The following is a 115,343-nucleotide window of genomic DNA, read 5'->3' as shown; positions in this document are numbered from 1 at the left end:
CGATGAAATGCGGATCGACCGTAATTCCACTGCGGCGCAATGCCTGAACGTAACCTTGCAGACGGTAATGGCACAGCGGCATATCCTCTGGTCCGGCGATACAGCCAATGCGTTTATGCCCCAGTTCCAGCAGATAGTTCATCGCGTTGAAGGCGGCGGTGAGATTATCAATGTGCACGGTGGGGAGTTCCAGCTCTGGCGCGAACTCGTTGGACATGACCATCGGCGGCAAGTTGCGCTGCTCTTCCACGCTGGCATCAAACGGCAGTCGCGAACTGAGCAGCACCATGCCATCGATCTGTTTGGTGATAATGAGATTGAGGAAGGTCTTTTCCTGCTGATTCTGGTGGGCGCAGTCGCCGATAAGCACCAGATATCCCTGCTCAGCGGCGGTCACTTCTATGCCGCGAATCACTTCGCTAAAAAACGGATCGCAGATATCCGGGACAATCACCAGAATGGTACGTGATTCATTACGCTTAACGTTGCGTCCCATTGATTGGGGTAAATATCCCACTTCCAGCGCTGCCTGTTCAACCTTGTTACGGGTTGACTGCGAGACTTTGTCCGGGTTCATTAATGCGCGGGATACGGTTGCCGTTGAGACTTTCGCCTTCAGAGCAACATCTTTCATCGTAGCGGCGGCAACCTGCTTATTCGGTTTCACTCTTTCTCCTCGCCAGAGAGCTGCTGGCACAGACTCGTCCTTGAATAGCCTTCATCTGAAACATTTTTATCAGATAGTTAATGGAAGCGGTTACAGAATTTTCATAAAAAGTGTGATGGATCTTTAATTTTACGATCCGCCTCGCATCGTGAAGGATTATCCCTCGATGGGATCGACATCCAGCACCCATTTTACTTTACGTGCATCGGGTAGCGTATTGATCAGCGCCAGCGTACCGCTGACGATATGCTGCAGGCGAATTCGCGACGGATGTTGCAACAAAATTTGCCAGCGATAGCGACCGCCGCGCTTGGGGGCCAGGGCGGGAACCGGGCCGAGCACCCACAGTTTGTCATCGGCAAGCGGACTGGCCTGGATCAGATTTCGCAACTGTTGTAAGAACATAGGCGCATGCTGGTTGTTATGATCTTCTGCCCGCACAATCACATGGCTGGTCCACGGTGGAAGCTGGAGCGTTTGTCGCTCGGCCAGCGCCTGCTCGGCAAACGCGTCATAACCTTTGTACAGCAAAGTTTGCAGCAGCGGATGTTCAGGATGGTGCGTTTGTAGCACCACTTCGCCCTGTTTCCCGGCGCGTCCTGCTCGCCCGGAGACCTGCGTGTAAAGCTGGGCGAAGCGTTCTGCCGACCGGAAATCTGCAGAGAACAGCGCGCCGTCAACGTCCAGAAGCGCCACCAGGGTGACGTCCGGGAAGTGGTGGCCTTTGGCCAGCATTTGCGTGCCGATCAGAATTCGTGCGCCGCCGCGATGTACTTCCGCCAGATGCTGCTCCAGCGACCCTTTACGGCTGGTGGTGTCGCGATCGATGCGTGAGATTGGCACACCGGGGAAAAAAGGGGCCAGAGCCTGCTCAAGCTGTTCGGTGCCGAGTCCAACCGGAACCATATGCGTTGAGCCGCAGGAAGGGCACTGACGTGGTATTGGGCGCTGGCTGTCGCAGTGGTGGCAGCGTAAATGGTGCTGTGCCTGATGCAGCGTGTAGTAGTGATCGCAGCGCGGACATTCGGCAATCCAGCCGCAGTCATGGCACAGCAGCGCAGGAGCAAAGCCCCGGCGGTTCAAAAACAGAATCACCTGGTTATCCGCCTGCAGGTGCTGACGCATACGGGTGATAAGCGCAGGGGCAAGTCCGGCCTGCACCTGCTGACCTTTGAGATCCAGCACGTGCTGAGTGGCGGGGCGCGCATTTCCGGCACGGCGCGTCAGGCGCAGCATGCGATATTTTTTCTGTCGCACGTTGCACAGCGTTTCCAGAGCCGGAGTGGCTGAGCCGAGAATAATCGGGATCTGCTCGCTGTGGGCGCGATAAACCGCGAGATCGCGTGCATGATAGCGCCAGCCTTCCTGCTGTTTATAAGAGCTGTCGTGCTCTTCGTCGATGACAATCACGCCGAGATTTTTAAATGGTGTAAACAGCGACGAGCGCGTGCCGATAACAATCGCCGCTTCGCCATTTTTTGCTTTCAACCAGGCCGAAAGACGTTCGCTGTCGTTCAAACCGGAGTGCAGGACTTCGACCGGCGCATTGAAGCGTTCGCGAAAACGGGCAATAGTTTGCGGCGTCAGGCCAATCTCCGGCACCATCACCAGCGCCTGTTTGCCCTGGGCCAGGACATTTTCCAGTACGCTTAGATAGACCTCTGTTTTGCCTGAGCCCGTCACGCCCGCTAATAGCCAGGCGCTAAAACTGTCCGCGGCGCTGTGAATTGCTCCGACGGCGGTGGCTTGCTCGGTGTTCAGTCGAAGACGCTCACCTGAAACCGCGTAGTGGGTACGCCAGTCGCTAAAGCCTGGTGTTTCGCTCGCCAGATCGCACAGCCCTTTTTTCCGCAGCGCCTGTAATGCGGCGTCATTAAATTCGAGCTCAGCCACCTGGTCGCGCCAGATTTTTCCCTGGCGTAGCGCAGCCAGCGCCTGCTGTTGCTTGGGAGAGCGCTTGAGGCTGTTGAGATCAATAACCTGACCTTCTTCAGTGGCAAACCAGTACCATATGGGCGCGTTTGTCGCCGGGCGTCCCTGGCGCAGCAGAATCGGCAGGGCATGAAACAGTACGTCGCCGATAGGATGGTGATAATAGTCAGCCGCCCACAGCAGCAGACGCCAGACGGAGGTCGAATAAACCGGCTCGCTGTCCAGCACTTCGAGAACGGCTTTCAATTCGCTCAGCGGCAGTTCGCTGTGCTCGCTGACGGATAGAACGATGCCCACGCGCTCCTGTTGCTTGCCAAAGGGCACGCGTACACGACACCCGGCTTTGGCGCTCATGCCTTCCGGCAGCAGGTAGTCAAAGGTGCGAGGTAGCGGAACGGGTAAGGCAACGTGCGCAACGGGCATTGAATCATCCTGACTTGAAATCTGGCGGGTTAGTATACACATTAGTGAAGGGTAGAATGCGGATCAGTTTGCATGAGCAGGTTAATTTCTGTATGATTCGCCGCCTTTGATGCAAATTGATTGCGTCAAACAATGACCATTACCCGAGAGTTTCAGGCTGTTGATGCAGCGTGAAAGGTGACGGGGAATAATTAACATCGCGTGGTGTCTGGCGTTAGGGCTGGAAGAGCGACGCGGCCTTAAACCGAGGTTTTCCCATGAAAAAAGATATTCACCCGAAATACGAAGAAATTACTGCAAACTGCTCTTGCGGTAACGTCATGAAAATCCGCTCTACCGTCGGTCACGATCTGAACCTGGACGTGTGCGGTCAGTGCCACCCGTTCTATACTGGCAAGCAGCGTGATGTTGCTACCGGTGGCCGTGTTGATCGCTTCAACAAGCGTTTCAGCATCCCAGGCAGCAAGTAAGTTTCAGCTGTCAGAAAAAAGCGCCTTATGGCGCTTTTTTTGTATCTGCGCCTGCAGACTGAAATTCGTATTGATGTATTGAATGATGTCTTTTATTTAATAAATAAAACAGTGTTTTTATTTTTACGATAAAATGTTTCAACTGGTGATCTGCGTCCTTTTTATCTTCTTGTTTTTGCCACTTATGCCAATCTTTGGCAAAATACCAAAGGTTTCTTCCTTCTTTCTAAAATACACTTTCGTGGAAATATAAAATTATTCTTATTCCTTCATCGTTTCTTCATTTATGGACGGAGCGAGATGGGCAATTTCCTAGATTTAGTGTGAAGAGGGATGGTCATGAAATTTAAATCCGCGTTATTACTGATTTCATTATTCTCTGCGGCCGCGCAAGCGGGTTATGTTGATTATCGACATGAATATTATGATGATGGTCGTAATTACGACCGTGTTTATATGTCGCATCGTTTTGCTACGGGTTTTGGTGTGGCAGTCGAGGCCATTTCACGTTCCGAAAATACGCAATCTAATGATGCGTGGAATAATATGGAAAGTAATGGCAACGAGTATACGGCAAGCTACCAGTTCACCTGGAATGACCTTGTCTGGCAGACGGGTATTGCGCTCGAAACGGGCGATAACATCGCGATTTATAAGCCTTATATTCGCGTGCAGTATAACATCAATGACCATTGGTGGACCGCGTTCCGCTATCGTCAGGAGTACATGCGCAGAAACACTGACGGCAAGGATGACCGCATGGTCTATCGTCCGGAAGCATGGCTCGGTTATAACATCAATGACTGGATGTTTGAGCTGAACGGTATTTATAAAATTGCCGATAGCGAAGATTTATATAACAACCGAAAAGACGATTACGAATATAACTTCCGTGTGGCGTATAAAATAGGCTCATGGGTTCCATTTGTTGAGGTGGGTAACGTTTCCTCGGGGTATAACACCACAACCACAGACGATCGTCAGACCCGCTATCGCGTTGGTCTCGGTTATAACTTCTGACCGTTAATACACTTCGTATCGATTTATTACGCTGAGCATCGGTATACGCATAGTTTGCGTGAATAATGTGTCTAAGGAGTTAACATCATGTCTAATGATGGAACAATGATTGGAAGCAATCAAAATATTGCCGTCAGGCCTTTCGGATTAAGAGATAAATTCGGTTATTTATGTGGTGACCTCGGAACCTGTTTTATTCTTGGGCTGGTAAATAGTTTTTTAATGATTTATTACACCAACGTACTCGGTATTTCCGGTGTTATTGTTGGTTCACTCTATTTTGTGACCAAACTCTTTGATGCGTTTGTCGACGTTGGCGTAGGGCGCTTATGTGATACCTCTAAACTGACGGCTCATGGGCGATTTAACCCCTGGGTGCGCCGCATGAAGTACCCGTTTTGCATCATTGCGGTCGTTCTGTTCCTGCCGTTTGTGCATGATTTTTCTTATACGGCGAAAATTATCTACATCTGCTGTTCCTATTTTATTTACGGTTCGCTGTTATCGACAGTGAGTATTCCGTATGGCGCCATGTCTGCGGCGATTAGCTCGTATCCGGAAGATCGCGTATCGCTGTCAACCTGGCGCAGCGTTGGGTCCGCCATCGGTGGCGGGACAACCGGCTTTTTTATTCCGATCCTGATGTACACCACTCTGGTGGACGGAAGCCAGGTGATCTCTGGGCAGCATTTCTTCTGGATTGCCATTGGTTGTTCTGTGCTGGGGTTTATCTTTTTAACGTTGACCTGTCAGTTAACGACAGAACGTGTGCGGGTGGAAAGAAAAGAGAGCATGCCGGTTTCTGTGCTGCTGAAGGGGTTGATACGCAATAAAGCGCTGATTGTTTTAGTGGTTGTGGATCTGCTGATTGTGATTAATCAGGGGTTGTCTGGTACCAACATGACTTACCTGTTTAATGACTATTTCCATAACAAAGAGGCCATGTCCGTTGCATTGCTCTTCACCTTTGGCTCTCTGGTTTTGCTGGCACCCTCGGCATCCTGGCTCACGAAGCGCTTTGGTAAGAAAGAAGCCAGCGTAGGCGCGCTGCTCTTTGCGGTAGCCATGTATGTGATTATGTACTTCACCCACATTACCGACGCGAAGGTTTATTTGGTTTTCCTGTTCCTGGCGACGCTGGGGGCCGGGTTATTCAACCTGATGATTTGGGCGTTTATGACCGATGTGTGTGATTATCACCAGTATGTCACCGGCGATCGTGAGGATGGGACCGTCTATGGCGTGAACTTCTTCGCCCGCAAGGTTGGCCAGGCGTGCGCAGGGGCTATTGGCGGCTTTATGCTGGCCATCATTGGTTATCAATCTTCGTCAACGGGTGGCGCTGTGCAAACCAGCATTGTGCAGGAAAACATCTATACGATGGCGAATCTGTTACCGGCTTTATGCCTTTTTTTGGCAGCGGTCATTCTGATTTATTTCTATCCATTGAACCGTAAAGAGACGCTCAAAATGGAAGAAACATTGAATAAGATTAATGGTATCAGTAAGTAACGTAGTGAGAAGCGGCGGGAGTAATCCCGCCTTTTCTCATCTGTCTTGAAAAATCAGTATTCCCACGTTTCCGGGTTGATACCCAGTTCACGCATGATTACCTTTGCTTCTTCCGGGATTTCATCGCTGCGCTCTTTACGCAGGTCGTCATCGTTGGGTAATGGTTGCCCGGTAAAAGCATGCAGAAACGCTTCACACAGCAGTTCGCTGTTGGTGGCGTGACGCAGGTTGTTAACCTGACGACGCGTGCGTTCATCGGTAAGGATTTTTAACACCTTCAGAGGAATGGAAACCGTAATTTTTTTGACTTGCTCACTCTTCTTACCGTGCTCAGCGTATGGGCTGATATATTCGCCGCTCCATTCAGCCATGAGATACCTAATCCTCTTTGTCATTAATATTGAGGCCAGAACCTGAGCCCGGACCATAATTGCGCGTAGTTTATCGTAGTGGCGTGGCCCTGACACGAAGTAAGCCGACGCAGATGTACGCTAATGCATATAATTTTAACGGCTATTTCCGGTTTGCTCAATCTATACGCAAAGAAGTTTAGATGTCCAGATGTATTGACGGCTATCGTAACTATGATTACTCTGGTGTCTGACTTTTCACCGACTCAGCCAGGATCTCCTCAATATGACGCGTAAACAGGCCACCATCGCAGTGCGTAGCGGGTTAAATGACGACGAACAGTACGGTTGCGTTGTCCCGCCGATCCACCTCTCCAGCACCTATAACTTTACCGGTTTTAATGAGCCTCGCGCCCATGACTATTCGCGCCGCGGTAACCCAACGCGTGATGTCGTTCAGCGTGCGCTGGCGGAACTGGAAGGTGGGGCGGGGGCAGTACTGACCAATACCGGCATGTCGGCGATTCATCTGGTGACCACGGTATTCCTCAAGCCTGGCGATCTGCTGGTCGCACCGCACGACTGCTACGGCGGGAGTTATCGTCTGTTTGACAGCCTGGCAAAGCGTGGCTGTTATCGCGTACTGTTTGTCGATCAAGGAGATGAGCAGGCGTTGCAGGCGGCACTGGCGGAAAAACCGAAGCTGGTGCTGGTAGAAAGCCCAAGCAACCCGCTGTTGCGCGTGGTGGATATCGCGAAAATCTGCCAACTGGCGCGCGAGGCTGGTGCGGTCAGCGTGGTGGACAACACTTTTTTAAGCCCGGCACTGCAAAATCCACTGGCATTAGGCGCCGATCTGGTGTTGCATTCATGCACGAAATATTTAAACGGTCACTCCGACGTAGTGGCTGGTGTGGTGATAGCAAAAGATCCGGAAACGGTCACTGAACTGGCATGGTGGGCGAATAATATTGGTGTGACCGGCGGCGCGTTTGATAGTTATCTGCTGTTGCGCGGCCTGCGTACTCTGTCACCTCGTATGGAGGTGGCGCAACGTAATGCTCAGGCGATTGTGGATTATCTGCAAACTCAGCCGCTGGTGAAAAAATTGTATCACCCGTCATTGCCGGATAATCAGGGCCATGAGATTGCCGCGCGTCAGCAAAAAGGGTTTGGCGCGATGTTGAGTTTTGAGCTGGATGGCGATGAGCAAACGCTGCGTCGCTTCCTCGGCGGGTTGTCATTGTTTACGCTGGCGGAATCGTTAGGGGGCGTTGAAAGTCTGATCTCCCATGCCGCAACCATGACACACGCGGGAATGGCGCCAGAAGCGCGTGCTGCTGCCGGAATTTCGGAAACGCTGTTGCGTATCTCCACCGGTATTGAAGATGGCGAAGATTTAATTGCCGACCTGGAAAATGGCTTCCGGGCTGCAAACAAGGGGTAAACATGAATGTGATTGCGCAGGCAGGGACGAAGGGTCGTCAACTGCACAAATTTGGTGGTAGTAGTCTGGCTGATGTGAAATGTTATCTGCGTGTCGCAGGCATTATGGCGGAGTACTCGCAGCCTGATGACATGATGGTTGTTTCAGCCGCAGGCAGTACCACTAACCAGTTGATTAGCTGGCTAAAATTAAGCCAGACCGATCGTCTGTCTGCGCATCAGGTTCAACAGGCGTTACGTCGCTATCAGAGTGAGCTTATCAGCGGTTTGTTACCTCCTGAGGTGGCGGATGGGCTGATCGGCGCGTTTATTCACGATCTGGAGCGCCTGGCCGGATTACTCGACAGCGGCGTGAATGATGCCGTCTATGCTGAAGTCGTCGGGCATGGCGAGGTGTGGTCGGCGCGTTTGATGTCTGCCGTCCTTAACCAACAGGGGCTGGAGTCAGCCTGGCTGGATGCGCGCGATTTTTTACGTGCCGAGCGCGGCGCTCAGCCGCAGGTGGATGAAGGTCTTTCTTACCCATTGCTGCAGCAACTGCTGGCGCAGCATCCGGGCAAACGCCTGGTCGTTACCGGTTTCATTAGCCGTAGCAACGCCGGTGAGACGGTACTGCTGGGGCGTAACGGCTCCGACTACTCGGCGACGCAGGTTGGCGCGTTGGCGGGGGTTTCCCGCGTAACCATCTGGAGCGATGTCGCCGGTGTTTACAGCGCGGATCCGCGTAAAGTAAAAGATGCCTGTCTGCTGCCGCTGCTGCGTCTGGATGAAGCCAGCGAGCTGGCGCGTCTGGCGGCTCCGGTTCTCCATGCCCGCACCCTTCAGCCGGTTTCCGGCAGCGATATCGATCTCCAGTTGCGTTGTAGCTATACGCCGGAGCAGGGATCGACGCGTATTGAACGCGTGCTGGCTTCCGGTACCGGGGCACGTATTGTGACCAGCCATGACGACGTTTGTCTGATTGAGTTTCAGGTTCCCACTGGCCAGGACTTTAAACTGGCCTATAAAGAGATTGATCAGATTTTAAAACGCACCCAGGTGCGTCCGCTGGCAGTGGGTGTGCATCCTGACCGCCAGTTGCTGCAATTTTGCTATACCTCCGAAGTCGCTGATGGCGCACTGAAAATTCTGGATGAAGCTGGCCTGCCGGGCGAGCTGCGTCTGCGCCAGGGGCTGGCGCTGGTGGCGATGGTTGGGGCGGGCGTCACCCGTAACCCGCTGCACTGCCATCGCTTTTGGCAACAGTTGAAAGGTCAGCCGGTCGAATTCACCTGGCAGTCGGAAGAGGGCATTAGCCTGGTCGCCGTATTGCGTACCGGGCCAACGGAGAGCCTAATTCAGGGTCTGCACCAGTCAATCTTCCGCGCGGAAAAACGCATTGGTCTGGTGCTGTTCGGTAAAGGCAACATTGGGTCGCGTTGGCTGGAGCTGTTTGCCCGCGAACAGAGCACGCTCTCGGCGCGTACCGGATTAGAGTTCGTGCTGGCAGGAGTGGTTGATAGCCGCCGTAGCCTGCTGAATTACGAAGGGCTGGATGCCAGCCGCGCGTTGGCCTTCTTCGATGACGAGGCGGTAGAACAGGATGAAGAGTCATTGTTCCTGTGGATGCGCGCCCACCCGTATGATGATTTAGTGGTGCTGGACGTCACTGCCAGCGAGCAGTTGGCGGAGCAGTATCTGGATTTCGCCAGTCATGGCTTCCACGTTATCAGCGCCAACAAGCTGGCGGGGGCGAGTAGCAGTAATAATTACCGCCAGATTCATGACGCCTTTGAAAAAACCGGTCGCCACTGGCTGTATAACGCCACCGTAGGCGCAGGCTTGCCGATCAACCATACCGTGCGCGATCTGATTGATAGCGGAGATACTATTCTGTCGATCAGCGGGATCTTCTCCGGCACGTTGTCGTGGTTGTTCCTGCAATTTGATGGCACGGTCCCGTTCACCGATCTGGTGGATCAGGCGTGGCAGCAGGGTCTGACTGAACCTGATCCGCGCGTGGATCTTTCCGGCAAAGATGTGATGCGCAAGCTGGTGATTCTGGCGCGTGAAGCGGGTTACGACATCGAACCGGACCAGGTACGCGTAGAATCGCTGGTGCCTGCGCACTGTGAAGCAGGTTCTATTGACCATTTCTTTGAAAATGGCGATGAGCTGAACGAGCAGATGGTGCAACGCCTGGAAGCGGCACGTGAAATGGGACTGGTGCTACGCTATGTGGCGCGTTTTGACGCTAACGGTAAGGCACGCGTTGGCGTTGAAGCGGTACGCCCTGAGCACCCGCTGGCGGCACTACTGCCGTGCGATAACGTCTTCGCCATTGAAAGCCGTTGGTATCGTGATAACCCGCTGGTCATTCGCGGACCGGGGGCGGGCCGCGATGTGACCGCCGGGGCGATTCAGTCAGACATCAACCGTTTGGCGCAACTGCTGTAGTTTTTGTTGCCGGATAACATGTGTAAACATCGCCCTCAATGAGGGCGTTGTATTTATCTGCCAGCGACCTTATCGCCTGAAACACCGAATGGGCAGAGTAACGGATACTTTGCTCAAATTCCGTCTGTTGCCGCAACCAGGCGAGAAAACGATGGCTTGCCGCCAGGGTTATTGACGCGCTTTCTTCAACCCGCCCCTGCGTTAACAAACACACCATTTTACGCATATCGCCTCGTTGCCAGATTTGCCACTGATTTCGCCACCATCCCTGATACGTTTTACCCAGCAATTGCCAGGGCAGCGTGCGCTTATCGCTATTCATTTCTTCATCAATAAACCACAGCGAGGCGCGATGATGGCGAAACTGTTCCGCCCATGCGGTAATCGCTGCGCCGCGCAGGAAGCATTCGTGGGCAATAATATGGGTTTTTACCTCTGGCCATAGATGGCTCAGCAGGCGGAAATGCCCATGGGCAGTAATGACCGGGCGTAAAATCGCGCCGCTGGCGTTCCGTTTAAGTATGGCGCTGCCGTACTGGATTTCATCAAACTGGCTGCGGCGTAAAAACTGGGTTTCCCGCTGACTCACTCGCTCAATGATATCGTCGTGAATGACTGTTGGCTCAGCACTGCCACGCCAGCGGTAAAGCAATGATATGCCGGCAGTGTGCGGCGTAAAGTTGCTGGAAATATGCAGAACATTGCCGCGAATAGCGTCAAAAGAGAGTAATACATAGAGTTGCTGGCCTGCACTAACGCCCTGAAAAGGGACGAGCAAGGGAATCGTCGCTATTTGTTCTGGCAAAACGATGCTGGTGGGAGGCGCCTGCTTTGGTGTCCACACTTTTTTGCAGTTTCGGCACTGGACGCGCTGGCTACCCTGGGGATTATGCCCATAGCGAATGATTTCTCGCTGGTAGCAACATGGGCAAAACTGACCACGATTAGCGGCAAAATCCGCTAAATAAGCCGACAACCAGCAACGGAACTGTTCCTCATCAAACAGCGGTGGAAGGCTGCCGCATGCCCGACAATGCAGTGCGGCATAACCCAGCCGATATTCTGGCCAGCTGTAATCAGCTGAACTCGCCAGCCCCAGATTTTTGCAGCCAAAGGATTTGCAGCAATTGATAGTGAACAGTGACGTCATCCTGTTACCAACGATTTTTAATGGTCGTTGATTTTGGCCTGCAACTATCACCGATGGATGTGAGTTTTCTCACATAAAAAAACCTTTCAGAACGTAACGTAGCGAATCTTTATATGACTGAAAGGGATTGGTTATGAAGCTAAAAATGCTTGCTGTCGGTGTTCTGGTATCTTTACCGCTCTGGGCGAGTGCCAAAGATGTCACGATTATTTATACCAACGATCTCCATGCCCATGTCGAACCTTATAAAGTGCCATGGATTGCCAATGGCACACGAGATATTGGCGGTTGGGCCAATATCTCGGCGATGGTGAAGCAGGAGAAAGCGAAAAATAGCGCCACCTGGTTTTTGGATGCTGGCGACTATTTCACCGGGCCATATATCAGCAGCCTGACCAAGGGGAAGGCGATTATCGATATCATGAACACCATGAATTTTGACGCTGTCACCATGGGTAATCATGAATTCGATCACGGTTGGGACAATACGCTGCTGCAACTGAGCCAGGCAAAGTTTCCGATCGTGCAGGGCAACATCTTTTACCAAAACAGCAGCAAAATGTTCTGGGATAAGCCTTACACCATTATTGAAAAAGATGGCGTAAAGATAGGCGTGATTGGCCTGCACGGCGTGTTTGCTTTTGATGATACGGTTTCCGCTGCGACACGTGTCGGGATCGAGGCGCGGGATGAAGTGAAGTGGTTGCAACGCTATATCGATGAGCTGAAAGGCAAAGTCGATCTCACCGTGGCGCTGATCCATGAAGGCACGCCAGCGCGTCAGTCCAGTCTGGGGGGCACCGATGTACGCCGTGCGCTGGATAAAGACATCCAGACTGCAGGCCAGGTGCAGGGGTTGGACATCCTGATCACCGGTCATGCGCATGTGGGCACGCCGGAGCCGATTAAAGTAGGTAACACCCTGATTCTGTCTACCGACAGCGGCGGCATTGATGTGGGTAAACTGGTGCTGGATTACCAGCAAAAACCGCATCAATTTACCGTGAAGAACTTCGAGCTGAAAACCATTTTTGCTGATGAGTGGCAGCCAGACCCGCAGACGAAACAGGTCATTGATGGCTGGAATAAAAAGCTCGATAAAGTGGTGCAGCAGACGGTTGCCAACGCGCCGGTTGAGCTGACGCGTGCTTACGGTGAATCTTCTTCGCTGGGAAATCTGGCGGCAGATGCGTTGCTGGTTGCGGCGGGTAAAGATACCCAGTTAGCGCTCACTAACTCGGGCGGCATCCGGAATGAAATCCCTGCTGGAGTCATCACCATGGGCGCAGTCATTAGCACCTTCCCGTTCCCGAATGAGCTGGCAACCATGGATCTCACCGGGAAGCAGTTACGTAGCCTGATGGAGCACGGCGCGGGTTTAAGCAACGGTGTATTGCAGGTGTCCAAAGGACTGGAGATGAAGTATGACAGCAGTAAACCGGTTGGTCTGCGGGTTAGCGTATTGACGTTAAACGGCAAACCCATTGAGGATGCCACGGTTTATCACATTGCCACCAATAGCTTCCTGGCTGACGGCGGTGATGGTTTCACGACATTTACTGAAGGTAAAGCGCGTAACACATCCGGCGGTTACTATGTCTCTAATGCGGTCGTGGATTATTTCAAAGCGGGAAATACGCTGACGGATGAGCAACTCAAAGGCATGCGTGTGGAAGATGTGAAACCGTAGTGAGGTCAGGCCAGCAGATATTCCGCTGGCCTTTGTTTTAACCTCTGGGGGAGGCAAACACCTCTTTTGCAGCGAACAGGCCGTTGAGTGCTGCCGGGAATCCCGCATAAACAGCCATCTGCATCATCACTTCAATAATCTCTTCCTGCGTTAAGCCAACGTGCAGCGCGGCGGCGATGTGTACCTTAAGCTGCGGTGCGGCGTTACCCATGGCGGTGAGCGCGGCGACGGTGGCAATTTCTCTACTGCGTAAATCCAGCCCCGGCCTTGAATAGATGTCGCCAAAAGGAAATTCAATCAGGTATTGGGCGAAGTCTGGCGCAATATCCTGCAGACTTTCGACTACCGCATCTCCGCCTTTTCCATCAACCTGTTGCAGCATTCTCTGACCGGTTAAATAGCGTTCTGAATCGATGATAATCACCTCGTGAGTTCGTGTACGGCATGAGGATAGAGCGCGCAGAATGATTGGGGTAATACCGTTTCCGTGATACCTTTTCGGTATGACAACATCGCCTTTGCACTCTCTGGATATCCGCCTCCTACGCTATTTTTCCGTGGTGGCGGAAGAGAACAACATGAGTCGAGCGGCGCTGCGTTTATTTATGTCGCAGCCGCCGCTGAGTCGCCACATTCGCCAGCTTGAAGAGCGCCTGGGGGTGACGCTTTTTGTCCGTCATACCCGTGGACTTACGCTGACGGAGGACGGCCAGCGCGTACTTGAAATCGTGCGCCCGCTATTGGCGCTACAGGATAAAACCTGGGCGGCGTTGAGTCAGATAGCGAAAACGGGAGAGCAATCTCTGCGCTTAGGGCTAAGTACAGCGTTTGAGCAGGGTGTTTTTGCGGCGCTTGAGTCGCAGCTTGCTACGCGTGTACAGAAGCTACATATTGTCCGTCATGGTTCGCCTGAACTGGCGCGTCAGGTGCGTCGGGGAAAACTGGATGCAGCGCTGGTGGCGCTACCGCTTGAGAATTCGGGTCTTAGCGTCACGCCGCTCGGCTGGCAAGAATCGATGATCGCCGCCTTACCCGCGCTCTGGCCAGAGGCGGCTCTGCCTTCGCTCTCGTTAACGTCGCTGAACCACCGACCGCTGTTCTGGTTCAAACGTGAACGTAACCCTGCTTTTTTTGATTACACTCGACACATTTTTCGTCGTGCTGGTTACTCTCCTGCACTTATTGAGGAGCCAATGGAACATGACGTGCTGCTGGCACGGATCGCGCAGGGTGACGGTCTGAGCCTGGTTCCGGCCTCCTTTTCCGCTATCCAGCGTCAGGGTGTGATCTTCCTTCCGCTTACTGATACAGAATTGCGGCTTAGCATGGGGTTAGCGACGCTGCCTGAGAACGTAATAAAAGTAGAGTGGCTACAGACGGTCGTGACGCAATCCCTCACCATTTCAAGCTGATGTGAATTTTTTTCACGTTGGCTGAGTATTCCTCACCTTTAACGATGATTTTTGTGTTGACGCCAGCATGCTTTTCCGTCATTTTTACATCTAGACGTCTAAACGTATAGCAGTTCACAACACAACATATAACGACAAAAGATTGATGAGGTAAGGTATGAGCTTTTTTCACGCCAACCAGCGGGAAGCCCTGAATCAGAGCCTGGCAGAAGTGCAGGGTCAGATTAACGTTTCGTTTGAGTTTTTCCCGCCGCGCACCAGTGAAATGGAGCAAACCCTGTGGAACTCCATCGATCGCCTGAGCAGCCTGAAGCCGAAGTTTGTTTCAGTTACTTACGGTGCAAACTCTGGTGAGCGCGACCGTACGCACAGCATTATTAAAGGCATTAAGGATCGCACAGGTCTTGAAGCGGTCCCGCACCTGACATGCATTGATGCGACCCGCGATGAGCTGCGTACCATTGCTCGGGACTACTGGCAAAACGGTATTCGTCATATTGTTGCCCTGCGCGGCGATCTGCCGCCGGGAAGCGGTAAACCGGATATGTATGCTTCCGACCTGGTGACTCTGCTGAAAGACGTTGCAGACTTCGATATCTCCGTTGCGGCTTACCCGGAAGTGCACCCGGAAGCCAAAAGCGCTCAGGCCGATTTGCTGAACCTGAAGCGTAAGGTTGATGCCGGTGCAAACCGCGCGATCACCCAGTTTTTCTTCGATGTAGAAAGCTATCTGCGCTTTCGCGATCGCTGTGTGTCTGCGGGAATCGATGTGGAAATTATTCCGGGCATCCTGCCGGTATCTAACTTTAAGCAGGCGAAAAAATTTGCTGACATGACCAACGTCCGCATTCCTGCGTGGATGTCGACCATGTTTGATGGTCTTGATGATGACGCGGAAACCCGCAAGCTGGTGGGCGCGAATATCGCCATGGATATGGTGAAAATTCTCAGTCGCGAAGGGGTGAAGGATTTTCACTTCTATACCCTCAACCGTGCCGAGATGAGCTACGCTATTTGTCACACACTGGGTGTAAGACCTAACTAAACAGATGCCCCAGCCCTCTACGGAGGGCTTTTTGTTGATCATTTTGATCTACATCTCTGTAACTTAAAATATAAAAGGAATTAGCTATCGAATCTGTGGGTTATTTCGACTATATCTTATCTCTGGTGGTGTATATCGTAGTCAGAACACTGTAAAGGGAGCATATAGATGAGCATGTCCGACGATAGCCAAAACGCATCAACTGCCGGTAAGTGTCCTTTTCATCAAGGCGGTCACGATCAGAGCGCGGGAGCAGGAACGAATAACCGCGACTGGTGGCCAAATCAACTCCGCGTTGATCTTTTAAACCAACATTCCAACCGTTCGAACCCGCTGGGTGAGGACTTCGACTACCGCAAAGAGTTTAGTAAACTCGACTATTCTGCCCTGAAAGGGGATCTCAGAGCCCTTCTGTCCGAATCTCAACCGTGGTGGCCCGCTGACTGGGGAACCTATGCCGGATTGTTTATCCGCATGGCATGGCACGGCGCGGGAACCTATCGCTCTATCGATGGACGCGGTGGAGCGGGTCGCGGACAGCAGCGTTTTGCACCACTGAACTCCTGGCCGGACAACGTCAGCCTTGATAAAGCACGTCGTCTGCTGTGGCCAATCAAGCAGAAATATGGTCAGAAAATTTCCTGGGCCGACCTGTTTATCCTCGCGGGTAACGTGGCGCTGGAAAACTCAGGTTTCCGTACCTTTGGCTTTGGTGCCGGTCGTGAAGATGTCTGGGAACCGGATCTCGACGTAAACTGGGGTGATGAAAAAGCCTGGCTGACTCACCGTCACCCGGAAGAGCTGGCAAAAGCGCCGCTGGGCGCCACCGAAATGGGCCTTATTTATGTGAACCCGGAAGGGCCAGACCATAGCGGCGAACCGCTTTCTGCGGCAGCGGCTATTCGCGCGACCTTCGGTAACATGGGGATGAACGACGAAGAAACCGTGGCGCTGATTGGCGGCGGTCATACGTTGGGCAAAACCCACGGCGCAGCAGCGGCATCGCACGTTGGCGCCGATCCAGAATCCGCACCGATTGAAGCGCAGGGCCTGGGCTGGGCCAGCAGCTACGGTAGTGGCGCGGGCGCGGATGCAATTACTTCCGGTCTGGAAGTGGTGTGGACGCAGACGCCTACCCAATGGAGCAATTATTTCTTCGAGAACCTGTTCAAATATGAGTGGGTGCAGACTCGCAGTCCGGCAGGCGCGATTCAGTTTGAAGCGGTTGACGCGCCAGAAATTATTCCCGATCCGTTTGATCCGTCGAAAAAACGCAAGCCGACGATGCTGGTTACCGACCTGACGCTGCGTTTCGATCCTGAGTTCGAAAAGATCTCTCGCCGTTTCCTGAACGATCCGCAAGCGTTCAACGAAGCGTTTGCCCGTGCGTGGTTTAAACTGACGCACCGCGATATGGGGCCAAAATCGCGTTACATTGGCCCGGAAGTGCCAAAAGAAGATCTGATTTGGCAAGACCCGCTGCCGCATGCGTTCTTCAACCCAAGCGAAGAAGATATCCTGAAGCTGAAGGCGACCATCGCTGCTTCCGGACTGTCCGTGGGCGAACTGGTATCGGTAGCGTGGGCTTCGGCATCGACTTTCCGTGGCGGGGATAAACGTGGCGGCGCTAACGGTGCGCGTCTGGCGCTGGACCCACAACGCGGCTGGGATGTGAATGCCACTGCGGCACGCGTTCTGCCTGTGCTGGAAGGTATTTATAAGTCTGCCCATACTGCCTCGTTGGCCGATATTATCGTGCTGGCCGGTGTTGTCGGTATCGAGCAGGCGGCTAGCGCTGCGGGTGTCAGCATCAAGGTACCTTTTGCGCCGGGTCGTGTGGATGCGCGTCAGGATCAAACGGATATTGAGATGTTTGAACTGCTTGAGCCGATTGCCGATGGTTTCCGTAACTACCGCGCTCGTCCTGACGTGTCGACCACCGAGTCGCTGCTGATCGACAAAGCGCAGCAGTTGACGCTAACCGCACCGGAAATGACCGTGCTGGTGGGCGGTATGCGCGTACTGGGCACCAACTTTGATGGTAGCCAGCACGGCGTCTTTACCGATCGCCCTGGCGTACTCAGCACTGACTTCTTCGTCAATCTGCTGGATATGCGTCATGAGTGGAAGGCGGTTGATGAGTCACAAGAGCTGTTTGAAGGTCGTGACCGTTCGAGCGGCGAAGTAAAATACACCGCAACTCGCGCCGATCTGGTGTTTGGTTCTAACTCTGTACTGCGCGCAGTGGCTGAAGTTTATGCCTGCAGCGATGCTCACGAGAAGTTCGTGAGAGATTTCGTTGCCGCATGGGTGAAAGTGATGAACCTGGATCGTTTCGATCTGCTGTAACAGACCATGCCGGATGCCGCTTGCGCGGTTCCGGCATAGTATGAACAAAAAAATCCCCGCAATTGCGGGGATTTTTATTGGTCGGTTATTCCCACTCTTGCAGGTAACGTTGACCGTACTGGTCAGCCACCAGCAGGGCAGCATACACCTGGTCCGGCGTTGCGCCGCCAGGCATGTTGTGGATGGTTTCGCCTTCGGCACAGGCAGCTTCAGCCACAATGCGCATTTTCGCCGGAATATCCTGTTTGATGTCCAGTTGCGCCAGGGTAATCGGCAGGCCAACGGAATGACACAGCGCCGCAACGGTTTCAATTTCATCGACCGGCGCGTTTTCCAGTACCAGTTGCGTCAGCGTGCCGAAAGCCACTTTCTCGCCGTGGTAATAGTGATGCGCATCCGGGATTGCCGTCAGACCGTTATGGATGGCGTGCGCCGCCGCCAGACCGCCGCTTTCAAAACCGACGCCGCTCAGATAGGTGTTGGCTTCAATAACGCGCTCCAGCGCAGGCGTTACCACGTGCTGCTCGGCAGCCAGCATCGCTTTTTCACCTTCTTCTATCAGCGTATTAAAGCACAGCTCAGCCAGCGCCAGCGCCGCCTGAGTGCACTGACCGCCCGCCATGGTGGTTGCGCCGCTGCGTGAACAGGCGCGCGCTTCGAACCAGGTCGCCAACGCATCGCCGATGCCCGCGGCTAACAGACGCGCCGGTGCGCCCGCGACAATTTTGGTATCAACAATGACCCTGTCCGGGTTATTGGGCAGCAGCAAATAGCGATCGAATTCACCGGCATCGGTGTAAATAACGGACAGCGCGCTGCACGGTGCATCGGTAGAGGCGATGGTTGGCGCAATGGCGACAGGCACGCCCATAAAGTGCGCCAGCGCTTTGGCAGTATCCAGCGTTTTACCGCCGCCAATACCAAGTACTGCGCCACATTGCGCTTTTTCTGCCACGCCACGCAGACGGTCGATTTCGTTTTGTGAACACTCGCCGCCAAACGGTGCAATCTCCAGCGCCAGTCCGGCATCCTGGAAGCTTTTTTCCAGTGCGCCCTGGGCAAAGCCTAAGACAAACTTGTCCCCAACGACCAGCCAGCGCTCTGCCAGTGGTTTGAGGTAGTTGCCAAGACGGGTAATAACATCGGCACCCTGGATGTACTTACCAGGTGATTGAATAATGCGATCCATACTTTATTTCCCTCACAGGTTGATGTGACCAAATGTATTGTTCCAGTCATGTTCAAACTTCTCTATTGCTGACTCTACCGCAGGGGTATTGAGCATTTGTTGCGCTACGTCTAATGGCAGGGTGATTGCTTCGCATCCAGCCAGTAAGCAATCCAGCGCCTGACGAGGGGTTTTAAAGCTGGCTGCCAGTACCATGCTGTTTGGCGCATGCAGTTCCAGTAACGTTTGCAGTTCTTGTACCGTGCGAATTCCGTCGCCGCCCTGCGCGTCAATACGGTTAACGTAAGGTGCGATATATTTCGCCCCCGCCAGCGCTGCCAGCAGCCCCTGAGAGGCACTGTACACGGCGGTTCCCAGCGTGGTGATACCCTCTTTTTTCAGCATCTTGATCGCGGCCAGACCTTCGGATGTCACCGGGATTTTTACCACCAGACCGGGGACCGCGTTGCTCAGACGTTTGGCTTCCTCCACCATGCCTTGTGCGTCGCGGCTCATGGTTTGGGCAAACAGAATGCCCTCTTCGCCAATGGCGTTTTGCAGGCGCGGCAGCACATCCCAGATGGATTCTTTGTTTGCTGCCACAATGCTTGGGTTGGTGGTGACACCCGCGATTGGGAAGATGCGTGCCAGACGTTCGACTTCCGCGACGTTGGCGGTATCAAGGTAAAGTTCCATACAAAAACACCCTCTTTAAAGTTCAAGTTCATGTTGCAGCAGGCTGGCGATAGCGTCGGCAGAGACGGCGTTAACCAGCGCGTTACGGAATTCTTCATGCATAATGCGCCGTGCCAGACGCGAGAAAATACGCATATGCTGGTCGCCCGCGGCGTGTTTGTTGAGCGTCAGCATAATAATGAATTGCGCATCATCATCATCCCAACGTACCGGCGCTTGCAGGCGCGCTACGCTGATAGTGGACTGCTCAATATGTTCTGATTTGCTGTGCGGAATCGCGAAGCTAAAACCTAATCCGGTAGAGAAGACCGCTTCGCGCGCCCACAGATCGGCTTCCAGTTTACGCGGATAGCGGCAACGACCTGCCAGCAGGAGGTTGTCGGTCATCCCTTTGATGACCTCCTCTTTACTACGCCAGTCGCTATCCAGCGTGATGCACTCGGCGGTAACCAGAGGGGTATCCTGTTGGGTCATGCGGAACTGGGCCAGCAGATGTTCGACCTCCAGCGACGTTCGACACGCCATTGCTTGATTCAGCAACTGACGGCAGGCGCGGCTGTCAAGTTGCGCCATCCGCGCTTTGGCGGCGGGAATGGAGGGAGCGCTCATGCTGATCTCGTCCAGACCCAGTCCCACAAGCAGCGGTAGCACTGAACCTTTAGCGCCAAGTTCGCCGCACAGGCCAATCCATTTCCCCTGCCGATGTACCGCCTGTACGGCGTAATCCAGTGCGCGCAAGAAGGCTGGATTCAGGCTGTTGTAATGGCGGGTAACTTTGGCGTTGTCGCGGTCGACCGCCAGCAGGTATTGCGTCAGGTCATTACTGCCAATACTAAAGAAATCAATTTCTTCGCAGCATTGATCGATGATGAACATCACCGACGGAACCTCCAGCATGATACCGAGCGGGATCTTCTCATCAAACGGGATGTGTTCAGTACGCAGTTGCTGTTTAGCTTCGGCCAGCTTCTCTTTGACCCACAGGATCTCTTCCATAGAGGAGATCATTGGGATCATGATTTTCAGGCTACCGTGCGCTGATGCGCGCAGGATCGATCGCAGTTGTGTGGTAAACAAAGCGGCGTATTCTTCATAGATACGCACCGCGCGATAACCGAGGAACGGGTTGGCTTCGGCAGGAATATTCAGGTAATCAACGGGTTTATCACCGCCGATATCCATGGTGCGCACAATGATGCTGCGTCCCTGCGCGGGCTCCAGCGCCTGGCAGAAAATGTTGTATAGCTCGTTCTCATCCGGGGCGCAGGTACGGTCCATATACAGCATTTCCGTGCGGAACAGGCCAACCGCTTCCGCACCGTTGCCAAAGGCTGCTTGCGCTTCCACGGAATGGGCGATGTTGGCGGCGACTTCCATGCGGATGCCATCACCCGTGCGCGCCTCCTGGGTCAGCCAGATACGTTGTTGTTCTCGAATGGCATCCTGGATACGGGCTTCCTGCTGGTAGTAACGTACGACGGATTCATCAGGGGCAACAATGACCGCTCCTGCGTTACCATCGATATAAACCGTTTGCTGCAGCCATGGCATTAAGGATTCAATATCCACGCCAACCAGCGTAGGAATGTTGAATGACCGGGCGAGAATCACCGTGTGTGAAGTGGTACCGCCGCTTTTTAACAGCAAGCCTTTCAGCAATGTTTTGTCCAGTTCGAGGAACTGGCTCGGTGTGAGCTCGTCCGCCATACAGACCGTAGGCTGGGTTAGTTTTCCCGGCGCAGGGAAACGCTGCTCTCCATAAATTTGCTGCAGAAGCTGGAAGCAGACATCGCGCACATCCAGCGCACGTTCCTGTAAATAACTGCTGCTGGAGCGGGCGAATTCATCACAAAAATGTCCGGCACTTTCGACAATCGCCTGGGCGCAGCTTAACCCGCGAGATACTCCAGCGAGCAGGTGCTGACGCAGTGAGAGGTCGCTTGCCAGCGAGCGGTGTGCTTCCAGAATCGCACTGGTTGCGCCGTCGCTGTCGAGTAACCGAAACGCAATATTCTTCATCAGCAGCGTTAAGCCGTTATCCAGCGCCACCTGCTCGGTTTCAATATCTTTAGCGGATGGGAGATTGTTAAGGGCGTTGAGATCCAGCGAAGAGAGCAGACTCAGAATGCCTCCCGCACTGCCGCTGCAGACGGTGCGAGCGCGAAAAAACTGTGGGTTTAGATTAGTGAGGGATGCAGGAAGTGGCTCCAGCTCGTTGCTTTTGGCTTCCGCTAGCGGTGCATCGCAGTGTGGAAATTCATTACGTAACCATTGGGTTAAATGCTGGTGGGCTGCCTGTTCATCAGCACCGGAAATCAGCAACTGGCAGCTATCACCTGCCAGAGTATCGGTGCCAATCAGCGCCAATGCGCTCTTGGCGTTACCCCTACGTTCGGTACGCAGGTTGTGCCACTCAATGTGCGAAGTAAAGGTGTTGCACTGCGTTTCTATGTGACTTGCCGGGCGCGCATGTACGCCATTGGGCAGCTCACAGGTAAATTCCACAATCAGGGCCATAGCCTCATCTCCCATAACGATTTCTCGCTACAGGATAAAAGGGCAACGCCTGAGCCTGCCATCTGACAAATCTGCCAAAAACTGGATAAATGTAATGTAACCATCAAAGTGAGATATCCCTCACAAGTCAGTTTGTCCTCTATAAATTCCGAGAAACTACAAGTTATGAGGCGGATCGCATTTTTGCGCTGACATTACAAAAGTCCAGCAAATGGCCTTTTTATCCACTGTTTGCGCCGCGTCGGATTGCCTATTGTTTTCCGCAACAAGTTTATGGATATGGGCTTTAGGCAGCCTGGGAGCGACTTATGAAAGAGTTGGTACAAATCCTGAAAAACACCCGTCAGCACCTGATGACGGGTGTTTCGCATATGATCCCCTTCGTAGTCGCGGGTGGAATTTTGCTGGCGGTCTCCGTCATGTTGTATGGCAAGGGCGCGGTACCGGATGCAGCGACCGATCCTAATCTCAAGAAACTGTTTGATATTGGCGTCGCAGGGCTGACGTTGATGGTGCCATTCCTTGCCGCTTACATTGGTTATTCCATTGCTGAACGTTCTGCTCTCGCCCCTTGTGCGATTGGCGCATGGGTGGGAAACAGCTTCGGCGCAGGTTTTTTCGGCGCGCTAATTGCCGGGATTATTGGCGGTATCGTCGTCCATTATCTGAAGAAGATCCCCGTACATAAGGTATTGCGATCGGTAATGCCTATCTTCGTTATTCCTATTGTCGGCACCTTTATCACCGCAGGCATCATGATGTGGGGCCTGGGAGAACCCGTTGGCGCGTTAACCACTAGCCTGACCGAGTGGCTGCAGGGTATGCAGCAGGGCAGCATCGTGCTGCTGGCGGTAATTATGGGACTGATGTTGGCCTTCGATATGGGTGGGCCGATTAACAAAGTTGCCTACGCCTTCATGCTGATTTGCGTGGCTCAGGGTGTTTATACCGTGGTGGCAATCGCCGCGGTAGGGATCTGCGTGCCGCCGCTGGGCTTAGGTTTGGCGACGCTGATTGGTCGTAAGAATTTCTCTTCTGAAGAACGTGAAGCCGGTAAAGCCGCGCTGGTGATGGGCTGCGTTGGCGTAACGGAAGGCGCAATTCCTTTTGCTGCCGCCGATCCGCTGCGCGTTATCCCATCCATTATGGTGGGTTCGGCCTGCGGTACGGTAACCGCCGCGCTGTTTGGTGCGCAGTGTTATGCCGGCTGGGGCGGGCTGATTGTTCTGCCGGTCGTGGAAGGAAAATTGGGTTATATCGCGGCGGTTGCCGTGGGGGCTGTAGTGACCGCAGTGTGCGTTAATGTACTGAAAAGTCTGGCGCGGAAAAAAGTGTCTCAGGTCGACCAGAAAGAAGACGACCTGGATTTAGATTTTGAAATGAATTAAGCGAGGAATGAGTCATGACCAAGATTATCGCAGTAACTGCATGTCCTTCTGGCGTTGCCCACACCTATATGGCCGCCGAAGCGCTGGAAAGCGCCGCTAAAGCCAAGGGGTGGGAAGTAAAGGTTGAGACTCAGGGGTCGATCGGTCTGGAAAACGAACTGACCGCGGCGGATGTGGCAGAAGCCGACATGGTGATTCTGACCAAAGACATTGGTATTAAGTTTGAAGAGCGTTTTGCGGGCAAAACTATCGTTCGTGTCAACATCAGCGATGCAGTGAAACGTGCCGACGCCATCATGAACAAGATTGGCGCACACCTTGCGCAAACCGCATAACGGTTTGTTTGCCGGAGGGTGGTTTCGACTTATCCGGCCTACTGATACGTAGGCCAGATAAGCACAGCGCCATCTGGCATCAGTTTTTCTACAGGAGTTCCTCATGACTAACCGTATCCAACGTTTAAAAAACGCTCTGTTTCAGAATAACCGCGAAATTTCGCTTGAGCGTGCGCTGCTATATACCGCCAGCCACCAGCAGACGGAGGGAGAGCCGGTTATTCTGCGGCGGGCGAAAGCCACCGCATATATTCTTGAGCACGTTGAAATATCGATTCGTGATGAGGAACTGATAGCCGGGAACCGTACCGTTAAACCGCGGGCGGGCATAATGTCGCCGGAAATGGATCCTTACTGGCTGCTCAACGAGCTGGAGCAGTTTCCAACCCGTCCGCAGGACCGTTTTGACATCAGCGAAGAGGATAAACATCTCTATCGCGATGTGCTGTATCCGTACTGGGAAAAGCGGTCGATGAAAGATTTCATCAACGGTCAGATGACCGATGAGGTAAAAGCCGCTGTCCGTACGCAGATTTTTAGCGTTAACCAGACGGATAAAGGTCAGGGGCATATCATTATTGATTATCCGCGCCTGTTGAATCTCGGGCTTGGCGAACTGGTAGCGCAGATGCGGGCGCATTGTCTGCAGCTGCCGGATAACCACTTTTATCAGGCTGCTCTGTTGCTGCTTGAGGCTTCGCAAAGCCACATTCTGCGTTACGCCCTGCTGGCAGAACAAATGGCGGAAAACTGCCCGGATGCGCAGCGACGTCAGGAATTGCTGACGATTGCGGAAAACTCCCGGCATAACGCCCAGCATAAGCCGCAAACCTTCTGGCAAGCATGTCAGCTGTTCTGGTACATGAACATTATTTTGCAATATGAGTCCAACGCCAGTTCGCTCTCACTCGGACGCTTCGACCAGTATATGCTGCCGTTTTATCAAACCTCGCTGACGCAGGGGGAAGATCCTGCACTCTTAAAAGAAATCCTCGAATCGCTATGGGTGAAATGCAATGACATTGTACTGCTGCGATCCACCAGCAGCGCGCGCTATTTCGCTGGCTTCCCAACGGGTTACACCGCACTGCTTGGGGGATTGACGGAGAATGGTCGTAGTGCGGTAAATGTACTGTCGTTTCTCTGCCTTGATGCTTATCAGAGCGTACAACTGCCGCAACCAAATCTCGGTGTGCGCACGAACGCGTTGATCGATACGCCGTTCCTGATGAAAACGGCACAGACCATTCGCCTCGGGACCGGCATCCCGCAAATCTTTAATGATGAAGTGGTGGTGCCCGCATTTCTTAACCGTGGCGTCTCGCTGGAAGATGCGCGAGATTACGCGGTAGTCGGCTGTGTCGAGCTGTCTATTCCAGGCAGAACATACGGTTTGCACGACATCGCCATGTTTAATCTGCTGAAAGTAATGGAAATCTGCCTGCATGAGAACGAAGGCAATCGCGCGCTGACGTACGAAGACCTGTTGAAGCATATTCGTGCCAAAATCAGCCACTACATTACGTTGATGGTCGAAGGCAGTAATATCTGCGATATCGGTCATCGCGACTGGGCGCCGGTGCCGCTGCTCTCCTCGTTTATTAGCGATTGTCTGGATAAAGGGTGTGATATTACCGACGGCGGCGCGCGTTATAACTTCTCCGGCGTACAGGGAATCGGCATTGCGAACCTGAGCGATTCGCTGCATGCGCTCAATGGACTGGTATTTGAACAACAGCGCTTAACTTTTGACGAACTTTTGTCGGTGCTAAAAGACAACTTTGCTACCCCGGAAGGCGAGAAAATTCGCGCCAGGCTGATTAACCGCTTCGAAAAATACGGCAACGATATTGATGATGTAGATAACATCAGCGCCGAACTGCTGCGTCATTACTGCAAAGAGGTAGAGAAATACCAGAATCCACGCGGCGGGCAATTTACACCGGGTTCATATACTGTCTCTGCGCACGTGCCGCTGGGTTCGGTCGTCGGAGCGACACCAGATGGTCGCTTCGCCGGGGAACAGTTGGCGGACGGAGGGCTGTCGCCGATGCTGGGGCAGGATATGCAAGGGCCGACGGCGGTATTGAAATCGGTCAGCAAGCTGGATAACACATTGCTTTCCAATGGGACTTTGCTGAACGTGAAGTTTACGCCAGCCACACTGGAAGGTGAGGCTGGTTTACGCAAGCTGGCGGATTTTCTGCGGGCATTTACCCAGCTCAAGCTCCAGCACATCCAGTTTAACGTGGTGAATGCCGACACATTGCGAGAAGCGCAGCAGCGCCCACAAGATTTCGCCGGGCTGGTGGTGCGCGTGGCGGGTTACAGCGCCTTCTTTGTCGAGCTGTCGAAGGAGATCCAGGATGACATCATTCGCCGCACCGCGCATCAGCTGTGAGGTTATTGACCCACGTGGCGAGGACGTCGCGCGTATATTTAATATTCAGCGTTACTCACTGAATGATGGACAAGGTATTCGTACGGTAGTCTTTTTTAAAGGTTGTCCGCATACTTGCCCGTGGTGCGCCAACCCTGAATCTCTCTCCCCACGTATTGAAACAGTACGGCGGGAGAGTAAATGCCTGCACTGTACACCCTGTCTACGTGATGCTGATGAGTGTCCCTCCGGTGCGTTTGAACGTATTGGTCGTGATATCTCACTGGATGAGCTGGAACGTGAAGTGATGAAAGATGATATTTTCTTTCGCACCTCTGGCGGGGGAGTGACGCTTTCGGGTGGTGAAGTGCTGATGCAAGCGCCCTTTGCCGTACGATTCCTGCAACGTCTGCGGCGCTGGGATGTTCGCTGCGCGATTGAAACGGCTGGCGATGCGCCAGCCAGTCGTTTGTTATCGCTGGCAAGAGAGTGCGATGAGGTGCTGTTTGACCTCAAAATTATGGATGTCCATTTGGCGCGTGAGACCATTAATATGAACCTGCCGCGCGTGCTGGCGAATTTACGACTAATGGTCGCTGAAGGAATTAATGTCATACCTCGCCTGCCGCTGATTCCGGGCTTTACGATGAATGTAGAGAACACGCAGCAGGCGTTGACGCTGTTGTCATCATTGGGCATAAAGCAGGTGCACCTGCTACCGTTTCATCAATATGGCGAACCGAAATACAACCTGCTCGGATTACCCTGGTCGATGAAAGAAGTGCCCGTCCCGTCGGCGCAAGAGATAGGTTTTATACGTAAGATGGCAGAATGCGCCGGATTTCAGGTAACAGTAGGAGGATAGTATGGCCATCGCACCTGTACGATATCTGGTTGCTGTCACCGCGTGCGTAAGCGGCGTGGCCCATACTTATATGGCCGCTGAACGGCTGGAGAAACTCTGCCAGCAGGAGAAATGGAGCATCAAGATTGAAACTCAGGGCGCGTTGGGTACCGAAAATCGCCTGACGGAAGAGGATATTAACCGTGCTGATGCGGTGTTGCTCATTACCGATATTGAACTGGCAGGAGCAGAGCGATTTACGCAGAGCCGATACGTCCAGTCGGGCATTAGCGCATTTCTGCGTGAGCCGCAGCGGGTGATGAGCGCCGTGCGAAAGCTGCTTTCTGCACCACAGCACACACATCTTACTTTGGATTAGCTTTTATCTCCGTCAGTTGGCTGTGGTATTGCCGACGATATTCTGACGGCGAACGTTCGGTATTTTTGCGAAACAGGCGGCAGAAATAGTTGCTGTCAACAAACCCACAGGTGTGCGCCACTTCTTTGATCTTCAGCTCATAACCCTTCAGTAGCGTTTTCGCGTGTTCCAGTCGCGTGTGATTCAGGTATTCGTTAAACCCGATAGCGCCCGTTTTTTGAAACAGGTGGGAGAGGTAATTGGGTGAGATGTAAAACGCTTGCGCGACGGATTCTCGGGTGAGCGGCGAAGCGTAGCGTTCATCAATATAGTCGCGAATGGCTTCGAAAAGCGCCTGACTGCGTGATGCGGTCTGGATCTGGCTGCCCAGCAGATCGCGGCAGTGGCTCAGTAAGCTCGCAACGATTAGCCTTGCGGTTTGTTGCTCCTGCGGTTGCATCTGCATTTCATTGAGCGTTTGCAGCAGGAAAGAGCCAATTCGTGGCCCACGCCGCGCGACGTGCTGGCGGGTAAGATTTTGATACTGCTTGCCGTCCCACTGGACGATGCTGAAACCCAGTTGCTGTTTGCCGAACAGAATGCTGAGCGTGGTGACCGGTGTGAGCCACTGCGGAAAGTTCCAGCTGCCAGCCGGAACGAATAGCACATCGTAAGGCAGTAACGTCGCGGATGCGCCAGTAACTCCGTTATCGGTGAACTCACCTTCCAGCACAATTTCCAACCGGGGAAAATCGACCTGATACGCCAGCTCCGGCGTTGAGCTACTGGTGCTGGCAAAATAAACCTGTCGCAGCGGCGTGGGGCCGTTAATCAGGCGGGAGAGAAGATGGCTGACGTCGTGATACATGTTAATCCCTTGCAGGCAGCAGACAGGGGAAACAGTAACCGCCATCATAAAAAAAGGCCACTCTTTAAGAGTGGCCGATACGAGTATTACTGATTACCGATTTGATCGCCGTACGGCAGGCTATCGTAATCAATCAGGGCATTCTTTTTGTACGGATTGCCAATCCAGCGGGTCGTCTCTTTGAACTGCGGGCTGGTAATGGATCGGGTCGGATCGAAACCGTCGTAGGTGAATCCCGCTAAATCAGACCAGGTGTGGATAAGCTCTGAACTGCTGTATTTACGATTCACATCCTGTGAGAAGTCACGCGGGTGTGCAGCCTGCCATTTTTCAGAGGTCCACAGCAGGAACGGTACCGTATACATATGGCGCGTCGGGTTGTCTTCATTACGACCCTGGGTTTTATGCGGTGGCGTATCGTATACCTCCTCCCCGTGATCGGAGAAGTAGAGCAGGAAGCCGTTCGGATCTGTCGCTTTATAGTCTTTGATCAGACTGGCAATGATATGGTCATTGTAGACATTCGCGCTGTCGTAATCGTTGTATGCTTCCAGCTCATCATCATCCAGGCCGGGGGGAACGTTGTCGACATTGTTATCGAATTTACCCTGACCATCCGGATAGCGGAATTTGTACTTAATATGCGTACCCAGCAGGTGCACGATGATGAACTTTTTCGGTGCCGGGTCGGCCAATACTTCTTTAAATGGCGCCAGCACGTTGCTGTCATATTCGCGCGCACTTTGCGTACGCTGCTGATTCATATAGAACTGCTTATCCGTCTGCTTAGAGAACACGGTCAGCATGGTGTTGCGAGCCGTCATCGTCTGCTGATTGGTGATCCAGAAGGTTTTATAACCTGCCTGTTTCATCATATTCATCAGAGACGGTTGAGTCAGGTACAGGTCCGGATTCTTCTCGTTGGCGAAGGTCAGCGCCTGTTGCAGGATTTCAATGGTGTACGGACGTGAGGTCACGACATTATTGAATACGGTGAAGTTAGGATCGGATTTATGCAATGCATCCAGTTCTGGCGTCGTTTCGCGCGGGTAACCATACAGGCTCATGCGACCACGCTGCGTTGACTCGCCAATGACCAGCACCAGCGTACGTGGAGCATCGCCGGAGTTATCTTTGAAGTTAGCCAGTGGCGGCAGGGCATTGTTCTCATTCAGCAGGCTATTGAGTGAGGTCAACTGCTGACGGTACTGATAATACCCGGAGATGAATTGCCACGGTGCGGCGGGCTCCATACGTGAGGCGAGACCATTTACCGTTTTTTCAAACGGCTTGTGTTTGATGAAAGTGTTAACGGCTATCGGATGCAGAATCAAACCGTATAACAATGCAAACGACACCAGATAGCGCCAGGGCGATGGAATATGAACAGGGCGCAGACGCGTCCACAGCAGAATAGCGATAGCCGTATAGGCCAGGGCGATAAGAACAATTTTTAGGCTGAAATACTGGCTGAGATATTCGCTGGCTTCGTTCGCATTGGTTTCAAACATCACGTACAGAACGCTTTGCGAGAACTCTTGTCCGTAGATGACGTAATAGCTCAGAGCAGCCAGCGAGGCCGCCCATAGCACCATGCCAATGACGGCAGCAATAATACGGATACGGTTTGGAAATAAAAATACCGGGATTAACCACAGCGAACTGAATAGCAAGGAGTCGCGTAATCCATTAGTTCCGCTATATCCGGTTAAACAAATAACGACCTGGAGTAAAGTGGAAAAAAACCAAAAATAGAGGAGCGCCCAACCCAGGGCTTTCCAGCTAAATTTAGGTTTAGACTGGAGTTGTAAGGATTGCATAATGTGAGCCTGTCTTTAATCGTAGCGCCAAGAGTAGCGACTTAATATTAAGAGGAACTTAAGCATCACGATCTTAGGATCGTGTTTTGCTGTTGATATATTCACAGTGTGAATATATTCAGGCGGGAATATATTGAAAAAGAAGCGGTTATGACAGCAGTTTTTGTTGTCGCCTTCGTACAATAGCACGAAGGCGACGAGGGGGGACGTTAGCCTGTATTACGCATGCCGGCTGCGACACCAGCGATTGTCACCATCAGCGCTTGTTCAACGCGCGGATCCGGTGCATTGCCTTGCTCTTCCGCCAGGCGTGAGCGGTGTAACAGCTCAGCCTGTAAGACATTCAGCGGGTCAGTATAAATATTTCTTAACTGAATGGACTCGGCAATCCACGGCAGGTCGGCCATCAAATGTGAGTCGTTGGCAATCGCCAGCACGACATCGATATCGGCTTCCAGGCGCTGACGCAGCTCTTCACCCAGCGGCCACAGCTCTTTTTTGACCAGGCGCTGATCGTAGTATTCTGCCAGCCACAGATCTGCTTTGGCGAAAACCATTTCCAGCATGCCAAGACGTGTGGAGAAGAATGGCCAGTCGCGGCACATTGCTTCGAGTTCGCTTTGCTTACCGTCTTCAACCACTTTTTGCAGTGCGGTGCCTGCACCCAGCCACGCCGGGAGCATCAGGCGGTTCTGCGTCCAGGCAAAAATCCACGGAATTGCGCGCAGAGACTCTACCCCGCCGGTTGGGCGACGTTTTGCCGGACGTGAGCCGAGCGGTAATTTACCCAGTTCCTGCTCTGGCGTTGCGGAGCGGAAGTAGGGGACGAAGTCTTTGTTTTCACGTACATATCCACGATAGAGCTCACAGGAAATATCGGAAAGCTCATCCATAATGTGACGCCAGTTATCTTCCGGCTCTGGCGGCGGTAACAGGTTGGCTTCCAGAATTGCTGCGGTATACAGCGACAGGCTGCTGATGGTCACTTCCGGCAGGCCGTACTTAAAGCGGATCATCTCCCCTTGTTCTGTCACGCGCAGACCGCCTTTCAGGCTGCCGGGTGGTTGAGAGAGCAGCGCCGCATGCGCAGGCGCGCCACCGCGACCAATGGAGCCACCGCGACCGTGGAACAGCGTCAGTTCGATACCGGCTTTTTCGCAGGTTTTGATCAACGCGTCCTGCGCCTGATATTGCGCCCAGGAGGCCGCCATCACGCCTGCATCTTTTGCGGAGTCAGAGTAGCCAATCATGACCATCTGTTTGCCCTGAATAAAGCCACGGTACCAGTCAATGTTCAGGAGCTGAGACATGACGTCATCGGCGTTGTTGAGGTCGTCCAGCGTTTCAAACAGCGGGGCAACCGGCATAGCAAAACCGATACCGGCTTCTTTCAGTAGCAGATGTACGGCCAGTACATCCGATGGTGTTTTGGCCATTGAGATAACATAGGCGGCAATGGAGCCATACGGGGCTTCGGCAATGACCCGGCAGGTGTCGAGCACTTCGCGGGTGTCGTTGCTCGGCTCCCAGTTACGTGGGAGCAGCGGACGCTTGGAGTTCAGCTCGCGGATCAGGAAAGCCTGTTTATCCGCTTCCGACCAGTTTTCGTAGTCGCCAATGCCCAGATAACGGGTCAGTTCGCCAAGGGCTTCAGTGTGACGGGTGCTTTCCTGACGAATATCAATACGTACCAGCGGTACGCCGAAACATTTCACGCGGCGTAGGGTGTCGAGCAATTCGCCATTGGCGATAATGCCCATGCCACAGGCCTGCAGAGACTGATAGCACGCATATAGCGGGTCCCAGAGCTGTTCATTTTGGGTGAGAAGTCCCGCAGGTTTCGGCAATTTCTCGCCTTTCAGACGGGCTTCCAGCCAGGCCTGGGTTGCCATCAGACGTGAACGCAGGGTTTTCATCAGATAACGGTAAGGTTCTGCTGCGCCTTCTTCGCCCACCAGTGCCAACAGTTCCGGTGTGGCATCCACCATCGACAGCTCAGAAATCAGAAACTGAATGTCTTTCAGGAACAGATCGGTCGCTTTCCAGCGGCTGAGTAGCAGCACGTGACGGGTGATATTCGCCGTTACGTTCGGGTTGCCATCGCGGTCGCCGCCCATCCAGGAGGTAAAGCGAACCGGGACAAAATCAACGGGCAGCTTATAGCCCAGATGCTCTTCCAGTTGTTCGTTCAGCTCGCGCAGATAATTTGGTACGCCTTCCCACAGGCTATTTTCAACCACCGCGAAGCCCCATTTGGCTTCATCAACCGGGCTTGGGCGCAGCTTGCGGATTTCATCCGTATGCCAGGACTGGGCAATCAACTGGCGCAGACGGCGCATCAGCTGATGGCGCTCGTAATCGACGAGGTCTTTGTTATCAAGTTGCTTGAGACAGGCGTTCACTTCACCCATTTTATGGATCAGCGTACGGCGGGTGATCTCGGTCGGGTGGGCGGTGAGAACCAGCTCCAGGGAGAGAGATTCGACGGCTTTTTTGATGGTGGCTTCATCGAGGTTGGGCTGCTCTTTCAGTTTACGCAGAGTGCGAGCAATCACTTCCGGGTTGCTGGCTGCTTCGCCTTTTGGCGAAATGCTGTGGTACTGCTCGGCGGTGTTGGCCAGGTTCAGAAACTGGCTAAACGCGCGGGCAACCGGCAGCAGCTCGTCGTTAGACAGGTTTTGCAGCGTAGTGAGCAGCTCCTGGCGATTGACTTCATTGCCGGCGCGGGATGATTTGGACAACTTACGGATTGTTTCTACGCGGTCAAGAATGTTCTCTCCCAGCGCATCCTTGATGGTCTCCCCCAGCACTTTGCCGAGCATACTGACATTACTACGCAACGCGGAATATTGTTCGTTCATATTAACCCAGACACCCCATCTTTAATTTATGCGTCCTGTATCTTTCGCACGACATCGGCGTTGGCTGCGCTTGCCCATCTGGTCACTTACTTATGTAAGCTCCTTGTATGAGCTCGCTTGCCGCCTTGCTGTGACACGAAATCTCTCGGACTTTGTATGTTAGCCGTCTTTTATAAAGCCACGTAAAAGTCGTGACGTCAATTGCTGCGAAATCGGTTCAGCAAACGAAAAATGACGGGAATTTACGTTATTTAATTCACATCGAATCAAATAAGCTTTGCTTATGGAAATGTTAATAAATTACCTCGCTTACCACTAAAGGGTTAGCGAGGCAATAAGCGGTTAATGCCAGCAGAAATGATGCACAACCTGGGTGATCAATTCGCGGGTTGGCTTAATAAAACGAGTTTCCAGATACTCATCCGGCTGATGCGCCTGATTAATGGAGCCAGGCCCCAACACCAGCGTCGGGCAAAGCGTCTGGATAAACGGCGCTTCGGTGCAGTAATTCACCACTTCTGTCTGTGCGCCCAGCAGTTTCTCAACCACTTGTACCAGTTGATGATCCGGTGGGCACTCATAGCCTGGAATTGGCGGATGCAGCTCCGACACCGTCAGGCGACCCGGCCAGCGCTCGCTGACCGGGGCCAGCGCATCGTTAAGTAAGCCATTGAGATCGTTAAGCGTCATGCCGGGCAGTGGGCGAATATCCATATGCAGCTCGCAGCAGGCGCAGATTCGGTTAGCAGCGTCGCCGCCGTGGATGTGACCCAAATTTAACGTCGGATACGGGACGGTAAAAGCATCATGGTGATAGCGCTCTTTCAGGTCATCGCGCAGATTCATGATATGACCGATGGCATCATGCATCAGTTCAATGGCATTCACGCCACGAGCCGGATCGCTCGAGTGACCCGATTGTCCCAAAATGCGAATCGCATTAGAGATATGACCTTTGTGCGCGCGGACAGGTTGCAAAGAAGTGGGTTCGCCAATGATCGCGCAGTCCGGGCGTAAAGCGGTGGTTTCAGAGAAATAACGCGCTCCCGCCATGCTGGTCTCTTCATCGGCAGTGGCCAGAATGTACAGGGGCTTTTTCAGTTGCGTGACGTCGACGTCACGCAGCGCGTCGAGGATAAAGGCGAAGAAGCCTTTCATATCTGCCGTACCCAAACCGTAGAGCTTATTGTCATGCTCGGTCAGGGTGAACGGATCGCGCGTCCAGCGTCCGTCGTCAAAGGGGACGGTATCGGTATGGCCCGCCAACAACAAACCACCGGCTCCCTGTCCAATGCTTGCCAGCATATTGAATTTATTGCGCGTGTCGGGAACCGGCTGGACCTCCACATTAAAGCCCAAATCTTTGAACCAGCCCGCCAGCAGAGTGATTAAACCTGCATTACTTTGGTCGAGCGCTTCTTCGGTGGCGCTAATCGACGGCATGGCAATCAGAGCGCGGTATATCTCGATAAATGGCGGTAAATTGTTTTTCATTGTTGACACACCTCGGGTCATGATAGTATCAATATTCATGCAGTATTTGTGAATAAAAATACATTAACGTTGAGCGTAATAAAACCCACCAAGTGTAAGGTGAGGTGATAAAGGCTTATATCTGGCAACAGAATCTAAGAAGGTGAGCAGCCCCGATGTTGAATACGCTGATTGTGGGCGCCAGTGGCTATGCCGGCGCAGAGCTTGTGACCTATGTAAATCGCCATCCTGATATGACCATAACCGCTTTGACCGTCTCAGCGCAAAGCAATGATGCAGGAAAATTAATCTCCGATTTGCATCCGCAGTTGAAAGGCATTGTCGATTTACCGTTACAGCCAATGTCAGATATCAGCGAGTTTAGCGCAGGGGTGGACGTTGTGTTCCTCGCAACGGCACATGAGGTGAGCCATGACCTGGCCCCGCAGTTTTTGCAGGCCGGATGCGTGGTGTTTGACCTCTCGGGCGCGTTTCGCGTAAACGACGGCGCGTTCTATGAAAAATATTACGGCTTTACCCATCAGCATCCCGACCTGCTGGAGCAGGCGGTTTATGGACTGGCGGAGTGGAGCGCAGACCAACTGAAAGACGCGAATCTGATTGCCGTGCCGGGTTGCTACCCGACTGCGGCGCAGCTGTCGCTGAAACCACTGATTGATGCCGGGCTGCTGGATCTCAGCCAGTGGCCGGTAATTAACGCCACCAGCGGCGTGAGCGGCGCGGGACGTAAGGCGGCTATTTCCAACAGCTTTTGTGAGGTGAGCCTGCAGCCGTATGGCGTGTTTACCCATCGCCATCAGCCGGAAATCGCTACTCACCTCGGTGCGGAGGTGATCTTCACCCCGCATCTGGGCAACTTCCCGCGCGGAATTCTGGAAACCATCACCTGCCGTTTGCAAGCGGGCGTAACCCATGCGCAGGTGGCTCAAACGTTGCAACAGGCGTATGGCGATAAGCCACTGGTGCGTCTGTATGACAAAGGCGTTCCGGCGCTGAAGAACGTGGTTGGCTTACCGTTCTGTGATATCGGGTTTGCCGTACAGGGTGAGCACCTGATCGTGGTGGCAACTGAAGACAACTTATTGAAAGGCGCGGCGGCACAGGCGATGCAGTGCGCAAATATTCGTTTTGGCTTTGCTGAAACGCAGTCTCTTATTTAAGGGTGCAACGATGAATCCATTAATTATCAAGCTGGGCGGCGTTTTACTGGATAGCGAAGAGGCGCTGGAGCGTCTGTTTACCGCACTGGTGAATTATCGTGAGTCACATCAGCGACCGCTGGTCATTGTGCACGGTGGTGGCTGCGTGGTTGACGATCTGATGAAGCAGCTGAACCTGCCGGTGAAAAAGAAAAATGGTCTGCGCGTCACGCCAGCCGATCAAATTGACATTATTACCGGCGCCCTGGCGGGAACAGCGAATAAAACCTTACTGGCCTGGGCGAAAAAGCATCACATCGCATCCGTGGGTCTGTATCTTGGTGATGGCGATAGCGTAAAAGTGACGCCGCTCGATAAAGCGCTGGGTCATGTTGGACTGGCGCAGCCGGGTTCGCCTAAGCTGATTAACACACTGCTGGAAGGCGGTTTTCTGCCGGTAGTTAGCTCCATTGGCGTTACTGAAGACGGACTGCTGATGAACGTTAATGCCGATCAGGCGGCAACGGCGCTGGCGGCAACGCTGGGTGCGGATCTGATCCTGCTCTCTGACGTAAGCGGTATTCTGGATGGTAAAGGCCAGCGTATTGCCGAAATGACCGCCGCGAAAGCGGAACAACTGATTGAACAAGGTATTATTACTGACGGCATGATCGTGAAGGTCAATGCGGCGCTGGATGCCGCGCGCACGCTGGGCCGTCCTGTGGATATTGCCTCCTGGCGTCATGCCGAGCAACTGCCGGCGCTGTTTAACGGCATGCCAATTGGCACGCGGATTTTAGCGTAAACTATTTTGTACCCGATGGCGGTTACGCCTTATCGGGCCTACGTGAACCGAACCTGTACGCCGGATAAGCTAAGCGCCATCCGGCGTTGAAATTCAAGATATTAAGGAAGCAAGTTATGGCACTTTGGGGTGGGCGTTTTACACAGGCAGCAGATCAGCGGTTCAAACAGTTCAACGACTCGTTGCGTTTTGACTACCGCCTGGCAGAACAGGATATTGTCGGCTCTGTGGCCTGGTCTAAAGCGCTGGTAACGGTCGGCGTACTGACTGTCGATGAACAGCTGCAATTGGAAGAGGCGCTGAACACTCTGTTGGAAGAGGTTCGCGTTAATCCGCAGCAGATCCTGCAAAGCGATGCCGAAGATATTCATAGCTGGGTGGAAGGTAAGCTGATTGATAAAGTCGGCCAGCTTGGTAAAAAACTGCATACCGGACGTAGCCGTAATGACCAGGTCGCGACCGATCTTAAACTGTGGTGTAAAGACACGGTTATTGAATTACTGTCGGCCAACCGTCAGCTGCAAAGTGCGCTGGTGGTGACGGCAGAGAATAACCAGGACGCCGTTATGCCGGGTTACACCCACCTGCAACGTGCGCAGCCGGTGACGTTTGCTCATTGGTGTCTGGCCTATGTCGAAATGTTGGCGCGTGACGAGAGCCGTCTGCAGGATTCGCTCAAGCGCCTGGACGTCAGTCCACTGGGCTGCGGCGCGCTGGCGGGTACGGCATATGAAATCGATCGCGAGCAGCTGGCCGGTTGGCTGGGCTTTGCCTCGGCGACGCGTAACAGTCTGGACAGTGTTTCTGACCGTGACCACGTGTTGGAGTTACTCTCCAACGCTTCTATCGGCATGGTGCACCTGTCGCGTTTTGCTGAAGACCTGATTTTCTTTAATACCGGCGAAGCGGGCTTTGTCGAGCTGTCCGATCGTGTAACTTCGGGTTCATCTCTGATGCCGCAGAAGAAAAACCCGGATGCGCTGGAGCTGATCCGTGGCAAATGCGGTCGCGTGCAGGGTGCGCTGACCGGCATGATGATGACCTTAAAAGGTCTCCCGTTGGCGTACAACAAAGATATGCAGGAAGACAAAGAAGGGCTGTTCGATGCGCTCGACACCTGGCTGGACTGTCTGCATATGGCTGCGCTGGTACTGGATGGCATTCAGGTGAAACGTCCGCGTTGTCAGGAAGCGGCGCAGCAGGGTTATGCTAACGCCACCGAGTTGGCGGATTATCTGGTAGCAAAAGGCGTCCCGTTCCGCGAAGCACACCATATTGTGGGTGAGACGGTGGTCGAGGCGATTCGTCAGGGCAAACCGCTGGAAGCGCTGTCGCTTGCCGACTTACAAAAGTTCAGTCAGGTGATTGGCGATGACGTTTATCCGATCCTCTCGTTGCAATCGTGCCTGGATAAACGTGCGGCGAAAGGCGGCGTGTCGCCACAGCAGGTGGCGCAGGCGATCGACTACGCGAAGGCGCGGCTGGTGTAAAAAAAAGAACCCCGTCGCTGTGAGCTGACGGGGTTCTGACTTTATGCGAAAAGGATTATTTCAGCATATCTTTCGTAACAACCAGTTTGGCGACGGTTGCCGGATTCGGTGTAACACGTTCAACGACAATGGTTTCACCTTCGGAGATGTCTCTTTCATCAGACGTTACCGTGGTGATATCTCCTGCTGCTTTGACAGAGCTGTAATAGCATTTACCGTTGTCACAACTGAAGATGTAGTTACCGTTTTTCGCGTCGCCCATCACTTTCACGACCCACGCAGAACCGTTCGCTGCTTTCCAGCCCAGCGCTTTGGCGTCAAAATCAACAACCACATTCGGTACGCCGTTGATTTTTTTAACCGTCAACGATTTCACTTCACCGGCATCCTTGACCGGATTGTTACCTTCCTGCATATCCCTCGTCACAGTGAGCTGTGCCAGGATTTCAGGATTCGGATTGGTACGTTTAACGGTGATCACTTTTCCTGGCGCTAACATGTAGGACATGCCACCGGTCCGTACCGTGCTTTGCGTGCCGTAGTTAGAACGGTAGCTGTAGTAGACACTGTTGCCGGAGGTAGAGAAGGCATATTTACCATCCACATCTACCGAGTAACTGTTACTGCCGCTCAGCTTGCTGGTATCGAAATTTACATTGATGCGCTGCTGCCCATCAAAAACATCGACATAAACCGCTTTCACATCACCGGCAAGATCGGTAGACGCTTCATCTGCGGAATTATCATGAGTAAACGGCGCAAATACCTGGCTGTATGCGTACATCGGTGCCTGCTGTGCGGTCATGCCGCTGTGCTCCGGGCTGACCTGCTTCGCCACGCCCGGCTGATCGCGCGTCATCGACCACGCGCCAATCATGCCGAGGTTGCGTTTTTTCGCGTCGTCCATCACCAGTTTCGCATCGGACAGATAGAACACTTCGCCCTGTACATCGTTGTAACCGATCATCGGGGTGGTGCCCATCATGGCGTTGATCTCTTTGTCAGATTTCTCTGGCCAGATTTTCTTCAACTGGGTGAACATGTTGTCGATAGCGGATGTGGCGCATTTACCGTGGATGTTCTGCCCTTCGGTACCGTCTGACTGACAGACGGCATTACCGTAGTCCATGGTCATTACGTTAATACCAGCCAGCTCAACGCCGACATGGCGCGCATTTTCCAGCACATACAGACCTTCAGCCGTCAGACCGGTCGGCAGAATTGGCAGGGTGTACCAGATACCGACTTTGCGACCTTCCTCTTTCCACTGAGCCTGAACCTCTTTTACTGCCTGGTTGCGGCGATCGATGGAATCCTGATCGGCCACCCATGTGCCTTCGATGTCAAAATCCAGCACGTTCAGGTTCAGGTTATCAACAATGTCGTAGTAGAGTTTTTGCAGATCTTTCACATTCTTACAGGCAGCCGCCAGCGGGGAGTTATTCGCTCCGCCAATGGAAACCATCACATCGCCACCGGCTTCACGCAGCGCTTTTATTTTACTGTACTGTGAGTAATCCTGCAGATTATAGGCCGTACCCCAGGTTGGGATGCACTGCTCGCCACTTTTCGCGACGACAAACGCCATGGTGAAGTGGGTAATGTTTTGCTCTTTCGCCAGTTTCGCCAGATCCGGAATGCTGTTCAGGCTAAAGTCAACGTATGGTGCATAAACGTGGGCAGGCCACGGATTCTTCGGCGTCCCTACGCGCTCTTTGGTGCCAGTCCAGTTGGTATAAATTGCCCATGGGTTTTTATCATACGGCATAACGCCTTTGACTTTCGTCTGAGCGACAAAAGGCATTCCCTTGTAGTACACCAGTTTGCCGGGTTCGTAAAGCGCAATGGAGTTGAGCTGAGGGGCATTCCTAAATTGTTCCTGGGTGAATTCGACCGTTGGGCCTAACGGTTTCCACGGGCGGCCATTGGTGCCGGTCGGGTTCTGGTTACCTGCAATGGAAGGATTTTCGCCAACGGTATAGTACAGTGCTTCATAAGACTGGCCGTCAACTTTGACCTCATCCCCTTTGTTGTAAACCTGGCTGGAACGCCAGTCGGGGACTGGCGTATAGAGTTTCCACGGATTGTCGGCACCTGGGGTAAAGGAATAAGCCGGAACAGGGATTGCCGCTTCATATGTCACATCCTTATAAACGACAATATCATCTTCGGCATAATCTTTTTCGGCGCTGAAGGCGTCGTGGGCGACCGGCGTGGCGCTGCCCGCATCACAGGTCGTTGGGTTGCCGTATTGGTCTATTTCCGCTTTTGTGGCATCGCGCACATAACCCCACGGATTATCCCAGTTTTCAGCGGACGCGCCCTGTGGGCAATTATCGGCATTTACATACCAGCGGTTACTATAAACTTTACTGTCAAAAATAACTTCAATGGTGTTTCCACCTGCCTGACCGCTCCAGGCTTCCAGAGCGAATGCGTTTGCGGCGCACGACATCAGGCCTGCCGCGAGAAAATATCGCGAAATAGTATTGAGTTTCATAAAAGATTCCATTCGATAAATATTAGAAAAATATGGGTGAATGTACTCTAAATAATTAGAGTGGCGAAGAAACGAGTGTTCTTGCGATTTGCCATATATTGAATATCGCGCGGTTATTATTTATGAACCTGACAGGGCGTCAAATATATAAATGATACAAAATGTTTTTGATTATTTTAATTTAATATGGTTTTAATTTAAATAATCGGATGAGAATATGTAATTTATATTTTGTATATATTTTTTTGAATGTATTCGCGCCGGGCGCAAAAAAAATGCGGACTCAAGGTCCGCAAAAGTTCACGTTGGCTTTAGTTATTTCGAGTATGAGAGAAACTCTCAAAACGGACAGTAGCTTCAAGGGTTAAAGGGGTACCGTTCCGTTTCTGTGGTGCATTATTAAACAGAAAGCTTGATAGGGATAATCGTTCGTTGCTATTCTACCTATCGCTACGAACTATCGTGGCGATGGAGGATGAATAATGAATATTCGTGATCTTGAATACCTGGTGGCGCTAGCCGAACATCGTCACTTCCGACGAGCGGCAGACTCCTGTCACGTTAGTCAGCCAACGCTGAGCGGACAGATCCGCAAGCTGGAAGATGAGCTTGGCGTCATGCTGCTGGAGCGTACGAGTCGCAAAGTGCTGTTCACTCAGGCAGGTTTACTGCTGGTGGATCAGGCGCGCACCGTGCTGCGCGAGGTCAAAGTGCTCAAGGAGATGGCAAGCCAACAAGGCGAGACAATGTCTGGACCGCTGCATATTGGTTTGATCCCAACGGTAGGGCCATACCTGCTGCCGCATATTATTCCTATGTTGCACCAGACCTTCCCAAAACTGGAAATGTATCTCCATGAGGCGCAGACGCATCAGCTGTTGGCGCAACTGGATAGCGGTAAGCTCGACTGCGTCATTCTGGCGCTGGTGAAAGAGAGTGAGGCGTTCATCGAAGTACCGTTATTTGATGAGCCTATGCTGCTGGCGATCTATGAAGATCACCCATGGGCAAACCGCGACTGTGTGCCGATGTCCGATCTGGCGGGTGAGAAACTGCTGATGCTAGAGGATGGCCACTGCCTGCGCGATCAGGCGATGGGCTTCTGCTTTGAAGCGGGTGCTGATGAGGATACCCATTTCCGGGCGACCAGTCTGGAAACGCTGCGTAACATGGTGGCGGCAGGCAGCGGTATTACCTTACTGCCCGCGCTGGCCGTGCCGCCGGAGCGTAAGCGTGATGGCGTTGTCTATCTGCCCTGCATCAAGCCTGAACCGCGCCGTACGATTGGCCTGGTGTATCGTCCAGGTTCGCCGCTGCGCAGCCGTTATGAACAGCTGGCAGAGGCCATCCGTGGGTCAATGGATGGCCATTTCGACAGTGCGTTAAAACAGGCGGTTTAAGCCATTTAGCGCTGCTACCCGATAGGCTTCCGCCATGGTTGGGTAGTTAAAGGTGGTGTTAACGAAGTATTCGATGGTGTTACCACCACCTTTTTGCTCCATTATCGCCTGACCGATGTGAATAATTTCGGCCGCGCGTTCCCCAAAGCAGTGGATCCCCAGAATCTCTTTCGTTTCGCGATGGAACAGGATCTTCAGCGTTCCGACACTCATACCCACGATTTGCGCACGTGCCAGATGTTTAAACTGGGCGCGGCCAACCTCGTATGGAACTTTCATGGCCGTGAGCTGCTGCTCGGTTTTACCGACGGAGCTGATTTCCGGAATGGTATAAATCCCGGTCGGGATATCTTCGATCAGATGCGCGGTAGCTTCGCCTTTTACCAATGCCTGGGCGGCAATGCGTCCCTGATCGTAGGCCGCCGATGCCAGACTCGGATAGCCGATCACATCTCCTACGGCATACACGTGCGGCAGCGCCGTCTGGTACATGCTGTTGACCTTCAACTGTCCGCGGCTGTCGGTTTTCAGCCCAATATTTTCCAGCGCCAGCGAATCGGTATTACCGGTACGGCCATTGGCGTACAACAGGCAGTCGGCTTTCAGTTTCTTACCGGATTTCAGATGCATGATGACGCCGTCATCGCAACCTTCAATCTTCTCGTACTCTTCGTTGTGGCGAATGACCACTCCGCTGTTCCAGAAGTGGTAAGAGAGCGAGTCGGACATCTCTTGATCGAGGAACGCAAGCAGGCGATCGCGAGTGTTGATTAAATCGACTTTGACGTCCATTCCACGGAAGATCGACGCATATTCGCAGCCAATTACTCCCGCGCCATAAATCAAAACATGGCGGGGTTCATGGTGCAGGCTCAGGATAGAGTCGCTGTCATAAACCCGGGGATGGGAAAAGTCGACATCCACCGGATGATAGGGGCGTGAACCACAGGCGATGATGAACTTATCCGCGGTCAGCGTTTCCACCGTGCCGTCGTGGCATTCAAGGGCGAGTGTGTGTTCATCAACAAAACGGGCATTTCCCTGCAAAATTTCACAGTGGTTGCGCTCGTAAAATCCTTGCCGCATACGCGTTTGCTGATTAATAACGTTATCAGCGTGGTTGAGAATATCGGCGAAAGAAGAACGAAGGAGTCGGGAGTGGTCGCTGTAAAGTGGGTTCTGATTGAATTCAATAATACGGCTGACGGCGTGGCGGAGGGCTTTCGACGGGATGGTCCCCCAGTGGGTACAGCCTCCGCCGACGTTATGATAGCGCTCAATCACCGCGACGAGCGCTCCTTGCTTAACCAGACCCATTGCAGCGCCTTCGCCGCCGGGACCGGAACCTATTACTATTGCATCGTAATCGTAGGAATGTGACATGGTCAGGCTTACCTGTTCTTATACATAAAAGCAACAGAATAGTAACATCGTTGTCGGGATAACCCAATTATCGTTGTGCTTTTTTGCGAACCCGAAGCACAAACTGCGCGTAAACAATCATTCACAAAGCCATGCCAACCGCCTAATCTCTGGTATAGTGCCAGCAAGGTATGTGGAAGGATTCAGACATCGTGATGGGCGTTAGAGCGCAACAAAAAGAAAAAACCCGGCGTTCGCTGGTAGAAGCCGCATTTAGTCAACTCAGCGCTGAGCGTAGTTTTGCCAGCCTCAGTTTACGCGAAGTCGCTCGTGAAGCGGGCATTGCGCCAACCTCGTTTTATCGCCATTTCCGCGATGTGGATGAACTCGGCCTGACGATGGTGGATGAGAGTGGTTTGATGCTGCGTCAGTTGATGCGTCAGGCGCGTCAGCGTATCGCGAAGGGCGGGAGTGTGATCCGCACCTCGGTCTCAACATTTATGGAGTTCATCGGCAACAATCCCAACGCCTTCCGTTTATTATTGCGCGAGCGTTCGGGAACCTCCGCAGCGTTTCGCGCAGCGGTCGCTCGTGAAATTCAGCACTTCATTGCGGAACTTGCGGACTATCTCGAACTCGAAAACCATATGCCTCGTGCGTTTACTGAAGCGCAGGCCGAAGCCATGGTCACCATTGTGTTCAGCGCCGGGGCAGAAGCACTGGATGTTGGCGCCGAGCAGCGTCGACAACTGGAAGAACGGCTGGTATTGCAACTGCGCATGATCGCGAAGGGCGCATTTTATTGGTACCGCCGTGAACAAGAGAAGATGACGCATCACTCCGAGTAACGAGAAGGACGAGCAATGAAACAGTCAGGTCAAGATAAAGGTACGCTGCTGCTGGCGCTGGTTGCTGGCTTATCGATCAATGGCACATTTGCGGCGCTGTTTAGCTCCATTGTGCCATTCTCAGTATTCCCAATTATTTCGCTGGTGCTGACGGTTTATTGTCTGCATCAACGCTATCAAAACCGCACCATGCCTGTGGGGTTACCGGGCCTGGCCGCCGCCTGTTTTATTCTCGGCGTTCTGTTGTACAGCACTGTGGTACGCGCTGAATATCCGGATATTGGCTCTAACTTCTTCCCGGCGGTTCTGTCGGTGATTCTGGTGTTCTGGATCGGCTTTAAAGTGCGTAACCGTAGACAGGAAATCGTGGAGTAATATTTGTAGGCCAGGCAAGCGAAGCGCGCCTGGCCAGGACATCATTTACTTGGCGGTCAGTAATACTCCGCACTCCATATGGTGCGTATACGGGAACTGATCGAACAGAGCCAGGCGTGAAACATTGTGCGTCTGGCTTAACGTTTCCAGGTTCTTACACAATGTCTCCGGGTTACAGGAGATGTACAGAATTCGCGGGTACGCCTGCACCATTTTCTCTGTTTCGCTGTCCAGACCGCTGCGCGGTGGGTCAACGAAAATGGTTTCACACTGGTAACTCTTCAGATCGATTCCCTGCAAACGGTTGAACTCACGAACCCCGTTCATCGCCTGAGTAAACTCTTCGGCCGCCATGCGGATAATTTGTACGTTATCAATATGGTTAGCCGCTATGTTGTATTGCGCAGCAGCCACGGACGGTTTAGCGATTTCAGTGGCCAGCACGCGGTTGAAGTTTTGTGCGAGGGCTAACGAGAAATTGCCATTGCCGCAGTACAGCTCAAGCAGGTCGCCTTTTGATCCCCTGGTGACATCAATCGCCCATTCCAGCATCTGAATATTCATGGCGGCATTCGGCTGGGTGAAGCTGTTCTCAACCTGGCGGTAGATAATCTCTTTACCCGCAACCGGCAAGCGTTCGTCAATGTAATCCTGGTCCAGCTCGATTTTGGTTTTGGTTGCCCGGCCAATCAGATGCACGTTCAGGTTTTGCGCCCGTAACGCATCCCGCAGCGCTTCAGCTTCCTGACGCCATTCATCATCCAGCTTTTTATGGTACAGCATCGATACCACCGCCTGATCGCTCAGGGTAGTGAGGTAATCAATCTGGAACAGTTTGTGGCGCAGGACGTGGTTGTTGCGAACGCCGTCGATCATTGCCGCCATCAGCGTGTTGATAAGCTCGCTGGCCGCCGGGAAACTGTCGACGCGGATACGGCTTTTGGTCTGGCTGTCAAACATGATGTGGTACAGATCATCCCCGTCATGCCACAGACGAAATTCCGCGCGCATACGGTAGTGGCTGACCGGCGAGCGAAACACTTCCGGAGCCTGTGCATAAAATGGCGTCATTAAGCTCTGCAGACGCACTACTTTTTCAGCTAACTGGGCGTCGTACTGTTCTGTCGGAAGGTGTTCGGGGGTCATGATGCGTCCTGAAAAATAAAAGTACGCGGGGATTGTAGGGATTGCTCAACAGATGTCCAGTCATTGATGATTTCCGATATTGTGATGCACGGTCTGGACACCAGGTTGTAACAAACTGTAGCATCCGTTTTCCGGTCCTGTGAGTTAAAAGGGAATCCAGTGTGAATCTGGAGCTGACGCGCAGCGGTAAGGAAGGTAGGAGATGATCGCACCTGGTGCAGACACTGCGGCTTGCCGTGGGAAGTCATCATCTCTTTAAGTTGCCTCCAAGCCCGAAGACCTGCCGGCTAACGTCGCATCTGGTTTTCATCATCGCGTACTATCGGTGGGACCTGCGGCATCCTTCTTATATTGTGGATGCTTTACAATGATTAAAAAATCGTTGCTGTGCACGGCGCTGTCCGTCACAGCATTTTCGGGTTGGGCGCAGGACACTAGCCCAGATACTCTCGTCGTCACTGCCAACCGTTTTCAGCAGCCTCGTAGCGCTGTACTTGCCCCTATCACCGTTGTTACACGTCAGGATATCGATCGCTGGCAATCCACTTCCGTCAATGATGTGCTTCGTCGCCTGCCGGGTGTGGATATCGCGCAATACGGTGGTATGGGACAAAATTCGTCTATTTCTATTCGCGGCACCAACGCCAGCCATGTGCTGGTGTTGATTGACGGCGTGCGTCTGAACCTGGCAGGGGTTAGCGGCGCAGCCGATCTTAGCCAGTTCCCAGTTTCGTTAGTGCAACGTATCGAATACATTCGTGGGCCGCGTTCGGCAGTTTATGGTTCTGATGCGATTGGCGGTGTGGTGAATATCATTACCACGCGTGAAAAGCCGGGGACGGAACTCACTGCCGGTGTGGGGAGCAATGGGTATCAGAATTACGATGTCTCAACCCAACAACAGCTTGGCGAAAATACGCGCGTCACATTAATGGGCGATTATGCCTATACCAAAGGTTTTGATGTTGTCGCATACGGTAGCACTGGCTCTCAGGCTCAGCCCGACAAAGACGGTTTCTTAAGTAAGACGCTGTATGGCGCGCTGGAACATAACTTTTCCGATACATGGAGCGGGTTTGTTCGCGGCTACGGCTATGATAACCGAACAGATTATGACGCGTATTATTATCCTGGGACGCCGTTAGTGGATACCCGTCAGCTCTATAGCCAAAGCTGGGATGCCGGGCTGCGCTTTAATGGCGAGCTTATCCAGTCGCAACTGGTTTCCAGCTATAGCCATAGTAAAGATTACAACTATGATCCGGATTATGGTCGCTATGACTCCTCGGCCACACTGGATGATATGAAGCAATATAATGTTCAGTGGTCCAACAGTATGGTGCTTGGTCACGGTAACGTAGGCGCAGGCGTTGACTGGCAAAAGCAAACCACGACGCCTGGCACCGGGTATGTCACGGACGGTTACGATCAGCGTAATACGGGTCTCTACCTGACCGGGTTGCAGCAACTGGGCGACTTTACCTTTGAAGGTGCGGCGCGCAGTGATGATAACTCCGAGTTTGGCCGTCATGGCACATGGCAGACCAGCGCCGGATGGGAGTTTATTGAAGGCTATCGCTTTATTGCGTCCTACGGTACATCTTACAAAGCGCCTAATCTCGGACAGTTGCATGGTTATTACGGCAATTCGAACCTGGATCCTGAACAAAGTAAGCAATGGGAAGGGGCGTTTGAAGGCTTAACGGCGGGCGTGAACTGGCGTGTATCCGGATATCGTAATGATATTGACGACATGATCGATTACGACCCGCATACCGAGAAATACTTTAACGAAGGTAAAGTTCGTATTAAAGGTGTGGAAGCGACCGCAAACTTTGATACCGGGCCGTTGGCACATACGCTGAGCTACGATTATGTCGATTCGCGCAATGCGATTACGGACAAGCCGCTCGCACGGCGTTCTAAAAACCAGGTGAAGTACCAGCTCGACTGGCAGGTTTATGATTTTGACTGGGGCCTGACGTATCATTACCTGGGAACGCGTTATGATACTGACTACGTAACCTACCAGCCGGTAAAAATGGGTGGGGTTAGCCTGTGGGATCTTGGCGTGTCATATCCAATCACCTCACAGCTGACAGTTCGTGGTAAAATCGCCAACCTGTTCGATAAAGATTACGAGACAGTTTATGGCTACGCAACTGCAGGACGGGAATACACCTTGTCTGGCAGCTACACTTTCTGATCCGCGTCCCACCGTGCTGGTGTTTGATTCCGGCGTCGGTGGGTTGTCGGTCTATGACGAGATCCGGCGTCTTCTGCCGGATCTCCACTATATATACGCTTTCGACAACGTCGCCTTTCCTTATGGAGAGAAGAGCGAGGAGTTTATCGTCGAACGTGTTGTTGAGATTGTGACTGCGGTCCAGCAGCGCTATCCCCTCTCTCTTGCGGTCATCGCGTGTAATACAGCAAGCACGGTATCGCTCCCTGCATTACGTGAGAAATTTGCCTTTCCGGTTGTGGGCGTGGTGCCTGCTATTAAACCGGCGGCGCGACTCACGGCGAATGGTGTGGTGGGACTGCTGGCTACGCGTGCAACGGTGAAGCGTTCATATACCCATGAGTTGATTGCACGGTTTGCTAACGAATGTCAGATAGCGATGCTGGGTTCCGCTGAGCTGGTGGAACTGGCGGAAGCGAAGCTGCACGGTGAAACCATTTCTCTGGAAGAACTGCGTCGTGTCCTGCGCCCTTGGCTGCGGATGTCGGAACCACCTGACACGGTGGTGCTCGGATGCACCCATTTCCCTCTATTACGGGAAGAACTTTTACAGGTCCTGCCCGAGGGGACGCGGCTGGTGGATTCTGGTGCCGCGATTGCGCGTCGTACGGCCTGGTTATTAGAACATGAAGCGCCAGACGCGAAATCAACTGATGAGAATGTCGCATTCTGCATGGCAATGACGGCAGAAGCCGAACAATTATTGCCCGTGCTGCAGCGTTATGGCTTTAAGACGCTCGAAAAACTGGCTGTTTAGGCTGTTTTGGTGGAAAAATACGCACTCGGAAGATTATTTTAAATTTTCCCTTGTCAGCCTGAAATAACTCCCTATAATGCGCCTCCACTGACACGGAACAACGGATTACAAACCGCCGGGTCAGCGGGGTTCCACTGAGAATCTCGCAGAGAAAAGCAAAAATAAATGCTTGACTCTGAATGAGGAAAACGTAATATACGGGACCTCGCGACAGAGCGCTAAAGCGCGTCGCAACTGCTCTTTAACAATTTATCAGACAATCTGTGTGGGCACTCGAAGATACGGATTCTTAACGTCGCAAGACGAAAAATGAATACCAAGTCTCTGAGTGAACACGTAATTCATTACGAAGTTTAATTCACGAGCATCAAACTTAAATTGAAGAGTTTGATCATGGCTCAGATTGAACGCTGGCGGCAGGCCTAACACATGCAAGTCGAACGGTAGCACAGAGGAGCTTGCTCCTTGGGTGACGAGTGGCGGACGGGTGAGTAATGTCTGGGAAACTGCCCGATGGAGGGGGATAACTACTGGAAACGGTAGCTAATACCGCATAACGTCGCAAGACCAAAGAGGGGGACCTTCGGGCCTCTTGCCATCGGATGTGCCCAGATGGGATTAGCTAGTAGGTGGGGTAACGGCTCACCTAGGCGACGATCCCTAGCTGGTCTGAGAGGATGACCAGCCACACTGGAACTGAGACACGGTCCAGACTCCTACGGGAGGCAGCAGTGGGGAATATTGCACAATGGGCGCAAGCCTGATGCAGCCATGCCGCGTGTATGAAGAAGGCCTTCGGGTTGTAAAGTACTTTCAGCGAGGAGGAAGGTGTTGTGGTTAATAACCGCAGCAATTGACGTTACTCGCAGAAGAAGCACCGGCTAACTCCGTGCCAGCAGCCGCGGTAATACGGAGGGTGCAAGCGTTAATCGGAATTACTGGGCGTAAAGCGCACGCAGGCGGTCTGTCAAGTCGGATGTGAAATCCCCGGGCTCAACCTGGGAACTGCATCCGAAACTGGCAGGCTAGAGTCTTGTAGAGGGGGGTAGAATTCCAGGTGTAGCGGTGAAATGCGTAGAGATCTGGAGGAATACCGGTGGCGAAGGCGGCCCCCTGGACAAAGACTGACGCTCAGGTGCGAAAGCGTGGGGAGCAAACAGGATTAGATACCCTGGTAGTCCACGCCGTAAACGATGTCGACTTGGAGGTTGTGCCCTTGAGGCGTGGCTTCCGGAGCTAACGCGTTAAGTCGACCGCCTGGGGAGTACGGCCGCAAGGTTAAAACTCAAATGAATTGACGGGGGCCCGCACAAGCGGTGGAGCATGTGGTTTAATTCGATGCAACGCGAAGAACCTTACCTACTCTTGACATCCAGAGAACTTAGCAGAGATGCTTTGGTGCCTTCGGGAACTCTGAGACAGGTGCTGCATGGCTGTCGTCAGCTCGTGTTGTGAAATGTTGGGTTAAGTCCCGCAACGAGCGCAACCCTTATCCTTTGTTGCCAGCGATTCGGTCGGGAACTCAAAGGAGACTGCCAGTGATAAACTGGAGGAAGGTGGGGATGACGTCAAGTCATCATGGCCCTTACGAGTAGGGCTACACACGTGCTACAATGGCATATACAAAGAGAAGCGACCTCGCGAGAGCAAGCGGACCTCATAAAGTATGTCGTAGTCCGGATTGGAGTCTGCAACTCGACTCCATGAAGTCGGAATCGCTAGTAATCGTGGATCAGAATGCCACGGTGAATACGTTCCCGGGCCTTGTACACACCGCCCGTCACACCATGGGAGTGGGTTGCAAAAGAAGTAGGTAGCTTAACCTTCGGGAGGGCGCTTACCACTTTGTGATTCATGACTGGGGTGAAGTCGTAACAAGGTAACCGTAGGGGAACCTGCGGTTGGATCACCTCCTTACCTTAAAGAACCGACCTTTGTAGTGCTCACACAGATTGTCTGATGAAAATTAGCAGTAAGAAAATCTCTGCAGGCTTGTAGCTCAGGTGGTTAGAGCGCACCCCTGATAAGGGTGAGGTCGGTGGTTCAAGTCCACTCAGGCCTACCAAATTCGCCTCCGTGCTGTGTTACGGCGATGCTCGCATACTTCAGTATGCTTCGCACCACCGCGCCTTGCCCGGAAACGAATTAGGGTACAGAGATTAGCATTTACGATGGGGTTATAGCTCAGCTGGGAGAGCGCCTGCCTTGCACGCAGGAGGTCTGCGGTTCGATCCCGCATAGCTCCACCATCCTTTACTGCAAAAACACAAGAAAACTTCAGAGTGTACCTGAAAAGGTTCACTGCGAAGTTTTGCTCTTTAAAAATCTGGATCAAGCTGAAAATTGAAACGACACACTGTTTCATTTCTCCGTAAACAAGAAATGAAAAGCGGTGTGTCCTAGTCTCTCAAATTTTCGCAATACTGAAGTGTTTTACGAAACATCTTCGGGTTGTGAGGTTAAGCGACTAAGCGTACACGGTGGATGCCCTGGCAGTCAGAGGCGATGAAGGACGTGCTAATCTGCGATAAGCGTCGGTAAGGTGATATGAACCGTTATAACCGGCGATTTCCGAATGGGGAAACCCAGTGTGATTCGTCACACTATCATTACGTGAATACATAGCGTAATGAAGCGAACCGGGGGAACTGAAACATCTAAGTACCCCGAGGAAAAGAAATCAACCGAGATTCCCCCAGTAGCGGCGAGCGAACGGGGAGCAGCCCAGAGTCTGAATCAGCATGTGTGGTAGTGGAACGGTCTGGAAAGTCCGACGGTACAGGGTGATAGTCCCGTACACAAAAGTGCATGTGTTGTGAACTCGAAGAGTAGGGCGGGACACGTGGTATCCTGTCTGAATATGGGGGGACCATCCTCCAAGGCTAAATACTCCTGACTGACCGATAGTGAACCAGTACCGTGAGGGAAAGGCGAAAAGAACCCCGGCGAGGGGAGTGAAAAAGAACCTGAAACCGTGTACGTACAAGCAGTGGGAGCCTCTTTATGGGGTGACTGCGTACCTTTTGTATAATGGGTCAGCGACTTATATTCTGTAGCAAGGTTAACCGAATAGGGGAGCCGAAGGGAAACCGAGTCTTAACTGGGCGTTAAGTTGCAGGGTATAGACCCGAAACCCGGTGATCTAGCCATGGGCAGGTTGAAGGTTGGGTAACACTAACTGGAGGACCGAACCGACTAATGTTGAAAAATTAGCGGATGACTTGTGGCTGGGGGTGAAAGGCCAATCAAACCGGGAGATAGCTGGTTCTCCCCGAAAGCTATTTAGGTAGCGCCTCGTGAATTCATCTTCGGGGGTAGAGCACTGTTTCGGCTAGGGGGTCATCCCGACTTACCAACCCGATGCAAACTGCGAATACCGAAGAATGTTATCACGGGAGACACACGGCGGGTGCTAACGTCCGTCGTGAAGAGGGAAACAACCCAGACCGCCAGCTAAGGTCCCAAAGTCATGGTTAAGTGGGAAACGATGTGGGAAGGCACAGACAGCCAGGATGTTGGCTTAGAAGCAGCCATCATTTAAAGAAAGCGTAATAGCTCACTGGTCGAGTCGGCCTGCGCGGAAGATGTAACGGGGCTAAACCATGCACCGAAGCTGCGGCAGCGACACTATGTGTTGTTGGGTAGGGGAGCGTTCTGTAAGCCGTTGAAGGTGGCCTGTGAGGGTTGCTGGAGGTATCAGAAGTGCGAATGCTGACATAAGTAACGATAATGCGGGTGAAAAACCCGCACGCCGGAAGACCAAGGGTTCCTGTCCAACGTTAATCGGGGCAGGGTGAGTCGACCCCTAAGGCGAGGCCGAAAGGCGTAGTCGATGGGAAACAGGTTAATATTCCTGTACTTGGTGTTACTGCGAAGGGGGGACGGAGAAGGCTATGTTAGCCGGGCGACGGTTGTCCCGGTTTAAGCATGTAGGCGGAGATTCCAGGTAAATCCGGAGTCTTGTTAACGCTGAGGTGTGATGACGAGGCACTACGGTGCTGAAGTAACAAATGCCCTGCTTCCAGGAAAAGCCTCTAAGCATCAGGTAACACGAAATCGTACCCCAAACCGACACAGGTGGTCAGGTAGAGAATACCAAGGCGCTTGAGAGAACTCGGGTGAAGGAACTAGGCAAAATGGTGCCGTAACTTCGGGAGAAGGCACGCTGATATGTAGGTGAAGTGATTTACTCATGGAGCTGAAATCAGTCGAAGATACCAGCTGGCTGCAACTGTTTATTAAAAACACAGCACTGTGCAAACACGAAAGTGGACGTATACGGTGTGACGCCTGCCCGGTGCCGGAAGGTTAATTGATGGGGTTATCCGTAAGGAGAAGCTCTTGATCGAAGCCCCGGTAAACGGCGGCCGTAACTATAACGGTCCTAAGGTAGCGAAATTCCTTGTCGGGTAAGTTCCGACCTGCACGAATGGCGTAATGATGGCCAGGCTGTCTCCACCCGAGACTCAGTGAAATTGAACTCGCTGTGAAGATGCAGTGTACCCGCGGCAAGACGGAAAGACCCCGTGAACCTTTACTATAGCTTGACACTGAACACTGGTCCTTGATGTGTAGGATAGGTGGGAGGCTTTGAAGTGTGGACGCCAGTCTGCATGGAGCCAACCTTGAAATACCACCCTTTAATGGCTGGTGTTCTAACGTAGACCCGTGATCCGGGTTGCGGACAGTGTCTGGTGGGTAGTTTGACTGGGGCGGTCTCCTCCTAAAGAGTAACGGAGGAGCACGAAGGTTAGCTAATCCTGGTCGGACATCAGGAGGTTAGTGCAAAGGCATAAGCTAGCTTGACTGCGAGAGTGACGGCTCGAGCAGGTGCGAAAGCAGGTCTTAGTGATCCGGTGGTTCTGAATGGAAGGGCCATCGCTCAACGGATAAAAGGTACTCCGGGGATAACAGGCTGATACCGCCCAAGAGTTCATATCGACGGCGGTGTTTGGCACCTCGATGTCGGCTCATCACATCCTGGGGCTGAAGTAGGTCCCAAGGGTATGGCTGTTCGCCATTTAAAGTGGTACGCGAGCTGGGTTTAGAACGTCGTGAGACAGTTCGGTCCCTATCTGCCGTGGGCGCTGGAGAATTGAGGGGGGCTGCTCCTAGTACGAGAGGACCGGAGTGGACGCATCACTGGTGTTCGGGTTGTCATGCCAATGGCATTGCCCGGTAGCTAAATGCGGAAGAGATAAGTGCTGAAAGCATCTAAGCACGAAACTTGCCCCGAGATGAGTTCTCCCTGACCCTTTAAGGGTCCTGAAGGAACGTTGAAGACGACGACGTTGATAGGTCGGGTGTGTAAGCGTAGCGATACGTTGAGCTAACCGATACTAATGAACCGTGAGGCTTAACCTTACAACGCCGAAGGTGTTTTGGCGAAGAGACACGAAATTCAGCTTGATTACAGATGACATCGACATGCGAAAAGCGTGTTGATAGACAGAATTTGCCTGGCGGCTGTAGCGCGGTGGTCCCACCTGACCCCATGCCGAACTCAGAAGTGAAACGCCGTAGCGCCGATGGTAGTGTGGGGTCTCCCCATGCGAGAGTAGGGAACTGCCAGGCATCAAACAAGTGAAGAAGCCCATCCTGCCGGATGGGCTTTTTTGCGTCTGTGCGGAATGAAAACTGCCGGAGGTGACCTTCCGCCTTATCCGGTCGGCGTCTGTTATTACCGGATACGGTGCCTGTAAACCTTATTCTGCCTGTGATTGCAGCCTCATCGGTTGCAAAGCAACATCCTAAGCTTCCATAACACAAGCCATCCTGCAGCATATACGGTAAACTAAGCGCGATTTTGCATCAGGAAAGCGTCTATGAATCACTCCCTTAAAGCCTGGAACACCTTCGGTATCGATCAACAAGCTAATGTGCTTGTCTGTGCCGAAAATGAGCAACAACTACTAAATGCCTGGCAATCAGCCAATGCATCACATCATCCAGTGCTAATCCTGGGTGAAGGGAGTAACGTCCTGTTTCTTGATGCCTTCCATGGAACGGTGATCGTCAACCGTATCAAGGGAATAGCGATTACAGAACAACCTGATGCGTGGCATTTGCACGTAGGCGCGGGTGAAAACTGGCATCATCTGGTAGAGCATACGCTGCAGCAAAGCATGCCCGGGCTGGAAAATCTGGCGCTGATCCCCGGCTGCGTGGGTTCATCGCCAATCCAGAATATTGGTGCCTATGGCGTAGAACTGCGGCGCGTCTGCGAATATGTGGACTGCGTAGAGCTTTCGACCGGCAAACATCTGCGCGTCAGCGCCGCAGAATGCCGATTTGGTTACCGTGACAGTATCTTCAAACATGAGTACCAGGATCGTTTCGCGATTGTAGCTGTTGGTCTGCGCTTACCTAAACAGTGGCAACCCGTTCTCACTTACGGTGACCTGACGCGTCTTGATCCTGCCACGGTAACGCCTCGGCAGGTTTTTGATTCTGTTTGCCATATGCGCACCACAAAACTGCCCGATCCAAAAGTAAACGGTAATGCGGGGAGCTTCTTTAAAAACCCGGTAGTCACCGCGGATATTGCGCAGGAGCTCCTGGCGAAATTCCCGACAGCACCTCAATACCCACAGGCTGATGGCTCTGTGAAACTGGCTGCTGGCTGGCTTATCGATCAATGTCAGCTAAAAGGCATGCGCATTGGTGGTGCAGCGGTACATCAGCAGCAGGCACTGGTGTTGATTAATGCAGGCCATGCTACGAGTCAGGATGTGGTGCAACTGGCGCATCATGTACGCCAAAAAGTCGGTGAGAAATTCAATGTCTGGCTTGAACCGGAAGTCCGGTTTATTGGCCCACTGGGTGAAGTGAATGCCGTGGAGATCGTTGCATGAAGGATAATACCGTCCCCCTGACGCTTATTTCATTATTAGCCGATGGCGAATTTCACTCTGGTGAGCAACTCGGTGAAAAGCTGGGAATGAGCCGTGCGGCAATCAATAAACATGTCCAGACGCTACGTGACTGGGGTGTTGATGTATTTACTGTCCCTGGTAAAGGATACAGCTTACCTGAACCTATCCAGCTATTAGATTCATCACTTATTTATTCTCAGCTGGATGGCGGGAATATAACGGTCCTGCCGGTTATCGACTCAACCAATCAGTACCTGATGGATCGAATTGGTCAACTGGAGTCAGGGGACGCCTGCGTCGCTGAGTATCAGCAGGCCGGTCGTGGTCGTCGTGGACGTAAATGGTTCTCTCCCTTTGGCGCCAATCTGTACCTTTCAATGTTCTGGCGACTGGAACAAGGACCGGCAGCCGCGATTGGCCTGAGCCTGGTGATTGGTATTGTCATGGCTGAGGTTTTACGCGATCTGGGCGCGGATAAAGTACGTGTTAAATGGCCGAACGACCTCTATTTGCTCGACCGTAAACTGGCAGGGATCCTGGTTGAACTCACCGGAAAAACGGGCGATGCCGCACAGATTGTTATTGGGGCGGGTATAAACATGTCCATGCGTCGTGTTGAGGAGAATGTGGTTAATCAAGGCTGGATTAATCTGCAGGAGGCGGGTATTACCATTGACCGCAATACTCTGGCTGCCCGACTGATCCGCGAGCTGCGCGCTGCCCTGGTACTGTTTGAGCATGAGGGCCTGGCGCCGTATTTGTCCCGCTGGAGGGCGCTGGATAACTTTATCGACCGCCCTGTTAAACTCATTATTGGTGATAAAGAAATATTTGGCGTATCTCGTGGAATAGATGCGCAAGGTGCATTACTACTCGAACAAAATGGCGTGATAAAACCTTGGATGGGTGGGGAAATATCGCTTAGAAGCGCTGAATAATAAGAAGGGGAGCTATGGCTCCCCTTTATTTTTTTATTTTCGTAATCTGACTTGCTCAACGGCATGATTAGCGCTTTTCGTCATGATTAAGCTGGCTCGCTCACGCGTTGGTAAAATATTCTGTTTTAAATTCAACCAGTTGATTTCTTTCCACAGCGATGTGGCCGTGTTGATTGCCTCGTCTTCCGACAATTTCGCATAGTTATGGAAATAAGAGTCTGGGTTGGTAAATGCCCCTTCGCGGAATTTCAGGAAGCGGTTGATATACCACGTCTGGAGTAATTCTTCTGGCGCATCCACATAAATAGAAAAGTCGACAAAGTCAGAAACAAATACATGATGTGGATCGTGAGGATAGTCCATCCCGCTTTGTAATACATTGAGCCCTTCGAGGATTAATATGTCGGGCTGGGCAACGGTTTTGTCGCCATCAGGGATCACATCATAAATCAGATGAGAATAGACCGGTGCCGTAACGTTGGGGACGCCAGACTTTAGATCGGAAACGAATTTAACCAGACGGTGCATATCATAGGACTGAGGAAAGCCTTTCTTCTTCATGAGCCCACGATCTTTCAACACCTGGTTAGGATGAAGAAAACCGTCAGTAGTGATCAGCTCAACCTTACGATGCTCGGGCCAGCGACTCAGTAACGCTTGCAACACACGTGCAGTCGTACTTTTGCCGACGGCGACGCTGCCAGCAATGCTAATAATATAAGGAATACGCTCGCCGTTGGTGCCTAAAAATTGCTCCAGCACAGCCTGACGCCGCAGGTTCGAACTGATGTAAAAATTTAGCAAACGCGATAATGGTAAATAAATCTCAGCAACTTCTTCCAGCGATAAGTCTTCGTTAATGCCTTTCAGACGAGCAATCTCTTCCTCGGTCAGAGTCATCGGCACGGAATCACGAAGCGCAGCCCACTGGTTGCGATCAAACTGTAGGTAAGGCGACGTTAACGCTTGCTCTTTTATACTCATACGCATGGTCTGGCTGTCATTGCTATATCAGGTCTGCGGTAAAAAACGAAATCATCCCCGGTACGCAATGGCACGCACATTTCAGTTAATTTGGACAATGGGCAGGAGGGTAACACCAGATGGGAGGGAATAATAAGAAAAAATCGTCCCCTGAAACGCAATGTGACGGCTATTCCAGATGTATAAAGATGCACTTTCTCTCTATTGATAACGGCATGCTGGAGCAAAATGCCTTCTGGGAGCGCGGCTGACGTTGGAAATTTGTTCAATTCGAAGAAGAAATAGATTATTTATCGGTCGTATAGCGCAAAATGTGAGCGATAGAACATTTTATGCAATTTTTTAGTTGCATGAGTGCGCATGTCTCCATAAAATGCGCGCTACTTGATGCCGACTTAGCTCAGTAGGTAGAGCAACTGACTTGTAATCAGTAGGTCACCAGTTCGATTCCGGTAGTCGGCACCATCAAGTCCGGTGGGGTTCCCGAGCGGCCAAAGGGAGCAGACTGTAAATCTGCCGTCACAGACTTCGAAGGTTCGAATCCTTCCCCCACCACCACTTTCTGGCAGCGTTATCGCCGCCTGAGTTGGTTAAAAAATTAATCAGCTCGAATAAAAAAGAGAGAAATCTCTTTTTTATTACAGAAAGAACTGGGTAGCCGAGTTTCAGGATGCGGGCATCGTATAATGGCTATTACCTCAGCCTTCCAAGCTGATGATGCGGGTTCGATTCCCGCTGCCCGCTCCAGACGTGCTGATATGGCTCAGTTGGTAGAGCGCACCCTTGGTAAGGGTGAGGTCCCCAGTTCGACTCTGGGTATCAGCACCACTTCACTTCTCCTTCCCGTTTCTCTCTGTTTACTTTTAAAAGCATTCAACAGCTCAGGCATATGGCCTGGTTGATGTGGTGATATCACCGATTTATCCGTGTCTTAGAGGGACAATCGATGTCTAAAGAAAAATTTGAACGTACAAAACCGCACGTTAACGTCGGTACTATCGGCCACGTTGACCATGGTAAAACAACGCTGACCGCTGCAATCACTACCGTACTGGCTAAAACCTACGGCGGTGCTGCTCGTGCATTCGACCAGATCGATAACGCGCCGGAAGAAAAAGCTCGTGGTATCACCATCAACACTTCTCACGTTGAATATGACACCCCGACTCGCCACTATGCACACGTAGACTGCCCGGGCCACGCCGACTATGTTAAAAACATGATCACCGGTGCTGCGCAGATGGACGGCGCGATCCTGGTTGTTGCTGCGACTGACGGCCCGATGCCGCAGACTCGTGAGCACATCCTGCTGGGTCGTCAGGTAGGCGTTCCGTACATCATCGTGTTCCTGAACAAATGCGACATGGTTGATGACGAAGAGCTGCTGGAACTGGTAGAAATGGAAGTTCGTGAACTTCTGTCTCAGTACGATTTCCCGGGCGACGACACTCCGATCGTTCGTGGTTCTGCTCTGAAAGCGCTGGAAGGCGAAGCAGAGTGGGAAGCGAAAATCATCGAACTGGCTGGCTTCCTGGATTCTTACATCCCAGAACCAGAGCGTGCGATTGACAAGCCGTTCCTGCTGCCTATCGAAGACGTATTCTCCATCTCCGGTCGTGGTACCGTTGTTACCGGTCGTGTAGAGCGCGGTATCATCAAAGTTGGTGAAGAAGTTGAAATCGTTGGTATCAAAGAGACTGCTAAGTCTACCTGTACTGGCGTTGAAATGTTCCGCAAACTGCTGGACGAAGGCCGTGCTGGTGAGAACGTTGGTGTTCTGCTGCGTGGTATCAAACGTGAAGAAATCGAACGTGGTCAGGTACTGGCTAAGCCGGGCTCTATCAAGCCGCACACCAAGTTCGAATCTGAAGTGTACATTCTGTCCAAAGACGAAGGCGGCCGTCATACTCCGTTCTTCAAAGGCTACCGTCCGCAGTTCTACTTCCGTACTACTGACGTGACTGGTACCATCGAACTGCCGGAAGGCGTTGAGATGGTAATGCCGGGCGACAACATCAAAATGGTTGTTACCCTGATCCACCCAATCGCGATGGACGACGGTCTGCGTTTCGCAATCCGTGAAGGCGGCCGTACTGTTGGTGCGGGCGTTGTTGCCAAAGTAATGAGCTAATTGCCGAATAACATTTGACGCAATGCGCAATAAAAGGGCATCATTTGATGCCCTTTTTGCACGCTTTCACACCAGAACCTGGCTCATCAGTGATTTTATTTGTCATAATCATTGCTGAGACAGGCTCTGAAGAGGGCGTTTAGTCCGAAACGCACCAGAGCATTTCGGTTTGGATCGCCTCGCTTACGCGGGGTGAAAATGTTTGTAGAATACTTCTGACAGGTTGGTTTATGAGTGCGAATACCGAAGCTCAAGGAAGCGGGCGCGGCCTGGAAGCGATGAAGTGGGTTGTTGTCGCTGTATTGCTGCTTGTAGCTATCGTTGGCAACTACCTCTATCGTGACATGATGCTGCCGCTGCGTGCGCTGGCCGTAGTGATTCTGATTGCCGCAGCGGGTGGTGTCGCGCTGTTGACAACAAAAGGTAAAGCGACCGTTGCTTTTGCCCGTGAAGCGAGAACCGAAGTCCGTAAGGTCATTTGGCCAACTCGCCAGGAAACATTGCACACCACATTAATTGTGGCTGCGGTTACCGCAGTAATGTCACTGATCCTGTGGGGACTGGATGGTATTCTGGTTCGCCTGGTATCCTTTATCACTGGCCTGAGGTTCTAAGATGTCTGAAGCCCCTAAAAAGCGCTGGTACGTCGTTCAGGCGTTTTCCGGTTTTGAAGGCCGCGTAGCTACATCGCTGCGCGAATATATCAAGTTACAAAATATGGAAGAGCTGTTTGGCGAAGTCATGGTGCCGACCGAAGAAGTGGTCGAAATCCGTGGCGGCCAGCGTCGCAAGAGCGAACGTAAATTCTTCCCGGGCTATGTATTGGTCCAGATGGTGATGAATGACGCAAGCTGGCACCTGGTGCGCAGCGTGCCGCGTGTGATGGGCTTTATCGGCGGTACATCTGACCGTCCGGCGCCGATCAGCGACAAAGAAGTTGATGCGATCATGAACCGTCTGCAGCAGGTTGGCGACAAGCCGCGTCCGAAAACGATGTTTGAGCCTGGTGAAATGGTTCGCGTTAGCGACGGTCCGTTCGCTGACTTTAACGGCGTGGTTGAAGAAGTGGACTACGAGAAGTCTCGTCTGAAAGTTTCCGTATCTATCTTCGGTCGTGCGACTCCGGTTGAACTGGACTTCGCTCAGGTTGAAAAAGCCTAACACCCCGATCAAAAAAGCGACGATTTAATCGTTGCACAAGGCGCGAGATTGGAATACAATTTCGCGCCTTTTGTTTTTATGGATCCTATCCGTAAAACGAATTTAATCACGGGGAGCCTCCTTGAGGCGTTATAACCCAACTAGAGGAATTTAGAATGGCTAAGAAAGTCCAAGCCTATGTCAAGCTGCAGGTTGCAGCTGGTATGGCTAACCCGAGTCCGCCGGTAGGTCCTGCACTGGGTCAACAAGGCGTGAACATCATGGAATTCTGCAAAGCGTTCAACGCTAAAACTGATTCCATGGAAAAAGGTCTGCCAATCCCGGTTGTTATCACCGTTTACGCTGACCGTTCTTTCACTTTCGTTACCAAAACGCCTCCGGCAGCAGTTCTGCTGAAGAAAGCGGCTGGTATCAAGTCTGGTTCCGGCAAGCCGAACAAAGACAAAGTGGGTAAAATTTCCCGCGCTCAGCTGCAGGAAATCGCGCAGACCAAAGCTGCCGACATGACTGGTTCCGACATTGAAGCGATGACTCGCTCCATTGAAGGTACTGCACGTTCCATGGGCCTGGTAGTGGAGGATTAAGAAATGGCTAAACTGACCAAGCGCATGTCCGTGATCCGTGACAAAGTTGATGCTACTAAGCAGTATGACATCAACGAAGCTATCGCTCTGCTGAAAGAGCTGGCCACTGCTAAATTCGTAGAAAGCGTGGACGTTGCTGTTAACCTCGGCATCGATGCTCGTAAATCTGACCAGAACGTACGTGGTGCAACTGTACTGCCGCACGGTACTGGCCGTTCCGTTCGCGTAGCCGTATTTACCCAGGGTGCAAACGCTGAAGCTGCTAAAGCTGCAGGCGCTGAGCTGGTAGGTATGGAAGATCTGGCTGAACAGATCAAGAAAGGCGAAATGAACTTTGACGTTGTTATTGCTTCCCCGGATGCAATGCGCGTTGTTGGCCAGCTGGGTCAGGTTCTGGGTCCGCGCGGCCTGATGCCAAACCCGAAAGTTGGTACTGTAACTCCTAACGTTGCTGAAGCTGTTAAGAATGCTAAAGCTGGTCAGGTTCGTTACCGTAACGACAAAAACGGCATCATTCACACCACCATCGGTAAAGTGGATTTTGACGCTGACAAACTGAAAGAAAACTTGGAAGCTCTGTTGGTTGCGCTGAAAAAAGCAAAACCGACTCAGGCAAAAGGCGTGTACATCAAGAAAGTTAGCATCTCCACCACCATGGGTGCTGGCGTTGCCGTTGATCAGTCCGGTCTGACTGCGACTGTGGCGAACTAATATTCGCCTTTACGTGGGCGGTGATTTTGTCTACAATCTTACCCCCACGTATTCTGCTAATTGCAGACGTATATCTGAGATATTCAGGCTGTGGCAAGGCAGTCAACGCCACTACAGATTGAATAGCGACAGATAGAAAAGATTTGTTCGTTGGAGCCTGGCCTAATCCAGGCCTCCGTCGAAGACCGCAGGTGTTTCGTAAGAAACTTAATGTCCTGCGTAGACGGTGACAGAACGCTAAGATTATTTCTGATACTCTGGCTTGTTTCTGCTCACCGTATTTAGACGCTCTCTCCGTTGGGGGGAGTGAAGTGAGTTCCGGAACATGAGTTCCGGCAAACATCCAGGAGCAAAGCTAATGGCTTTAAATCTTCAAGACAAACAAGCGATTGTTGCTGAAGTCAGCGAAGTAGCCAAAGGCGCGCTGTCTGCAGTAGTTGCGGATTCCCGTGGCGTAACTGTAGATAAAATGACTGAACTGCGTAAAGCAGGTCGTGAAGCTGGCGTATACATGCGTGTTGTTCGTAACACCCTGCTGCGCCGCGTCGTTGAAGGTACTCAGTTCGAGTGCCTGAAAGACACGTTTGTTGGTCCGACCCTGATTGCATACTCTATGGAACACCCGGGCGCTGCTGCTCGTCTGTTCAAAGAGTTCGCGAAAGCGAATGCAAAATTTGAGGTCAAAGCCGCAGCCTTTGAAGGTGAGTTGATTACGGCATCGAATATCGATCGCCTGGCAACTCTGCCGACCTACGAAGAAGCAATTGCACGCCTGATGGCAACCATGAAAGAAGCTTCGGCTGGCAAACTGGTTCGTACTCTGGCTGCTGTACGCGATGCGAAAGAAGCTGCTTAATCGCAGTTATCTTTGTAAAGCATCTGCTTACGTATAAACTTATTCTGATTTTCAGGAACAATTTAAATGTCTATCACTAAAGATCAAATCATTGAAGCAGTATCCGCTATGTCCGTAATGGACGTTGTAGAACTGATTTCTGCAATGGAAGAAAAATTCGGTGTTTCTGCTGCTGCTGCTGTAGCTGTAGCTGCTGGCCCGGCTGAAGCTGCTGAAGAAAAAACTGAATTCGACGTAATTCTGAAAGCTGCTGGCGCTAACAAAGTTGCTGTTATCAAAGCAGTACGTGGCGCAACTGGCCTGGGTCTGAAAGAAGCTAAAGACCTGGTAGAATCTGCACCGGCTGCGCTGAAAGAAGGCGTGAGCAAAGACGACGCAGAAGCACTGAAAAAATCTCTGGAAGAAGCTGGCGCTGAAGTTGAAGTTAAATAAGCCAACTTTTCTGGTTGCAGCCTAAGAAATTAGGCTGATGGCTGGTGACTTTTTAGTCACCAGCCTTTTTGCGCTGTAAGGCGCCAGTAGCATTTCACACTGTTTGACTACTGCTGTGCCTTTCAATGCTTGTTTCTATCGACGTCTTAATATACTGCGACAGAACGTCAGTTCTGTGTAAATCGCAATGAAATGGTTTAAGCGTGATAGCAACAGGCATTGCGGAAAGTATTCGATTTTCCGGTCAACAAAATAGTGTTGCACAAACTGTCCCTTCGTCGGACAGATGGGTCGACTTGTCAGCGAGCTGAGGAACCCTAATGGTTTACTCCTATACCGAGAAAAAACGTATTCGTAAGGATTTTGGTAAACGTCCGCAAGTGTTGGACATACCTTATCTCCTTTCTATCCAGCTTGACTCGTTTCAGAAGTTCATCGAGCAAGATCCTGAAGGGCAGTATGGTCTGGAAGCAGCTTTCCGTTCCGTTTTCCCGATTCAGAGCTACAGCGGTAATTCCGAGCTGCAATACGTCAGCTACCGCCTTGGCGAACCGGTGTTTGACGTTCAGGAATGTCAGATCCGTGGCGTGACCTATTCCGCACCGCTGCGCGTAAAACTGCGCCTGGTGATCTACGAGCGCGAAGCGCCGGAAGGCACCGTAAAAGACATTAAAGAACAAGAAGTCTACATGGGCGAAATTCCGCTCATGACAGACAACGGTACCTTTGTTATCAACGGTACTGAGCGTGTTATCGTTTCTCAGCTGCACCGTAGTCCTGGCGTCTTCTTTGACTCCGACAAAGGTAAAACCCACTCTTCGGGTAAAGTGCTGTATAACGCGCGTATTATCCCTTACCGTGGTTCCTGGCTGGACTTCGAATTCGATCCGAAGGACAACCTGTTCGTACGTATTGACCGTCGCCGTAAACTGCCAGCGACTATTATTCTGCGTGCACTGAACTACACCACTGAGCAGATCCTTGACCTGTTCTTTGAGAAAGTTGTTTTCGAAATTCGTGACAACAAGCTGCAGATGGAACTGGTGCCGGAACGCCTGCGTGGTGAAACCGCCTCCTTTGACATCGAAGCTAACGGCAAAGTCTACGTCGAAAAAGGCCGTCGCATCACTGCGCGCCACATTCGCCAACTGGAAAAAGACGATATCAAACATATCGAAGTTCCGGTTGAATACATTGCTGGTAAAGTTGCGGCTAAAGACTACGTTGACGAATCTACTGGCGAGCTGATCTGCGCAGCTAACATGGAGCTGAGTCTGGATCTGCTGGCTAAGCTGAGCCAGTCTGGCCACAAGCGTATCGAAACGCTGTTCACCAACGATCTGGACCACGGTCCGTACATTTCTGAAACTGTACGTGTCGACCCAACCAACGATCGTCTGAGCGCGCTGGTAGAAATCTACCGCATGATGCGCCCTGGTGAGCCGCCGACGCGTGAAGCTGCTGAAAGCCTGTTCGAGAACCTGTTCTTCTCCGAAGACCGCTATGACCTGTCTGCGGTTGGTCGTATGAAGTTCAACCGTTCTCTGCTGCGCGACGAAATCGAAGGTTCCGGTATCCTGAGCAAAGATGACATCATCGAAGTGATGAAGAAGCTCATCGATATCCGTAACGGTAAAGGCGAAGTCGATGATATCGACCACCTCGGTAACCGTCGTATCCGTTCCGTAGGCGAAATGGCGGAAAACCAGTTCCGCGTTGGCCTGGTACGTGTTGAGCGTGCGGTGAAAGAGCGTCTGTCTCTGGGCGATCTGGATACCCTGATGCCTCAGGATATGATCAACGCTAAGCCGATTTCTGCAGCAGTGAAAGAGTTCTTTGGCTCCAGCCAGCTGTCTCAGTTTATGGACCAGAACAACCCGCTGTCTGAGATTACGCACAAACGTCGTATCTCTGCACTCGGCCCAGGCGGTTTGACCCGTGAACGCGCAGGCTTCGAAGTTCGAGACGTACACCCGACTCACTACGGTCGCGTATGTCCAATCGAAACGCCTGAAGGTCCGAACATCGGTCTGATCAACTCCTTGTCCGTGTACGCACAGACTAACGAATACGGCTTCCTCGAGACTCCGTACCGTAAAGTGACCGACGGTGTTGTAACTGACGAAATTCATTACCTGTCTGCTATCGAAGAAGGCAACTACGTTATCGCTCAGGCGAACTCCAACCTGGATGACGAAGGCCACTTTGTAGAAGATCTGGTTACCTGCCGTAGCAAAGGCGAATCCAGCTTGTTCAGCCGTGACCAGGTTGACTACATGGACGTATCCACCCAGCAGGTGGTATCCGTCGGTGCGTCCCTGATCCCGTTCCTGGAACACGATGACGCCAACCGTGCATTGATGGGTGCGAACATGCAACGTCAGGCGGTTCCGACTCTGCGTGCTGATAAGCCGCTGGTTGGTACCGGTATGGAACGTGCTGTTGCCGTCGACTCCGGTGTTACCGCGGTTGCTAAACGTGGCGGTACTGTCCAGTACGTGGATGCTTCCCGTATCGTTATCAAAGTTAACGAAGACGAGATGTACCCGGGCGAAGCAGGTATCGACATTTATAACCTGACCAAATACACCCGTTCTAACCAGAACACCTGTATCAACCAGATGCCTTGCGTATCTCTGGGCGAGCCGGTTGAACGTGGTGATGTGCTGGCAGACGGTCCGTCCACCGACCTCGGTGAACTGGCGCTCGGTCAGAACATGCGCGTGGCATTCATGCCATGGAATGGTTACAACTTCGAAGACTCCATCCTCGTATCTGAGCGTGTTGTCCAGGAAGACCGTTTCACCACCATCCACATTCAGGAACTGGCATGTGTGTCCCGTGACACCAAGCTGGGGCCGGAAGAGATCACCGCTGACATCCCGAACGTGGGTGAAGCTGCGCTCTCCAAACTGGATGAATCCGGTATCGTTTATATCGGCGCGGAAGTAACCGGTGGCGATATTCTGGTTGGTAAGGTAACGCCGAAAGGTGAAACCCAGCTGACGCCAGAAGAGAAGCTGCTGCGTGCGATCTTCGGTGAGAAAGCGTCTGACGTTAAAGACTCTTCTCTGCGCGTGCCAAACGGTGTTTCCGGTACGATTATCGACGTTCAGGTCTTTACTCGCGATGGCGTAGAAAAAGACAAACGTGCGCTGGAAATCGAAGAGATGCAGCTGAAGCAGGCGAAAAAAGACCTGTCTGAAGAACTGCAAATCCTCGAAGCTGGCCTGTTCAGCCGTATCTACGCTGTGCTGGTTTCCGGTGGTGTTGAAGCTGAGAAGCTCGACAAACTGCCGCGCGATCGCTGGTTAGAACTCGGCCTGACCGACGAAGAGAAACAAAATCAGCTGGAACAACTGGCTGAGCAGTACGACGAACTGAAACACGAGTTCGAGAAAAAACTCGAAGCGAAACGCCGTAAAATCACTCAGGGCGACGATCTGGCACCGGGCGTGCTGAAGATTGTTAAGGTTTATCTGGCGGTTAAACGACGGATCCAGCCTGGTGATAAGATGGCAGGTCGTCACGGTAACAAAGGTGTAATCTCTAAGATCAACCCGATCGAAGATATGCCACACGATGCTAACGGTACGCCGGTAGATATCGTGCTGAACCCGCTGGGCGTACCATCGCGTATGAACATCGGTCAGATCCTTGAAACCCACCTGGGTATGGCTGCGAAAGGTATCGGCGATAAGATCAACGCCATGCTGAAACAGCAGCAGGAAGTCGCGAAACTGCGCGAATTCATCCAGCGTGCTTACGATCTGGGTTCAGATGTTCGTCAGAAAGTTGACCTGAATACCTTCAGCGATGAAGAAGTTCTGCGTCTGGCTGAAAACCTGAAAAAAGGTATGCCGATCGCAACGCCGGTGTTCGACGGTGCGAAAGAGTCTGAAATCAAGGAACTGTTACAGCTGGGTGGCCTGCCGACTTCCGGTCAGATCACACTGTTCGACGGTCGTACCGGTGAGCAGTTCGAGCGCCAGGTTACCGTTGGCTACATGTACATGCTGAAACTGAACCACCTGGTTGATGACAAGATGCATGCGCGTTCTACCGGTTCTTACAGCCTGGTTACTCAGCAGCCGCTGGGTGGTAAGGCTCAGTTCGGTGGTCAGCGCTTCGGGGAGATGGAAGTGTGGGCGCTTGAAGCATACGGCGCGGCATACACCCTGCAGGAAATGCTCACCGTTAAGTCTGATGACGTGAACGGTCGTACTAAGATGTATAAAAACATCGTGGACGGCAACCATCAGATGGAACCAGGCATGCCGGAATCCTTCAACGTACTGTTGAAAGAGATTCGTTCGCTGGGTATCAACATCGAGCTGGAAGACGAGTAACTCTCGATCAAACAGGTCACTGGTGCTGGCGTAACAGCCAGCGCCAGATTGTGCTAACTCCGACGGGAGCAAATCCGTGAAAGATTTATTAAAGTTTCTGAAAGCGCAGACTAAAACCGAAGAGTTTGATGCGATCAAAATTGCTCTGGCCTCGCCAGACATGATCCGTTCATGGTCTTTCGGTGAAGTTAAGAAGCCGGAAACCATCAACTACCGTACGTTCAAACCTGAACGTGACGGCCTTTTCTGCGCCCGTATCTTTGGGCCGGTAAAAGACTATGAGTGCCTGTGCGGTAAGTACAAGCGCCTGAAACACCGCGGTGTGATCTGTGAGAAGTGCGGCGTTGAAGTGACCCAGACTAAAGTACGCCGTGAGCGTATGGGCCACATCGAGCTGGCGTCTCCGACCGCTCACATCTGGTTCCTGAAATCTCTGCCGTCCCGTATCGGTCTGCTGCTCGATATGCCGCTGCGCGATATCGAACGCGTACTGTACTTCGAATCTTATGTGGTTATCGAAGGCGGTATGACTAACCTGGAACGTCAACAGATCCTGACTGAAGAGCAGTATCTGGACGCGCTGGAAGAGTTCGGTGACGAATTCGACGCGAAGATGGGTGCGGAAGCAATCCAGGCCTTGCTGAAGAGCATGGATCTGGAGCAAGAGTGCGAAACTCTGCGCGAAGAGCTGAACGAAACCAACTCCGAAACCAAGCGTAAGAAGCTGACCAAACGTATCAAACTGCTGGAAGCATTCGTACAGTCTGGCAACAAGCCAGAGTGGATGATCCTGACCGTTCTGCCGGTTCTGCCGCCAGATCTGCGTCCGCTGGTTCCGCTGGATGGTGGTCGTTTCGCAACATCAGATCTGAACGATCTGTACCGTCGCGTGATCAACCGTAACAACCGTCTGAAACGTCTGCTGGATCTGGCTGCGCCGGACATCATCGTACGTAACGAAAAACGTATGCTGCAGGAAGCGGTTGACGCCCTGCTGGATAACGGTCGTCGTGGTCGTGCGATCACCGGTTCTAACAAACGTCCTCTGAAATCTTTGGCCGATATGATCAAAGGTAAACAGGGTCGTTTCCGTCAGAACCTGCTCGGTAAGCGTGTTGACTACTCCGGTCGTTCTGTAATCACCGTAGGTCCATACCTGCGTCTGCATCAGTGCGGTCTGCCGAAGAAAATGGCACTGGAACTGTTCAAACCGTTCATTTACGGCAAGCTGGAACTGCGTGGCCTGGCCACCACCATCAAAGCCGCTAAGAAAATGGTTGAGCGTGAAGAAGCTGTCGTTTGGGATATCCTGGACGAAGTTATCCGCGAACACCCGGTATTGCTGAACCGTGCACCAACCCTGCACCGTCTGGGTATCCAGGCATTTGAACCGGTACTGATCGAAGGTAAAGCTATCCAGCTGCACCCGCTGGTTTGTGCGGCATATAACGCCGACTTCGATGGTGACCAGATGGCTGTTCACGTACCGCTGACGCTGGAAGCCCAGCTCGAAGCGCGTGCGCTGATGATGTCTACCAACAACATCCTGTCTCCGGCGAACGGCGAACCTATCATCGTTCCGTCTCAGGACGTTGTATTGGGTCTGTACTACATGACCCGTGACTGTGTTAACGCCAAAGGCGAAGGCATGGTGCTGACTGGCCCGAAAGAAGCTGAGCGTATCTATCGCGCAGGTCTGGCCTCTCTGCATGCGCGCGTTAAAGTGCGTATCACTGAATACGAAAAAGATGAAAACGGCGAATTCGTTGCGCACACCAGCCTGAAAGACACGACCGTTGGTCGCGCCATTCTGTGGATGATCGTACCGAAAGGTCTGCCTTTCTCCATCGTCAACCAGGCGCTGGGCAAGAAAGCAATCTCCAAAATGCTGAACACCTGTTACCGCATTCTGGGCCTGAAGCCGACCGTTATCTTCGCTGACCAGACAATGTACACCGGCTTTGCTTATGCAGCGCGTTCAGGTGCATCTGTTGGTATTGATGACATGGTCATCCCAGAGAAGAAACACGAGATCATCTCTGAAGCGGAAGCTGAAGTTGCTGAGATCCAGGAGCAGTTCCAGTCTGGTCTGGTAACCGCGGGCGAACGCTATAACAAAGTTATCGATATCTGGGCTGCGGCGAACGATCGTGTATCCAAAGCGATGATGGATAACCTGCAAACCGAAACCGTGATTAACCGTGACGGCGTAGAAGAGCAGCAGGTTTCCTTCAACAGCATCTACATGATGGCCGACTCCGGTGCGCGTGGTTCTGCAGCACAGATTCGTCAGCTGGCTGGTATGCGTGGTCTGATGGCTAAGCCAGATGGCTCCATCATCGAAACGCCAATCACCGCGAACTTCCGTGAAGGTCTGAACGTACTCCAGTACTTCATCTCTACTCACGGTGCTCGTAAAGGTCTGGCGGATACCGCACTGAAAACAGCGAACTCCGGTTATCTGACTCGTCGTCTGGTTGACGTCGCGCAGGACTTGGTTGTTACTGAAGACGATTGCGGCACGCTGGAAGGCATCACCATGACCCCGGTTATCGAGGGTGGTGACGTTAAAGAACCGCTGCGCGATCGCGTTCTGGGTCGTGTGACTGCTGAAGACGTTCTGAAGCCGGGTACGGCGGATATTCTGGTTCCACGCAACACGCTGCTGCACGAACAGTGGTGTGACCTGCTGGAAGAGAACTCCGTTGACTCCGTCAAAGTCCGTTCCGTTGTATCCTGTGACACCGACTTTGGTGTATGTGCGCACTGCTACGGTCGTGACCTGGCGCGTGGCCACATCATCAATAAAGGTGAAGCAATCGGCGTTATCGCGGCACAGTCCATCGGTGAACCGGGTACACAGCTGACGATGCGTACGTTCCACATCGGTGGTGCGGCATCTCGTGCGGCTGCTGAATCCAGCATCCAGGTGAAAAATAAAGGTAGCATCCGTCTGAGCAATGCGAAGTCGGTTGTTAACTCCAGCGGTAAGCTGGTTATCACCTCACGTAACACCGAACTGAAACTGATCGACGAATTCGGCCGTACCAAAGAAAGCTATAAAGTGCCTTACGGCTCCGTTATGGCGAAAGGTGATGGCGAACAGGTTGCTGGCGGCGAAACCGTAGCGAACTGGGATCCGCACACCATGCCGGTTATCACCGAAGTGAGTGGTTTCGTCCGCTTCACTGACATGATCGACGGCCAGACCATTACTCGTCAGACCGACGAGCTGACCGGTCTGTCTTCTCTGGTGGTTCTGGATTCTGCAGAACGTACTGCGGGTGGTAAAGACCTGCGTCCGGCACTGAAAATTGTTGATGCTCAGGGCAACGACGTTCTGATCCCAGGCACCGATATGCCTGCTCAGTACTTCCTGCCGGGTAAAGCGATTGTTCAGCTGGAAGATGGCGTACAGATCAGTTCTGGTGACACCCTGGCGCGTGTTCCGCAGGAATCCGGCGGTACCAAGGATATCACCGGTGGTCTGCCGCGCGTTGCGGACCTGTTCGAAGCACGTCGTCCGAAAGAGCCGGCAATCCTGGCTGAAATCAGCGGCATCATTTCCTTCGGTAAAGAAACCAAAGGTAAACGTCGTCTGGTTATCACCCCGGTAGACGGTAGCGAGCCGTACGAAGAGATGATTCCGAAATGGCGTCAGCTCAACGTGTTCGAAGGTGAACGTGTAGAACGTGGTGACGTTGTTTCCGACGGTCCGGAAGCGCCGCACGACATCCTGCGTCTGCGTGGTGTGCATGCTGTAACTCGTTATATCGTTAACGAAGTTCAGGACGTATACCGTCTGCAGGGCGTTAAGATTAACGATAAGCACATCGAAGTTATCGTTCGTCAGATGCTGCGTAAAGCCACCATCGAAAGCGCTGGTAGCTCCGACTTCCTGGAAGGCGAGCAGGTTGAATACTCCCGCGTCAAGATTGCTAACCGCGATCTGGAAGCGAACGGCAAAGTGGGTGCAACATTCTCCCGCGATCTGCTGGGTATCACCAAAGCGTCTCTGGCGACCGAGTCCTTCATCTCTGCAGCATCGTTCCAGGAAACCACGCGTGTCCTGACCGAAGCCGCTGTTGCAGGTAAACGTGATGAACTGCGCGGTCTGAAAGAGAACGTTATCGTGGGTCGTCTGATCCCGGCGGGTACCGGTTATGCGTACCACCAGGACCGTATGCGCCGCCGCGCAGCGGGCGAACTGCCAGCTGCTCCGCAGGTGACTGCTGAAGATGCGTCTGCCAGCCTGGCAGAACTGCTGAACGCAGGCCTGGGTGGTTCTGACAACGATTAATCGTTGCTGACGCTAATAAAAAACCCGCTTCGGCGGGTTTTTTTATGTCGATGGATTTAAGATGTATTATGTTGGCCGGATAAGGCATCAGCTGCCATCCGGCATGATGACGCCAGGCTTACGCCTTCCGATCAGTTTACTGGTGGTAAGCGTCGATACAGTTCAATCATATCGCCTGCCAGATCCTGAATCACCATGGCATTCATCAGGTGGTCCTGCGAATGGACGGTGATGAGATTAACCGGTAGTTTGCCGGTACCTTCGTCAATTCCGATCAGTTGGGTTTGGATTTTATGCGCTTGTTTAACATACTCGCGTGATTCTATCATCGCGTGTTCTGCCCCGGCGAAATCACCTTTACGCGCCAGTTGCAACGCCGTCAGGGCTTGACTGCGCGCAGCTCCGGCGTTTACCAATAATTCCATGATGATCGTTTCTAACTCTTCCATGCCATCACTCCAATAGTTTCAGCGCTTTGTCCAGTACCGCATCGCCTTTCATCATGCCGTAATCCATCATATCGATAACGGCGACTTTTTTTCCTAGCGGGTTGGCGAGCGCCTGCAGCTTGGCCTGTTCATACTTAACCTGTGGGCCGAGCAATACGATATCCGCAGTGGCGATATTCTCTTCAAACTCAGCCACCGGGACCGCTTTGATAGTGACGTCGACTCCTTTTTTCTGGGCGGCATCTTTCATCTTTTGCACCAGCATGCTGGTGGACATTCCGGCGGCACAGCATAAAACGATGTTTTTCATAAGCAGTCTCGATCAACATGTGTGGGTTGATAATTATCGCGAGCCAGCCGCAGCAACAACTGCTTTGCAACGATTGTGTGCAAGGCATCACAAAGAAAGTCACTTTTTCTGAAACCGGTTACAAAAAGAGGCTCAACCCTACGATCTGGCCCTGATTTGGCGATTGTTGACCCATTTATCATATGCAGGAATATATAATCACTGTTAATAAAGACATGTTATAAAAAACAGTATTGACAGCATTTTTTAAACCCGTATGTTAATACTTAACAGCGGAGAAATTGTAGTTTGCTGTTAACGTAGTAAGTGTTAGTAGAGCTTTATTGGGGGTTGCGATAAAGGCCGCGAAGTATTTTTGTATGGGATAGTCGATGCTGAAAACGCTATTTATTCACCTCGACAATGCTTTCAGGCCACGTAGTTGATATATCTAATCGCAAATAGTTAGTAAAACGCGACGATGTAACGCCATGATTTAATAGTAAATGTTTGCGGTTTCTGTTTTCTGGTTATCGCAAGGGAAATAAGGCAACGCATCAAAGAGTATATGTCGCGAGGGGAAGTGTACTTGTTTAAGTCACCAGCCTTGAGTTCTATTATCAAGCGGGTGGAATGTGTTTAACGGTAAATAGAGGACGGTTTTAGTTAGTATCAATATCCAATATTATCTGTAGTAAACGTGTACATTTTAAAGTAGTACCATCAGCAGTATTAAATCGTTAAGTTTATTAATGTTAAATTTGAAGTGTGTAGTAACTTAAAGCCCTGACTGCAATGGTCAGGGCTTTTGTTCATTTTAGATCAAGTTGTTACCTGAAATGCTTAACCGCGATGGTGTAACATTTCGGCGCTAATCGATTATTAAATAAATTAATGCTTGCTTATTGATTAGAAGTAAGTCTACTATAGCGACATCGGTTTGATACACAGACCTTATGAAAGCAGTTTTAGTAAAGCAGTTCTCAGTTCAAGCGTTATCCTCAGATACTCTTCTTCATGAGCCTCCTCCCTAAGTGCCCCATAAGTTAATTTCTGCAAAACAGGCCATCTTCGCTGCTTAAGCGGCTCAAAAATATGAAAGGAAGTATCTATGTCTAACAAAATGACTGGTTTAGTAAAATGGTTTAACTCTGAGAAAGGCTTCGGCTTTATCACTCCTCAGGACGGTAGCAAGGACGTGTTTGTGCATTTCTCTGCTATCCAGAGTAACGATTTTAAAACATTAGACGAAGGTCAAAAAGTGGAGTTCTCTGTGGAGAATGGCGCTAAAGGCCCGTCTGCTGTTAACGTTGTCGCGCTGTAATCGCCGATAATTTCACTAATGCTTACGATAGCGATGAAGGCCAGAGCCTGAGCAGTTAAGTGACAGTGAAGAAAAAACCCGCGAAAGCGGGTTTTTTCGTTTTATGCGATTGCTCCGGACTTACGGCATCTGCGAAGCGCGTCCCAGATAGCTGTCCCAGTCCTTCCACACGGGCTGTAACCCCTGCGCCATTAGTGCTTCAGCAACGGCTTCTGGGCGACGGGCGTCGTGTGGGGAGAACTGTTCCAGTTCAGGATGGTTATCGGCATAACCGCCGGGCTGTGTTTTTGAGAAGGCGCTGACGTTGTTGATCGCCAGCGGGATCACATGATCACGGAACCATGGCGATTCGCGGGTGGAGAGCGACAGCTCAATTTCTGGCGTCAGTAAACGAAACGCGCAAATGGTTTGGACCAACTGTCGCTCGTCCATGATCGATGCGGGTTCAACGCCACCGGTGCATGGGCGCAGGCGAGGGAAGGAGATGGAGTAGCGGCTCTGCCAGTAATGCTGCTGCATCCACAGCAGATGTTCAGCCACCATATAGCAATCGACCCGCCAGCTGTCGGACAAACCAATCAACGCGCCAAGACCGATTTTGTCGATCCCTGCGCGGCCCAGCCTGTCCGGCGTTTCCAGTCGCCAGAAGAAATCCTGCTTTTTCCCCTTCAGATGGTGGCGAGCGTAAATCGCCTCATGATAGCTCTCCTGATACACCATCACGCCATCCAGTCCCAGCGTCTTCAGCTCCGCATATTCAGCTTCTGACAGCGGCTGAACTTCCATCTGCAACGAGGCAAACTGGCGGCGAATGGTAGGCAAATGGCGACGAAAGTAATCCATTCCGACTTTTGCCTGATGTTCACCGGTGACCAACAACAGATGCTCAAAACCCAGCTCACGGATAGCGGTACACTCTCGTTTTATCTCATCTTCGTCCAGCGTTTTGCGTTTGATACGGTTGCTCATGGAAAAGCCGCAGTAGGTGCAGTCGTTGGCGCAAAGATTCGAGAGATACAGCGGAACATAAAAGCTGACCGTGTTGCCGAAGCGCTGCCGGGTCAGGCGCTGCGCTCGCTGTGCCAACGGCTCCAGAAAGTCGGCGGCGGCAGGGGAGAGCAACGCCATCAGATCGTCGCGACTAAGCTGTGAAGCGTTGAGGGCGTGCTCCACGTCAGCGGCGGTTTTACCGTTGATACGCAGGCGGATGTCATCCCAGTCAAGCTGGCGCCAGCGGTCGCTGAACGTTTTCATACGAAGGCCTCCAGGAATCCGGTTAACGGGCTGGTGGCGCTTGCCTGCGAACTTTTGCTTCCTGGTACCGCCTGGCGCGCCAGAAGGCCCGCTTCAACCGCCAGACGGAAGGCGGTAGCCATCGTGACCGGGCAGTCGGCCACGGCGATTGCCGTGTTGACCAGCACTGCGTCGGCACCCATTTCCAGCGCCTGTGTGGCGTGGCTGGGGACGCCAATACCCGCATCAACCACCACCGGTACGGTTGCCTGTTGGATAATAATCTCCAGCATCGCTTTCGTTTCCAGTCCCTGATTAGAACCGATGGGCGCGCCGAGCGGCATTACCGCCGCGCAGCCGACCTCTTCCAGCCGCTTACACAGCACCGGATCCGCGCCGCAGTAGGGCAGCACCACAAAGCCCAGTTTCACCAATGCTTCCGCGGCTTTTAACGTTTCAATCGGATCCGGCAATAGCCAACGGGCGTCCGGGTGGATTTCTAATTTTAGCCAGTTTGTGCCCAGCGCTTCACGCGCCAGCTGGGCGGCGAAAATAGCCTCTTCCGCGGTTTTCGCCCCAGAGGTGTTAGGCAGTAGCGTCACCCCCGCCTCGATAAGTGGGGCCAGAATGGCATCGTTGTGCTGGCGCAAATCCACGCGCTTCATCGCCAGCGTCACCAGTTGGCTGCCGGAGGCGCGAATCGCCTCGACCATCAGCTGCGACGAAGCAAATTTTCCGGTGCCGGTGAACAGATGTGAATCAAACGTTTTGTCGGCAATACGTAACATATCAACCCCCTGCAATAACCTGAAAAAGCAGGATCTGGTCGCCTTCCTGCACGATTTGCTGCTCCCACTGCTCGCGCGGCAGGATCTGCTGATTGAGCGCCAGCGCCGCTCCCGGTTTAAGTTGATTTAGCGCAGTGAGCAGCCCGCTGACGGTTTGTCCCTCGGCGCACTGCATCGGCTCATCATTGAACTGAATCTGCATGTTGTCCTCCGCAGACCGGGCAGCCGCTGGCACGACGCAGCGCGAGGCTGCGCCACTGGCTGGTTTTACCGTCGAACAGGCGTAGCTCTCCATTGGGAGTTTCAATGCTGCTGAGTAATTTAATCGCCTCCAGCGCCTGCAAGGTGCCCATCACGCCCACAACCGGGCCGACGATGCCGGCGGTGCGGCAGTTGCGTTCCGGCTCTACATCATCCGGCCACAGGCAACGGTAACAGCCTTGTTCCCACGGTGGCGTCAGTACCATTAGCTGGCCGCCAAAGCCCACAGCGCTGGCGGTGATGAGCGGAGTGTTGAGCATCACGCAGGCGGCGTTAATTTCCTGGCGCGTCGCCATGTTGTCGGTACAGTCGAGCACCACGTCGGCACGCGCTACCGCATGCCGGAGCGCCTCACCGGTCAGCCGCTGCTCAAGGACGACCAGCTCGCTGTCCGGATTAAGGCATGCCAGATGTCGCTTTGCCGCCTGTGCTTTCGGGCGGGCGATATCATCGGTGGTGAACAATATTTGCCGTTGCAGGTTGCTCAGATGAACGTCATCATCGTCCGCCAACGTCAGCGTGCCGACGCCCGCTCCCGCCAGATACAGTGCCGCAGGCGAGCCGAGCCCACCTAAACCGACGATCAGCACATGGCTATCGAGCAGCTTTTGTTGGCCCTCAATGGCAATGTCGGCGAGCAGGATCTGGCGGCTGTAGCGCATAAAATCGCGGTCATTCATCGCCGGCTCCCGCAATGTCCAGTAGCTGCGCCGTGGCTGCCTGCCAGTCTGCGGCGTGGGTTATGGCGCTGACCACGGCAATACTGCCAACGCCGGTCGCCAGCACCGCTGGGGCGCGCTCAAGGCTGATGCCGCCGATAGCGACAGTGGGGTAATCCGCCAGTCGTTTACTATGGCTTGCCAGCTGCGTGAGACCCTGCGGGGCCGACGGCATCTGCTTGGTTTGCGTCGGGAAGACATGACCCAGCGCGATATAAGAAGGCTTAGCAGCCAGCGCTACGTCTATCTCCATATCATCGTGAGTGGAAACACCCAGGCGTAGCCCCGCCGCCTGAATCGCCTTCAGGTCGGTGGTTTCGAGGTCTTCCTGGCCCAAATGCACGCCGTACGCGTTGTGCTTAATTGCCAGACTCCAGTAATCGTTGATAAACAGGCGAGCGTCATAGCGACGCCCCAACTCTATGGCGGCAATGACGTCGGCTTCGACCTCTTCATCACGTTTATCTTTAATGCGCAGTTGGATCGTGCGCACACCTGCCTGCAGCAAGCGTTCAATCCATTCAACGCTGTCTACCACCGGGTAAAGCCCGAGGCGGAACGGCACGGTCGGGAAATCAGGCTGGTACATCACGCCTCCTCTTTTTTGAGGTAGATTTCGCCGCCTTTGGCGCGGAAGTTCTCCGACATATCCGCCATTCCGATTTCAATGGTTTGTGCGGCGGCGTAGTCGCGGACCTCCTGGCTGATTTTCATCGAGCAGAACTTCGGCCCGCACATGGAGCAGAAGTGGGCAACCTTGCCGGACTCCTGGGGCAGGGTTTCATCGTGATAGGCGCGGGCGGTGAATGGGTCGAGTGCGAGGTTAAACTGGTCTTCCCAGCGGAATTCGAAGCGCGCTTTCGACATGGCGTTATCGCGGATCTGCGCACCCGGATGGCCTTTGGCTAAATCAGCGGCGTGGGCGGCAATCTTGTAGGTAATCAGCCCTTGCTTCACGTCTTCTTTGTTCGGCAGGCCAAGGTGCTCTTTTGGCGTGACGTAGCACAGCATCGCACAGCCAAACCAGCCGATCATCGCCGCACCAATGCCGGAGGTGAAGTGGTCATAGCCCGGCGCGATATCTGTCGTCAACGGCCCTAAGGTGTAGAACGGCGCTTCATGGCAGTGCTCCAGCTCTTCGGTCATATTGCGCTGGATCATATGCATCGGCACATGACCCGGGCCTTCAATCATCACCTGCACGTCGTATTCCCAGGCGATTTTGGTCAGTTCGCCCAGCGTATGCAGCTCGGAGAACTGCGCCTCGTCGTTGGCATCCTGAATCGAGCCTGGACGCAGGCCGTCGCCGAGAGAGAGCGAAACGTCATAGGCGGCACAGATTTCGCAAATCTCGCGGAAATGTTCAAACAGGAAGTTCTCTTTGTGATGAGAGAGACACCATTTCGCCATGATCGAACCGCCGCGCGAGACAATACCTGTCAGGCGTTTGGCGGTCATCGGCACGTAGCGCAGCAGTACGCCCGCGTGAATGGTGAAGTAGTCGACGCCCTGTTCGGCTTGTTCGAGCAGCGTGTCGCGGAAGGCTTCCCAGGTGAGAGCTTCAGCGATCCCGTTAACCTTCTCCAGCGCCTGGTAGATCGGTACGGTACCGATCGGCACCGGGCTGTTACGCAGGATCCACTCGCGGGTTTCGTGAATATAGCGGCCGGTGGAGAGGTCCATCACCGTATCTGCGCCCCAGCGGGTCGACCACACCAGCTTCTCCACCTCTTCTTCAATGGAGGAGGTCACCGCCGAGTTACCGATGTTGGCGTTCACCTTCACCAGGAAGTTGCGACCGATGATCATCGGCTCGGATTCCGGGTGGTTGATGTTGGCAGGAATAATCGCGCGGCCCGCAGCGACTTCATCACGGACGAATTCCGGGGTGATGTTTTCCGGCAGGCGAGCGCCAAAGTTCATCCCTGGATGCTGATGGCGCAGCACTTCACTACGAATGCGCTCGCGGCCCATGTTTTCACGGATGGCGATAAATTCCATCTCCGGGGTAACCATCCCCTGACGGGCATAGTGCAACTGGGTAACGCGCTTGCCGGCTTTGGCGCGTTTTGGCGTCAGCAGGCCGCTGAAACGCAGCTCGTCCAGGCCATCGTCGGCCAGACGTTCTTTGGTATAAGCGGAGCTACGGTCGTCTAATTCTTCGCTATCATTACGCGCCGCAATCCACGGCTGGCGCAGTTTCGCCAGACCCTGCTGAACGTTAATCGCCACATCAGGATCGCCGTACGGCCCGGAGGTGTCGTACACCGGCACGGCTTCGTTCTCTTCAAACTGCGGGTTGTCTTTCGTACCACCAATCAGCGTAGGACTTAGCTGGATTTCGCGCATCGGGATGCGAATATCCGCCTGCGAACCGGTGATGTAGATACGTTTTGAGTTAGGAAAGGCGGTACCTTCCAGCGTGTCGATAAAGTGTTGGGCTTGGGCGCGCTGTTCGCGGCGTGATGGTTTAGTAGTGGCAGACATAGCTCATTCCAAATAAAAGTAAGGATATGGCTTGTCAGACGACGGATGAAGCAAGAGAGACGAACGCCAAAGGGCGATACGGTTGTAGATTGACTCTTGTTCCCTTCGCAGGTTTTAACCTGATCAGGTTCCGCGGATCCCGAATTAACGGTCTCAGCCTTTTCCACTCATGCTGCTGTGGAAAATAAGCACTCCGACAAGAAGTAACCTCAAAAAGAGGTAATGAATGTAAATTACGCGTTAATGTCGCAAATCTCAAGCAGGACGTTTGATCATGCCACTCTCGTGCATCGCATCAAAAACCAGCATGATCAGCTTATCTTCCAGCACGAACCGGGCTTCCAGCGCCTCGCCGATATCCGATAAGGCCTGTTGAAATTCAAGGAAGTTATCGTGATCAATGGCGGTCTCCAGACTGGAATCATAGTAGTCCATGATCAGTTGCATATTGGCTTCCAGGAGCGGCCAAATTTTTGTGGCTTTTAAAAGCTGCCCGTTCCCTTCCAATTTATGGAGAATACGTTCATAAATACTGAAGTGTCCGGTGGAAAGGTAATCGACCAGGCTCTGGCAAAAATCATCCAGCGCCTTTTCATTGAGCCGCATGTACGATTCTTTGCCAGGCTTAATGCCAACCAGATTGTAGTAAGCCACGAGCAGGTGCTTACGTACATGTAGCCAGCGATCAACCAGTTTGTTACTTCCTCCGACGTGCTCCGTCAGGCTTTCCAGCTGGTTTAGCATGATTGACTCCGCAAGATGGTGTTTAGGAACGGCTCACCCGTAAATGTAAAAATAATGTAAACAACATGCCTGTGAAGCAAAGGTTGCGCAAGAGATATGGATCGTATAATTGAAAAATTAGATAGCGGCTGGTGGATTGTCAGTCATGAGCAAAAGTTATGGTTGCCTCATGGCGAACTGCCTTACGGCGACGCAGCAAGTTTTGATCTGACCGGGCAGCGTGCACTTCCTATAGGCGAATGGGAAGGGGAGACGGTCTGGCTGGTGCAGCAGCAGCGTCGGCACGATATGGGGTCTGTGCGCCAGGTCATTGACCAGGATGTTGGCCTGTTTCAACTGGCCGGACGCGGCGTACAACTGGCCGAGTTCTACCGCTCACATAAATTCTGCGGTTACTGCGGTCATCCCATGCACCCGAGTAAAACGGAATGGGCGATGCTGTGTAGCCACTGTCGAGAACGCTACTACCCGCAAATTGCCCCCTGCATTATCGTCGCTATTCGCCGTGACGACGCTATTCTGCTTGCTCAACATGTTCGCCATCGTAACGGCGTGCATACCGTGCTGGCGGGTTTTGTCGAAGTGGGCGAGACCCTCGAGCAGGCGGTGGCACGCGAAGTCATGGAAGAGAGCGGCATTAAGGTGAAAAACCTGCGCTACGTCACTTCTCAGCCGTGGCCGTTCCCACAGTCTTTGATGACCGCATTTATGGCAGAGTATGATAGCGGCGAAATTGTTATTGACCCGAAAGAACTGCTGGAAGCGAACTGGTATCGCTACGACGATTTACCGCTCCTGCCCCCGCCGGGCACCGTCGCGCGTCGATTGATTGAAGATACTGTCGCCCTCTGTCGGGCAGAGTATGAGTGACACACATGTTACACTGGCGTGAAATAGCTCAAGGAATGGAAAAATGACCGAACTGAAGAACGATCGTTATCTGCGTGCGCTGCTGCGCCAGCCCGTTGATGTCACTCCGGTATGGATGATGCGCCAGGCGGGCCGCTATCTACCGGAATATAAAGCCACGCGTGCCGAAGCGGGCGATTTTATGGCGCTGTGCAAAAATGCCGAGCTGGCCTGCGAAGTTACGCTGCAGCCGCTGCGTCGCTATAAGCTTGATGCGGCGATCCTCTTTTCGGATATCCTGACGATTCCCGATGCGATGGGACTTGGGCTGTATTTTGAAGCCGGAGAGGGCCCACGCTTTACCTCACCGATCGCCAGCAAGGCTGACGTCGACAAACTGCCGATCCCGGACCCGGAAGATGAGCTGGGGTATGTGATGAATGCGGTGCGCACTATCCGCCGTGAACTGAAAGGCGAAGTGCCGCTGATCGGCTTCTCCGGTAGCCCGTGGACACTGGCGACCTATATGGTCGAAGGCGGCAGTAGTAAGGCCTTTACCGTGATTAAAAAGATGATGTACGCCGATCCAAAGGCGCTGCATCTGCTGCTTGATAAGCTGGCGAAGAGCGTCACTCTGTACCTGAACGCGCAGATCAAAGCGGGCGCGCAGTCGGTAATGATTTTCGACACCTGGGGCGGTGTGCTGACCGGTCGCGACTATCAGCAGTTCTCCCTGTATTACATGCACAAAATCGTCGACGGTCTGATGCGCGAGAACGAAGGTCGTCGCGTACCGGTGACGCTGTTCACTAAAGGCGGTGGTCAGTGGCTGGAAGCGATGGCGGAAACCGGCTGTGATGCGTTAGGTTTGGACTGGACCACTGACATTGCCGATGCGCGTCGTCGTGTAGGTCATAAAGTGGCACTGCAGGGCAATATGGATCCGTCCATGCTGTATGCGCCGCCAGCCCGCATCGAAGAAGAGGTGGCGACGATTCTGGCCGGTTTTGGTCAGGGTGAAGGCCATGTTTTTAACCTGGGCCACGGCATTCATCAGGATGTCCCGCCAGAGCATGCGGGTGTCTTTGTGGAGGCGGTACATCGGTTGTCTGAACAGTACCACCGCTAAGGAGTAATTATGGATCTTGCGTCATTACGCGCGCAGCAGCTTGAACTGGCCTCTTCAGTGATCCGCGAGGATCGCCTGAGGAACGATCCGCCGGATCTGATTGGCGGGGCGGACGTTGGGTTCGAGCAAGGGGGCGAAGTGACGCGAGCCGCGATGGTCTTACTGAAGTACCCCACGCTGGAACTGGTTGAATACACGGTGGCGCGAATCGCCACCACCATGCCCTACATTCCTGGCTTTCTCTCCTTTCGCGAAACACCCGCGCTGATGGCCGCCTGGCAGCAGCTTTCGCACAAGCCTGATCTGCTGTTCGTTGACGGTCACGGGATCTCTCACCCTCGCCGTCTGGGCGTGGCCAGCCATTTTGGCCTGCTGGTGGATGTCCCGACGATTGGCGTGGCGAAAAAACGGTTGTGCGGCAAGTTTGAGCCGCTCGCCGCCGAACCTGGAGCGTTAGCGCCGTTGTTGGATAAAGGCGAACAGCTGGCATGGGTTTGGCGCAGCAAAGCACGCTGTAACCCGCTGTTTATCTCTACGGGTCATCGCGTGAGCCAGGACAGCGCGTTAGCGTGGGTACAACGCTGTATGAACGGCTATCGTCTGCCGGAACCAACACGCTGGGCAGATGCGGTGGCATCCGAACGCCCTGCTTTTACGCGGCTTGCAGCAAAAACGCCCCATATCGGGTAAACTGCCGCTAATTTCCGTATTTGAGAACTCATCATGTTACAAAATCCGATTCACCTGCGTCTGGAGAAGCTGGAAAGCTGGCAGCACGTCACGTTTATGGCCTGTCTGTGCGAACGCATGTACCCCAACTACGCCATGTTCTGTAAGCAAACCGAATTTGGCGATGGACAAATTTACCGCCGAATTCTGGATTTGATTTGGGAAGCGCTGACGGTTAAAGACGCGAAAATCAATTTCGATAGCCAGTTGGAAAAATTTGAAGAGGCTATTCCTTCAGCAGACGATTACGATTTGTACGGCGTTTATCCGGCGATTGATGCCTGTGTGGCATTAAGCGAACTGATGCATTCGCGTCTTAGCGGTGAAACGCTGGAACATGCAATTGAGGTTAGTAAGGCTTCGATTACGACGGTTGCGATGCTGGAAATGACCCAGGCTGGTCGCGAAATGACCGATGAAGAGCTCAAAGAGAACCCGGCCGTTGAGCAAGAATGGGATATTCAGTGGGAAATTTTCCGACTTTTAGCCGACTGTGAAGAACGCGATATTGAGCTGATAAAAGGGCTTCGTGCAGACCTGCGCGAGGCTGGCGAGAGCAATATTGGTATAAATTTTCAGCAATGACACCATAAAACGTGATTTAACGCCTGATTTGTCGTGCCTGAAGGCTTCCCATCCGCCCCCGGTCTGGTCTACATTTGGGGGGCGAAAAAAAGTGGCTATCGGTGCGTGTATGCAGGAGAGTGCTTTTCTGGCATTTCCGTCGCACTCGATGCTTAGCAAGCGATAAACACATTGTAAGGATAACTTATGAACAAGACTCAACTGATTGATGTAATTGCAGACAAAGCAGAACTGTCTAAAACACAGGCTAAAGCTGCTCTGGAATCCACTCTGGCTGCTATTACTGAGTCTCTGAAAGAAGGCGATGCTGTACAACTGGTTGGTTTCGGTACCTTCAAAGTGAACCACCGTGCTGAGCGCACTGGCCGCAACCCGCAGACCGGTAAAGAAATCAAAATTGCCGCAGCTAACGTACCGGCATTTGTTTCTGGTAAAGCACTGAAAGACGCGGTTAAGTAATTCGCGTGGCAGTGAACAGTTTTATCGAAGGGGCGGTTTCGCCCCTTTTGTCTATCTGGCGTCATTCGCTTTGGCTTTCAGGTGTGCTGTTACTGTCTGCCTGTAGTCGCCACTCTGAGCTTCCTCCGTTCACGGCCAGCGGCTATGTTGGCGATCAGGGGGCGGTACGCATTTGGCGTAAAGATTCCAGCGACGATGTTCACTTGCTCTCGGTATTTAGTCCGTGGCGTAAAGGCGATACCACCACCAGTGAATACCGCTGGCAGGGTGATTCGCTCTCGCTGATAGAACTCAACACTTACAGTAAACCACCGGAACATGTCCGTATACGCTTCGATGACCGGGGCGAACTGAGTTTCATGCAGCGTGAAGTCGATGGGCAAAAGCAGCAGCTTTCCAGCGATCAAATTGCGCTTTACCGCTATCGTGCCGATCAAATCCGCCAGACCAGCGATGCGTTGCGTCAGGGACGGGTGATATTGCGTCAGGGACGCTGGCATGCGAATAACACAGTCACGACCTGTGAAGGTGAAACACTGAAGCCCGATCTGGAATCGTGGGCGATAAACCACATTGAGCGCCGCCAGAGCCATTCATCTGTAGAAGTGAGTGTGGCATGGCTGGAAGCGCCCGAAGGGTCGCAGCTACTGCTGGTCGCTAATGAAGATTTTTGTCACTGGCAGCCTACTGCCAAAACCTTCTGAAAACCTGATGCCAGGACATCGGGCCAGATAAGGTGAGGCCGCCATCCGGCAAAAACCGTTTACCAGTGGCCCATTCCCATATGGCCGCCGCGATGGTTGCCGCCACCGCCGCACCCGCCGTAGCCCATTCCCGCTCCGCGAGGTACGCCTGCCTGGGCCATTGCGACATCGCGTTTAACGCGCTGCTCATCCAGTGACTGATTCAACGCCTCCATCTCCTTTGCCACGGCATTAATTTTTGCTGTGTCTGGCGAGCTGGCTGTTAGCAACGCGTTGTACTCATAACGTTTAGAGGTCAGCTGTTGGCGTAAAGCGCTGGTCTGCGAGTAGTAATCATCATAGATTTTCTGCGCGGTAGCCTGCTGCTCAGTGGTCATTGGCGTACCGCCTCGTTGCTGCATTCCATCACCATATCCCCAGTGATTCTGCGCCAGCGCCGGGGTAGAGCCCAACGCGATAAGAGAGAGTGCAATCAGCGCCAGTTTGTTGTTCCGTTTCATGGGTCGTTCTCCTGTTGGTTAGATTACATTTCCTATTGCATCTTCCGTGCCAAAGCGGCAATCCCGGTCCCGCGGGCGTTGTACTCGTGGTCTTTACAGGGCGGCGAGTAAAAATGACTCGCCAGAACGCGCCGGCGGGTCATTTTTACCCGCTACTTTCAGCGGTTTGTGTCTGAGGGCAGGGTTATCACGGAGAAAAAATGGCATGATTTCTGCTGTATACCTGCAACGATGAAAGGAACAGGTGGGATAAAGGGAGAGCGTATGCGTCTTTATAAGGACACGGCGGCCAAGTGGTTGAGCCGACTCTTGCTGGCGGCAATCCTGATTTTGGTCGGTTGGTTTTCGATTATGACCATTCGGGACTATGGGCGGGAAAGCGGCGCCGCGCGGCAAACGCTACTGGAAAAAGGCAGCGTGCTCATCCGCGCTCTGGAGTCTGGTACGCGCGTAGGTATGGGGATGCGCATGCATCATGCTCAACAGCAGACGCTGCTGGAGGAAATGGCCGTACAACCAGGCGTGCTATGGTTTGCCGTCGTTGACGATCATGGCGTCATTATTACTCACAGCAATTCCGCGATGGTCGGTAAAACGCTCTATTCACCGGATGTCCTGCGACAACTAAGCCCCGGGGAACAAGAAAGCTGGCGGAATATTGACATGCCTACGGGGGACGGTGAAAAAACACCGGTCCTGGAAATTTATCGTCAGTTTCAGCCGATGTATGGTCCAGGACGTCATGGTATGGCGCGCTGTGCCAGCAATGACGGACAGCTTATCCCCCCCGCACAAACCATATTTATCGCTTTTGATGCCAGCGATCTGGCTGCGACTCAGGCAAGAGAGTGGCGTAACACCCTGATCGTCCTGTCTGCGCTGGCGGCCGTGCTGCTGGCCACTGTGCTGACGTTCTTCTGGTATCAGCGCTATCAGCGCTCGTACAAAGAACTGCAGGATGCGATGAAGCGTAAAGAAAAACTGATGGCGCTCGGGCATCTGGCGGCCGGGGTCGCGCATGAGATTCGAAACCCGCTTTCATCGATCAAAGGTTTAGCGAAGTATTTTGCCGAACGAACTCCGGCTGGTGGTGAGTCGCATGAGCTGGCGCAGGTGATGGCGAAAGAGGCGGACCGTTTAAATCGGGTGGTGAGCGAGCTGCTGGAGCTGGTGAAACCTGCGCATCTGACGCTGCAACAGGTGGATCTCAATGAGGTCATCACCCACTCATTAAACCTGGTGAGTCAGGATGCGGCAAGTCGGGAAATCCAGCTACGTTTTTCGGCCAGTTCCACGCTGCCCGCTATTCAGGCCGATCCCGACCGACTGACTCAGGTTCTGTTGAATCTGTATCTGAACGCCATTCATGCGATTGGTCGTCAGGGCACGATTACGGTTGAAGCGAGTGAAAGCAGCGGCGATCGCGTTAAAATCGTGGTTATTGATAGCGGGAAAGGGATTGCAGCGGAACAGCTGGAGGCCATTTTTACGCCTTACTTCACGACTAAAGCGGATGGAACCGGCCTTGGGCTGGCGGTAGTGCAGAACATAATTGAACAGCACGGTGGTACCATTCATGTGGCAAGCGTTGAGGGCAAAGGCGCAACCTTTACCCTCTGGCTGCCGACCAACGCGAAACAACAGGATTAACAAGGATGACGCGCGGAAAAATCAATATTCTGGTGGTAGATGACGATATCAGCCACTGCACCATTTTACAGGCGCTGCTGCGCGGCTGGGGTTATGAGGTCGCGCTGGCCTATAGCGGGCAAGCGGCACTGGAACAGGTGCGCGAACGCGTATTTGATTTGGTGCTGTGCGATGTGCGTATGGCGGAGATGGACGGCATCGCAACGCTGAAAGAGATTAAAGCGCTGAATTCGGCGATTCCGGTATTGATCATGACGGCGTTCTCCAGCGTGGAGACCGCCGTTGAGGCGCTGAAAACCGGGGCGCTGGACTACTTAATCAAGCCGCTGGATTTTGATCGCCTGCAGGAGACGCTGGAAAAGGCGCTGGCGCATACGCGGGAAACGGGCGCTGAACTGCCGTCAGGGTCGGCTGCGCAGTTTGGCATGATTGGCAGCAGTCCGGCGATGCGGCAGTTGATCAATGAAATCGCGATGGTTGCGCCCTCGGATGCAACGGTGCTCATTCACGGAGACTCCGGTACGGGGAAAGAGCTGGTGGCCCGGGCGCTGCATGCCAGCAGTGCCCGCTGTGATAAACCGCTGGTGACGCTGAACTGTGCGTCGCTTAATGAGTCGCTGCTGGAGTCCGAACTTTTTGGACATGAGAAAGGCGCGTTTACTGGCGCGGATAAGCGGCGGGAAGGGCGCTTTGTGGAAGCCGAAGGCGGCACGTTATTTCTTGATGAAATTGGCGATATCTCACCGCTAATGCAGGTGCGTCTGCTGCGGGCTATCCAGGAGCGGGAAGTGCAACGGGTTGGCAGCAACCAGACTATTGCGGTTGATGTCCGGCTGATCGCCGCCACACATCGCGATCTGGCGGAGGAAGTGAACGCCGGGCGCTTTCGTCAGGATCTCTACTATCGCCTGAACGTCATCACTATTGAAATGCCTGCGCTGTGCCAGCGTCGGGAAGATATTCCGCTGCTGGCCGAACATTTTCTCCAGCGTTTTGCCACACGTAATCGAAAAGCGGTGAAAGGCTTTACTCCGCAGGCGATGGATCTGCTGATCCACTATGACTGGCCGGGCAATATCCGTGAGCTGGAAAATGCGATTGAGCGTTCGGTGGTGCTGCTAACGGGGGAATATATTTCCGAACGCGAGCTGCCGATGGCGATTGCCGCGACACCGATAAAAACGGAATACAGTGGCGAGATCCAACCGCTGGTGGATGTCGAAAAAGAAGTGATTCTGGCGGCGCTGGAAAAAACGGGCGGCAATAAAACCGAAGCCGCCCGTCAGTTAGGTATTACACGCAAAACGCTGCTGGCTAAGCTCAGCCGTTAGTTTTGCTCACGTTCGATGGCGCGCCAGCCGATGTCGTTACGGCTGAAGCTGCCGTCCCAACGGATGTCGGTCATCAGGGCGTAGGCACGCTGCTGCGCCTCGGCAACGGTGTTGCCCAGCGCGGTGGCGCACAGGACGCGACCGCCGTTGGTCACCACGCGATCGTCAGCAGACAGTTTGGTGCCCGCGTGGAACACTTTACCGTCAGCGACTTCTTCCAGCGGCAGGCCGTGGATCTCATCGCCAGTATTGTAGTTGCCCGGATAGCCGCCCGCGGCAATCACTACGCCCAAAGAGGCGCGTTCGTCCCACTCAGAGGTTTTCTCATCCAGCTTGCCGTCACAGGCGGCAAGGCACAGCTCCACCAGATCCGATTTCATACGCAGCATAATCGGCTGGGTTTCCGGATCGCCGAAGCGGCAGTTGAACTCGATAACCTTCGGGTTGCCCTGTTTGTCGATCATCAGACCTGCGTACAGGAAACCGGTGTAAGTGTTCCCTTCCGCCGCCATGCCTTTTACGGTTGGCCAGATGATGCGTTCCATGGTGCGCTGATGAACGTCGTCAGTCACCACCGGTGCAGGTGAGTAAGCGCCCATACCGCCGGTGTTCGGACCGGTATCGCCGTTGCCCACGCGTTTGTGGTCCTGGCTGGTGGCCATTGGCAGCACGTGCTCGCCGTCAACCATCACGATAAAGCTCGCTTCTTCACCGTCGAGGAACTCTTCGATAACGATACGGTGGCCCGCATCGCCAAAAGCGTTACCTGCCAGCATGTCATGAACGGCGGCTTCGGCTTCCTCCAGCGTCATCGCGACGATAACGCCTTTACCGGCGGCCAGGCCGTCGGCCTTGATAACGATCGGCGCGCCTTTCTCACGCAGATAGGCCAGCGCAGGCTCAATCTCGGTGAAGTTCTGATACTCCGCCGTCGGAATGTTATGACGGGCAAGGAAATCTTTGGTGAAGGCTTTGGAACCCTCCAACTGCGCTGCACCTTCGGTTGGGCCGAAGATTTTCAGACCGGCGGCGCGAAATGCATCGACCACGCCAATTACCAGAGGCGCTTCCGGGCCAACGATGGTCAGATCGACCTTCTCATTCTGGGCAAAGCTCAGCAGCGCCGGAATATCGGTCACGCCGATTGCCACGTTTTGCAGCGCAGGTTCCAGCGCGGTGCCCGCGTTGCCTGGTGCGACAAATACCGTTTCGACTTTTGGCGACTGCGCCGCTTTCCAGGCCAGCGCGTGTTCGCGCCCGCCGTTGCCAATCACTAATACTTTCATCGTCTGCTCCGTGGATTAATGGCGGAAGTGGCGCATGTCGGTGAACACCATCGCTATGCCGTGCTCGTCGGCGGCAGCAATGACTTCATCATCACGGATAGAACCGCCCGGCTGGATCACGCAGGTCACACCGGCGGCGGCGGCGGCATCAATCCCATCGCGGAACGGGAAGAAGGCGTCGGATGCCATAGAGGAACCTTGAACTTCCAGACCTTCGTCGGCGGCTTTAATCCCGGCGATTTTTGCGGAATATACGCGGCTCATCTGGCCTGCGCCTATGCCGATAGTCATGTTCTCTTTGGCGTAAACAATGGCGTTGGATTTTACAAATTTAGCTACTTTCCAGCAGAACAGCGCATCGCGCAGTTCCTGTTCGGTCGGCTGACGTTTGGAAACTACGCGCAGTTCACCTTCGCTCACCATACCCAGGTCACGATCCTGAACCAGCAGACCGCCGTTAACGCGTTTGAAGTCCAGGCCCGGCACACGTTGTGCCCACTGACCGCAGGTCAGCACGCGGACGTTCTGTTTGGCGGCGGTGATTTTCAGTGCGTCTTCGGTTGCGGATGGCGCGATGATCACTTCCACGAACTGACGGGAAATGATGGCTTGAGCAGTTTCGGCATCCAGTTCGCGGTTGAAGGCGATGATGCCGCCGAACGCGGAGGTCGGGTCGGTTTTATAGGCGCGGTCGTAAGCATCGAGAATAGAGGTACTGACAGCCACGCCGCACGGGTTAGCGTGTTTGACGATCACACAGGCTGGCTCGTTGAATTCTTTTACGCACTCCAGCGCCGCATCGGTATCGGCGATGTTGTTGTAGGAAAGTGCTTTGCCCTGTACCTGCTGCGCGGTGGCAACGGACGCTTCTTTAACATTCTCTTCTATATAGAAGGCAGCCTGTTGGTGGCTGTTCTCGCCGTAGCGCATATCCTGCTTCTTAATGAAGTTCAGGTTCAGTGTACGTGGAAAGCGACCGGCGGCTTCTTTGCTTTCGCCGTGGTAGGCCGGAACCATGCTACCGAAGTAGTTGGCGATCATGCTGTCGTAAGCGGCGGTGTGTTCGAAGGCTTTAATCGCGAGGTCGAAACGCGTGTCGAGGGTCAGAGAACCGTCGTTGGCATCCATCTCTTTAATAATGGCGGCGTAGTCGCTGCTCTTCACAACGATAGCCACATCTTTATGGTTCTTGGCAGCGGAACGCACCATCGTCGGGCCGCCGATATCAATGTTTTCTACCGCATCTTCCAGCGAGCAGCCTTCACGGGCAACGGTCTCGGCGAACGGGTACAGGTTAACAACCACCATGTCGATAGGTGCGATGCCGTGCTGTTCCATAATCCCGTCGTCCTGACCGCGACGACCAAGAATGCCGCCGTGGACTTTCGGATGCAGGGTCTTTACGCGTCCATCCATCATTTCCGGGAAGCCGGTGTAATCGGAAACTTCGGTCACTGGCAGACCTTTCTCAGCTAACAGGCGCGCAGTGCCACCTGTAGACAGCAGCTCCACACCGCGTGCGGAAAGTGCCTGAGCGAATTCGATGATACCGGCCTTGTCAGAAACACTGAGCAGAGCGCGGCGGACTGGACGACGTTGTTGCATGGTAAATCCCCTGGATTTGACTATTACAGAGAGCGTTAGGTGAATTCTTGGCTAAAAACTCAGCTAACGCCCCTTACGGGGCATCCTTGTTGTGCGGGGGAATTGTAACGAAAACGTTTGCGCAACGCTCGCGAATTTTTAATTTTCGATTTTGACCTCTTCTTTTTCCGTTGAAGGATGCTCATATAAACAGAGAAGTGCACAAACGATCGCGTGGTTTGTGGATAACTCTGTGTGTAAATGGGTATAAGGCGGGGTTTTGCTGTGGAATGCAGCGGTCAGTCATTTTTCTGCAATTTAAGGGTTGCGGGCCGCGGGAAACTCCCTATAATGCGCCTCCATCGACACGGCGGATGTGAATCACTTCACACAAACAGCCGGTTCGGTTGAAGAGAAAAACCTGAAAATGAGGGTTGACTCTGAAAGAGGAAAGCGTAATATACGCCACCTCGCGACAGAGCGCCAAAGCGCGTCGCAACTGCTCTTTAACAATTTATCAGACAATCTGTGTGGGCACTCGAAGATACGGATTCTTAACGTCGCAAGACGAAAAATGAATACCAAGTCTCTGAGTGAACACGTAATTCATTACGAAGTTTAATTCACGAGCATCAAACTTAAATTGAAGAGTTTGATCATGGCTCAGATTGAACGCTGGCGGCAGGCCTAACACATGCAAGTCGAACGGTAGCACAGAGGAGCTTGCTCCTTGGGTGACGAGTGGCGGACGGGTGAGTAATGTCTGGGAAACTGCCCGATGGAGGGGGATAACTACTGGAAACGGTAGCTAATACCGCATAACGTCGCAAGACCAAAGAGGGGGACCTTCGGGCCTCTTGCCATCGGATGTGCCCAGATGGGATTAGCTAGTAGGTGGGGTAACGGCTCACCTAGGCGACGATCCCTAGCTGGTCTGAGAGGATGACCAGCCACACTGGAACTGAGACACGGTCCAGACTCCTACGGGAGGCAGCAGTGGGGAATATTGCACAATGGGCGCAAGCCTGATGCAGCCATGCCGCGTGTATGAAGAAGGCCTTCGGGTTGTAAAGTACTTTCAGCGAGGAGGAAGGTGTTGTGGTTAATAACCGCAGCAATTGACGTTACTCGCAGAAGAAGCACCGGCTAACTCCGTGCCAGCAGCCGCGGTAATACGGAGGGTGCAAGCGTTAATCGGAATTACTGGGCGTAAAGCGCACGCAGGCGGTCTGTCAAGTCGGATGTGAAATCCCCGGGCTCAACCTGGGAACTGCATCCGAAACTGGCAGGCTAGAGTCTTGTAGAGGGGGGTAGAATTCCAGGTGTAGCGGTGAAATGCGTAGAGATCTGGAGGAATACCGGTGGCGAAGGCGGCCCCCTGGACAAAGACTGACGCTCAGGTGCGAAAGCGTGGGGAGCAAACAGGATTAGATACCCTGGTAGTCCACGCCGTAAACGATGTCGACTTGGAGGTTGTGCCCTTGAGGCGTGGCTTCCGGAGCTAACGCGTTAAGTCGACCGCCTGGGGAGTACGGCCGCAAGGTTAAAACTCAAATGAATTGACGGGGGCCCGCACAAGCGGTGGAGCATGTGGTTTAATTCGATGCAACGCGAAGAACCTTACCTACTCTTGACATCCAGAGAACTTAGCAGAGATGCTTTGGTGCCTTCGGGAACTCTGAGACAGGTGCTGCATGGCTGTCGTCAGCTCGTGTTGTGAAATGTTGGGTTAAGTCCCGCAACGAGCGCAACCCTTATCCTTTGTTGCCAGCGATTCGGTCGGGAACTCAAAGGAGACTGCCAGTGATAAACTGGAGGAAGGTGGGGATGACGTCAAGTCATCATGGCCCTTACGAGTAGGGCTACACACGTGCTACAATGGCATATACAAAGAGAAGCGACCTCGCGAGAGCAAGCGGACCTCATAAAGTATGTCGTAGTCCGGATTGGAGTCTGCAACTCGACTCCATGAAGTCGGAATCGCTAGTAATCGTGGATCAGAATGCCACGGTGAATACGTTCCCGGGCCTTGTACACACCGCCCGTCACACCATGGGAGTGGGTTGCAAAAGAAGTAGGTAGCTTAACCTTCGGGAGGGCGCTTACCACTTTGTGATTCATGACTGGGGTGAAGTCGTAACAAGGTAACCGTAGGGGAACCTGCGGTTGGATCACCTCCTTACCTTAAAGAAACGTTCTTTGTAGTGCTCACACAGATTGTCTGATGAAAAGTAAATAGCAAGGCGTCTTGCGATTGAGACTTCAGTGTCCCCTTCGTCTAGAGGCCCAGGACACCGCCCTTTCACGGCGGTAACAGGGGTTCGAATCCCCTAGGGGACGCCACTTGCTGGTATGTGTGAGTGAAAGTCGCCGACCGAAGTATCTCAAAACAGACTTTCGAGTCTCGTTTGAGATATTTGCTCTTTAAAAATCTGGATCAAGCTGAAAATTGAAACGACACACTGTTTCATTTCTCCGTAAACAAGAAATGAAAAGCGGTGTGTCCTAGTCTCTCAAATTTTCGCAATACTGAAGTGTTTTACGAAACATCTTCGGGTTGTGAGGTTAAGCGACTAAGCGTACACGGTGGATGCCCTGGCAGTCAGAGGCGATGAAGGACGTGCTAATCTGCGATAAGCGTCGGTAAGGTGATATGAACCGTTATAACCGGCGATTTCCGAATGGGGAAACCCAGTGTGATTCGTCACACTATCATTACGTGAATACATAGCGTAATGAAGCGAACCGGGGGAACTGAAACATCTAAGTACCCCGAGGAAAAGAAATCAACCGAGATTCCCCCAGTAGCGGCGAGCGAACGGGGAGCAGCCCAGAGTCTGAATCAGCATGTGTGGTAGTGGAACGGTCTGGAAAGTCCGACGGTACAGGGTGATAGTCCCGTACACAAAAGTGCATGTGTTGTGAACTCGAAGAGTAGGGCGGGACACGTGGTATCCTGTCTGAATATGGGGGGACCATCCTCCAAGGCTAAATACTCCTGACTGACCGATAGTGAACCAGTACCGTGAGGGAAAGGCGAAAAGAACCCCGGCGAGGGGAGTGAAAAAGAACCTGAAACCGTGTACGTACAAGCAGTGGGAGCCTCTTTATGGGGTGACTGCGTACCTTTTGTATAATGGGTCAGCGACTTATATTCTGTAGCAAGGTTAACCGAATAGGGGAGCCGAAGGGAAACCGAGTCTTAACTGGGCGTTAAGTTGCAGGGTATAGACCCGAAACCCGGTGATCTAGCCATGGGCAGGTTGAAGGTTGGGTAACACTAACTGGAGGACCGAACCGACTAATGTTGAAAAATTAGCGGATGACTTGTGGCTGGGGGTGAAAGGCCAATCAAACCGGGAGATAGCTGGTTCTCCCCGAAAGCTATTTAGGTAGCGCCTCGTGAATTCATCTTCGGGGGTAGAGCACTGTTTCGGCTAGGGGGTCATCCCGACTTACCAACCCGATGCAAACTGCGAATACCGAAGAATGTTATCACGGGAGACACACGGCGGGTGCTAACGTCCGTCGTGAAGAGGGAAACAACCCAGACCGCCAGCTAAGGTCCCAAAGTCATGGTTAAGTGGGAAACGATGTGGGAAGGCACAGACAGCCAGGATGTTGGCTTAGAAGCAGCCATCATTTAAAGAAAGCGTAATAGCTCACTGGTCGAGTCGGCCTGCGCGGAAGATGTAACGGGGCTAAACCATGCACCGAAGCTGCGGCAGCGACACTATGTGTTGTTGGGTAGGGGAGCGTTCTGTAAGCCGTTGAAGGTGGCCTGTGAGGGTTGCTGGAGGTATCAGAAGTGCGAATGCTGACATAAGTAACGATAATGCGGGTGAAAAACCCGCACGCCGGAAGACCAAGGGTTCCTGTCCAACGTTAATCGGGGCAGGGTGAGTCGACCCCTAAGGCGAGGCCGAAAGGCGTAGTCGATGGGAAACAGGTTAATATTCCTGTACTTGGTGTTACTGCGAAGGGGGGACGGAGAAGGCTATGTTAGCCGGGCGACGGTTGTCCCGGTTTAAGCATGTAGGCGGAGATTCCAGGTAAATCCGGAGTCTTGTTAACGCTGAGGTGTGATGACGAGGCACTACGGTGCTGAAGTAACAAATGCCCTGCTTCCAGGAAAAGCCTCTAAGCATCAGGTAACACGAAATCGTACCCCAAACCGACACAGGTGGTCAGGTAGAGAATACCAAGGCGCTTGAGAGAACTCGGGTGAAGGAACTAGGCAAAATGGTGCCGTAACTTCGGGAGAAGGCACGCTGATATGTAGGTGAAGTGATTTACTCATGGAGCTGAAATCAGTCGAAGATACCAGCTGGCTGCAACTGTTTATTAAAAACACAGCACTGTGCAAACACGAAAGTGGACGTATACGGTGTGACGCCTGCCCGGTGCCGGAAGGTTAATTGATGGGGTTATCCGTAAGGAGAAGCTCTTGATCGAAGCCCCGGTAAACGGCGGCCGTAACTATAACGGTCCTAAGGTAGCGAAATTCCTTGTCGGGTAAGTTCCGACCTGCACGAATGGCGTAATGATGGCCAGGCTGTCTCCACCCGAGACTCAGTGAAATTGAACTCGCTGTGAAGATGCAGTGTACCCGCGGCAAGACGGAAAGACCCCGTGAACCTTTACTATAGCTTGACACTGAACACTGGTCCTTGATGTGTAGGATAGGTGGGAGGCTTTGAAGTGTGGACGCCAGTCTGCATGGAGCCAACCTTGAAATACCACCCTTTAATGGCTGGTGTTCTAACGTAGACCCGTGATCCGGGTTGCGGACAGTGTCTGGTGGGTAGTTTGACTGGGGCGGTCTCCTCCTAAAGAGTAACGGAGGAGCACGAAGGTTAGCTAATCCTGGTCGGACATCAGGAGGTTAGTGCAAAGGCATAAGCTAGCTTGACTGCGAGAGTGACGGCTCGAGCAGGTGCGAAAGCAGGTCTTAGTGATCCGGTGGTTCTGAATGGAAGGGCCATCGCTCAACGGATAAAAGGTACTCCGGGGATAACAGGCTGATACCGCCCAAGAGTTCATATCGACGGCGGTGTTTGGCACCTCGATGTCGGCTCATCACATCCTGGGGCTGAAGTAGGTCCCAAGGGTATGGCTGTTCGCCATTTAAAGTGGTACGCGAGCTGGGTTTAGAACGTCGTGAGACAGTTCGGTCCCTATCTGCCGTGGGCGCTGGAGAATTGAGGGGGGCTGCTCCTAGTACGAGAGGACCGGAGTGGACGCATCACTGGTGTTCGGGTTGTCATGCCAATGGCATTGCCCGGTAGCTAAATGCGGAAGAGATAAGTGCTGAAAGCATCTAAGCACGAAACTTGCCCCGAGATGAGTTCTCCCTGACCCTTTAAGGGTCCTGAAGGAACGTTGAAGACGACGACGTTGATAGGTCGGGTGTGTAAGCGTAGCGATACGTTGAGCTAACCGATACTAATGAACCGTGAGGCTTAACCTTACAACGCCGAAGGTGTTTTGGCGAAGAGACACGAAATTCAGCTTGATTACAGATGACATCGACATGCGAAAAGCGTGTTGATAAACAGAATTTGCCTGGCGGCTGTAGCGCGGTGGTCCCACCTGACCCCATGCCGAACTCAGAAGTGAAACGCCGTAGCGCCGATGGTAGTGTGGGGTCTCCCCATGCGAGAGTAGGGAACTGCCAGGCATCAAATAAAAACAAAAGGCCCGGTCGAAAGACCGGGCCTTTTGTTTTATCTGTGGTCTGTCGGTGAGTGCTCTCCTGAGGAGGACAAATCCGCCGGGAGCGGATTTGAACGTTGCGCAGCAACGGCCCGGAGGGTGGCGGGCAGGACGCCCGCCATAAACTGCCAGGCATCAAATAAGTGAAGAAGCCCATCCTGCCGGATGGGCTTTTTTGCGTCTGCAGGGAATGAGAACTGCCGGATGCAGCGTACCGTTTTATCCAGCCCATCATGTTGTAACCGGTGTGCAGGCCTGAGAAGCGCAGGGCACCAGGCTCTCCCGGCAGCACATTGCCTGTTACGCGAACGACGAATAGCATTCTCCTTTTTTCTTTACTGCACTAATCTACAGCAAGGAGCCGTGAAACTTTCTCAACTTGAGGATGCAGGCTCGACATTCGCATGATTCCTGGGTATCTTCAGCTATCTGGATGTCTAAACGTTTAAACGTATGTAGTGAGGTTATCAGGTTATGCCAATTCGCGTGCAGGACGAGCTACCCGCCGTCAATTTCTTGCGTGAGGAAAACGTCTTTGTGATGACGTCATCTCGCGCTTCTGGACAGGAAATTCGTCCACTGAAGGTGCTCATCCTCAACCTGATGCCCAAGAAGATTGAAACGGAAAACCAGTTCCTGCGTTTACTCTCTAACTCACCGCTGCAGGTAGATGTTCAGCTATTGCGCATTGATGCCCGCGAGTCACGCAACACCCCTACGGAGCATCTGAATAACTTTTACTGTAATTTCGAGGATATCTGCGATCAGAACTTTGACGGACTGATCGTGACCGGCGCGCCGTTGGGTCTGGTTGAATTTAATGACGTGGCTTACTGGCCGCAGATTAAACAAGTGCTTGAATGGGCGAAAGATCATGTTACATCGACGCTCTTTGTCTGTTGGGCGGTGCAAGCCGCATTGAATATCCTATACGGAATTCCCAAGCAAACCCGTACGGACAAACTCTCAGGCGTCTATGAGCACCATATTCTTCATCCTCATGCGCTGCTGACGCGTGGATTTGATGATGCGTTCCTGGCCCCGCATTCGCGCTATGCCGATTTTCCTGCTGCCCTTATCAGGGACTACACCGATCTCGAGATTTTTGCCGAAACAGAAGAGGGAGATGCCTACCTGTTTGCCAGCAAAGATAAACGTATCGCCTTCGTGACGGGCCATCCTGAGTATGACGCCCATACACTCGGCAGTGAATATTTTCGTGACGTCGAAGCGGGCTTAACGCCGGAAGTGCCCTATAACTACTTCCCAAAAGATGACCCGCAAAATAAACCGCGGGCAACCTGGCGTAGCCACGGCAATCTGTTGTTTACCAACTGGCTCAACTATTACGTTTACCAGATCACGCCATATGATCTACGTCACATGAATCCAACGCTGGATTAATCTTCTGTAACAGACGATCCTTAAGCGTTTCAGCATGTTGAATCAGGCACCTTCGGGTGCCTTTTTTATTTCCGAAACGCACCTCAATGTGTAATTAAATTTTATTTATATTATTATCAATAGGTTAATTGATAATTAAATTAAAAATGGAAATTGTTTTTGATTTTGAAATTTAAATGAGTAGTCTTAGTTGTGCTGAACGAAAACCGCACAACGATCCTTCGTTCGCATTGGGGATGTGTTTGGATCAATGACGAGGAACTACGCAATGAATCAACAGGCAACGACAACCGATGAACTGATCTTCACCAGGCCGCGTGGCGAACAGGAACAGCAGATTCTGACCGCTGAAGCGGTGGAGTTTCTGACCGAGCTGGTGACAAGATTTACGCCAAAGCGGAATAAACTTCTGGCTGCACGTATCCAGCAGCAGCAGGATATTGATGACGGTAAGTTGCCTGACTTTATTTCGGAAACAGCTTCCATTCGCGAAGGTAACTGGAAAATTCGCGGTATTCCTGATGATTTACTGGATCGCCGTGTAGAGATTACCGGACCGGTTGAGCGCAAGATGGTTATCAACGCGCTGAACGCGAACGTCAAAGTCTTTATGGCTGATTTTGAAGATTCGCTGGCTCCTGAGTGGAGCAAAGTTATCGACGGGCAGATCAACTTGCGCGATGCAGTCAATGGCACCATTAGCTACACCAACGAAGCCGGTAAAATTTATCAACTCAAACCCAATCCGGCCCTGTTAGTGTGCCGCGTTCGCGGTCTGCACCTGCCGGAAAAACACGTCACCTGGCGTGGCGAATCGATCCCGGGCAGCCTGTTCGACTTTGCCCTCTATTTCTTCCACAACTACAAAACGTTGCTGGCAAAAGGCAGTGGCCCTTATTTCTATCTACCCAAAACGCAGGCCTGGCAAGAAGCGGCATGGTGGAGTGAAGTGTTCAGCTATGCAGAGGATCGCTTTAATCTGCCGCGCGGCACAATTAAAGCGACCCTGCTGATTGAAACGCTGCCAGCCGTTTTCCAGATGGACGAAATTCTGCACGCGCTGCGTGACCACATTGTGGGCCTGAACTGCGGTCGCTGGGACTACATTTTCAGCTATATCAAAACCCTAAAGAACCACCCGGATCGCGTGTTGCCGGATCGTCAGGTGGTGACGATGGATAAGCCATTCCTCAGTGCGTATTCGCGTCTGCTGATTAAAACCTGTCATAAACGCGGCGCGTTCGCGATGGGCGGCATGGCCGCGTTCATTCCCAGTAAAGATGCGGAACGTAACAACCAGGTTCTGACCAAGGTAAAAGCGGACAAAGCGCTGGAAGCCAATAACGGTCATGACGGCACATGGATTGCCCATCCAGGACTGGCAGATACCGCAATGGCGGTGTTCAACGACGTACTCGGTGAAAATAAAAATCAGCTGTTCGTGACCCGTGAAGAAGATGCGCCCATTACCGCAGAACAATTGCTGGCACCCTGTGAAGGTGAGCGTACTGAAGAAGGCATGCGTGCCAACATTCGTGTCGCGGTGCAGTACATCGAAGCGTGGATCTCCGGTAATGGCTGCGTACCGATTTATGGGCTGATGGAAGATGCGGCCACCGCCGAAATCTCTCGTACTTCCATCTGGCAGTGGATCCACCACCAGAAAACGCTCAGCAACGGCAAACCGGTTACCAAACCGTTGTTCCGCCAGATGCTGGCCGAAGAGATGTTGGTGATTCAGGACGAACTGGGGGAACACCGCTACAGCAGCGGGCGTTTTGACGATGCCGCGCGCCTGATGGAGCAAATCACCACTTCCGACGAGTTAATTGACTTCCTGACGTTACCGGGCTACCGCCTGTTGGCCTAATTTACCCACAATTTATCCTAATGGAGCATCTGCACATGAAAACCCGTACTCAACAAATCGAAGAATTACAGAAAGAATGGACTCAACCGCGCTGGGAAGGCATCACGCGCCCCTATAGCGCAGAGGAAGTGGTGAAATTACGTGGCTCGGTCAACCCGGAATGCACGCTGGCGCAGCTTGGCGCGGCGAAAATGTGGCGTCTGCTACACGGCGAATCGAAGAAAGGTTATATCAACAGCCTCGGTGCGCTGACTGGTGGTCAGGCGCTGCAGCAAGCGAAAGCTGGTATTGAAGCGGTCTACCTTTCAGGCTGGCAGGTGGCGGCAGATGCCAACCTGGCGTCCAGCATGTATCCGGATCAATCGTTGTATCCAGCGAACTCCGTTCCGGCGGTGGTGGACAGGATCAACAACACATTCCGTCGTGCCGATCAGATCCAATGGTCAACCGGTATTGAGCCGAACGATCCGCGCTATGTGGATTACTTCCTGCCGATCGTTGCCGATGCGGAAGCGGGTTTTGGCGGGGTACTGAACGCGTTTGAACTGATGAAATCGATGATTGAGGCTGGTGCAGCGGCCGTTCACTTCGAAGATCAGCTCGCATCGGTGAAAAAATGTGGTCACATGGGCGGCAAAGTCCTGGTGCCGACTCAGGAAGCTATCCAGAAACTGGTGGCAGCGCGTCTGGCTGCAGACGTTATGGGCGTTCCGACGCTGGTGATTGCGCGTACCGATGCTGACGCAGCCGATCTGATTACGTCTGATTGCGACCCATACGATAGCGAGTTCATCACTGGCGAACGTACCAGCGAAGGGTTCTACCGTACGCATGCGGGCATTGAGCAGGCGATCAGCCGTGGCCTGGCCTACGCACCGTATGCGGATCTGGTGTGGTGTGAAACCTCCACGCCGGACCTCGAACTGGCGAAGCGCTTTGCCGATGCTATTCATGCGAAATTCCCAGGCAAACTGCTGGCCTACAACTGTTCGCCATCGTTTAACTGGCAGAAAAACCTGGATGACAAAACCATTGCCAGCTTCCAGCAACAGCTGTCCGATATGGGTTACAAATACCAGTTCATTACGCTGGCGGGTATCCACAGCATGTGGTTCAACATGTTCGACCTCGCGCATTCCTATGCGCAGGGTGAAGGCATGCGCCACTACGTTGAGAAGGTTCAGCAGCCGGAATTTGCGGCGGCTAAAGACGGTTACACCTTCGTGTCCCATCAGCAGGAAGTAGGGACAGGCTACTTCGACAAAGTAACCACCATCATTCAGGGCGGCACTTCTTCAGTGACCGCGCTGACCGGCTCGACTGAAGAATCGCAGTTTTGATCAATGCCCGGTGGCGCTGCGCTTACCGGGCCTACGAAAGGATGTAGGCCGGATAAGCGAACGCGCCATCCGGCATGACATTGTGCCGGATGGGAGAAATTGATGACGCGTGGCCTGGAATTACTGATTGCTCAGACGATTTTGCAAGGTTTCGACGCCCAGTACGGGCGTTTTCTGGAAGTGACCTCCGGCGCGCAGCAGCGTTTTGAACATGCCGACTGGCACGCGGTTCAGCAGGCGATGAAAAGCCGTATCCACCTTTACGATCATCATGTGGGTCTGGTGGTGGAGCAACTGCGCTGCATTACTGATGGCAAAAGTACCGACGCGGATTTTTTACTTCGCGTGAAAGAGCATTACACCCGGCTATTGCCAGATTATCCACGCTTCGAGATTGCGGAGAGTTTCTTTAACTCCGTCTATTGCCGGTTATTTGACCACCGCTCGCTGACTCCCGAGCGACTGTTTATTTTCAGCTCTCAGCCAGAGCGCCGTTTTCGCACGATCCCACGCCCGTTGGCGAAAGACTTTTTTCCCGATACCGGCTGGGAGTGGCTGCTTACGCGCGTCCTCAGCGATCTGCCCTTGCGTCTGCCATGGCAGAACAGACATCGGGATATCCACTACATCATCGAACACCTGACCGAAACGCTGGGGGCGGATGTGTTGCAGCGCAGTCATTTGCAGGTGGCGAACGAACTGTTTTATCGCAACAAGGCCGCCTGGCTGGTCGGGAAGTTGATTACCCCTTCCGGGACGCTGCCGTTTTTACTGCCAATTCACCGTACTGACGAGGGTGAACTGTTTGTCGATACCTGCCTGACCACGACGGCGGAGGCCAGTATCGTGTTTGGCTTCGCCCGCTCGTATTTTATGGTTTACGCCCCGCTGCCCGCCGCGTTAGTGGAGTGGCTGCGCGAGATCCTGCCCGGTAAAACCACCGCTGAATTGTATATGGCGATCGGCTGTCAGAAACATGCGAAGACCGAAAGTTACCGCGAATATCTGCTCTATCTTGCCCATTGTGATGAGCAATTTATCGAAGCGCCGGGGATCCGCGGCATGGTGATGCTGGTATTTACCCTGCCGGGCTTCGACCGCGTCTTTAAAGTCATCAAAGACAAATTTGCGCCGCAAAAAGAGATGTCGGCCGCCCACGTCCGCGCCTGTTATCAACTGGTCAAGGAGCACGATCGTGTCGGACGGATGGCTGACACTCAGGAGTTCGAGAACTTTGTGCTGGATAAACGGCAAATCGATCCGTCGCTGATGGCGCTGTTGCTACAGGAAGCCCCGGAAAAAATTACCGATCTCGGCGAGCAGATTGTCATTCGCCATTTGTATATCGAACGACGGATGGTGCCGCTGAATATCTGGCTGGAGCAGGTCGAAGGCCAGCAACTGCGCGATGCTATTGAAGAGTACGGCAATGCTATTCGTCAGCTGGCCGCCGCCAATATTTTCCCCGGCGATATGCTGTTTAAGAACTTCGGCGTGACTCGCCACGGGCGCGTGGTGTTCTACGACTACGATGAAATTTGCTACATGACGGAGGTGAATTTCCGCCATATCCCGCCGCCGCGCTACCCGGAAGATGAGATGAGCGCTGAACCGTGGTATAGCGTATCGCCGGGGGATGTCTTCCCGGAAGAGTTTCGTCACTGGCTATGCGCTGACCCACGTATCGGGCCGCTATTTGAAGAGATGCATGCTGACCTGTTCAGTGCCGACTACTGGCGAGGTCTGCAAACGCGGATCCGTGAAGGACACGTGGAAGATGTTTACGCCTACCGGCGCAAACAGCGGTTTTGCATCAGATTTGCGGCTTGATGTCCGGCAACCCTTTCTTAACGAAATCCGCCGTATGCCAGCGTGACTTCTTTCGCCGCTTTGATCGCCATGGCGCCAAACTCGGTCACTCGATCGTCGGTAATGCGCGAAATGGGTCCGGAGATGGAAATAGCGGCAAACGGCTCGCGGTGTTCATCATAAATGCACGACGCCACGCAGCGCAGACCCAGCGCATGCTCCTCATCATCAAAAGAGTAGCCGCGCTTGCGCGTTTGGGCTAAATCCTCTTTCAGATGCACCGGCGACACCAGCGTGGCGTGGGTGTATGCGTGCAGCCCTTTACGGTGCAGCAGGCCAGTCACCTGTTCTTCACTCAGTTGGGATAAAAACGCCTTACCCGCACCGGAGGCGTGCATCGGCAGTTTGCCGCCGATAGGCGCGGACATGCGCATCAGCTGGGTACACTGCACCTGGTCGATAATAATGGCCTGATGGTCGCTTTGATCTAATACGGCCAGGTTTACCGTCTCACCGGAGTCTTCCATCAGCTTGCGCAGGATCGGGTGGACAATCGCCAGCAAATTACGGCTTTGCAAAAAGCTGCTGCCGACGATAAACGCATGCGCGCCCACGGCCCAGTGGCCTAATTCACCCACCTGACGGACAAATCCTTGCTGCTGCATGGTGGTCAACAAACGGTGAGTCGTGGAGTTTGGCAAACCGGCCTGCTGTGCCAGCTCGGTTAGTGCCACGCTGCCGTTGGATTCTGCAATCCACTCCAGTAGCTTCAGGCCGCGGGTCAGAGACTGAACCTGCCCGGTTGCAGGCGTAGTAGCTGCGGCGGGTTTTCTACCGCGTTTCGCGGGGATTGTGGCAACCATGGCGGACTCCTTTTCTGTATCGTGGAAATCATTTTCGTTTTATTCAATTATAATGCAAGAATTCCTGTACTGATCGGATGAGTGAAGCTGAACATGTCTCATGTTGGCCGTTGTTCTCTTTTCCACCTCTCAGGTTTGTGCCAGTATGGTCTGTTGAGTTTTTTTCGGTCTGGTTGAGCGTTGTCGGGAGCGAGTGTGAGCAGCAAAGTTGAACAATTACGTCAGCAGTTAAATGAACGTATTCTGGTGCTGGACGGCGGTATGGGCACCATGATCCAGGGATATCGTCTGAGCGAAGAGGATTTCCGCGGCGAACGCTTTGCCGACTGGCCGTGCGATCTGAAAGGCAATAACGACCTGTTGGTGCTCAGCAAACCTGAGGTGATCGCCGCCATCCATAACGCCTATTTTGAGGCGGGCGCGGATATCATCGAAACCAACACCTTTAACTCCACGACGATCGCCATGGCGGATTACCAGATGGAATCCCTGTCGGCGGAAATCAACTTTGCAGCAGCCAAACTGGCGCGCGCGGCGGCAGACGAATGGACGGCACGCACACCGGAAAAACCGCGCTATGTCGCGGGCGTGCTTGGCCCAACCAACCGTACGGCGTCTATCTCGCCTGACGTCAACGACCCGGCTTACCGCAATATTACCTTTGATCAGCTGGTGGCCGCCTACCGTGAATCCACCAAAGCGCTGGTGGAAGGTGGCAGCGACCTGATCCTGATTGAAACCGTCTTCGATACCCTGAACGCCAAAGCCGCTATTTTCGCGGTTAAAACCGAGTTCGAAGCGCTGGGCGTTGAGTTGCCGATTATGCTCTCCGGCACCATCACCGATGCTTCCGGGCGTACGCTCTCCGGTCAGACAACGGAAGCGTTCTATAACTCACTGCGCCACGCCGATGCGCTGACCTTCGGTCTGAACTGCGCCTTAGGCCCTGACGAGTTGCGCCAGTACGTGCAGGAGCTGTCGCGCATTGCCGAATGCTACGTTACCGCGCACCCGAACGCCGGGTTGCCGAACGCCTTTGGCGAATACGATCTTGATGCAGACACTATGGCGGCGCAAATACGCGAGTGGGCGCAAGCGGGCTTCCTCAACGTGGTCGGCGGCTGCTGCGGCACCACGCCGGAACACATCGCCGCGATGAGCCGCGCAGTGGAAGGCTTGCCGCCGCGCCGCTTGCCGGAAATCCCGGTAGCCTGCCGTCTGTCTGGCCTTGAACCGTTGAATATTGGCGACGATAGCCTGTTTGTGAACGTCGGCGAGCGTACCAACGTCACCGGTTCGGCGAAATTTAAGCGACTGATCAAAGAAGAGAAATACAACGAAGCGCTGGATGTCGCCCGTCAGCAGGTGGAAAGCGGCGCACAGATTATCGATATCAACATGGATGAGGGGATGCTCGACGCCGAAGCGGCGATGGTGCGTTTTCTCAACCTTATCGCCGGTGAGCCGGATATCGCCCGAGTGCCGATTATGATCGACTCCTCGAAATGGGACGTCATCGAAAAAGGGCTGAAGTGCATTCAGGGTAAAGGCATCGTTAACTCCATCTCGATGAAAGAGGGGGTTGAGACCTTTATCCACCACGCGAAGTTGCTGCGACGCTACGGTGCCGCAGTGGTGGTGATGGCCTTTGACGAGCAGGGGCAGGCCGACACCCGCGCGCGTAAAATTGAGATTTGCCGGCGGGCGTACAACATTCTTACCGAAGAGGTAGGCTTCCCGCCGGAAGACATCATCTTCGACCCGAACATCTTTGCGGTCGCGACCGGGATTGATGAGCACAACAACTACGCCCAGGACTTTATCGGCGCCTGTGAGGACATCAAACGCGAACTACCGCACGCGCTGATCTCCGGTGGCGTCTCCAACGTGTCGTTCTCCTTCCGTGGTAACGACCCGGTTCGTGAAGCCATTCACGCGGTATTCCTTTACTACGCCATTCGCAACGGCATGGACATGGGGATCGTCAACGCCGGACAACTGGCGATCTACGACGACCTGCCCGCCGAGCTGCGCGATGCGGTTGAAGATGTGATCCTCAACCGTCGTGACGATGGCACCGAGCGTCTGCTGGAACTGGCTGAGAAATATCGCGGTAGCAAAACTGATGACACTGCCAATGCCCAGATGGCGGAATGGCGCAGTTGGGACGTGAAAAAGCGCCTCGAATATTCGCTGGTGAAAGGCATTACCGAATTTATTGAGCAGGATACTGAAGAAGCTCGCCAGCAGGCCGCGCGTCCGATCGAGGTGATTGAAGGGCCGCTGATGGACGGGATGAACGTGGTTGGCGATCTGTTTGGCGAGGGAAAAATGTTCCTGCCGCAGGTGGTGAAATCCGCCCGCGTGATGAAGCAGGCGGTGGCCTACCTCGAACCGTACATTGAGGCCAGCAAAGAGAAAGGCTCCAGCAACGGCAAGATGGTCATTGCTACCGTGAAAGGCGATGTGCACGATATCGGCAAAAACATCGTTGGTGTGGTGCTGCAATGTAACAACTACGAAATCGTCGATCTTGGCGTGATGGTGCCAGCGGAGAAAATCCTCAGAACGGCACGTGAAGTGAATGCCGATCTGATTGGTCTTTCCGGGCTGATTACCCCGTCGCTGGACGAAATGGTCAACGTGGCGAAAGAGATGGAGCGTCAGGGGTTCACTATTCCGTTGCTGATTGGCGGCGCGACCACCTCAAAAGCGCACACGGCGGTGAAAATCGAGCAGAACTACAGTGGCCCGACGGTTTATGTGCAGAACGCCTCGCGTACCGTTGGCGTAGTTGCCGCACTCCTCTCTGACACTCAGCGCGATGACTTTGTCGCCCGTACGCGTAAAGAGTACGAAACCGTGCGTATCCAGCATGCGCGTAAGAAACCGCGGACCCCACCAGTAACGTTACAGGCTGCCCGCGACAACGATCTGGCCTTCGACTGGGAAAACTACACGCCGCCGGTGGCGCACCGCCTCGGCGTACAGAGCGTTGAAACCAGTATCGAAACGCTGCGCAACTACATCGACTGGACGCCGTTCTTTATGACCTGGTCGCTGGCCGGGAAATACCCGCGCATCCTCGAAGATGAGGTGGTGGGAGAAGAGGCGAAACGTCTGTTCAAAGACGCCAATGACATGCTGGATAAACTCAGCGCTGAGAAGACCCTGAATCCCCGCGGCGTGGTGGGCTTGTTCCCGGCTAACCGCGTGGGGGACGACATCGAGATTTACCGTGACGAGACGCGTACGCACGTCATCAACGTCAGTCATCACCTGCGCCAGCAGACGGAAAAAGTCGGTTTCGCCAACTACTGCCTGTCTGACTTTGTTGCGCCGAAACTGAGCGGCAAAGCGGATTACATCGGTGCTTTCGCAGTTACCGGCGGTCTGGAGGAAGATGCGCTGGCGGACGCCTTCGAAGCCCAGCATGACGACTACAACAAGATCATGGTGAAAGCGATCGCCGACCGCCTGGCGGAAGCGTTCGCGGAATATCTGCACGAGCGCGTGCGTAAAGTCTACTGGGGCTATGCGGCGAATGAGAACCTCAGTAACGAGGAGCTGATCCGCGAAAACTACCAGGGAATTCGCCCGGCACCGGGCTATCCGGCTTGCCCGGAACACACCGAAAAGGCCACCATCTGGGAACTGCTGGATGTAGAAGCGCACACCGGGATGAAGCTCACCGAATCCTTCGCGATGTGGCCAGGTGCGTCGGTTTCCGGCTGGTATTTCAGTCATCCAGACAGCAAGTACTACGCCGTGGCGCAAATCCAGCGCGATCAGGTTGAAGATTACGCCTTCCGTAAAGGCATGAGCGTGGCGGAAGTCGAACGTTGGTTAGCGCCTAATCTGGGCTATGACGCTGACTGATTCACAAAACTGTCATCTTTATTTACAACAAACAGGGCACTCAATGAGTGCCTTGTCTCTTTATTACGTTTAAACCCTTATACTGAAAGAACGTTCATCGGTACTGCTTGCCGGATGGCACATTTTTGTCGGCCTGATAAGCGTGGCGTCATCAGGTGTTATGTCATCACTATGAACCTCAGGAACATATAACGATAAGGAGAACCTGATTCCGTGCTAACTCTGTTACACCTGCTTTCTGCTGTCTCTATGCTGGTTTGGGGTACTCATATTGTGCGCACCGGCGTGATGCGCGTCTTCGGCGCCCGTTTGCGTACCGTTCTCAGCCGTAGCGTTGAAAAGAAGCCGCTCGCCTTTTGTGCGGGTATCGGCGTGACGGCGCTGGTGCAAAGCAGCAACGCCACCACCATGCTGGTGACCTCGTTTGTCGCTCAGGACCTCGTCGCGCTCACCCCTGCGCTGGTGATTGTACTCGGCGCCGACGTCGGGACCGCGCTGATGGCGCGTATCCTGACCTTCGATCTCTCCTGGCTGTCGCCACTGCTGATTTTTATCGGCGTGATCTTCTTTCTCGGACGTAAGCAGTCCCGTGTGGGGCAACTGGGGCGGGTTGGTATTGGACTGGGGTTGATTTTACTGGCGCTGGAACTGATTGTGCAGGCGGTAACACCGATCACCCAGGCTAACGGCGTACAGGTTATTTTCGCCTCGCTCACCGGCGATATTATGCTGGATGCGCTGATCGGCGCTATGTTCGCGATTATCAGTTACTCCAGCCTTGCGGCGGTGCTGCTGACGGCAACGCTGACCGCGGCAGGCATTATCTCGTTCCCGGTGGCGTTGTGTCTGGTGATTGGCGCCAACCTCGGCTCTGGCCTGCTGGCGATGCTTAATAACAGCGCCGCTAACGCCGCTGCCCGCCGTGTGGCGCTCGGTAGCCTGCTGTTTAAGCTGGTGGGCAGCCTGATTATCCTGCCGTTTGTTCATCCGTTGGCAAATCTGATGGATGAACTGCCGCTGCCGAAATCTGAACTGGTTATTTACTTCCATGTCTTCTACAACCTGGTGCGCTGCGTGGCGATGGTGCCGTTTGCAGAACCGATGGCGCGTTTTTGTAAGCGCATCATCCGCGATGAGCCGGAGCTGGATGCGCATCTGAAGCCCAAGCATCTGGACGTCAGTGCGCTGGATACGCCGACGCTGGCCCTGGCCAATGCCGCTCGTGAAGCTCTGCGCATCGGCGACGCGATGGAGCAGATGATGGACGGGCTGAAGAAGGTGATGCACGGCGAGCCGCGTGAAGAGAAAGAGCTGCGCAGGATGGCGGACGACATTAACGTGCTATACACGGCAATCAAGCTTTATCTGGCGCGGATGCCAAAGGATGAACTGGCGGAAGAGGAATCACGCCGTTGGGCGGAGATTATCGAAATGTCGCTTAACCTCGAGCAGGCTTCCGATATTGTCGAACGTATGGGCAGTGAGATAGCGGATAAGTCGCTGGCTGCCCGTCGCGCATTCTCCGTGGAAGGATTGAAAGAGCTGGATGCGCTCTTCGATCAGCTGCTCAGCAATCTGCAGCTGGCGATGTCGGTGTTCTTCTCTGGTGACGTGACCAGCGCCCGACGTCTGCGCCGTAGCAAGCACCGTTTCCGTATTCTCAACCGTCGTTATTCGCATGCGCACGTTGACCGTCTGCATCAGCAGAACGTGCAGAGCATCGAGACCAGCTCCTTGCACCTGGCGCTGCTGGGCGATATGCAGCGTCTGAACTCGCTGTTTTGTTCCGTGGCCTATAGCGTGCTGGAACAGCCGGATGAGGACGATGAGCGCGACGATTATTGAGTGAGGTGGACCGGTTGGCCGGATAAGGCATTTATGCCGTTATCCGGCAACGTCGGTTAGAAGCAGTGACCTGCTTCGAGGGCAACCGCGTCTTCACCTGCTTTAAAGACGTAAGTAGTGTTCGGACCGCCAAGAACCGCCTGGCCGTTACTCACCTTAATCCAGTTTCCTTCCGGCAAACCAATTACCGTCAGCTCTGGTGCCACAACCAGAAGCTCGCGAATACGCTGTTCACGCGTTTCGCCTTTGTGGCCTTCCGGAAGCGCATTGGTGAAATGTGGGTTAATCTGCAGCGGGAACAGACCCAGGGCATCAAAACCTTTTGGATCGACAATCGGCATGTCGTTGGTGGTGCGGATGGTCTGGCAGGCGAGGTTAGAACCTGCGCTCCAGCCGATGTACAGCGCACCGCGTTTGACGACATCCACAATCGGCGCCAGCAGTCCGCGCTCGCGGCTCTCTTTCAGTAACTGGAAGGTGTTACCCCCGCCGACAATCACCAGCTCTGCGTTTTCAATGGCAGCGATCGGATCGGCAACGGTATGAATGCCAGTAACGTTGACGCCCATTGGCGCAAAGATGGCTGCCGTTTTCGCCGTGTATTCATCCCAGGTTTGCGTCACGCCAGCGAACGGAATAAACACCGCCGTACGGCGACCATTCAGCTGCTCAGCAATCAGCGGTAGCGCATGTTCCATCCAGCCTTTGCCCGGCAGCGTCGAGTTACTCAATAAAAGCAGTTCCATCATTTCTCCATGTAATCAGAAAATTACAAACCGCGCTAATGCTACCACTATCAGCGTAACGCCTTACTGATATGGCTCACGATGTTGGAAGGGGGGAAAGCCGAACGGGTTAACCACAACCTCCTGTTGGAAAAGCCCGTTCGGACTTAACAACGATCAATCTATTGAAACAGCGTCCTATTGCGTAGTGGCAAACGCCTGGCCTTCGTCCTCCCAGCCCTTAATACCACCAATCATTATTTTCACCGGTCGACCTAGCTGCGCCAACTTCAGCGCCGCACGATCGGCCCCGTTACAGTGTGGGCCAGCGCAATAGACGACAAACAGTGTGTCCTGTGGCCATTTTTTCAAGGATTCCGTATTTATCAGTCGATGGGGAAGATGAATCGCGCCAGGGATATGACAACGGGAAAAACTCTCTGCACTCCCCACTACATGTAAAAGCACAAAATCTTTGTCGTCAGCAGCCATCGCGGAATGAACGTCAGAACAATCCGTCTCCATATTCAGACGTTGCTGGAAATGGGCGATAGCTTGTGCAGATGAAGCGGCTGGAATATCAGTTACGGTACTCATATTGTTGTTTTCTCTTGTGGTGAAATCAGCTGTTGTGTTACCTCTTATCTCATCAAAAAATTAACCTCGAAACACCCTCTGACCATGACAGATTCCGCCAGGATCATGACAACATCTTCTCGCCCGTTGGTCGTTGCACTCGCTTATGACGGGTTATGTACTTTCGAGTTTGGCGTCGCAGTGGAAGTTTTTGGGCTTCCGCGACCTGAACTGGGAGAGGGCTGGTATCGTTTTGCCGTGGCTTCGGTTGATCAAGGTGAATTAAGGGCAACTGGCGGGGTTCGTATCGTTGTGGACGGTGGATATGAATTGCTGCAAGAAGCAGACACTATTGTCATTCCTGGCTGGCGTGACGTGAGCTCACCGGTCCCAGAAGCATTATGCGATGCGCTTCGTGAAGCACATCAACGCGGTTGTCGAGTCATCTCTATCTGTTCTGGTGTATTTGTTCTGGCTGCGGCAGGTTTGCTGGATGACCGTAAGGCGACGACGCACTGGCGTTACGTCAGTGAACTCCAGCGACGCTTTCCCGCCATCAACGTTGTGGAAGATGTCCTGTATGTCGGTGACCACGACGTGCTCACTTCGGCAGGTAGTGCGGCAGGGATTGATTTATGTTTGCATGTGGTGCGCACTGATTTTGGACTTGAGGTTGCCAATAACGTGGCCCGTCGCCTGGTGCTGCAGCCCCACAGGGATGGCAGCCAGACTCAGCAGCAATTGCGTCCTGTTGCCCGCAGTCGGGAAAGCCAGCGTTTTGGTCTTTTGCTTGACTGGTTACATAACAATATCGCGCAGAAGCATACCCTTGACGCTCTGGCCAGCCAGGTCGGTATGAGTCCCCGAACGTTGATGCGGCGATTTCAGGAGTCAACGGGGCTTACTCCCGCACGTTGGCTGATGAATGAACGGCTAAACCGTGCGCAGCAGGCGCTCAATACATCCCATATCAGTATTGAGCAGATCGCGCAGCAAACCGGGTTCGGCAGCGCAAACTCTTTGCGTTACCACTTTCAAAAACGATTTGGTATCAGCCCGCAGGCATTACGTAATCAGATGCGATAGCACATTTTCACGCTCTGCTTTTTTATCCCCCGCAAGGTAGGGTATATTTCGCTGTCAAAGGAGAAATTATGCTGCCCGACTCATCCATCCGATTAAATAAATACATCAGTGAAAGCGGAATCTGCTCGCGCCGCGAGGCGGATCGCTTTATCGAACAAGGGAATGTCTTCCTGAATGGTAAACGCGCCACCATTGGCGATCAGGTGATGCCTGGCGACGTCGTAAAAGTAAATGGTCGGTTGATTGAGCCGCGTGAAGCGGAAGATCTGGTTTTTATCGCGCTGAACAAGCCGGTAGGGATTGTCAGCACCACTGAAGACAGCGAACGCGACAACATTGTTGATTTCGTTAACCACAGCAAGCGCGTGTTCCCAATCGGTCGTCTGGACAAAGATTCCCAGGGGCTTATCTTTCTGACCAACCACGGCGACCTGGTGAATAAAATCCTGCGTGCCGGTAACGATCACGAAAAAGAGTATCTGGTGACGGTAGATAAGCCGGTCACTGATGACTTTATCCGTGGAATGAGTGCCGGTGTGCCAATCCTTGGCACCGTTACCAAGAAATGTAAGGTCAAGAAAGAAGCGCCGTTTGTGTTTCGCATCACGCTGATTCAGGGGCTGAACCGCCAGATCCGTCGTATGTGCGAGCACTTTGGCTATGAAGTTACTAAGCTTGAGCGTACACGTATCATGAACGTTGGTCTGTCCGGCCTGCCGCTGGGTGAGTGGCGCGACCTGACGGATGACGAACTGATCGACCTGTTCAAGCTGATTGAGAACTCGTCCTCAGAAGCCAAACCGAAGGCGAAAGCGAAGCCAAAAACCGCAGGCATTAAGCGCCCGGTGGTGAAAATCGAAAAATCGGCTGAGAAAGAGAAATCGCGCCCGGCGGCAAACGGGAAGCGTTTTACCTCGCCGGGGCGTAAGAAGAAAGGGCGTTAACGTCTGCCGCGCGTTGGCGTATTCGCTGACCAGGAAAATGATGCTTCCGCATCCGGTTTATAAGCCTGCTTTTTCTTCAACTGGCGGGCTTTTTTAGCTTCTGCTTCGCGCAAGGCCATCAGTTTATCGATGTACTCTTTCTTGATGCTGTTGGTCTCAGCGTTGGTCAGCAGTCGACCATGCGCAATGCGCGCGCGGTCGAGCAGCGTTTTCAGTTCACGCTGTTCGCGCTCGGTCATCTCTTTTTGGGTAATGCGGGGGAGTGCCATAAGGGTGCCCTCTGTTAGCCGATATTCGCAGTGTACGGCAAAGTGCAGAGGCTGGGTAGGCCGGATAAGGTGTTAGCCGCTATCCGGCCTGCCGCCGCCAATTAGCGGCGTTCTTTTTCTTCAATCGGTTTACCGGACCAGTAACCTGCCAGCAGCGAACCGGAAAGGTTATGCCAGACCGAGAACAACGCGCCGGGCAGGGCCGCAAGCGGGCCAAAGTAGATTTTGCCCAGCGCAGCGGCAAGCCCTGAATTCTGCATGCCCACTTCAATAGCCAACGTACGACAGGTTGACTCGTCGAAACCAAACAGTTTTCCGCCCCAGTAGCCGCCGAGCAAGCCTATGGTGTTATGCAGGATCACGGCGATAATCACCACAAAGCCGACAGACGCAATGTGCGAGGCGGAACCCGCCACGACGGCGCTGATGATCGCCAGGATGCACACCATAGAAAACGCCGGCAGATACGGTTCCACGGCTTTTACGACGCGTGGGAACAGATGGTGAATGACCAGTCCCAAAGCAATCGGAATGACCACGATCTGCAGAATACTCAGCAGCATACCCATCACATCCACCTGGATATGCGCGTCGACATACAGCCGTGTCAGCAGCGGCGTGGCGACAACGCCGACCAGCGTTGAAACCGATGAAATAGTCACGGAGAGTGCCACATCACCTTTTGCCAGATAGATCATGACGTTCGATGCGGTTCCGCTGGCGACGCTACCGACCAGCACCATCCCTGCCGACAGTTCCGGCGGCATATTAAATGCCAGCGCCAAAATCCATGCGGCGAGCGGCATCACCAGATAGTGCAGGAAAATACCCGCTGCGACCGGTGCGGGGCGTGAAAGTACGCGTTTAAAGTCGTCCACCTTCAGGTGAACGCCCATGCCGAACATGATCAGCATCAGCAACGCCGGTACGAATGGCCCGACAGGCGTAAAGGTGGAGGGCGTGTAATACGCAATAACAGAGAGCAGCAGCGCCCATAACGGGAACAGCCGCGTGAGAGTAGCGAGCATGTTATCTTCCTTGCGATTGAAATGTGTTGTGTTGTTATAAAAAAGCCGGGTTCGAGCCCGGCTATAGTTATTGTTTATCGCGTGATGAAATATTATTCAAACAAATTATGATGTAGCTTCTGTACCACCTGTTCAGCTTCGCTACCGGGCACCAGGAAGCACAGGTTATGGCTGGACGCGCCGTAGCAAATCATGCGGATGTTGAACGGCTCCAGTACACCAAACACCTCTTTACCCACGCCGCAGGCTTTGGACAGGTCGTTGCCAATCAACGCCACCAGCGCCAGGCCTTCTTCGACTTCAACCCGGCACAGGGCAGACAGTTCCATCAGCAGAGATTGCGTTAACAGCGTATCGCCGGTGGAGGTTGAACCGGTGGTATCCAGCGTCAGCGCCACGCTGACTTCTGATGTGGTAATTAAATCTACCGAGATATTGTGGCGTGCAAGGATGCCGAACACTTCTGCTAAAAAGCCGCGAGAGTGCAGCATATTCAGGCTATGCAGCGTCAGCAGCGTCTGCTTACGGCGTAGCGCCAGCGCACGGAACAGCGGTGGATTCGCGGTTTTATTGCAGACCAGCGTACCGCCTGCTTTTGGATCCTTGCTGGAGCCAACAAATACCGGGATATCGCTACGTACGGCCGGCAACAGGGTTGCCGGGTGCAGCACTTTCGCGCCAAAGGTCGCCATTTCCGCGGCCTCTTCAAAGGCGATTTCATCAATACGCTGCGCTGCAGGAACAACGCGCGGATCGGTAGTGTAAATGCCAGGAACATCGGTCCAGATATCGACGCGCGTTGCGTGCAGCGCTTCGGCCAGCAGGGCGGCTGTATAATCGCTACCGCCGCGCCCCAACGTGGTGGTGCGGC

The 115,343-nt window shown here is 53.1% G+C and carries 84 protein-coding genes, 7 tRNA genes, 6 rRNA genes, 1 pseudogene and 2 riboswitches (2 of these 100 cut by a window edge); of the genes and pseudogenes, 63 read left to right on the top strand and 35 right to left on the bottom strand.

Annotated features, from left to right (window positions below; all coding sequences use genetic code 11):
* Positions 1 to 667 carry the 5' portion of a DNA-binding transcriptional regulator CytR gene (gene cytR / locus HV302_RS24335; protein ID WP_016157916.1) on the bottom strand. The gene continues 359 nt to the left of window position 1, outside the view, so 667 of the gene's 1,026 nt are visible here — the first part of the coding sequence; its start codon is at positions 665 to 667; the stop codon falls past the left edge of the window.
* Positions 668 to 823: 156 nt separating this feature from the next.
* Entirely contained in the window at positions 824 to 3,022 is a 2,199-nt protein-coding gene (gene priA / locus HV302_RS24330) for a primosomal protein N' (RefSeq protein ID WP_016155264.1), read from the bottom strand.
* Positions 3,023 to 3,279: 257 nt separating this feature from the next.
* Between priA and rpmE the strand changes: the two genes are divergently transcribed.
* The 3 genes from rpmE (at position 3,280) to HV302_RS24315 (ending at position 6,024) form a co-directional block, all read left to right on the top strand.
* The gene (gene rpmE, locus HV302_RS24325) at positions 3,280 to 3,492 is read left to right on the top strand and encodes a 50S ribosomal protein L31 (protein WP_008787040.1); all 213 of its coding nucleotides are present in this window, start codon (positions 3,280 to 3,282) and stop codon (positions 3,490 to 3,492) included.
* A 339-nt stretch (positions 3,493 to 3,831) separates the two neighbouring features.
* On the top strand, positions 3,832 to 4,512 hold the full coding sequence (locus HV302_RS24320; protein ID WP_047497584.1) for an oligogalacturonate-specific porin KdgM family protein: 681 nt from the start codon (positions 3,832 to 3,834) through the stop codon (positions 4,510 to 4,512).
* 87 nt (positions 4,513 to 4,599) lie between these two features.
* Positions 4,600 to 6,024: an MFS transporter gene (locus HV302_RS24315; protein ID WP_181626673.1), complete on the top strand. Its 1,425-nt coding sequence runs from the start codon at positions 4,600 to 4,602 to the stop codon at positions 6,022 to 6,024.
* Between the two features lie 53 nt (positions 6,025 to 6,077).
* On the opposite strand, the gene metJ is transcribed toward HV302_RS24315, so the two are convergent.
* Positions 6,078 to 6,395, bottom strand: a complete 318-nt coding sequence (gene metJ / locus HV302_RS24310; protein ID WP_003825168.1) for a met regulon transcriptional regulator MetJ — start codon at positions 6,393 to 6,395, stop codon at positions 6,078 to 6,080.
* 265 nt (positions 6,396 to 6,660) lie between these two features.
* Between metJ and metB the strand changes: the two genes are divergently transcribed.
* The gene (metB, locus tag HV302_RS24305; protein WP_003028818.1) at positions 6,661 to 7,821 is read left to right on the top strand and encodes a cystathionine gamma-synthase; all 1,161 of its coding nucleotides are present in this window, start codon (positions 6,661 to 6,663) and stop codon (positions 7,819 to 7,821) included.
* A 2-nt stretch (positions 7,822 to 7,823) separates the two neighbouring features.
* Positions 7,824 to 10,256 (top strand): bifunctional aspartate kinase/homoserine dehydrogenase II, encoded by a 2,433-nt coding sequence (metL, locus tag HV302_RS24300; protein WP_181626672.1) that lies wholly within the window; start codon positions 7,824 to 7,826, stop codon positions 10,254 to 10,256.
* On the opposite strand, the gene HV302_RS24295 is transcribed toward metL, so the two are convergent.
* The gene (locus HV302_RS24295) at positions 10,231 to 11,406 is read right to left on the bottom strand and encodes a cytoplasmic protein (RefSeq protein ID WP_181626671.1); all 1,176 of its coding nucleotides are present in this window, start codon (positions 11,404 to 11,406) and stop codon (positions 10,231 to 10,233) included. The two genes, metL and HV302_RS24295, sit on opposite strands and share 26 nt — an antisense overlap.
* 133 nt (positions 11,407 to 11,539) lie before the next feature.
* Between HV302_RS24295 and HV302_RS24290 the strand changes: the two genes are divergently transcribed.
* A complete protein-coding gene (locus HV302_RS24290) occupies positions 11,540 to 13,096 on the top strand; it encodes a bifunctional metallophosphatase/5'-nucleotidase (RefSeq protein WP_019077905.1) in 1,557 nt (518 codons plus the stop codon).
* A gap of 37 nt (positions 13,097 to 13,133) precedes the next feature.
* Here the strand turns inward: HV302_RS24290 and HV302_RS24285 are convergent, their stop codons facing one another.
* Positions 13,134 to 13,511, bottom strand: a complete 378-nt coding sequence (locus HV302_RS24285; protein ID WP_181627493.1) for a carboxymuconolactone decarboxylase family protein — start codon at positions 13,509 to 13,511, stop codon at positions 13,134 to 13,136.
* An 88-nt stretch (positions 13,512 to 13,599) separates the two neighbouring features.
* Between HV302_RS24285 and HV302_RS24280 the strand changes: the two genes are divergently transcribed.
* The 3 genes from HV302_RS24280 to katG all read left to right on the top strand — a co-directional run bounded on the left by HV302_RS24280 (position 13,600) and on the right by katG (position 17,902).
* Entirely contained in the window at positions 13,600 to 14,508 is a 909-nt protein-coding gene (locus tag HV302_RS24280; protein WP_080859912.1) for a LysR family transcriptional regulator, read from the top strand.
* Positions 14,509 to 14,665: 157 nt separating this feature from the next.
* Positions 14,666 to 15,553, top strand: a complete 888-nt coding sequence (gene metF, locus HV302_RS24275) for a methylenetetrahydrofolate reductase (RefSeq protein ID WP_103284374.1) — start codon at positions 14,666 to 14,668, stop codon at positions 15,551 to 15,553.
* A gap of 168 nt (positions 15,554 to 15,721) precedes the next feature.
* Positions 15,722 to 17,902 (top strand): catalase/peroxidase HPI, encoded by a 2,181-nt coding sequence (katG, locus tag HV302_RS24270; protein ID WP_016155274.1) that lies wholly within the window; start codon positions 15,722 to 15,724, stop codon positions 17,900 to 17,902.
* Positions 17,903 to 17,987: 85 nt separating this feature from the next.
* Here the strand turns inward: katG and gldA are convergent, their stop codons facing one another.
* Genes gldA through ptsP form a run of 3 tightly spaced genes read right to left on the bottom strand, consistent with a single transcriptional unit; the run spans position 17,988 to position 22,283 of the window.
* Positions 17,988 to 19,091, bottom strand: coding sequence for a bifunctional L-1,2-propanediol dehydrogenase/glycerol dehydrogenase (gldA, locus tag HV302_RS24265; RefSeq protein WP_016155275.1), 1,104 nt, complete (start codon positions 19,089 to 19,091; stop codon positions 17,988 to 17,990).
* Positions 19,092 to 19,103: 12 nt separating this feature from the next.
* Complete coding sequence (fsa, locus tag HV302_RS24260; protein WP_019077903.1) at positions 19,104 to 19,766, bottom strand: fructose-6-phosphate aldolase; 663 nt, start codon at positions 19,764 to 19,766, stop codon at positions 19,104 to 19,106.
* Between the two features lie 15 nt (positions 19,767 to 19,781).
* Positions 19,782 to 22,283, bottom strand: a complete 2,502-nt coding sequence (gene ptsP / locus HV302_RS24255; RefSeq protein WP_181627492.1) for a phosphoenolpyruvate--protein phosphotransferase — start codon at positions 22,281 to 22,283, stop codon at positions 19,782 to 19,784.
* Positions 22,284 to 22,591: 308 nt separating this feature from the next.
* Here ptsP and HV302_RS24250 point away from each other — a divergent pair, with 308 nt between their 5' ends.
* From HV302_RS24250 to HV302_RS24230, 5 genes are all read left to right on the top strand, one after another.
* Entirely contained in the window at positions 22,592 to 23,671 is a 1,080-nt protein-coding gene (locus tag HV302_RS24250) for a PTS fructose transporter subunit EIIC (protein ID WP_003825153.1), read from the top strand.
* 14 nt (positions 23,672 to 23,685) lie between these two features.
* Positions 23,686 to 24,006, top strand: coding sequence for a PTS fructose-like transporter subunit IIB (locus tag HV302_RS24245; RefSeq protein ID WP_016155279.1), 321 nt, complete (start codon positions 23,686 to 23,688; stop codon positions 24,004 to 24,006).
* A gap of 103 nt (positions 24,007 to 24,109) precedes the next feature.
* On the top strand, positions 24,110 to 26,407 hold the full coding sequence (locus tag HV302_RS24240; protein WP_181626670.1) for a formate C-acetyltransferase: 2,298 nt from the start codon (positions 24,110 to 24,112) through the stop codon (positions 26,405 to 26,407).
* The gene (locus tag HV302_RS24235) at positions 26,373 to 27,251 is read left to right on the top strand and encodes a [formate-C-acetyltransferase]-activating enzyme (RefSeq protein WP_016155281.1); all 879 of its coding nucleotides are present in this window, start codon (positions 26,373 to 26,375) and stop codon (positions 27,249 to 27,251) included. The genes HV302_RS24240 and HV302_RS24235 overlap by 35 nt, the downstream gene beginning before the upstream one ends.
* Before the next feature lies 1 nt (position 27,252).
* Entirely contained in the window at positions 27,253 to 27,609 is a 357-nt protein-coding gene (locus HV302_RS24230) for a PTS fructose-like transporter subunit IIB (RefSeq protein ID WP_016155282.1), read from the top strand.
* Here the strand turns inward: HV302_RS24230 and HV302_RS24225 are convergent.
* The 4 genes from HV302_RS24225 to argE all read right to left on the bottom strand — a co-directional run bounded on the left by HV302_RS24225 (position 27,596) and on the right by argE (position 34,631).
* On the bottom strand, positions 27,596 to 28,456 hold the full coding sequence (locus HV302_RS24225) for a helix-turn-helix transcriptional regulator (protein WP_181626669.1): 861 nt from the start codon (positions 28,454 to 28,456) through the stop codon (positions 27,596 to 27,598). The two genes, HV302_RS24230 and HV302_RS24225, sit on opposite strands and share 14 nt — an antisense overlap.
* Before the next feature lie 86 nt (positions 28,457 to 28,542).
* The gene (locus tag HV302_RS24220) at positions 28,543 to 30,276 is read right to left on the bottom strand and encodes a phosphoethanolamine transferase CptA (RefSeq protein WP_047415556.1); all 1,734 of its coding nucleotides are present in this window, start codon (positions 30,274 to 30,276) and stop codon (positions 28,543 to 28,545) included.
* 209 nt (positions 30,277 to 30,485) lie between these two features.
* On the bottom strand, positions 30,486 to 33,137 hold the full coding sequence (gene ppc, locus HV302_RS24215; RefSeq protein WP_181626668.1) for a phosphoenolpyruvate carboxylase: 2,652 nt from the start codon (positions 33,135 to 33,137) through the stop codon (positions 30,486 to 30,488).
* Between the two features lie 342 nt (positions 33,138 to 33,479).
* Positions 33,480 to 34,631, bottom strand: a complete 1,152-nt coding sequence (argE, locus tag HV302_RS24210) for an acetylornithine deacetylase (RefSeq protein WP_016155286.1) — start codon at positions 34,629 to 34,631, stop codon at positions 33,480 to 33,482.
* Between the two features lie 155 nt (positions 34,632 to 34,786).
* Between argE and argC the strand changes: the two genes are divergently transcribed.
* From argC to argH, 3 genes are all read left to right on the top strand, one after another.
* Positions 34,787 to 35,791, top strand: coding sequence for an N-acetyl-gamma-glutamyl-phosphate reductase (gene argC, locus HV302_RS24205; protein WP_016155287.1), 1,005 nt, complete (start codon positions 34,787 to 34,789; stop codon positions 35,789 to 35,791).
* Between the two features lie 10 nt (positions 35,792 to 35,801).
* Entirely contained in the window at positions 35,802 to 36,575 is a 774-nt protein-coding gene (argB, locus tag HV302_RS24200; RefSeq protein ID WP_016155288.1) for an acetylglutamate kinase, read from the top strand.
* Between the two features lie 116 nt (positions 36,576 to 36,691).
* A complete protein-coding gene (gene argH / locus HV302_RS24195) occupies positions 36,692 to 38,065 on the top strand; it encodes an argininosuccinate lyase (RefSeq protein WP_049269727.1) in 1,374 nt (457 codons plus the stop codon).
* A 55-nt stretch (positions 38,066 to 38,120) separates the two neighbouring features.
* On the opposite strand, the gene HV302_RS24190 is transcribed toward argH, so the two are convergent.
* Positions 38,121 to 40,565: a glycosyl hydrolase family 18 protein gene (locus tag HV302_RS24190; protein WP_181626667.1), complete on the bottom strand. Its 2,445-nt coding sequence runs from the start codon at positions 40,563 to 40,565 to the stop codon at positions 38,121 to 38,123.
* A 482-nt stretch (positions 40,566 to 41,047) separates the two neighbouring features.
* Between HV302_RS24190 and oxyR the strand changes: the two genes are divergently transcribed.
* Positions 41,048 to 41,965 (top strand): DNA-binding transcriptional regulator OxyR, encoded by a 918-nt coding sequence (gene oxyR / locus HV302_RS24185; protein ID WP_003028858.1) that lies wholly within the window; start codon positions 41,048 to 41,050, stop codon positions 41,963 to 41,965.
* On the opposite strand, the gene sthA is transcribed toward oxyR, so the two are convergent.
* Positions 41,948 to 43,348 carry a Si-specific NAD(P)(+) transhydrogenase gene (gene sthA, locus HV302_RS24180; RefSeq protein WP_181626666.1) on the bottom strand — a complete coding sequence of 467 codons (1,401 nt, stop codon included), beginning with the start codon at positions 43,346 to 43,348 and terminating at the stop codon, positions 41,948 to 41,950. The genes oxyR and sthA overlap by 18 nt on opposite strands.
* A gap of 191 nt (positions 43,349 to 43,539) precedes the next feature.
* Between sthA and fabR the strand changes: the two genes are divergently transcribed.
* Positions 43,540 to 44,175 carry an HTH-type transcriptional repressor FabR gene (gene fabR, locus HV302_RS24175; RefSeq protein ID WP_003028862.1) on the top strand — a complete coding sequence of 212 codons (636 nt, stop codon included), beginning with the start codon at positions 43,540 to 43,542 and terminating at the stop codon, positions 44,173 to 44,175.
* Positions 44,176 to 44,190: 15 nt separating this feature from the next.
* The gene (locus HV302_RS24170) at positions 44,191 to 44,550 is read left to right on the top strand and encodes a YijD family membrane protein (RefSeq protein WP_016155292.1); all 360 of its coding nucleotides are present in this window, start codon (positions 44,191 to 44,193) and stop codon (positions 44,548 to 44,550) included.
* 45 nt (positions 44,551 to 44,595) lie between these two features.
* On the opposite strand, the gene trmA is transcribed toward HV302_RS24170, so the two are convergent.
* A complete protein-coding gene (trmA, locus tag HV302_RS24165; RefSeq protein WP_181626665.1) occupies positions 44,596 to 45,696 on the bottom strand; it encodes a tRNA (uridine(54)-C5)-methyltransferase TrmA in 1,101 nt (366 codons plus the stop codon).
* A gap of 115 nt (positions 45,697 to 45,811) precedes the next feature.
* Positions 45,812 to 45,998, top strand: a riboswitch (cobalamin riboswitch).
* A 65-nt stretch (positions 45,999 to 46,063) separates the two neighbouring features.
* Between trmA and btuB the strand changes: the two genes are divergently transcribed.
* The 9 genes from btuB to birA all read left to right on the top strand — a co-directional run bounded on the left by btuB (position 46,064) and on the right by birA (position 56,511).
* Positions 46,064 to 47,902 carry a TonB-dependent vitamin B12 receptor BtuB gene (gene btuB, locus HV302_RS24160; RefSeq protein WP_047497611.1) on the top strand — a complete coding sequence of 613 codons (1,839 nt, stop codon included), beginning with the start codon at positions 46,064 to 46,066 and terminating at the stop codon, positions 47,900 to 47,902.
* Entirely contained in the window at positions 47,847 to 48,698 is an 852-nt protein-coding gene (murI, locus tag HV302_RS24155) for a glutamate racemase (protein ID WP_046276418.1), read from the top strand. Before btuB ends, murI begins: the two co-directional genes overlap by 56 nt.
* Positions 48,699 to 49,073: 375 nt before the next feature.
* Positions 49,074 to 50,615, top strand: a 16S ribosomal RNA gene (locus HV302_RS24150).
* A gap of 71 nt (positions 50,616 to 50,686) precedes the next feature.
* Positions 50,687 to 50,763, top strand: a tRNA-Ile gene (locus HV302_RS24145).
* A gap of 108 nt (positions 50,764 to 50,871) precedes the next feature.
* Positions 50,872 to 50,947, top strand: a tRNA-Ala gene (locus HV302_RS24140).
* 208 nt (positions 50,948 to 51,155) lie between these two features.
* Positions 51,156 to 54,062 (top strand): 23S ribosomal RNA (locus tag HV302_RS24135).
* Between the two features lie 94 nt (positions 54,063 to 54,156).
* Positions 54,157 to 54,272, top strand: a 5S ribosomal RNA gene (gene rrf, locus HV302_RS24130).
* Together the 16S, 23S and 5S rRNA genes with 2 tRNA genes alongside form the textbook arrangement of a ribosomal RNA operon.
* 251 nt (positions 54,273 to 54,523) lie before the next feature.
* Positions 54,524 to 55,552 (top strand): UDP-N-acetylmuramate dehydrogenase, encoded by a 1,029-nt coding sequence (gene murB / locus HV302_RS24125; protein WP_137380587.1) that lies wholly within the window; start codon positions 54,524 to 54,526, stop codon positions 55,550 to 55,552.
* The gene (gene birA / locus HV302_RS24120; RefSeq protein WP_047498825.1) at positions 55,549 to 56,511 is read left to right on the top strand and encodes a bifunctional biotin--[acetyl-CoA-carboxylase] ligase/biotin operon repressor BirA; all 963 of its coding nucleotides are present in this window, start codon (positions 55,549 to 55,551) and stop codon (positions 56,509 to 56,511) included. Before murB ends, birA begins: the two co-directional genes overlap by 4 nt.
* A gap of 33 nt (positions 56,512 to 56,544) precedes the next feature.
* Here the strand turns inward: birA and coaA are convergent, their stop codons facing one another.
* Both coaA and HV302_RS28440 read right to left on the bottom strand, forming a co-directional pair.
* A complete protein-coding gene (gene coaA / locus HV302_RS24115; protein ID WP_003031107.1) occupies positions 56,545 to 57,495 on the bottom strand; it encodes a type I pantothenate kinase in 951 nt (316 codons plus the stop codon).
* A gap of 289 nt (positions 57,496 to 57,784) precedes the next feature.
* A pseudogene (locus HV302_RS28440) lies at positions 57,785 to 57,865 on the bottom strand (hypothetical protein); the annotation flags it as partial.
* 19 nt (positions 57,866 to 57,884) lie between these two features.
* On the opposite strand from HV302_RS28440, the gene HV302_RS24110 reads away from it, so the two are divergent.
* The 13 genes from HV302_RS24110 (at position 57,885) to rpoC (ending at position 72,019) form a co-directional block, all read left to right on the top strand.
* Positions 57,885 to 57,960: transfer RNA gene (locus HV302_RS24110), tRNA-Thr, on the top strand.
* 8 nt (positions 57,961 to 57,968) lie between these two features.
* A tRNA-Tyr gene (locus tag HV302_RS24105) sits at positions 57,969 to 58,053 on the top strand.
* A 114-nt stretch (positions 58,054 to 58,167) separates the two neighbouring features.
* A tRNA-Gly gene (locus HV302_RS24100) sits at positions 58,168 to 58,242 on the top strand.
* 5 nt (positions 58,243 to 58,247) lie between these two features.
* A tRNA-Thr gene (locus HV302_RS24095) sits at positions 58,248 to 58,323 on the top strand.
* Between the two features lie 118 nt (positions 58,324 to 58,441).
* Positions 58,442 to 59,626, top strand: a complete 1,185-nt coding sequence (tuf, locus tag HV302_RS24090; RefSeq protein ID WP_003031109.1) for an elongation factor Tu — start codon at positions 58,442 to 58,444, stop codon at positions 59,624 to 59,626.
* A gap of 230 nt (positions 59,627 to 59,856) precedes the next feature.
* On the top strand, positions 59,857 to 60,240 hold the full coding sequence (gene secE / locus HV302_RS24085; protein WP_003033128.1) for a preprotein translocase subunit SecE: 384 nt from the start codon (positions 59,857 to 59,859) through the stop codon (positions 60,238 to 60,240).
* A 1-nt stretch (position 60,241) separates the two neighbouring features.
* Positions 60,242 to 60,787: a transcription termination/antitermination protein NusG gene (nusG, locus tag HV302_RS24080; RefSeq protein ID WP_003033125.1), complete on the top strand. Its 546-nt coding sequence runs from the start codon at positions 60,242 to 60,244 to the stop codon at positions 60,785 to 60,787.
* A 155-nt stretch (positions 60,788 to 60,942) separates the two neighbouring features.
* Positions 60,943 to 61,371: a 50S ribosomal protein L11 gene (gene rplK / locus HV302_RS24075; protein WP_003033122.1), complete on the top strand. Its 429-nt coding sequence runs from the start codon at positions 60,943 to 60,945 to the stop codon at positions 61,369 to 61,371.
* Positions 61,372 to 61,374: 3 nt separating this feature from the next.
* The gene (gene rplA / locus HV302_RS24070) at positions 61,375 to 62,082 is read left to right on the top strand and encodes a 50S ribosomal protein L1 (protein WP_016155300.1); all 708 of its coding nucleotides are present in this window, start codon (positions 61,375 to 61,377) and stop codon (positions 62,080 to 62,082) included.
* A 358-nt stretch (positions 62,083 to 62,440) separates the two neighbouring features.
* The gene (gene rplJ, locus HV302_RS24065; RefSeq protein ID WP_005132895.1) at positions 62,441 to 62,938 is read left to right on the top strand and encodes a 50S ribosomal protein L10; all 498 of its coding nucleotides are present in this window, start codon (positions 62,441 to 62,443) and stop codon (positions 62,936 to 62,938) included.
* A 66-nt stretch (positions 62,939 to 63,004) separates the two neighbouring features.
* On the top strand, positions 63,005 to 63,370 hold the full coding sequence (rplL, locus tag HV302_RS24060; RefSeq protein ID WP_000028882.1) for a 50S ribosomal protein L7/L12: 366 nt from the start codon (positions 63,005 to 63,007) through the stop codon (positions 63,368 to 63,370).
* A gap of 320 nt (positions 63,371 to 63,690) precedes the next feature.
* Positions 63,691 to 67,719, top strand: coding sequence for a DNA-directed RNA polymerase subunit beta (gene rpoB / locus HV302_RS24055; RefSeq protein ID WP_003033111.1), 4,029 nt, complete (start codon positions 63,691 to 63,693; stop codon positions 67,717 to 67,719).
* A gap of 76 nt (positions 67,720 to 67,795) precedes the next feature.
* Positions 67,796 to 72,019 (top strand): DNA-directed RNA polymerase subunit beta', encoded by a 4,224-nt coding sequence (gene rpoC, locus HV302_RS24050; protein WP_016155301.1) that lies wholly within the window; start codon positions 67,796 to 67,798, stop codon positions 72,017 to 72,019.
* A 131-nt stretch (positions 72,020 to 72,150) separates the two neighbouring features.
* On the opposite strand, the gene HV302_RS24045 is transcribed toward rpoC, so the two are convergent.
* Positions 72,151 to 72,468 carry a PTS lactose/cellobiose transporter subunit IIA gene (locus HV302_RS24045; protein WP_047415986.1) on the bottom strand — a complete coding sequence of 106 codons (318 nt, stop codon included), beginning with the start codon at positions 72,466 to 72,468 and terminating at the stop codon, positions 72,151 to 72,153.
* Positions 72,469 to 72,472: 4 nt separating this feature from the next.
* A complete protein-coding gene (locus HV302_RS24040; RefSeq protein ID WP_075849244.1) occupies positions 72,473 to 72,778 on the bottom strand; it encodes a PTS sugar transporter subunit IIB in 306 nt (101 codons plus the stop codon).
* 1,090 nt (positions 72,779 to 73,868) lie between these two features.
* On the opposite strand from HV302_RS24040, the gene cspE reads away from it, so the two are divergent.
* On the top strand, positions 73,869 to 74,081 hold the full coding sequence (gene cspE, locus HV302_RS24035; RefSeq protein WP_016155304.1) for a transcription antiterminator/RNA stability regulator CspE: 213 nt from the start codon (positions 73,869 to 73,871) through the stop codon (positions 74,079 to 74,081).
* Between the two features lie 120 nt (positions 74,082 to 74,201).
* On the opposite strand, the gene thiH is transcribed toward cspE, so the two are convergent.
* The 7 genes from thiH to rsd all read right to left on the bottom strand — a co-directional run bounded on the left by thiH (position 74,202) and on the right by rsd (position 80,313).
* Positions 74,202 to 75,335, bottom strand: coding sequence for a 2-iminoacetate synthase ThiH (gene thiH, locus HV302_RS24030; protein WP_181626664.1), 1,134 nt, complete (start codon positions 75,333 to 75,335; stop codon positions 74,202 to 74,204).
* Positions 75,332 to 76,102: a thiazole synthase gene (thiG, locus tag HV302_RS24025; RefSeq protein WP_169330446.1), complete on the bottom strand. Its 771-nt coding sequence runs from the start codon at positions 76,100 to 76,102 to the stop codon at positions 75,332 to 75,334. Before thiG ends, thiH begins: the two co-directional genes overlap by 4 nt.
* Position 76,103: 1 nt before the next feature.
* Positions 76,104 to 76,304, bottom strand: coding sequence for a sulfur carrier protein ThiS (thiS, locus tag HV302_RS24020; RefSeq protein WP_016155307.1), 201 nt, complete (start codon positions 76,302 to 76,304; stop codon positions 76,104 to 76,106).
* The gene (locus HV302_RS24015) at positions 76,285 to 77,043 is read right to left on the bottom strand and encodes a HesA/MoeB/ThiF family protein (RefSeq protein ID WP_181626663.1); all 759 of its coding nucleotides are present in this window, start codon (positions 77,041 to 77,043) and stop codon (positions 76,285 to 76,287) included. The genes thiS and HV302_RS24015 overlap by 20 nt, the downstream gene beginning before the upstream one ends.
* Positions 77,036 to 77,671 (bottom strand): thiamine phosphate synthase, encoded by a 636-nt coding sequence (gene thiE, locus HV302_RS24010; protein ID WP_016157945.1) that lies wholly within the window; start codon positions 77,669 to 77,671, stop codon positions 77,036 to 77,038. Before thiE ends, HV302_RS24015 begins: the two co-directional genes overlap by 8 nt.
* Complete coding sequence (thiC, locus tag HV302_RS24005) at positions 77,671 to 79,569, bottom strand: phosphomethylpyrimidine synthase ThiC (RefSeq protein WP_181626662.1); 1,899 nt, start codon at positions 79,567 to 79,569, stop codon at positions 77,671 to 77,673. Before thiC ends, thiE begins: the two co-directional genes overlap by 1 nt.
* Positions 79,570 to 79,652: 83 nt before the next feature.
* A riboswitch (TPP riboswitch) is annotated at positions 79,653 to 79,775 on the bottom strand.
* A gap of 49 nt (positions 79,776 to 79,824) precedes the next feature.
* Positions 79,825 to 80,313: a sigma D regulator gene (rsd, locus tag HV302_RS24000; RefSeq protein WP_181626661.1), complete on the bottom strand. Its 489-nt coding sequence runs from the start codon at positions 80,311 to 80,313 to the stop codon at positions 79,825 to 79,827.
* 96 nt (positions 80,314 to 80,409) lie between these two features.
* On the opposite strand from rsd, the gene nudC reads away from it, so the two are divergent.
* From nudC to HV302_RS23970, 6 genes are all read left to right on the top strand, one after another.
* Complete coding sequence (nudC, locus tag HV302_RS23995) at positions 80,410 to 81,183, top strand: NAD(+) diphosphatase (protein ID WP_016155312.1); 774 nt, start codon at positions 80,410 to 80,412, stop codon at positions 81,181 to 81,183.
* A gap of 43 nt (positions 81,184 to 81,226) precedes the next feature.
* Positions 81,227 to 82,291: a uroporphyrinogen decarboxylase gene (gene hemE, locus HV302_RS23990; protein WP_046276272.1), complete on the top strand. Its 1,065-nt coding sequence runs from the start codon at positions 81,227 to 81,229 to the stop codon at positions 82,289 to 82,291.
* 9 nt (positions 82,292 to 82,300) lie between these two features.
* A complete protein-coding gene (gene nfi / locus HV302_RS23985; protein WP_019078469.1) occupies positions 82,301 to 82,981 on the top strand; it encodes a deoxyribonuclease V in 681 nt (226 codons plus the stop codon).
* A 33-nt stretch (positions 82,982 to 83,014) separates the two neighbouring features.
* Positions 83,015 to 83,605 (top strand): YjaG family protein, encoded by a 591-nt coding sequence (locus HV302_RS23980; RefSeq protein ID WP_003842015.1) that lies wholly within the window; start codon positions 83,015 to 83,017, stop codon positions 83,603 to 83,605.
* Positions 83,606 to 83,791: 186 nt separating this feature from the next.
* Positions 83,792 to 84,064, top strand: a complete 273-nt coding sequence (gene hupA / locus HV302_RS23975) for a nucleoid-associated protein HU-alpha (RefSeq protein WP_001044509.1) — start codon at positions 83,792 to 83,794, stop codon at positions 84,062 to 84,064.
* A gap of 11 nt (positions 84,065 to 84,075) precedes the next feature.
* Entirely contained in the window at positions 84,076 to 84,768 is a 693-nt protein-coding gene (locus HV302_RS23970; protein WP_047359007.1) for a DUF1481 domain-containing protein, read from the top strand.
* Positions 84,769 to 84,827: 59 nt separating this feature from the next.
* On the opposite strand, the gene zraP is transcribed toward HV302_RS23970, so the two are convergent.
* Positions 84,828 to 85,268, bottom strand: coding sequence for a zinc resistance sensor/chaperone ZraP (gene zraP, locus HV302_RS23965; RefSeq protein WP_101701278.1), 441 nt, complete (start codon positions 85,266 to 85,268; stop codon positions 84,828 to 84,830).
* A gap of 264 nt (positions 85,269 to 85,532) precedes the next feature.
* Between zraP and zraS the strand changes: the two genes are divergently transcribed.
* Both zraS and zraR read left to right on the top strand, forming a co-directional pair.
* Entirely contained in the window at positions 85,533 to 86,918 is a 1,386-nt protein-coding gene (gene zraS, locus HV302_RS23960) for a two-component system sensor histidine kinase ZraS (protein WP_075849254.1), read from the top strand.
* Positions 86,919 to 86,923: 5 nt separating this feature from the next.
* A complete protein-coding gene (gene zraR / locus HV302_RS23955) occupies positions 86,924 to 88,249 on the top strand; it encodes a sigma-54-dependent response regulator transcription factor ZraR (RefSeq protein ID WP_049043230.1) in 1,326 nt (441 codons plus the stop codon).
* On the opposite strand, the gene purD is transcribed toward zraR, so the two are convergent.
* Together purD and purH are read right to left on the bottom strand one after the other, a co-directional pair.
* Positions 88,246 to 89,535, bottom strand: a complete 1,290-nt coding sequence (gene purD / locus HV302_RS23950) for a phosphoribosylamine--glycine ligase (protein WP_181626660.1) — start codon at positions 89,533 to 89,535, stop codon at positions 88,246 to 88,248. The two genes, zraR and purD, sit on opposite strands and share 4 nt — an antisense overlap.
* A 15-nt stretch (positions 89,536 to 89,550) precedes the next feature.
* Positions 89,551 to 91,140 (bottom strand): bifunctional phosphoribosylaminoimidazolecarboxamide formyltransferase/IMP cyclohydrolase, encoded by a 1,590-nt coding sequence (purH, locus tag HV302_RS23945; protein ID WP_016155320.1) that lies wholly within the window; start codon positions 91,138 to 91,140, stop codon positions 89,551 to 89,553.
* 619 nt (positions 91,141 to 91,759) lie between these two features.
* Here purH and HV302_RS23940 point away from each other — a divergent pair.
* The 8 genes from HV302_RS23940 to aceK all read left to right on the top strand — a co-directional run bounded on the left by HV302_RS23940 (position 91,760) and on the right by aceK (position 103,278).
* A 16S ribosomal RNA gene (locus HV302_RS23940) occupies positions 91,760 to 93,301 on the top strand.
* Positions 93,302 to 93,386: 85 nt separating this feature from the next.
* A tRNA-Glu gene (locus tag HV302_RS23935) sits at positions 93,387 to 93,462 on the top strand.
* Between the two features lie 220 nt (positions 93,463 to 93,682).
* A 23S ribosomal RNA gene (locus HV302_RS23930) occupies positions 93,683 to 96,589 on the top strand.
* Between the two features lie 94 nt (positions 96,590 to 96,683).
* A 5S ribosomal RNA gene (gene rrf / locus HV302_RS23925) occupies positions 96,684 to 96,799 on the top strand.
* Positions 96,800 to 97,308: 509 nt separating this feature from the next.
* Entirely contained in the window at positions 97,309 to 98,238 is a 930-nt protein-coding gene (gene metA / locus HV302_RS23920) for a homoserine O-acetyltransferase MetA (protein WP_016155321.1), read from the top strand.
* 268 nt (positions 98,239 to 98,506) lie between these two features.
* Positions 98,507 to 100,108, top strand: coding sequence for a malate synthase A (gene aceB / locus HV302_RS23915; protein WP_016155322.1), 1,602 nt, complete (start codon positions 98,507 to 98,509; stop codon positions 100,106 to 100,108).
* A gap of 35 nt (positions 100,109 to 100,143) precedes the next feature.
* Positions 100,144 to 101,448: an isocitrate lyase gene (gene aceA, locus HV302_RS23910; RefSeq protein WP_016155323.1), complete on the top strand. Its 1,305-nt coding sequence runs from the start codon at positions 100,144 to 100,146 to the stop codon at positions 101,446 to 101,448.
* Positions 101,449 to 101,550: 102 nt separating this feature from the next.
* Positions 101,551 to 103,278, top strand: coding sequence for a bifunctional isocitrate dehydrogenase kinase/phosphatase (gene aceK / locus HV302_RS23905; protein WP_016155427.1), 1,728 nt, complete (start codon positions 101,551 to 101,553; stop codon positions 103,276 to 103,278).
* A gap of 17 nt (positions 103,279 to 103,295) precedes the next feature.
* Here the strand turns inward: aceK and iclR are convergent, their stop codons facing one another.
* Positions 103,296 to 104,120, bottom strand: coding sequence for a glyoxylate bypass operon transcriptional repressor IclR (gene iclR / locus HV302_RS23900; RefSeq protein ID WP_047357748.1), 825 nt, complete (start codon positions 104,118 to 104,120; stop codon positions 103,296 to 103,298).
* Between the two features lie 195 nt (positions 104,121 to 104,315).
* On the opposite strand from iclR, the gene metH reads away from it, so the two are divergent.
* Together metH and HV302_RS23890 are read left to right on the top strand one after the other, a co-directional pair.
* Positions 104,316 to 107,999 carry a methionine synthase gene (gene metH / locus HV302_RS23895; RefSeq protein ID WP_181626659.1) on the top strand — a complete coding sequence of 1,228 codons (3,684 nt, stop codon included), beginning with the start codon at positions 104,316 to 104,318 and terminating at the stop codon, positions 107,997 to 107,999.
* A gap of 213 nt (positions 108,000 to 108,212) precedes the next feature.
* A complete protein-coding gene (locus HV302_RS23890) occupies positions 108,213 to 109,844 on the top strand; it encodes a Na/Pi cotransporter family protein (RefSeq protein WP_016155327.1) in 1,632 nt (543 codons plus the stop codon).
* A 56-nt stretch (positions 109,845 to 109,900) separates the two neighbouring features.
* Here the strand turns inward: HV302_RS23890 and pepE are convergent, their stop codons facing one another.
* On the bottom strand, positions 109,901 to 110,590 hold the full coding sequence (pepE, locus tag HV302_RS23885) for a dipeptidase PepE (protein ID WP_016155430.1): 690 nt from the start codon (positions 110,588 to 110,590) through the stop codon (positions 109,901 to 109,903).
* A gap of 177 nt (positions 110,591 to 110,767) precedes the next feature.
* Entirely contained in the window at positions 110,768 to 111,166 is a 399-nt protein-coding gene (locus HV302_RS23880) for a rhodanese-like domain-containing protein (RefSeq protein ID WP_181626658.1), read from the bottom strand.
* 84 nt (positions 111,167 to 111,250) lie between these two features.
* On the opposite strand from HV302_RS23880, the gene ftrA reads away from it, so the two are divergent.
* Together ftrA and rluF are read left to right on the top strand one after the other, a co-directional pair.
* Positions 111,251 to 112,231 carry a transcriptional regulator FtrA gene (ftrA, locus tag HV302_RS23875; protein WP_181626657.1) on the top strand — a complete coding sequence of 327 codons (981 nt, stop codon included), beginning with the start codon at positions 111,251 to 111,253 and terminating at the stop codon, positions 112,229 to 112,231.
* 68 nt (positions 112,232 to 112,299) lie between these two features.
* Complete coding sequence (gene rluF, locus HV302_RS23870; RefSeq protein ID WP_016155331.1) at positions 112,300 to 113,175, top strand: 23S rRNA pseudouridine(2604) synthase RluF; 876 nt, start codon at positions 112,300 to 112,302, stop codon at positions 113,173 to 113,175.
* Here the strand turns inward: rluF and HV302_RS23865 are convergent.
* The 3 genes from HV302_RS23865 to lysC form a co-directional block, all read right to left on the bottom strand.
* Positions 113,172 to 113,444: a DUF3811 domain-containing protein gene (locus tag HV302_RS23865; protein ID WP_003826541.1), complete on the bottom strand. Its 273-nt coding sequence runs from the start codon at positions 113,442 to 113,444 to the stop codon at positions 113,172 to 113,174. The genes rluF and HV302_RS23865 overlap by 4 nt on opposite strands.
* A 101-nt stretch (positions 113,445 to 113,545) precedes the next feature.
* Complete coding sequence (gene panS / locus HV302_RS23860) at positions 113,546 to 114,472, bottom strand: ketopantoate/pantoate/pantothenate transporter PanS (RefSeq protein ID WP_181626656.1); 927 nt, start codon at positions 114,470 to 114,472, stop codon at positions 113,546 to 113,548.
* A gap of 92 nt (positions 114,473 to 114,564) precedes the next feature.
* Positions 114,565 to 115,343, bottom strand: partial view of a lysine-sensitive aspartokinase 3 gene (lysC, locus tag HV302_RS23855; protein ID WP_016155333.1) — the 3' portion only. Its footprint extends 571 nt past the window's final position; the window shows 779 of its 1,350 coding nt (coding positions 572-1,350); its start codon lies off the right edge, out of view — the gene reads right to left on this strand; the stop codon is at positions 114,565 to 114,567.

Source organism: Citrobacter sp. RHBSTW-00859 (assembly GCF_013729795.1).
GTDB classification, from domain to species: domain Bacteria; phylum Pseudomonadota; class Gammaproteobacteria; order Enterobacterales; family Enterobacteriaceae; genus Citrobacter; species Citrobacter braakii.
Note: the sequence above shows the minus strand (reverse complement) of the source record. Positions and strands in the feature narration are given on the sequence as shown.

Bases quoted from the DNA above. Each gene is read 5' to 3' on its own strand.
- argH (WP_049269727.1), top strand. From the start codon at position 36,692: ATGGCACTTTGGGGTGGGCGTTTTACACAGGCAGCAGATCAGCGGTTC.
- HV302_RS24230 (WP_016155282.1), top strand. From the start codon at position 27,253: ATGGCCATCGCACCTGTACGATATCTGGTTGCTGTCACCGCGTGCGTA.
- thiG (WP_169330446.1), bottom strand. From the start codon at position 76,102: ATGTTACGTATTGCCGACAAAACGTTTGATTCACATCTGTTCACCGGC.
- HV302_RS24250 (WP_003825153.1), top strand. From the start codon at position 22,592: ATGAAAGAGTTGGTACAAATCCTGAAAAACACCCGTCAGCACCTGATG.
- secE (WP_003033128.1), top strand. From the start codon at position 59,857: ATGAGTGCGAATACCGAAGCTCAAGGAAGCGGGCGCGGCCTGGAAGCG.
- argE (WP_016155286.1), bottom strand. From the start codon at position 34,631: ATGAAAAACAATTTACCGCCATTTATCGAGATATACCGCGCTCTGATT.
- trmA (WP_181626665.1), bottom strand. From the start codon at position 45,696: ATGACCCCCGAACACCTTCCGACAGAACAGTACGACGCCCAGTTAGCT.
- HV302_RS23880 (WP_181626658.1), bottom strand. From the start codon at position 111,166: ATGAGTACCGTAACTGATATTCCAGCCGCTTCATCTGCACAAGCTATC.
- purD (WP_181626660.1), bottom strand. From the start codon at position 89,535: ATGAAAGTATTAGTGATTGGCAACGGCGGGCGCGAACACGCGCTGGCC.
- birA (WP_047498825.1), top strand. From the start codon at position 55,549: ATGAAGGATAATACCGTCCCCCTGACGCTTATTTCATTATTAGCCGAT.
- nusG (WP_003033125.1), top strand. From the start codon at position 60,242: ATGTCTGAAGCCCCTAAAAAGCGCTGGTACGTCGTTCAGGCGTTTTCC.
- HV302_RS24170 (WP_016155292.1), top strand. From the start codon at position 44,191: ATGAAACAGTCAGGTCAAGATAAAGGTACGCTGCTGCTGGCGCTGGTT.
- HV302_RS23980 (WP_003842015.1), top strand. From the start codon at position 83,015: ATGTTACAAAATCCGATTCACCTGCGTCTGGAGAAGCTGGAAAGCTGG.
- murB (WP_137380587.1), top strand. From the start codon at position 54,524: ATGAATCACTCCCTTAAAGCCTGGAACACCTTCGGTATCGATCAACAA.
- gldA (WP_016155275.1), bottom strand. From the start codon at position 19,091: ATGGATCGCATTATTCAATCACCTGGTAAGTACATCCAGGGTGCCGAT.
- HV302_RS24190 (WP_181626667.1), bottom strand. From the start codon at position 40,565: ATGAAACTCAATACTATTTCGCGATATTTTCTCGCGGCAGGCCTGATG.
- fsa (WP_019077903.1), bottom strand. From the start codon at position 19,766: ATGGAACTTTACCTTGATACCGCCAACGTCGCGGAAGTCGAACGTCTG.
- oxyR (WP_003028858.1), top strand. From the start codon at position 41,048: ATGAATATTCGTGATCTTGAATACCTGGTGGCGCTAGCCGAACATCGT.
- rpmE (WP_008787040.1), top strand. From the start codon at position 3,280: ATGAAAAAAGATATTCACCCGAAATACGAAGAAATTACTGCAAACTGC.
- katG (WP_016155274.1), top strand. From the start codon at position 15,722: ATGAGCATGTCCGACGATAGCCAAAACGCATCAACTGCCGGTAAGTGT.
- HV302_RS24240 (WP_181626670.1), top strand. From the start codon at position 24,110: ATGACTAACCGTATCCAACGTTTAAAAAACGCTCTGTTTCAGAATAAC.
- HV302_RS24295 (WP_181626671.1), bottom strand. From the start codon at position 11,406: ATGACGTCACTGTTCACTATCAATTGCTGCAAATCCTTTGGCTGCAAA.
- cspE (WP_016155304.1), top strand. From the start codon at position 73,869: ATGTCTAACAAAATGACTGGTTTAGTAAAATGGTTTAACTCTGAGAAA.
- rpoB (WP_003033111.1), top strand. From the start codon at position 63,691: ATGGTTTACTCCTATACCGAGAAAAAACGTATTCGTAAGGATTTTGGT.
- purH (WP_016155320.1), bottom strand. From the start codon at position 91,140: ATGCAACAACGTCGTCCAGTCCGCCGCGCTCTGCTCAGTGTTTCTGAC.
- HV302_RS24225 (WP_181626669.1), bottom strand. From the start codon at position 28,456: ATGTATCACGACGTCAGCCATCTTCTCTCCCGCCTGATTAACGGCCCC.
- rplK (WP_003033122.1), top strand. From the start codon at position 60,943: ATGGCTAAGAAAGTCCAAGCCTATGTCAAGCTGCAGGTTGCAGCTGGT.
- HV302_RS24290 (WP_019077905.1), top strand. From the start codon at position 11,540: ATGAAGCTAAAAATGCTTGCTGTCGGTGTTCTGGTATCTTTACCGCTC.
- hemE (WP_046276272.1), top strand. From the start codon at position 81,227: ATGACCGAACTGAAGAACGATCGTTATCTGCGTGCGCTGCTGCGCCAG.
- metA (WP_016155321.1), top strand. From the start codon at position 97,309: ATGCCAATTCGCGTGCAGGACGAGCTACCCGCCGTCAATTTCTTGCGT.
- HV302_RS24320 (WP_047497584.1), top strand. From the start codon at position 3,832: ATGAAATTTAAATCCGCGTTATTACTGATTTCATTATTCTCTGCGGCC.
- iclR (WP_047357748.1), bottom strand. From the start codon at position 104,120: ATGGTTGCCACAATCCCCGCGAAACGCGGTAGAAAACCCGCCGCAGCT.
- murI (WP_046276418.1), top strand. From the start codon at position 47,847: ATGGCTACGCAACTGCAGGACGGGAATACACCTTGTCTGGCAGCTACA.
- thiE (WP_016157945.1), bottom strand. From the start codon at position 77,671: ATGTACCAGCCTGATTTCCCGACCGTGCCGTTCCGCCTCGGGCTTTAC.
- rplJ (WP_005132895.1), top strand. From the start codon at position 62,441: ATGGCTTTAAATCTTCAAGACAAACAAGCGATTGTTGCTGAAGTCAGC.
- metL (WP_181626672.1), top strand. From the start codon at position 7,824: ATGAATGTGATTGCGCAGGCAGGGACGAAGGGTCGTCAACTGCACAAA.
- aceK (WP_016155427.1), top strand. From the start codon at position 101,551: ATGACGCGTGGCCTGGAATTACTGATTGCTCAGACGATTTTGCAAGGT.
- zraS (WP_075849254.1), top strand. From the start codon at position 85,533: ATGCGTCTTTATAAGGACACGGCGGCCAAGTGGTTGAGCCGACTCTTG.
- argC (WP_016155287.1), top strand. From the start codon at position 34,787: ATGTTGAATACGCTGATTGTGGGCGCCAGTGGCTATGCCGGCGCAGAG.
- HV302_RS24220 (WP_047415556.1), bottom strand. From the start codon at position 30,276: ATGCAATCCTTACAACTCCAGTCTAAACCTAAATTTAGCTGGAAAGCC.
- ftrA (WP_181626657.1), top strand. From the start codon at position 111,251: ATGACAGATTCCGCCAGGATCATGACAACATCTTCTCGCCCGTTGGTC.
- aceB (WP_016155322.1), top strand. From the start codon at position 98,507: ATGAATCAACAGGCAACGACAACCGATGAACTGATCTTCACCAGGCCG.
- pepE (WP_016155430.1), bottom strand. From the start codon at position 110,590: ATGGAACTGCTTTTATTGAGTAACTCGACGCTGCCGGGCAAAGGCTGG.
- HV302_RS24040 (WP_075849244.1), bottom strand. From the start codon at position 72,778: ATGAAAAACATCGTTTTATGCTGTGCCGCCGGAATGTCCACCAGCATG.
- metB (WP_003028818.1), top strand. From the start codon at position 6,661: ATGACGCGTAAACAGGCCACCATCGCAGTGCGTAGCGGGTTAAATGAC.
- rsd (WP_181626661.1), bottom strand. From the start codon at position 80,313: ATGCTAAACCAGCTGGAAAGCCTGACGGAGCACGTCGGAGGAAGTAAC.
- HV302_RS24280 (WP_080859912.1), top strand. From the start codon at position 13,600: ATGACAACATCGCCTTTGCACTCTCTGGATATCCGCCTCCTACGCTAT.
- nfi (WP_019078469.1), top strand. From the start codon at position 82,301: ATGGATCTTGCGTCATTACGCGCGCAGCAGCTTGAACTGGCCTCTTCA.
- thiH (WP_181626664.1), bottom strand. From the start codon at position 75,335: ATGAAAACGTTCAGCGACCGCTGGCGCCAGCTTGACTGGGATGACATC.
- HV302_RS24315 (WP_181626673.1), top strand. From the start codon at position 4,600: ATGTCTAATGATGGAACAATGATTGGAAGCAATCAAAATATTGCCGTC.
- ptsP (WP_181627492.1), bottom strand. From the start codon at position 22,283: ATGGCCCTGATTGTGGAATTTACCTGTGAGCTGCCCAATGGCGTACAT.
- nudC (WP_016155312.1), top strand. From the start codon at position 80,410: ATGGATCGTATAATTGAAAAATTAGATAGCGGCTGGTGGATTGTCAGT.
- aceA (WP_016155323.1), top strand. From the start codon at position 100,144: ATGAAAACCCGTACTCAACAAATCGAAGAATTACAGAAAGAATGGACT.
- zraR (WP_049043230.1), top strand. From the start codon at position 86,924: ATGACGCGCGGAAAAATCAATATTCTGGTGGTAGATGACGATATCAGC.
- HV302_RS24015 (WP_181626663.1), bottom strand. From the start codon at position 77,043: ATGAATGACCGCGATTTTATGCGCTACAGCCGCCAGATCCTGCTCGCC.
- rplL (WP_000028882.1), top strand. From the start codon at position 63,005: ATGTCTATCACTAAAGATCAAATCATTGAAGCAGTATCCGCTATGTCC.
- sthA (WP_181626666.1), bottom strand. From the start codon at position 43,348: ATGTCACATTCCTACGATTACGATGCAATAGTAATAGGTTCCGGTCCC.
- coaA (WP_003031107.1), bottom strand. From the start codon at position 57,495: ATGAGTATAAAAGAGCAAGCGTTAACGTCGCCTTACCTACAGTTTGAT.
- thiC (WP_181626662.1), bottom strand. From the start codon at position 79,569: ATGTCTGCCACTACTAAACCATCACGCCGCGAACAGCGCGCCCAAGCC.
- metJ (WP_003825168.1), bottom strand. From the start codon at position 6,395: ATGGCTGAATGGAGCGGCGAATATATCAGCCCATACGCTGAGCACGGT.
- HV302_RS23865 (WP_003826541.1), bottom strand. From the start codon at position 113,444: ATGGCACTCCCCCGCATTACCCAAAAAGAGATGACCGAGCGCGAACAG.
- zraP (WP_101701278.1), bottom strand. From the start codon at position 85,268: ATGAAACGGAACAACAAACTGGCGCTGATTGCACTCTCTCTTATCGCG.
- hupA (WP_001044509.1), top strand. From the start codon at position 83,792: ATGAACAAGACTCAACTGATTGATGTAATTGCAGACAAAGCAGAACTG.
- thiS (WP_016155307.1), bottom strand. From the start codon at position 76,304: ATGCAGATTCAGTTCAATGATGAGCCGATGCAGTGCGCCGAGGGACAA.
- btuB (WP_047497611.1), top strand. From the start codon at position 46,064: ATGATTAAAAAATCGTTGCTGTGCACGGCGCTGTCCGTCACAGCATTT.
- HV302_RS24045 (WP_047415986.1), bottom strand. From the start codon at position 72,468: ATGGAAGAGTTAGAAACGATCATCATGGAATTATTGGTAAACGCCGGA.
- panS (WP_181626656.1), bottom strand. From the start codon at position 114,472: ATGCTCGCTACTCTCACGCGGCTGTTCCCGTTATGGGCGCTGCTGCTC.
- tuf (WP_003031109.1), top strand. From the start codon at position 58,442: ATGTCTAAAGAAAAATTTGAACGTACAAAACCGCACGTTAACGTCGGT.
- rplA (WP_016155300.1), top strand. From the start codon at position 61,375: ATGGCTAAACTGACCAAGCGCATGTCCGTGATCCGTGACAAAGTTGAT.
- metF (WP_103284374.1), top strand. From the start codon at position 14,666: ATGAGCTTTTTTCACGCCAACCAGCGGGAAGCCCTGAATCAGAGCCTG.
- ppc (WP_181626668.1), bottom strand. From the start codon at position 33,137: ATGAACGAACAATATTCCGCGTTGCGTAGTAATGTCAGTATGCTCGGC.
- argB (WP_016155288.1), top strand. From the start codon at position 35,802: ATGAATCCATTAATTATCAAGCTGGGCGGCGTTTTACTGGATAGCGAA.
- rluF (WP_016155331.1), top strand. From the start codon at position 112,300: ATGCTGCCCGACTCATCCATCCGATTAAATAAATACATCAGTGAAAGC.
- HV302_RS24245 (WP_016155279.1), top strand. From the start codon at position 23,686: ATGACCAAGATTATCGCAGTAACTGCATGTCCTTCTGGCGTTGCCCAC.
- HV302_RS24235 (WP_016155281.1), top strand. From the start codon at position 26,373: ATGACATCATTCGCCGCACCGCGCATCAGCTGTGAGGTTATTGACCCA.
- priA (WP_016155264.1), bottom strand. From the start codon at position 3,022: ATGCCCGTTGCGCACGTTGCCTTACCCGTTCCGCTACCTCGCACCTTT.